104 protein-coding genes and 5 pseudogenes (2 of these 109 only partly in view) are annotated in these 114,418 nt (G+C 74.5%); 76 read left to right on the top strand and 33 right to left on the bottom strand.

The genetic code is table 11. The annotated features are described in order from the left end of the window. The 3 genes in view from M2302_RS13565 to M2302_RS13555 are tightly spaced (at most 14 nt apart) and all read right to left on the bottom strand, a layout consistent with a single transcriptional unit that may run on beyond the window. Window positions 1–163, bottom strand: partial view of a response regulator transcription factor gene (locus M2302_RS13565; RefSeq protein ID WP_007072219.1) — the beginning only. The gene continues 506 nt to the left of window position 1, outside the view; the window shows 163 of its 669 coding nt (coding positions 1–163); the start codon lies at window positions 161–163; its stop codon lies off the left edge, out of view. 7 nt (window positions 164–170) lie between these two features. Then, on the bottom strand, window positions 171–1,862 hold the full coding sequence (locus tag M2302_RS13560) for a GAF domain-containing sensor histidine kinase (RefSeq protein ID WP_280838249.1): 1,692 nt from the start codon (window positions 1,860–1,862) through the stop codon (window positions 171–173). A 14-nt stretch (window positions 1,863–1,876) separates the two neighbouring features. Next, window positions 1,877–3,685: an AMP-dependent synthetase/ligase gene (locus M2302_RS13555; RefSeq protein ID WP_280838248.1), complete on the bottom strand. Its 1,809-nt coding sequence runs from the start codon at window positions 3,683–3,685 to the stop codon at window positions 1,877–1,879. A 207-nt stretch (window positions 3,686–3,892) separates the two neighbouring features. Between M2302_RS13555 and M2302_RS13550 the strand changes: the two genes are divergently transcribed. The 6 genes from M2302_RS13550 (at window position 3,893) to M2302_RS13525 (ending at window position 9,167) form a co-directional block, all read left to right on the top strand. Then, window positions 3,893–4,348 carry an SRPBCC family protein gene (locus tag M2302_RS13550; protein ID WP_088961061.1) on the top strand — a complete coding sequence of 152 codons (456 nt, stop codon included), beginning with the start codon at window positions 3,893–3,895 and terminating at the stop codon, window positions 4,346–4,348. Between the two features lie 31 nt (window positions 4,349–4,379). Further along, window positions 4,380–5,048 carry a hypothetical protein gene (locus M2302_RS13545; RefSeq protein ID WP_280838247.1) on the top strand — a complete coding sequence of 223 codons (669 nt, stop codon included), beginning with the start codon at window positions 4,380–4,382 and terminating at the stop codon, window positions 5,046–5,048. 73 nt (window positions 5,049–5,121) lie between these two features. Next, complete coding sequence (locus tag M2302_RS13540) at window positions 5,122–6,069, top strand: ROK family glucokinase (RefSeq protein ID WP_280838246.1); 948 nt, start codon at window positions 5,122–5,124, stop codon at window positions 6,067–6,069. Window positions 6,070–6,095: 26 nt separating this feature from the next. Then, window positions 6,096–6,782, top strand: coding sequence for an endonuclease/exonuclease/phosphatase family protein (locus M2302_RS13535; RefSeq protein ID WP_280838268.1), 687 nt, complete (start codon window positions 6,096–6,098; stop codon window positions 6,780–6,782). A 107-nt stretch (window positions 6,783–6,889) separates the two neighbouring features. Beyond that, window positions 6,890–8,296, top strand: coding sequence for an NAD(P)-binding domain-containing protein (locus tag M2302_RS13530; RefSeq protein ID WP_280838245.1), 1,407 nt, complete (start codon window positions 6,890–6,892; stop codon window positions 8,294–8,296). A 55-nt stretch (window positions 8,297–8,351) separates the two neighbouring features. Next, window positions 8,352–9,167, top strand: a complete 816-nt coding sequence (locus tag M2302_RS13525) for an alpha/beta fold hydrolase (RefSeq protein ID WP_280838244.1) — start codon at window positions 8,352–8,354, stop codon at window positions 9,165–9,167. 6 nt (window positions 9,168–9,173) lie between these two features. Here M2302_RS13525 and M2302_RS13520 read toward each other — a convergent pair whose 3' ends face one another. Continuing rightward, window positions 9,174–10,598, bottom strand: a complete 1,425-nt coding sequence (locus tag M2302_RS13520; protein ID WP_280838243.1) for a trehalose-6-phosphate synthase — start codon at window positions 10,596–10,598, stop codon at window positions 9,174–9,176. Window positions 10,599–10,779: 181 nt separating this feature from the next. Next, window positions 10,780–11,628 (bottom strand): DUF308 domain-containing protein, encoded by an 849-nt coding sequence (locus tag M2302_RS13515; RefSeq protein ID WP_280838242.1) that lies wholly within the window; start codon window positions 11,626–11,628, stop codon window positions 10,780–10,782. 248 nt (window positions 11,629–11,876) lie between these two features. Between M2302_RS13515 and M2302_RS13510 the strand changes: the two genes are divergently transcribed. After that, window positions 11,877–12,587 carry a lysophospholipid acyltransferase family protein gene (locus M2302_RS13510; RefSeq protein WP_280838241.1) on the top strand — a complete coding sequence of 237 codons (711 nt, stop codon included), beginning with the start codon at window positions 11,877–11,879 and terminating at the stop codon, window positions 12,585–12,587. 293 nt (window positions 12,588–12,880) lie between these two features. Here the strand turns inward: M2302_RS13510 and M2302_RS13505 are convergent, their stop codons facing one another. Beyond that, window positions 12,881–16,465: an adenylate/guanylate cyclase domain-containing protein gene (locus M2302_RS13505; RefSeq protein WP_280838240.1), complete on the bottom strand. Its 3,585-nt coding sequence runs from the start codon at window positions 16,463–16,465 to the stop codon at window positions 12,881–12,883. Window positions 16,466–16,632: 167 nt separating this feature from the next. Here M2302_RS13505 and M2302_RS13500 point away from each other — a divergent pair, with 167 nt between their 5' ends. Then, complete coding sequence (locus tag M2302_RS13500; protein WP_154943926.1) at window positions 16,633–16,848, top strand: hypothetical protein; 216 nt, start codon at window positions 16,633–16,635, stop codon at window positions 16,846–16,848. A gap of 57 nt (window positions 16,849–16,905) precedes the next feature. Here M2302_RS13500 and M2302_RS13495 read toward each other — a convergent pair whose 3' ends face one another. Then, window positions 16,906–17,598: a Crp/Fnr family transcriptional regulator gene (locus M2302_RS13495; protein WP_088961072.1), complete on the bottom strand. Its 693-nt coding sequence runs from the start codon at window positions 17,596–17,598 to the stop codon at window positions 16,906–16,908. A gap of 283 nt (window positions 17,599–17,881) precedes the next feature. On the opposite strand from M2302_RS13495, the gene M2302_RS13490 reads away from it, so the two are divergent. The 7 genes and pseudogenes from M2302_RS13490 to M2302_RS13460 form a co-directional block, all read left to right on the top strand. Beyond that, the gene (locus tag M2302_RS13490) at window positions 17,882–18,379 is read left to right on the top strand and encodes a polyadenylate-specific 3'-exoribonuclease AS (RefSeq protein ID WP_280838239.1); all 498 of its coding nucleotides are present in this window, start codon (window positions 17,882–17,884) and stop codon (window positions 18,377–18,379) included. A gap of 67 nt (window positions 18,380–18,446) precedes the next feature. After that, a complete protein-coding gene (locus M2302_RS13485; RefSeq protein ID WP_280838238.1) occupies window positions 18,447–18,950 on the top strand; it encodes a pyridoxamine 5'-phosphate oxidase family protein in 504 nt (167 codons plus the stop codon). A 179-nt stretch (window positions 18,951–19,129) separates the two neighbouring features. Then, window positions 19,130–20,158: a 6-phosphofructokinase gene (locus M2302_RS13480; RefSeq protein WP_280838267.1), complete on the top strand. Its 1,029-nt coding sequence runs from the start codon at window positions 19,130–19,132 to the stop codon at window positions 20,156–20,158. A 72-nt stretch (window positions 20,159–20,230) separates the two neighbouring features. Then, window positions 20,231–21,049: a pyrroline-5-carboxylate reductase gene (proC, locus tag M2302_RS13475; protein WP_210779623.1), complete on the top strand. Its 819-nt coding sequence runs from the start codon at window positions 20,231–20,233 to the stop codon at window positions 21,047–21,049. Window positions 21,050–21,144: 95 nt separating this feature from the next. After that, complete coding sequence (locus M2302_RS13470; protein WP_280838237.1) at window positions 21,145–21,495, top strand: DUF2203 domain-containing protein; 351 nt, start codon at window positions 21,145–21,147, stop codon at window positions 21,493–21,495. A 164-nt stretch (window positions 21,496–21,659) separates the two neighbouring features. Beyond that, complete coding sequence (locus M2302_RS13465; protein WP_280838236.1) at window positions 21,660–24,455, top strand: AAA family ATPase; 2,796 nt, start codon at window positions 21,660–21,662, stop codon at window positions 24,453–24,455. Beyond that, a pseudogene (locus M2302_RS13460) lies at window positions 24,452–25,459 on the top strand (restriction endonuclease); the annotation flags it as partial. The gene M2302_RS13465 and the pseudogene M2302_RS13460, both read left to right, overlap by 4 nt. Before the next feature lie 74 nt (window positions 25,460–25,533). On the opposite strand, the gene M2302_RS13455 reads toward M2302_RS13460, so the two are convergent. Beyond that, window positions 25,534–26,403 carry a class F sortase gene (locus tag M2302_RS13455; protein ID WP_280838235.1) on the bottom strand — a complete coding sequence of 290 codons (870 nt, stop codon included), beginning with the start codon at window positions 26,401–26,403 and terminating at the stop codon, window positions 25,534–25,536. After that, on the bottom strand, window positions 26,400–27,263 hold the full coding sequence (locus M2302_RS13450; RefSeq protein WP_280838234.1) for a DUF4397 domain-containing protein: 864 nt from the start codon (window positions 27,261–27,263) through the stop codon (window positions 26,400–26,402). Before M2302_RS13450 ends, M2302_RS13455 begins: the two co-directional genes overlap by 4 nt. 148 nt (window positions 27,264–27,411) lie before the next feature. Between M2302_RS13450 and M2302_RS13445 the strand changes: the two genes are divergently transcribed. Then, window positions 27,412–27,894, top strand: coding sequence for a GNAT family N-acetyltransferase (locus M2302_RS13445; RefSeq protein ID WP_280838233.1), 483 nt, complete (start codon window positions 27,412–27,414; stop codon window positions 27,892–27,894). A gap of 15 nt (window positions 27,895–27,909) precedes the next feature. Then, window positions 27,910–28,086 (top strand): annotated as a pseudogene (locus M2302_RS13440) (RimJ/RimL family protein N-acetyltransferase); the annotation flags it as partial. Between the two features lie 191 nt (window positions 28,087–28,277). Here M2302_RS13440 and M2302_RS13435 read toward each other — a convergent pair. Next, window positions 28,278–29,063: an NAD(P)-binding domain-containing protein gene (locus M2302_RS13435; protein ID WP_280838266.1), complete on the bottom strand. Its 786-nt coding sequence runs from the start codon at window positions 29,061–29,063 to the stop codon at window positions 28,278–28,280. A 137-nt stretch (window positions 29,064–29,200) separates the two neighbouring features. On the opposite strand from M2302_RS13435, the gene M2302_RS13430 reads away from it, so the two are divergent. Beyond that, window positions 29,201–30,004 carry an SGNH/GDSL hydrolase family protein gene (locus M2302_RS13430; RefSeq protein WP_280838232.1) on the top strand — a complete coding sequence of 268 codons (804 nt, stop codon included), beginning with the start codon at window positions 29,201–29,203 and terminating at the stop codon, window positions 30,002–30,004. A 135-nt stretch (window positions 30,005–30,139) separates the two neighbouring features. Here the strand turns inward: M2302_RS13430 and M2302_RS13425 are convergent, their stop codons facing one another. Continuing rightward, window positions 30,140–30,628: a glutathione peroxidase gene (locus M2302_RS13425; protein ID WP_280838231.1), complete on the bottom strand. Its 489-nt coding sequence runs from the start codon at window positions 30,626–30,628 to the stop codon at window positions 30,140–30,142. Window positions 30,629–30,771: 143 nt separating this feature from the next. On the opposite strand from M2302_RS13425, the gene M2302_RS13420 reads away from it, so the two are divergent. Beyond that, window positions 30,772–32,397, top strand: a complete 1,626-nt coding sequence (locus M2302_RS13420) for a glycosyl hydrolase family 18 protein (protein WP_280838230.1) — start codon at window positions 30,772–30,774, stop codon at window positions 32,395–32,397. A gap of 68 nt (window positions 32,398–32,465) precedes the next feature. On the opposite strand, the gene M2302_RS13415 is transcribed toward M2302_RS13420, so the two are convergent. Continuing rightward, on the bottom strand, window positions 32,466–33,440 hold the full coding sequence (locus tag M2302_RS13415) for a helix-turn-helix domain-containing protein (protein WP_280838229.1): 975 nt from the start codon (window positions 33,438–33,440) through the stop codon (window positions 32,466–32,468). Between the two features lie 265 nt (window positions 33,441–33,705). Here M2302_RS13415 and M2302_RS13410 point away from each other — a divergent pair, with 265 nt between their 5' ends. From M2302_RS13410 to M2302_RS13400, 3 genes are all read left to right on the top strand, one after another. After that, window positions 33,706–34,188, top strand: coding sequence for a hypothetical protein (locus M2302_RS13410; RefSeq protein WP_280838228.1), 483 nt, complete (start codon window positions 33,706–33,708; stop codon window positions 34,186–34,188). A gap of 69 nt (window positions 34,189–34,257) precedes the next feature. Next, window positions 34,258–35,664, top strand: a complete 1,407-nt coding sequence (locus M2302_RS13405; protein ID WP_280838227.1) for a 3-deoxy-7-phosphoheptulonate synthase class II — start codon at window positions 34,258–34,260, stop codon at window positions 35,662–35,664. Next, the gene (locus M2302_RS13400; RefSeq protein ID WP_280838226.1) at window positions 35,657–36,685 is read left to right on the top strand and encodes a GntG family PLP-dependent aldolase; all 1,029 of its coding nucleotides are present in this window, start codon (window positions 35,657–35,659) and stop codon (window positions 36,683–36,685) included. The genes M2302_RS13405 and M2302_RS13400 overlap by 8 nt, the downstream gene beginning before the upstream one ends. A gap of 182 nt (window positions 36,686–36,867) precedes the next feature. Here the strand turns inward: M2302_RS13400 and M2302_RS13395 are convergent, their stop codons facing one another. Continuing rightward, window positions 36,868–37,719 carry a deoxyribonuclease IV gene (locus M2302_RS13395; protein ID WP_280838265.1) on the bottom strand — a complete coding sequence of 284 codons (852 nt, stop codon included), beginning with the start codon at window positions 37,717–37,719 and terminating at the stop codon, window positions 36,868–36,870. A gap of 2 nt (window positions 37,720–37,721) precedes the next feature. Continuing rightward, window positions 37,722–39,704, bottom strand: a complete 1,983-nt coding sequence (pknB, locus tag M2302_RS13390) for a Stk1 family PASTA domain-containing Ser/Thr kinase (RefSeq protein ID WP_280838225.1) — start codon at window positions 39,702–39,704, stop codon at window positions 37,722–37,724. Between the two features lie 143 nt (window positions 39,705–39,847). Here pknB and M2302_RS13385 point away from each other — a divergent pair, with 143 nt between their 5' ends. Then, window positions 39,848–40,237 (top strand): Rv2175c family DNA-binding protein, encoded by a 390-nt coding sequence (locus tag M2302_RS13385; protein WP_280838224.1) that lies wholly within the window; start codon window positions 39,848–39,850, stop codon window positions 40,235–40,237. A 102-nt stretch (window positions 40,238–40,339) separates the two neighbouring features. On the opposite strand, the gene M2302_RS13380 is transcribed toward M2302_RS13385, so the two are convergent. Then, the gene (locus M2302_RS13380; RefSeq protein ID WP_280838223.1) at window positions 40,340–41,422 is read right to left on the bottom strand and encodes a polyprenyl synthetase family protein; all 1,083 of its coding nucleotides are present in this window, start codon (window positions 41,420–41,422) and stop codon (window positions 40,340–40,342) included. A 9-nt stretch (window positions 41,423–41,431) separates the two neighbouring features. Further along, window positions 41,432–42,826, bottom strand: coding sequence for a helix-turn-helix transcriptional regulator (locus tag M2302_RS13375; RefSeq protein WP_280838222.1), 1,395 nt, complete (start codon window positions 42,824–42,826; stop codon window positions 41,432–41,434). 275 nt (window positions 42,827–43,101) lie between these two features. Here M2302_RS13375 and metF point away from each other — a divergent pair, with 275 nt between their 5' ends. Both metF and M2302_RS13365 read left to right on the top strand, forming a co-directional pair. Beyond that, complete coding sequence (gene metF / locus M2302_RS13370) at window positions 43,102–44,019, top strand: methylenetetrahydrofolate reductase [NAD(P)H] (protein WP_280838221.1); 918 nt, start codon at window positions 43,102–43,104, stop codon at window positions 44,017–44,019. Window positions 44,020–44,063: 44 nt separating this feature from the next. Beyond that, on the top strand, window positions 44,064–44,753 hold the full coding sequence (locus M2302_RS13365; protein ID WP_280838220.1) for a CDP-alcohol phosphatidyltransferase family protein: 690 nt from the start codon (window positions 44,064–44,066) through the stop codon (window positions 44,751–44,753). Window positions 44,754–44,805: 52 nt separating this feature from the next. On the opposite strand, the gene crtI is transcribed toward M2302_RS13365, so the two are convergent. Genes crtI through M2302_RS13335 form a run of 6 tightly spaced genes read right to left on the bottom strand, consistent with a single transcriptional unit; the run spans window position 44,806 to window position 50,074 of the window. Beyond that, a complete protein-coding gene (gene crtI, locus M2302_RS13360; RefSeq protein WP_280838219.1) occupies window positions 44,806–46,293 on the bottom strand; it encodes a phytoene desaturase family protein in 1,488 nt (495 codons plus the stop codon). An 11-nt stretch (window positions 46,294–46,304) separates the two neighbouring features. Beyond that, on the bottom strand, window positions 46,305–47,435 hold the full coding sequence (locus M2302_RS13355; protein WP_280838218.1) for a glycosyltransferase family A protein: 1,131 nt from the start codon (window positions 47,433–47,435) through the stop codon (window positions 46,305–46,307). Continuing rightward, window positions 47,432–48,250, bottom strand: a complete 819-nt coding sequence (locus tag M2302_RS13350; protein ID WP_280838217.1) for a carotenoid biosynthesis protein — start codon at window positions 48,248–48,250, stop codon at window positions 47,432–47,434. The genes M2302_RS13355 and M2302_RS13350 overlap by 4 nt, the downstream gene beginning before the upstream one ends. After that, window positions 48,247–48,831, bottom strand: coding sequence for a GNAT family N-acetyltransferase (locus M2302_RS13345; protein WP_280838216.1), 585 nt, complete (start codon window positions 48,829–48,831; stop codon window positions 48,247–48,249). Before M2302_RS13345 ends, M2302_RS13350 begins: the two co-directional genes overlap by 4 nt. Then, window positions 48,828–49,589 carry a monooxygenase gene (locus tag M2302_RS13340; RefSeq protein ID WP_280838215.1) on the bottom strand — a complete coding sequence of 254 codons (762 nt, stop codon included), beginning with the start codon at window positions 49,587–49,589 and terminating at the stop codon, window positions 48,828–48,830. Before M2302_RS13340 ends, M2302_RS13345 begins: the two co-directional genes overlap by 4 nt. Beyond that, window positions 49,586–50,074, bottom strand: a complete 489-nt coding sequence (locus M2302_RS13335; RefSeq protein ID WP_280838214.1) for a YbaK/EbsC family protein — start codon at window positions 50,072–50,074, stop codon at window positions 49,586–49,588. Before M2302_RS13335 ends, M2302_RS13340 begins: the two co-directional genes overlap by 4 nt. Before the next feature lie 472 nt (window positions 50,075–50,546). On the opposite strand from M2302_RS13335, the gene M2302_RS13330 reads away from it, so the two are divergent. From M2302_RS13330 to M2302_RS13290, 9 genes are all read left to right on the top strand, one after another. Then, window positions 50,547–50,996 carry an SAV_6107 family HEPN domain-containing protein gene (locus M2302_RS13330; protein ID WP_280838213.1) on the top strand — a complete coding sequence of 150 codons (450 nt, stop codon included), beginning with the start codon at window positions 50,547–50,549 and terminating at the stop codon, window positions 50,994–50,996. A gap of 95 nt (window positions 50,997–51,091) precedes the next feature. After that, window positions 51,092–51,823, top strand: a complete 732-nt coding sequence (locus M2302_RS13325) for a hypothetical protein (RefSeq protein WP_154943900.1) — start codon at window positions 51,092–51,094, stop codon at window positions 51,821–51,823. After that, window positions 51,820–53,535, top strand: coding sequence for a DNA polymerase Y family protein (locus M2302_RS13320; RefSeq protein WP_280838212.1), 1,716 nt, complete (start codon window positions 51,820–51,822; stop codon window positions 53,533–53,535). The genes M2302_RS13325 and M2302_RS13320 overlap by 4 nt, the downstream gene beginning before the upstream one ends. A 198-nt stretch (window positions 53,536–53,733) precedes the next feature. After that, window positions 53,734–57,141, top strand: coding sequence for an error-prone DNA polymerase (locus M2302_RS13315; protein ID WP_280838211.1), 3,408 nt, complete (start codon window positions 53,734–53,736; stop codon window positions 57,139–57,141). Window positions 57,142–57,238: 97 nt separating this feature from the next. Beyond that, entirely contained in the window at window positions 57,239–57,418 is a 180-nt protein-coding gene (locus M2302_RS13310) for a hypothetical protein (protein ID WP_088961103.1), read from the top strand. 38 nt (window positions 57,419–57,456) lie between these two features. After that, the gene (locus M2302_RS13305; protein WP_280838210.1) at window positions 57,457–58,227 is read left to right on the top strand and encodes a methyltransferase domain-containing protein; all 771 of its coding nucleotides are present in this window, start codon (window positions 57,457–57,459) and stop codon (window positions 58,225–58,227) included. A gap of 4 nt (window positions 58,228–58,231) precedes the next feature. Further along, complete coding sequence (locus M2302_RS13300) at window positions 58,232–59,398, top strand: alkaline phosphatase family protein (RefSeq protein ID WP_280838209.1); 1,167 nt, start codon at window positions 58,232–58,234, stop codon at window positions 59,396–59,398. A gap of 38 nt (window positions 59,399–59,436) precedes the next feature. After that, window positions 59,437–60,723 carry a DNA polymerase IV gene (locus tag M2302_RS13295; protein ID WP_280838208.1) on the top strand — a complete coding sequence of 429 codons (1,287 nt, stop codon included), beginning with the start codon at window positions 59,437–59,439 and terminating at the stop codon, window positions 60,721–60,723. Between the two features lie 115 nt (window positions 60,724–60,838). Then, window positions 60,839–61,237 (top strand): DUF3040 domain-containing protein, encoded by a 399-nt coding sequence (locus M2302_RS13290; RefSeq protein ID WP_088961106.1) that lies wholly within the window; start codon window positions 60,839–60,841, stop codon window positions 61,235–61,237. Between the two features lie 414 nt (window positions 61,238–61,651). On the opposite strand, the gene M2302_RS13285 is transcribed toward M2302_RS13290, so the two are convergent. The 3 genes from M2302_RS13285 to M2302_RS13275 are packed head-to-tail and all read right to left on the bottom strand — an operon-like array spanning window position 61,652 to window position 66,519. Beyond that, window positions 61,652–64,147 carry a DUF3488 and transglutaminase-like domain-containing protein gene (locus M2302_RS13285; protein ID WP_280838207.1) on the bottom strand — a complete coding sequence of 832 codons (2,496 nt, stop codon included), beginning with the start codon at window positions 64,145–64,147 and terminating at the stop codon, window positions 61,652–61,654. A 16-nt stretch (window positions 64,148–64,163) separates the two neighbouring features. Then, window positions 64,164–65,462, bottom strand: coding sequence for a DUF58 domain-containing protein (locus M2302_RS13280; protein WP_280838206.1), 1,299 nt, complete (start codon window positions 65,460–65,462; stop codon window positions 64,164–64,166). 1 nt (window position 65,463) lies between these two features. Next, a complete protein-coding gene (locus tag M2302_RS13275) occupies window positions 65,464–66,519 on the bottom strand; it encodes a MoxR family ATPase (protein WP_088961109.1) in 1,056 nt (351 codons plus the stop codon). A gap of 575 nt (window positions 66,520–67,094) precedes the next feature. On the opposite strand from M2302_RS13275, the gene leuS reads away from it, so the two are divergent. Continuing rightward, complete coding sequence (leuS, locus tag M2302_RS13270; RefSeq protein WP_280838205.1) at window positions 67,095–69,935, top strand: leucine--tRNA ligase; 2,841 nt, start codon at window positions 67,095–67,097, stop codon at window positions 69,933–69,935. A 111-nt stretch (window positions 69,936–70,046) separates the two neighbouring features. On the opposite strand, the gene M2302_RS13265 is transcribed toward leuS, so the two are convergent. Further along, complete coding sequence (locus tag M2302_RS13265; RefSeq protein ID WP_280838204.1) at window positions 70,047–70,622, bottom strand: ABC transporter permease; 576 nt, start codon at window positions 70,620–70,622, stop codon at window positions 70,047–70,049. Between the two features lie 23 nt (window positions 70,623–70,645). Here M2302_RS13265 and M2302_RS13260 point away from each other — a divergent pair. Further along, window positions 70,646–71,140: pseudogene (locus M2302_RS13260) on the top strand (response regulator transcription factor); the annotation flags it as partial. A 293-nt stretch (window positions 71,141–71,433) separates the two neighbouring features. Here the strand turns inward: M2302_RS13260 and M2302_RS13255 are convergent. Genes M2302_RS13255 through M2302_RS13240 form a run of 4 tightly spaced genes read right to left on the bottom strand, consistent with a single transcriptional unit; the run spans window position 71,434 to window position 74,435 of the window. Then, window positions 71,434–71,787: a hypothetical protein gene (locus M2302_RS13255; RefSeq protein ID WP_280838203.1), complete on the bottom strand. Its 354-nt coding sequence runs from the start codon at window positions 71,785–71,787 to the stop codon at window positions 71,434–71,436. After that, window positions 71,784–72,479 carry a VTT domain-containing protein gene (locus M2302_RS13250; RefSeq protein WP_280838202.1) on the bottom strand — a complete coding sequence of 232 codons (696 nt, stop codon included), beginning with the start codon at window positions 72,477–72,479 and terminating at the stop codon, window positions 71,784–71,786. Before M2302_RS13250 ends, M2302_RS13255 begins: the two co-directional genes overlap by 4 nt. Continuing rightward, the gene (locus M2302_RS13245; protein ID WP_280838201.1) at window positions 72,476–73,198 is read right to left on the bottom strand and encodes a glutamine amidotransferase; all 723 of its coding nucleotides are present in this window, start codon (window positions 73,196–73,198) and stop codon (window positions 72,476–72,478) included. The genes M2302_RS13250 and M2302_RS13245 overlap by 4 nt, the downstream gene beginning before the upstream one ends. Next, entirely contained in the window at window positions 73,188–74,435 is a 1,248-nt protein-coding gene (locus tag M2302_RS13240; RefSeq protein WP_280838264.1) for a MurT ligase domain-containing protein, read from the bottom strand. The genes M2302_RS13245 and M2302_RS13240 overlap by 11 nt, the downstream gene beginning before the upstream one ends. 357 nt (window positions 74,436–74,792) lie before the next feature. Here M2302_RS13240 and mraZ point away from each other — a divergent pair, with 357 nt between their 5' ends. The 26 genes and pseudogenes from mraZ (at window position 74,793) to M2302_RS33120 (ending at window position 101,514) form a co-directional block, all read left to right on the top strand. Further along, complete coding sequence (gene mraZ / locus M2302_RS13235) at window positions 74,793–75,224, top strand: division/cell wall cluster transcriptional repressor MraZ (RefSeq protein ID WP_088961118.1); 432 nt, start codon at window positions 74,793–74,795, stop codon at window positions 75,222–75,224. Window positions 75,225–75,436: 212 nt separating this feature from the next. Then, window positions 75,437–76,549, top strand: a complete 1,113-nt coding sequence (rsmH, locus tag M2302_RS13230) for a 16S rRNA (cytosine(1402)-N(4))-methyltransferase RsmH (protein WP_280838200.1) — start codon at window positions 75,437–75,439, stop codon at window positions 76,547–76,549. Next, a complete protein-coding gene (locus M2302_RS13225) occupies window positions 76,546–77,136 on the top strand; it encodes a hypothetical protein (RefSeq protein WP_280838199.1) in 591 nt (196 codons plus the stop codon). Before rsmH ends, M2302_RS13225 begins: the two co-directional genes overlap by 4 nt. A gap of 2 nt (window positions 77,137–77,138) precedes the next feature. Further along, window positions 77,139–79,355, top strand: a complete 2,217-nt coding sequence (locus M2302_RS13220; RefSeq protein WP_280838198.1) for a penicillin-binding protein 2 — start codon at window positions 77,139–77,141, stop codon at window positions 79,353–79,355. Between the two features lie 52 nt (window positions 79,356–79,407). After that, window positions 79,408–80,970, top strand: coding sequence for a UDP-N-acetylmuramoyl-L-alanyl-D-glutamate--2,6-diaminopimelate ligase (locus M2302_RS13215; RefSeq protein WP_280838197.1), 1,563 nt, complete (start codon window positions 79,408–79,410; stop codon window positions 80,968–80,970). After that, a complete protein-coding gene (gene murF / locus M2302_RS13210) occupies window positions 80,967–82,367 on the top strand; it encodes a UDP-N-acetylmuramoyl-tripeptide--D-alanyl-D-alanine ligase (protein WP_280838196.1) in 1,401 nt (466 codons plus the stop codon). The genes M2302_RS13215 and murF overlap by 4 nt, the downstream gene beginning before the upstream one ends. Next, the gene (mraY, locus tag M2302_RS13205; protein WP_154943876.1) at window positions 82,364–83,497 is read left to right on the top strand and encodes a phospho-N-acetylmuramoyl-pentapeptide-transferase; all 1,134 of its coding nucleotides are present in this window, start codon (window positions 82,364–82,366) and stop codon (window positions 83,495–83,497) included. Before murF ends, mraY begins: the two co-directional genes overlap by 4 nt. Window positions 83,498–83,788: 291 nt before the next feature. After that, entirely contained in the window at window positions 83,789–85,195 is a 1,407-nt protein-coding gene (locus M2302_RS13200; RefSeq protein ID WP_280838263.1) for a putative peptidoglycan glycosyltransferase FtsW, read from the top strand. Next, a complete protein-coding gene (murG, locus tag M2302_RS13195) occupies window positions 85,195–86,301 on the top strand; it encodes an undecaprenyldiphospho-muramoylpentapeptide beta-N-acetylglucosaminyltransferase (protein WP_280838195.1) in 1,107 nt (368 codons plus the stop codon). The genes M2302_RS13200 and murG overlap by 1 nt, the downstream gene beginning before the upstream one ends. A gap of 139 nt (window positions 86,302–86,440) precedes the next feature. Further along, window positions 86,441–87,934, top strand: coding sequence for a UDP-N-acetylmuramate--L-alanine ligase (gene murC, locus M2302_RS13190; RefSeq protein WP_280838194.1), 1,494 nt, complete (start codon window positions 86,441–86,443; stop codon window positions 87,932–87,934). Next, window positions 87,931–88,749, top strand: a complete 819-nt coding sequence (locus tag M2302_RS13185) for an FtsQ-type POTRA domain-containing protein (protein WP_210774736.1) — start codon at window positions 87,931–87,933, stop codon at window positions 88,747–88,749. Before murC ends, M2302_RS13185 begins: the two co-directional genes overlap by 4 nt. A 243-nt stretch (window positions 88,750–88,992) precedes the next feature. Further along, the gene (gene ftsZ, locus M2302_RS13180; protein ID WP_179801026.1) at window positions 88,993–90,108 is read left to right on the top strand and encodes a cell division protein FtsZ; all 1,116 of its coding nucleotides are present in this window, start codon (window positions 88,993–88,995) and stop codon (window positions 90,106–90,108) included. Window positions 90,109–90,117: 9 nt separating this feature from the next. Continuing rightward, entirely contained in the window at window positions 90,118–90,864 is a 747-nt protein-coding gene (locus M2302_RS13175) for a YggS family pyridoxal phosphate-dependent enzyme (protein ID WP_280838193.1), read from the top strand. Between the two features lie 193 nt (window positions 90,865–91,057). After that, a complete protein-coding gene (gene sepF / locus M2302_RS13170) occupies window positions 91,058–91,750 on the top strand; it encodes a cell division protein SepF (protein WP_280838192.1) in 693 nt (230 codons plus the stop codon). A 29-nt stretch (window positions 91,751–91,779) separates the two neighbouring features. Further along, complete coding sequence (locus M2302_RS13165; protein ID WP_280838191.1) at window positions 91,780–92,079, top strand: YggT family protein; 300 nt, start codon at window positions 91,780–91,782, stop codon at window positions 92,077–92,079. Window positions 92,080–92,131: 52 nt separating this feature from the next. Beyond that, window positions 92,132–92,932, top strand: a complete 801-nt coding sequence (locus tag M2302_RS13160; protein ID WP_280838190.1) for a DivIVA domain-containing protein — start codon at window positions 92,132–92,134, stop codon at window positions 92,930–92,932. A gap of 71 nt (window positions 92,933–93,003) precedes the next feature. Beyond that, window positions 93,004–93,336 (top strand): annotated as a pseudogene (locus M2302_RS33130) (hypothetical protein); the annotation flags it as partial. Between the two features lie 204 nt (window positions 93,337–93,540). Next, window positions 93,541–93,798 (top strand): annotated as a pseudogene (locus tag M2302_RS33125) (hypothetical protein); the annotation flags it as partial. Window positions 93,799–93,807: 9 nt separating this feature from the next. After that, a complete protein-coding gene (locus M2302_RS13150; RefSeq protein WP_280838188.1) occupies window positions 93,808–94,113 on the top strand; it encodes a DUF167 domain-containing protein in 306 nt (101 codons plus the stop codon). A gap of 22 nt (window positions 94,114–94,135) precedes the next feature. Continuing rightward, window positions 94,136–95,638, top strand: coding sequence for a potassium/proton antiporter (locus M2302_RS13145; protein ID WP_280838187.1), 1,503 nt, complete (start codon window positions 94,136–94,138; stop codon window positions 95,636–95,638). A 223-nt stretch (window positions 95,639–95,861) separates the two neighbouring features. Beyond that, window positions 95,862–96,281 carry a TraR/DksA C4-type zinc finger protein gene (locus M2302_RS13140; protein ID WP_154943859.1) on the top strand — a complete coding sequence of 140 codons (420 nt, stop codon included), beginning with the start codon at window positions 95,862–95,864 and terminating at the stop codon, window positions 96,279–96,281. 67 nt (window positions 96,282–96,348) lie between these two features. Beyond that, complete coding sequence (lspA, locus tag M2302_RS13135; protein ID WP_280838186.1) at window positions 96,349–96,975, top strand: signal peptidase II; 627 nt, start codon at window positions 96,349–96,351, stop codon at window positions 96,973–96,975. Then, a complete protein-coding gene (locus M2302_RS13130) occupies window positions 96,972–97,919 on the top strand; it encodes an RluA family pseudouridine synthase (RefSeq protein ID WP_280838185.1) in 948 nt (315 codons plus the stop codon). The genes lspA and M2302_RS13130 overlap by 4 nt, the downstream gene beginning before the upstream one ends. Window positions 97,920–98,005: 86 nt before the next feature. Then, window positions 98,006–98,926 (top strand): hypothetical protein, encoded by a 921-nt coding sequence (locus tag M2302_RS13125; protein WP_280838184.1) that lies wholly within the window; start codon window positions 98,006–98,008, stop codon window positions 98,924–98,926. Between the two features lie 96 nt (window positions 98,927–99,022). Further along, on the top strand, window positions 99,023–100,552 hold the full coding sequence (locus tag M2302_RS13120) for an AAA family ATPase (protein ID WP_280838183.1): 1,530 nt from the start codon (window positions 99,023–99,025) through the stop codon (window positions 100,550–100,552). A gap of 56 nt (window positions 100,553–100,608) precedes the next feature. Continuing rightward, on the top strand, window positions 100,609–101,514 hold the full coding sequence (locus M2302_RS33120) for a DUF2567 domain-containing protein (protein ID WP_348529419.1): 906 nt from the start codon (window positions 100,609–100,611) through the stop codon (window positions 101,512–101,514). Here M2302_RS33120 and M2302_RS13110 read toward each other — a convergent pair. Further along, window positions 101,429–102,127: an LON peptidase substrate-binding domain-containing protein gene (locus M2302_RS13110; RefSeq protein ID WP_280838182.1), complete on the bottom strand. Its 699-nt coding sequence runs from the start codon at window positions 102,125–102,127 to the stop codon at window positions 101,429–101,431. The genes M2302_RS33120 and M2302_RS13110 overlap by 86 nt on opposite strands. A gap of 107 nt (window positions 102,128–102,234) precedes the next feature. On the opposite strand from M2302_RS13110, the gene hisD reads away from it, so the two are divergent. The 12 genes from hisD (at window position 102,235) to hisF (ending at window position 110,402) form a co-directional block, all read left to right on the top strand. Continuing rightward, window positions 102,235–103,557, top strand: a complete 1,323-nt coding sequence (hisD, locus tag M2302_RS13105) for a histidinol dehydrogenase (RefSeq protein ID WP_280838181.1) — start codon at window positions 102,235–102,237, stop codon at window positions 103,555–103,557. Next, window positions 103,554–104,627, top strand: a complete 1,074-nt coding sequence (locus tag M2302_RS13100; protein ID WP_280838180.1) for a histidinol-phosphate transaminase — start codon at window positions 103,554–103,556, stop codon at window positions 104,625–104,627. Before hisD ends, M2302_RS13100 begins: the two co-directional genes overlap by 4 nt. Beyond that, window positions 104,624–105,235, top strand: a complete 612-nt coding sequence (gene hisB, locus M2302_RS13095; RefSeq protein WP_238449450.1) for an imidazoleglycerol-phosphate dehydratase HisB — start codon at window positions 104,624–104,626, stop codon at window positions 105,233–105,235. The genes M2302_RS13100 and hisB overlap by 4 nt, the downstream gene beginning before the upstream one ends. After that, window positions 105,235–105,405 (top strand): hypothetical protein, encoded by a 171-nt coding sequence (locus M2302_RS13090; protein WP_280838179.1) that lies wholly within the window; start codon window positions 105,235–105,237, stop codon window positions 105,403–105,405. The genes hisB and M2302_RS13090 overlap by 1 nt, the downstream gene beginning before the upstream one ends. After that, window positions 105,405–106,031 carry an imidazole glycerol phosphate synthase subunit HisH gene (gene hisH / locus M2302_RS13085; RefSeq protein ID WP_280838178.1) on the top strand — a complete coding sequence of 209 codons (627 nt, stop codon included), beginning with the start codon at window positions 105,405–105,407 and terminating at the stop codon, window positions 106,029–106,031. The genes M2302_RS13090 and hisH overlap by 1 nt, the downstream gene beginning before the upstream one ends. Window positions 106,032–106,094: 63 nt before the next feature. Beyond that, window positions 106,095–106,418, top strand: a complete 324-nt coding sequence (locus M2302_RS13080) for a hypothetical protein (protein WP_280838177.1) — start codon at window positions 106,095–106,097, stop codon at window positions 106,416–106,418. A 16-nt stretch (window positions 106,419–106,434) separates the two neighbouring features. Beyond that, entirely contained in the window at window positions 106,435–107,160 is a 726-nt protein-coding gene (gene priA / locus M2302_RS13075) for a bifunctional 1-(5-phosphoribosyl)-5-((5-phosphoribosylamino)methylideneamino)imidazole-4-carboxamide isomerase/phosphoribosylanthranilate isomerase PriA (protein ID WP_280838176.1), read from the top strand. Continuing rightward, window positions 107,157–107,546, top strand: a complete 390-nt coding sequence (locus M2302_RS13070; protein ID WP_280838175.1) for a RidA family protein — start codon at window positions 107,157–107,159, stop codon at window positions 107,544–107,546. The genes priA and M2302_RS13070 overlap by 4 nt, the downstream gene beginning before the upstream one ends. A gap of 93 nt (window positions 107,547–107,639) precedes the next feature. Further along, window positions 107,640–108,083 carry a MarR family transcriptional regulator gene (locus tag M2302_RS13065; RefSeq protein WP_280838174.1) on the top strand — a complete coding sequence of 148 codons (444 nt, stop codon included), beginning with the start codon at window positions 107,640–107,642 and terminating at the stop codon, window positions 108,081–108,083. A gap of 2 nt (window positions 108,084–108,085) precedes the next feature. Beyond that, window positions 108,086–108,517 carry an organic hydroperoxide resistance protein gene (locus tag M2302_RS13060; protein ID WP_280838173.1) on the top strand — a complete coding sequence of 144 codons (432 nt, stop codon included), beginning with the start codon at window positions 108,086–108,088 and terminating at the stop codon, window positions 108,515–108,517. 42 nt (window positions 108,518–108,559) lie between these two features. Next, the gene (locus M2302_RS13055; RefSeq protein WP_280838172.1) at window positions 108,560–109,558 is read left to right on the top strand and encodes an NADP-dependent oxidoreductase; all 999 of its coding nucleotides are present in this window, start codon (window positions 108,560–108,562) and stop codon (window positions 109,556–109,558) included. A gap of 76 nt (window positions 109,559–109,634) precedes the next feature. Then, window positions 109,635–110,402: an imidazole glycerol phosphate synthase subunit HisF gene (gene hisF / locus M2302_RS13050; RefSeq protein WP_179801006.1), complete on the top strand. Its 768-nt coding sequence runs from the start codon at window positions 109,635–109,637 to the stop codon at window positions 110,400–110,402. Between the two features lie 339 nt (window positions 110,403–110,741). Here hisF and M2302_RS13045 read toward each other — a convergent pair whose 3' ends face one another. Then, window positions 110,742–111,200: a hypothetical protein gene (locus tag M2302_RS13045; RefSeq protein WP_154943830.1), complete on the bottom strand. Its 459-nt coding sequence runs from the start codon at window positions 111,198–111,200 to the stop codon at window positions 110,742–110,744. 57 nt (window positions 111,201–111,257) lie between these two features. Next, on the bottom strand, window positions 111,258–111,911 hold the full coding sequence (locus tag M2302_RS13040; RefSeq protein WP_280838171.1) for a hypothetical protein: 654 nt from the start codon (window positions 111,909–111,911) through the stop codon (window positions 111,258–111,260). A gap of 58 nt (window positions 111,912–111,969) precedes the next feature. On the opposite strand from M2302_RS13040, the gene M2302_RS13035 reads away from it, so the two are divergent. Together M2302_RS13035 and M2302_RS13030 are read left to right on the top strand one after the other, a co-directional pair. Next, window positions 111,970–113,427, top strand: a complete 1,458-nt coding sequence (locus tag M2302_RS13035) for a PLP-dependent aminotransferase family protein (RefSeq protein ID WP_280838170.1) — start codon at window positions 111,970–111,972, stop codon at window positions 113,425–113,427. A 73-nt stretch (window positions 113,428–113,500) separates the two neighbouring features. Continuing rightward, window positions 113,501–114,418, top strand: the 5' portion of a protein-coding gene (locus tag M2302_RS13030; protein WP_280838169.1) for a low temperature requirement protein A. 420 nt of this gene lie beyond the right edge of the window; the window shows 918 of its 1,338 coding nt (coding positions 1–918); it begins with the start codon at window positions 113,501–113,503; its stop codon lies off the right edge, out of view.

Raw genomic sequence — 114,418 nt, 5'->3', positions numbered from 1 at the left:
GCGCGCCAGCCTGGCGTACGCCCTCCGCCGCCGTGGCGGCCTCGCCGACGACCTCGAACTGCCGGTCGCGCTCGAAGGCGTGCCGAAGCCCCTTGCGGATCAGGTCGTGATCGTCGACAAGGAGGACCTTGGTACGAGTGGCCGGTGTCGGGCTTGTGGTCATCCTCGGGTTACTCCCCTTCTGCTGCTGCGCTGCCACGCACGTTATCTCGCCGGGGCGAGGAACCGACCACCACCGCCACGGTTGTGCCGCTGGGCTGCCGCGGCCTGATCTCCAACCGGCCCCGGATACGTTCCGCTCTCTCGGCCATGATCGCAAGACCGTAGTGCCCGTCCGCATGCTGGTCACCGATGCCGTGACCGTCATCCGACACTTCGATCTGCGCGTACGGGGGGTCCACCTCGCAGGTGACCCACAGATTCGAGGCCCCCGCGTGCTTGCGCGCGTTGGTGACCGCCTCCTGCGCGATGCGCAGCAACTCGGCCTCGGTGGCGGCAGGCAGCCGGGCGGTGGACTCGTCCAACGACAGGTGCACCCGCAGGCCGCCGGAGGCGCCGACGGTGCGGGCGTACTCGGCGATCGCGGCGGCCAGGCCGCCGTGCCGGTCCACCTCGCTGCGCAGCTCGAACAGGCTCAGCCGCAGCTCGGTGATCACCCGGGTCACCTCGCCGCGCAGCGTACGCAGCCCCTCGGCGGTCTCGTCGGCGTCGTCGTGGACGGTGGCCAGGGCGTTGTCGATGCCGTAGCCGACCATCACCAGCTCCTGGGCGACCCCGTCGTGGATCTCCCGGGCCAGCCGCTGCCGCTCCTCGTTGGTGGCCAGCGAGCGCACCTCGTCGAAGAGCAGCGCCGCCTCCAGCCGCAGCGCGGCGGGGCCGGTCAGCGCGGTCACCCGGGACACCACCGGCGGCGGGTACGCGTGCGCGGCGTCCGCCTCCAGCACCACCAGCCCGACCGTACGCACGCCGGCGACCAGCGGCACGATCAGCGCCGAGACGTCCCCGCCGCGGTGCGAGCGGGCCTGCGACCGGGCCGCGGTCTGCGGCTGCTGGCTGGCCCACGCGTCGGCGATGGCGGAGTCCGCGTCGAGCGTCGTCTCCCAGTCCACCCGGTCCACCCCGACCTGGGCGAGCACCACCAGCCGGCCGCCGCCGCTGGCCGAGAGCACCGCGGCCCGGTTGTTGGGCGCGACGCCGCGCAGCTCCTCCAGCAGGTGCTCGGAGATGCCGCCCGGGTCGAGGGTCGCGCCGGGCAGCTGCCGGGCGACCGTGCGCAGCTGGGTCAGCAGCCGGGTCGCCTCCGCGTACGGCTGGGGCTTGCCCTCGCCACGGACCCGCATCACCTGGTGCAGCGTGCCGGCCGCGTAGAGGCCGAGCCCGGCCAGGATCAGCCACTGCGCGCAGACCGCCAGGTAGCCGGGCTGCCCGAGCTGCCGCCCGCCGTCCACCTCGGTGAACGCCCCGGCGATCAGCAGGGTCGCCGCGGCGACGCCGAGCAGCGCCGCTCCCTCGCGGAAGCGGCGGCGTAGCGCGGTCACCGTCACCGGTACCGCCAGGTAGGGCAGTACCGCCGAGGCGCCGAGCCCACCGACCGATCCGCCGAGGGCGGACTCGACGGCGACCTGGCTGGCGGCCAGTCCCAGCACCACCGCCTCGGCGACCCGGCTGAGCGGGCCGAGCAGCCGGTGCTCGGGGGCGAGCACCGCCGGCAGGCCGGCGGCCGCCAGCAGGGCGATCCACCAGAGCTGGGCGGGGTCGCGGGTGGCGACCAGGGTCAGGACGCCGACCAGGACGAGCAGGACCCCGCGCGCCGCGACGGCGAGGGGATGCGGCTGGGGCCGGACGGGTGTGGAGGCGGGCACGTGACGGATGGTAGTCAGCTCCGGTAGATCTCGGCGATCTCGGCCGCGTACGTCTTGTGCACGACCTGCCGCTTGACCTTGAGCGACGGGGTCAGTTCGCCGGTGGCCTCGGTGAAGTCCCGGGGCAGGATCCGGAAGACCTTGATCGCCTCGGCCTTGGAAACCGCCTGGTTGGCCACGTCGACCGCGCCCTGGATCTCGACCAGCAGCTCCTCGTGGTCGAGCAGCTCCTCGACCGGCGTGTCCTCCGGCAGGCCGTGCGAGGCCAGCCACTTCGGCAGGGCCTCCTCGTCGACGGTGACCAGCGCGGCGATGAACGGCTGCCGGTCGCCGACCACCAGGCACTGGCTGACCAGCGGGTGCGCCCGCACCCGGTCCTCCAGCACGGCCGGGGCGACGTTCTTGCCGCCGGCCGTCACGATGATCTCCTTCTTGCGGCCGGTGATGCTGACGAACCCGTCGCTGTCGATGTGGCCCAGGTCGCCGGTGCGGAACCAGCCGTCGGCGGTGATCGCCTCGGCGGTCGCCGCCTCGTTGCGCCAGTAGCCCTGGAAGATCAGGTCGCCGGAGATCAGGATCTCGCCGTCGTCGTCGATCCGGATGGTGACTCCGGGCAGCGGCCGGCCGACCGTGCCGACCCGGGTGGCGCTGGGCAGGTTCGCGGCGGCGGCGGGGGAGGTCTCGGTCAGGCCGTAGCCCTCGCAGATGGTCACCCCGATGCCGCGGAAGAAGTGCCCGAGCCGGGCGCCGAGCGGGGCGCCACCGGAGATCGCGTCCCGGCAGCGGCCGCCGAGCGCGGCGCGCAGCTTGCGGTAGACCAGCTTGTCGAAGAGCGCGTGCTGGGCGCGCAGGGTCAGGCCCGGACCGCCGGGGGTCTCCAGCGCCTCGCTGTATGCGATGGCCACCCGCTCGGCCCGGTCGAAGATCTTGCCCTTGCCGTCCGCCTCGGCCTTCTGCCGGGCGCCGTTGTAGACCTTCTCGAAGACCCGGGGCACGGAGAGCACGAAGGTCGGCTTGAACTCCTGGAGCTCGGCGACCAGGCTCTTGGTGTCGGGGCAGTACGCCATGGTGGCCCGGGCCTGCACCACGCCGATCTGGATCAGCCGGGCGAAGGCGTGCGCCAGCGGGAGGAAGAGCAGGGTCGACGCGCCGGGCCGGAACAGGTTCGGCAGCACCGGCACCGCGTTGGCGATGTCGGCGTACATGTTGCGGTGGGTCAGCACGCAGCCCTTGGGCCGGCCGGTGGTGCCGCTGGTGTAGATGATCGTGGCGACGTCGGCGGAGCGGACCGCCCTGCGGCGCCGCTCGATCTCCGCCGGTTCGACCGACGCGCCGGCCGCGACGATCTCGTCCACCCCGCCCAGCTCGATCTGCCAGACCTGGCGCAGCTCGGGCAGCCGGTCGCGGACGCCGGCGACCAGGGTGGCGTGCGCGTTGGACTCCACCACGACGGCGACCGCGCCGGAGTCGGCGAGGATCCAGGCGGCCTGCTCGGCGCTGGAGGTCTCGTAGATGGGCACGGTGACCGCGCCGGCCGCCCAGATGGCGTAGTCGAGCAGGGTCCACTCGTAGCGGGTGCGGCTCATCAGCGCTACCCGGTCGCCCGGGTTGATGCCGGCGCCGACCAGGCCGCGGGCCACGGCGACGACCTCGTCGCGGAACTGCCGGCAGGTCACGTCCACCTGGGCGGCACCCTCGGCGCGGGCGGCGGGCCGGACGAACTGGACCGCGTCCGGCGCGGCCTCGGCGTTGTCCCAGACCGGATCGGTCAGGTTGGCCGAGTCGCCGATGGTGACGATCGGCGGGACGGAGAACTCGCGCACCTGCACTCCCTCGTGCTCGCACTGGCCGGGCCGGCCGCCGTGGCGGGTCGGCTTTGTCGAAACCTACCCGCACGCCCGGCTGGGTGAGGTAGGGAGGTTGCCCGCCCGACTGGTGGGACGCCGCCGTGCGAGGCCGTCGGCGCCGCCGCGCCGGGCGTGGCCGGGGCAAGCGCCGCGTGCCGGGGTCGCTCCGGGTAGCCTCCCCCCATGGCGGACTCCTCCACCCAGTCGATCATCATCGGCGCGTCACCGGACCGGGTGGCGGCGGTCATCTGCGACTTCGCGAGCTACCCCGAGTGGACCGAGGCGGTGCGCCGGGCCGAGGTGGTCGAGGAGTACGAGGACGGCTACGCCAGCCAGGTCCACTTCACCATCGACGCCGGCGTGATGGCCGACGAGTACGTGCTGGCGTACGAGTACGCCGAGGATCTGTCCCGGATCGAGTGGCACCTGGTGGCGCCGTCGAAGATGCAGAAGTCCCAGCGCGGGTCGTACGACATCGTCGGCAATCCGGACGGGACGTCGACGGTCACCTACACCCTCGAGGTCGAGCTGTCGGTCGGCATGCTCGGCATGTTTCGCCGCAAGGCCGAGAAAATGATCATGGATACGGCGTTGAAGCAGCTCAAGCGCCGGGTAGAAGCAACCGGTGCGGCACAGTGACGCAGCCGGCGGCACGGTAGAGGAGCCGACGATGGCGGGTACGCAACCGGGCTCCGCCCGGGAGGAGGCCGAGCGGCTCGTCGCCACGCTGCTCGCCACGGCACGGCTGGCCAACGCCGGCTCCGGCGGCGGTCCGTGGGGTCCGCTCGGTGGGATCCTCTCCGGTGTCCTCGGTCACAGTGGCGGCGCGTCCGGCCCGGCCGGGGGCGCCGGCGGCACCGGGAGATTCGCCACCGGATCGCCGGAATGCTGCGTCTGCCCGGTCTGCCGGGGTATCGCGGCGCTACGCGATCCGAGTCCGGAATTCGCCGAGCGGCTCGCCACCGGCGCCGGTGATCTGGCCGCCGGGATCGCCAGTCTGATGCGCGCGTTCGCTCCCGCCGACAGCGGGGAAGCCCCGGACAGGGCGGCCGGAGCGGCCGGCGCGCCCGGACCCGCCGCCGGGTCGGACGCCGCCGCCGACCACGTGTGGCGCGAGGCGACCCGTACCGGGCATGATTCTCCGTCGGCGCCGGAGCGGGACGTCTGGTCCGCCGCCACGCGGGCGGAGGACGTGGTCGTGCCGGCCGCCGCCGCGCCCGTCGACGACGCCGGGCCGGTCGCGCCGGCGCAGGTCCGGTCGACGGCCGACCGTCCGGTGGTGCCCGCCTCGCGAGCGCCGGCCGGCGCGGGCGGGGACGCACCGGGCGACGAGGCCTGAACACGGGACATCCGACATCGCATTCGGCCGGTCCGGCCGATGTCGGGCAGCACAGCAGAGGGGAGTGGCAGCGGTGACGCTGACCATCGGAGTCGACGTCGGTGGCACGAAGGTGGCCGGCGGTGTCGTGGACGACACCGGCAAGGTTCTCGTGCAGGCCCGACGGGACACCCCCGCGGACGACGTCGGCAAGACCCGCGACGTCATCATCGAGCTGGTCACCGAACTGGCGACCGGCCACGACATCGGCGCGGTCGGCATCGGCGCGGCCGGCTGGATCGACGCCTCCCGCTCCACCGTGCTCTTCGCCCCCAACCTGGCCTGGCGGGACGAACCGCTGCGCGAGTACGTCAGCACCGCCACCGGCCTGCCGGTGATCGTGGAGAACGACGGCAACGTGGCCGCCTGGGCCGAGTTCCGCTACGGCGCGGCCCGCGACGCCGACGACTCGATGGTCATGTTCACCATCGGCACCGGGGTCGGCGGCGGCATCGTGCTCGGCGGCGAGCTGCTGCGCGGCGCCAACGGCATCGCGGCCGAGCTGGGCCACATGCTGACCGTTCCGGACGGCCACCAGTGCGGCTGCGGCCGGCTCGGCTGCATCGAGCAGTACGCCAGCGGCAGCGCCCTGGTCCGCTTCGCCCGGGCCGCCGCGCGGCAGGAGCCGCAGCGCGCCACCGCCCTGCTGGAGCTGGCCGGTGGCGACGCCGAGGCGGTCACCGGCCCGATGGTCACCGCCGCCGCGAAGGCCGGCGACCCGGTCTCCGCCGAGGCGTTCGCCCAGGTCGGCCGCTGGCTCGGCACCAGCCTCGCCGACATGGCCCAGATCCTCGACCCGCAGGTGCTGGTGGTCGGCGGCGGCGTCGTCGAGGCCGGTGACCTGCTGCTCGGCCCGACCCGGCGCTCGTTCACCGACGCGCTGGCCCAGCGCAGCCGGCTGCCGGTGGCCGAGGTGCGCCCCGCCGAGCTGGGCAACACCGCCGGCGTCATCGGCGCCGCCGACCTCGCCCGCCGGCTGTGACCGTCGCGCCGGCCCCCGCCGGCGCGGTGCGGCTGCGGGTGGTGTCGTACAACATCCACAGCCAGCGTGACGACACGGCCGCGCTGGCGGCGGTGGTCCGCGCGGCGGCCCCCGACGTGGTGATCGTGCAGGAGGCCCCGCGCCGGTTCCGCTGGCGGCAGCGCTGCGCGACCCTCGCCGAGTCCTTCGGCCTGGTGGTGGCCGCCGGTGGCCTGCCGTCGCTGGGCAACCTGCTGCTCACCAGCCTCCGGGTGCGGGTGCTGGCCACCCGCTGCCAGCGGTTCCCGCTCACCCCCGGGCGGCACCTGCGCGGCGCGGCGTACGCCGAGTGCGCGGTCGGCGGCGCGCGGTTCCTGCTGGCCGGCTCGCACCTGTCCACCGACCCGGCCGAGCGGCCCGGCCAGGCCGCGCTGCTCAAGCGCGAGCTGGCCGGCGCCGACCTGCCGGTGGTGCTGGGCGTGGACCTCAACGAGGGCCCGGACGGGGAGGCCTGGCGCACCGTCGGCAAGGGACTGACCGACGCGGCGGTGGCCGCTGACGCCGCTGACCGGCACACCTACTCCTGCGCCGACCCGCGCCGGCGCATCGACGCGCTCTTCGTCGATCCGCGGGTCACCGTGGTCGGCTACGACGTGGTCGACACCCCGCTCACCCGGCGGGCCAGCGACCACTTCCCGGTCCTGGTCGACCTGCTCCTGCCGGCCACCGCCTGAGCCCGGCGTCGGTCCGCGCCCGGAGTGCCGGGCTGGACAACCGGCTCCGGGTACGGGGAGGATGCCCGTCGAACCGGCGTTCGTGCCGCACATAAGGAGATTCCCCGGTGCCCCCCTCCACCGAGCACGGCCGGCCCGATCCGGAGACCACGCTCACCCCGAGCCGGGACGGCCGCCCGGTCTCCGACCGGGGCGACACGGTCTGCGTCATCGGCGCCGGCGCCAGCGGCCTGACCGCCGTGAAGAACCTGAAAGAGCACGGCTTCGGCGTCGACTGCTACGAGCGGGAGACAGGCGTCGGCGGCGCGTGGAACTGGCGGCACGACCGCAGCCCGGTGTACGCCAGCACCCACCTGATCTCGTCGCGGCCGTTCACCCAGTTCCCCGACTTCCCGATGCCGGACTCCTGGCCGGACTACCCGCACCACAGTCAGTTGCTGTCCTACTTCGAGCGCTACGCCGACCACTTCGACCTGCGCCAGCACATCTGGTTCGGCACCGAGGTCGTCCGGGTCGAGCCGGTGGCCGGCGACCGCTGGGACGTCACCACCCGCAGCACCGGCGGGTACGGCCCGGAGCGCACCTCCCGCTACGCCGCGGTGGTGGTCGCCAACGGCCACAACTGGTCGCCGAAGCTGCCCCGCTACGAGGGGCTGGAGGAGTTCCGGGGCGAGGTCATGCACGCCTCGTCCTACAAGGACCCCGCGCAGCTGCGCGGCAAGCGGGTGCTGGTGGTCGGCGCGGGCAACACCGGCTGCGACATCGCGGTCGAGGCGGCCCAGCAGGCGTCGCGCTGCTGGCACTCCACCCGCCGCGGCTACTGGTACGCCCCGAAGTACGTCCTCGGCCGCCCGGCCGACCAGGTCAACGACGGCCTGCTCGCGCTGCGCGTGCCGCTGCGGGTCCGGCAATGGCTCTACCACTGGACGCTGCGGCTGACCGTCGGCGACCTGACCCGGTTCGGCCTGCCGAAGCCCGACCATCGGGTCTACGAGACCCACCCGATCGCCAACAGCCAGCTGGTCTACTACGTCGGCCACGGCGAGATCACCCCGGTGCCGGAGCTGGCCCGGTTCCACGCCGGCGGGGTCACCCTCACCGACGGGCGGGAGATCGACCCGGAACTGGTCGTCTTCGCCACCGGCTACCTGCCCCGCTTCGAGTTCCTCGACCCGAAGGTGCTCGGCGACGACGACGCGGCGGGCCGCCCCCGGCTCTGGCTCAACGCCCTCGTCCCCGGGTACCCGACGCTCGCGGTGGCCGGCCTGGTGCAGCCGGACTCGGGCATCTTCACCCTGTCGCACTGGCAGACCGTGCTCTTCGCCCGGCTGCTCCAGGCCCGGCTGGGCCGCCCGGAGCGGGCCGCCGCGTTCGCCGCCAAGGTGGAGGCCGGCGCCGGGGAGCGGTACTCCGGCAAGGTCAAGGACAGCAGCCGGCACTGGTTCGAGGTGGGCCACGCCGACTACCTGCGCGCTGTCCAGCGCGCCCTGCACGAGCTGGAGGGTGACCGGTGAGCGCGAGGAACGCAGCGCAGCGGAGTCCCGCAGTCGCGAACGAAAGGCAGGCCCGGTGAGCGAGCGGCTGCGGATCATGCGGGGCCGGGAGTGGGCCCGCCCGGTCCGCCCGGCCCGGCGGGAGGTGCTGGGCGCGGTCCCGGAGCTGGAGGAGGGGCGGCCGCCGCTGCTCTTCGTCCCCGGCTTCGGGCACGGGGCCTGGGCGTTCGCCGAGCACTGGCTGGAGCACACCGCGTCGCGCGGCTTCGCGGCGTACGCGCTGAGCCTGCGCGGGCACGGCGGCAGCGAGCCGGCCCCGGACGCGACGCTGCGGGCGTACACCCATGACGTGGTCCAGGTGGCGGCGGGCCTGCCGCGCCAGGCGGTGCTGGTGGGGCACGGCGCCGGGGCGCTCGTGGTGACCCACGCGCTGGCCCGCTACCCGGCCCGGGCCGCGGTGCTGGTCGCGCCGGTGCTGGGCGGTTGGTCGACGGCCGGCGTGGCGCTGCGCCGCAACCCGGTCGGCACGCTGCCCGCGCTGTTCGGCGGCGGCCTGCGGCTGCACCGCCGGCAGCTGTTCAGCGGGGAGCTGCCCGAGGCGGACGCCCGCCGGCACGTGGCGCGGCTCGGCCGGGCCGGGCGGCGCGCGCAGTGGCAGCTGCTGGCCGGCCGGGAGGCCGAGCCGGCGGTGGGTCGCCCGCCGGTGCTGGTGCTGGGCAGCCCGGACGACCGGGTGGTGCCGCCGGCCGCGCTGACCCGGGCCGCCCGCCGGTACGGCTCAGCTCCGCTGCTCTTCCCCGGCATGGGGCACGACCTGATGCTCGACGCCCGTTGGCGGGAGCCGATCGACGCGATCCTCGACTGGCTGGTCAAGGACCCGCAGCGGGTGTGACCGGGGTCAGCCGGTGCTGCCCAGCCGGGTGACCAGCGAGCCGGTCTGGTCCAGGGCGCTGAGGTAGGAGCGGGCCCAGGCGTGGATGTCGTGGTGGTGCAGGTGCGTCCGCATCGCCCGCATCCGGTTGCCGACGTCGTCCGGGGCGGCCCGCAGCGCGGTGAGCAGCATCTGCTTCAGGCCCTCCAGGTCGTGCGGGTTGACCAGGTACGCCTGCTCCAGTTCGGCCGCCGCGCCGGCGAACTCGCTGAGCAGCAGCGCGCCGGTGTCGTCGACCCGGGCGGCGACGTACTCCTTCGCGACCAGGTTCATCCCGTCCCGCAGCGGGGTCACCGCCATCACGTCGGCGACCCGGTAGAGGGCGGCCAGCTCGGCGCTATCGAAGGGCTGGTTGAGGTAGTGGATGGCCGGCTCGCCGACCCGGCCGAACTCGCCGTTGATCCGGCCGACCTCGCGCTCCACCCGGTCCCGCAGGATCTGGTACTGGCCGACCCGCTCCCGGCTGGGCACCGCCACCTGGACCAGCACCGTGTCCCGGACCTTGACGTCACCGCTGGCCAGCAGCTCGCTGTAGGCCTTGAGCCGCTGCTCGATGCCCTTGGTGTAGTCCATCCGGTCGACGCTGAGGATCACCTGCTGCGGGTCGCCGAGGTCGTGCCGCAGCCGGCGGGCCCGGGCGGTCACGTCGGGACGGCCGGCGAGCGCGGCCATCTCGGCCGTGTCGATCGAGACCGGGTACGCCCCGACCCGCACCACCCGGTCGTCGACGCCGATCCGCCGGTCGGTGGCCGGCAGGCCGAGCACCTTCGCCACCAGCTGGGCGAAGTTGTGCGCGGCCTGGGCCCGCTGGAAGCCGATCAGGTCGGCGCCGAGCATGCCGCGCAGCAGCTCGGCCCGCCGGGGCAGCTGCATGAACAGCTCCGGCGGCGGGAACGGCACGTGCAGGAAGAAGCCGATCCGCAGGTCCGGCCGGAGCGCCCGGAGCAGGCCGGGAACCAGTTGCAGGTGGTAGTCCTGCACCCAGACCAGGCCGCCCGGCTCGGCCACCGCCGCGGTCGCCTCGGCGAACCGCCGGTTGACCCGCTGGTACGCCTCCCACCAGCGGCGGTGGTACACCGGCTGCTCCACGGCGTCGTGGTAGAGCGGCCAGAGAGTGGCGTTGGCGAAGCCCTCGTAGTGGTCGCGCAGGTCCTCGGCGGTGAGCGCGACGGAGTGCATATGGACCCCGTCGATGTCGGGCAGGCGGGGCGCGGTACCGGTGCCGCCGGCCCAGCCGACCCAGGTGGCCGGGGTGTGTCGCAGCAGCGGGTGCAGCGCGCTGACCAGCCCACCGGGGCTGCGGCGCCACTCGCAGGCGCCGTCGGGCGCCACGCTGTCGTCGATGGGGAGCCGATTGGCCACAACCACGAGGGAACTGGAATTCTGTCGCATCTCGGGCATTCCGATCCGCAGCGGGCCGACCACCGCGAGGGAGGAACAACCGGGCAGCCGGAGGGGAATTGACGGACAGCGGTATTCCTACTGACCGTAAGTTACACCACTGTTACCTCGGCGGTGGGGGCGTGGGCGTCCCGGAATACGGGCGAAGCGTGCTGATCGGACGGGGTCAGCGTCAGACGACCGCGCCGTCGTCCGGATCCTCGTCGTCCTCGTCGCCGGGGCGCAGCCGCCAGATCAGCGTGACGAAGCCGGCGAGGATGCCGGTGAACCCGAAGAGGGTCACCACGGAGGCGTCCACCGGCAGCAGCGCCGGGTTGAGGAAGAGTACGAAGCCGAGCACGATCGCCAGCACGCCCACCACCGCGTACTTCGACACCCGGGGCAGCGGTGGGGGCGGGGGCGGGGTGTAGCCCTCGTCCTCCTCGTCGGGCAGGTCGGCGCCGAAGGTGTCCAGACCGTCCAGCAGCGAGGGCTCCTCGGCCCGCGGCCGGCCCACCGAGACGCCGGAGATGTCCGCCGCGTACGGCAGCCGCCGCACGTCGGTGGCGGTCGGGCCGGTGGCCTCCTCGGCGCGGGTCGCCGGCGCGCCGGCCGGGCCGGTCGGGTCGGTCGGGTCGGTCGGGTCGCCGTCGACGTCCTCGGCGGCGGGCCAGGGGTGGCTGCCGGCGGCCGGGGCGGTGTGGAACGCGGCGACGATCCGGTCCCACTCGGCGTCGACGTCCGGCTCGCCGCGCGGCGGCTCCGGGGTCGACTCGTCGGCCAGCTGGGTGAGGTAGTCCCGGGCGGTGGTCAGGTGCGAGCGGTCCACGTAGAGCCGGTCGATCGGGCGGGCCGGGACGGTGGTGGTGCGGGTGATCGGATTGAGGTCGGCCGACGGCTGGAGGTAGGCCGCGATCCCGCCGGCGGCGAGCACGTCGAGCAGATGCTCGCCGACGCGCGGATCGACGTCGCCCGCGACGGCGTACTCGCTCGCGTCGAGCCCGTTGTCCCGCCGCCCCCGGCGGGCCCCACCCGCTGACACCGGACATCCTCCTCGGCGCACCTCACGGTGCAGGTTGTGTCGGCGCCCCGTACGCCGTGCCCTGAATCGTGACACGTCCGGACCCGGTTCCGGGAGTGCGTTGTGGCGTGCCGCTCCCGGTTCGTAGGCTCATGGCCGACGATCCCGCCCGCCGACGGCCATTCCCGGCGCGGTCGCCGGGTACGCCCGGCGGCCCACCGGCCCGTTTCTCCGGTGGTGTCGCCCGCCCCTGCTCCGGAAGGACACCGTTGCTGTACTGGCTGATGAAGTACATCATCCTCGGCCCGCTGCTCAGGCTGATCTTCCGTCCCCGGGTGGAGGGGCTGCACCACGTGCCGGAGACCGGTCCGGTGATCCTCGCCAGCAATCACCTGTCGTTCTCGGATTCGATCTTCACCCCGCTGATCGTGCCGCGAAAAGTCACTTTCGTGGCCAAGGCGGAATACTTCACCGGTAAGGGCATCAAAGGCTGGCTCACCAAGGCGTTCTTCGCCGGCACCGGCTGCATCCCGGTCGACCGCTCCGGCGGCCGCGCCGCCCAGGCGGCCCTGGACACCCAGCTCAGCGTGCTGCGGGCCGGCGGCGTCGCCGGGATCTACCCGGAGGGGACCCGGTCGCCCGACGGGCGGCTCTACCGGGGCAAGACCGGGGTGGCCCGGCTCGCGCTGGAGAGCGGCGCCCCGGTGGTCCCGGTGGCGATGCTCAACCTCGACGAGATCCAGCCGCCCGGCAAGCTGATCCCCAAGATCGCCCGGGTCCGGATCCGGTTCGGCCCGCCGCTGGACTTCTCCCGCTACGCCGGCCTGGCCGGCGACCGCTTCGTCGAGCGCGCGGTGACCGACGAGATCATGTACGACCTGATGGAGCTCTCCGGTCGCGAGTACATCGACATGTACGCCGCCAAGCTGAAGAACCAACCCCCCGCCGAGCCGGTCACCCGCCAACCGATCGCCGCCTGACCGACCCGGGCCGCCCGCACCACCGCCCCACCACCCGGCGTTCACCGACCCCGGCTCGCGGCGGGCTGACCAACTCCGTTTGCGGCGAGTCGCGGTCACCGCTCGGCCGGACACCGCGACTCGCCGCAAACCGCGTCGATCACGGCCCGGCGGGGCGGCTGGACCGGCTGGACACCGCGACTCGCCGCATCTCGTGCCGACCAAGGCCCGGCGGGGCGGGGTGGGAACGGCGCGGCGGGGCGTGGTGGGAGCCGGCGAGTGGCGTCGCCGGGCGGGCCGGCGGTGGCCGGGGGTCAGGAGGCCAGGGCGGGGCCGGTCTGCGGGACCGGGCCGCGGGCCAGGTCCAGCAGGCCCGGGGCGTCGTTGCGCAGGGCGAAGGTGCGTACCTCGGCCAGCGGCGCCCCGGCCGCCGGGTCGCCGGCCAGGGTCAGCTCCGCCGCCGCCAGCGCCAGGGCCAGCACCCGGTCGGTGACGTCCGGGATCCGGGCGTAGATCTCCGCCCCGGCCAGGTGCAGCTCGCCGGCGCGCCGGTGGTCGCCGTCCGCCGCGGCCAGCGCCCCGGTCACGGTGCGCAGCGCCGCCTCCGACCATGGGGTGCGGTGGGCCAACTGGTCCAGCATCGCCCGGACCCGTACGGCGGCGTCCCGGCCGGCCAGCGTCGCCGCGTACGCCGCCGCCGCGATCCACTCGCCGCTGGCCAGCGCCGGCACGGCCGTCCACGCGTCGGCCAGCTCCTCCACCAGCGCGGCCGCCTCGTCGAGTCGCCCCTGCAACGCCCGGCAGAGCGCGGCCATCCCGAGCATCGTCCAGTAGGGCCGGTGGAACCCGCTGCGGCGCGCCGTCTCCAGCGCCGCCGCCACGTCGTCGCGGTGCCGTTCGGCCCCCACTGCGGCCGGCCCGTCCCCGGCGGCCGGCAGCGGGCGCGGCACCGGCGGCACCGGCAGGCCCCGCAGCACCAGCAGGCACGAGCGCAGGCCGCGCACCTGCATGTCCCAGCCGCCGGTGGGGGTGTCCACGAACGCGTCGGCGGCGGCCAGCAGCCGGCCGAAGTCCCCGTCGAAGTACGCCCGCATCGCCTCGCCGGAGTAGCTGGTGGCGAGGGTCTGCCCGCTGCCCCGGGCGGCCGGCGCGGTGGACAGCAGCGCGTCGGAGCGCAACCAGTCGCCCTCCTCGCGCAGCGCGAAGGCGAGGTTCTGCAGCGCCCGGGGCAGGGCGAGCAGCTGCTGGGTCCGGCTCAACTCGACCAGCGCGTGCAGCTCGTCCAGGCCGGCCCGGTCGCCGGCCTGGTAGCGGGCGGTGGCCGCGGTGATCCGGGCGTTGGTGCGGATCTCCGCCAGGCCCAGGCGCTCGCCGATCCCGGCCGCCGTCTCGGCGGCGGCCACCGCCGCGTCCCGCTCGTAGTTGAGCATGTGCAGCCGGCCCAGCTCGGCCTGCGCGTCCGCCTTCTGGGCGCTGTCCGGCAGCGGCCCGAAGAGCGCGACCGCCCGGTCCAGACAGGCCACCGCGGCGCTGCGGTCGGCGCGCAGCCAGGCGGCCTGGCCGAGCAGCGTCCACGCCCGGGCCGCGCAGGCGTCATCGTCGTGCGCGAGCAGCCGGTCGGCCAGCGCGTGCAGCTGCTCCGGGCCGCCGCCGGAGAGGAAGGCGTTGCCGTCGCGGTAGAACGAGATCTCGGTGCTCAGCAGCTCCAGTTGCAGCCGGTCGACCGGGTCGCTGTCGTCGGCCAGGCCGAGGGCGCGGCCCGCGTGGCTGGCCGCGGCGTCCAGCCCGTGCAGGGCGTACGCGCGGCGGGCCGCCCGGTGCAGCGCGGCCCGCGCGGGGCCGGCGTACCGCTGGATCGGCATGCCCAGCGTGCGGGCGATCTCGTGGGCCGCCCAGCGGTGGTGCGCCAGGACCTCGGCCAGGTCGGTGTCCCGGCTCTGCGACAGCGCGTCCAGCCAGCCGGCCGTCCGCTCGTGCCGGGCCACCCGCTCGGTACGCGGCAGCCGCTGGTAGCAGACGTCGCGCACCAGCACGTGCCGGAACCGGAACTCCGCCTGCCCGGCCATCGTGGACGCCGCCTGCTCGTGGATGAAGTCGCGCTGCTCCAGCCGGCGCAGGCACCGCTCCACCGACTCGACCGGCTGGCCCAGCGCGGCGGCCACCGCGCCCGGCCAGAACTGCACGCCGACCACCGAGGCGGCCAGCAGCACCGCGCGGTCCTTGGCGTCGAGCAGGTCGACGCGGTTGGCGATGACCGCGTGCACGCTCTCCGGCATCGGCAGGTCGAGGTGCTTCTCCAGCGACCAGCCCCGCCCGGACTGGCGCAGCGCGCCCTGTTCGATCAGCATCCGCACGTACTCGTGGGCGTAGAGCGGGTTGCCGCCGGCCACCTCGATCAGCGGGCTGAGCATGTCGGCGGAGAAGGCCGCCTGGCCGAACATGTGCGCGTAGAGCGAGGCGATGCCGGTGTCGCGCAGCGGCGGGAGGGCGATCGTCACCGAGCCGGTGATGGTGCCCGCCCAGCTCGGATCCCGGTCCACCAGCTCCGGGCGGGCGGTGCAGAGCAGCAGCAGCGGCACGTCCCGGGCGCCGGCGCCGAGCAGTTCGACGAAGCGCAGCATCGCGTCGTCGGCCCAGTGCAGGTCCTCGAAGACCAGCACGGTGGGGCGGCGGGCGGCCAGCGCCAGCAGGAAGCGACGCCAGGCCGACTCGGTCTCCTCGGCGGGCAGTGTGACGCCGGCGAGCCCGACCAGCGGGCGCAGCGCGTCGACCAGCCGGTCCCGCTCGCCGGGGCCGACCAGCTCGGCCACCGCCGCGCTCAACCGGCGGGACGCGGTGGGGGCCGGGTCGGTGTCCAGGATGCCGGCCTCGGTCTTGACGATGTCGGCCAGCGCGGCGAACGTGACGTTCTCGCCGAACGGCGGGCACCGCCCGGTACGCCAGCTCACCGGCTCGTCGACCAGCCGCCCGGAGTGCCGGTACAGCTCCCGGATCAGCCGACTCTTGCCGATGCCGGCCCGGCCGAAGAGCGTCACCACCTGGGGGCGGCGGTCTCGTAGCGACCGGTGCAGGGCGTTGACCAGCAGGCCCAGCTCGTGTTCGCGGTCGATCAGCGGGGTGGTGTCGGGTTCCCGGTCGGTCGGCTGCCGGCGTACCGGGGACAGGGCCAGCCAGACCTCGGTCGGCGAGGAACGCCCGCGCAGGGTGACCGGCGGCTGCTCGGCGTACCGGATGGCGTCCTTGGTCAGCGCGTGGGTGGTGCCGCAGACCAGCACGCCGCCGGGCGGCGACACCGACTGCATCCGGGAGGCGGTGTTGACCACGTCGCCGGCGACGATGGCCTGCCCGCCGTCGCGGGCGGCGGCCACGTCGACCAGCGCCTCGCCGGTCGCCACGCCCACCCGGAAGCGCAGCTCGTCGGCGCCGGTGGGGGCGAACCGGGTGAGCACCCGTTGCAGCTCCAGCCCGGCCCGGACGCAGCGCAGCGCGTCGGTCTCGGTGGCCACCGGGGCGCCGAACAGCGCCATCACCGCGTCGCCGATGTACTTCTCGACCACGCCGCCGTACTGCCCGACGACCCGCTTGGCGGCGGAGAAGAAGCCGGTCTGCATGCCGCGGACCTGCTCGGGGTCGGCCCGTTCGACGTACGGCGTGAAGTCGATCAGGTCGACGAAGAGCACGCTGACCCGGCGGCGGTCCTCCTGCGGGGTCGCTACGGGCCGGCCGGAGCCGGCGCGGGGCGCGCCGCACGAGGTGCAGAACACCGCGTCGGTGGCGAGCGGCCGCAGGCAGTGCGGGCAGAGCGCACCCAGCTCCGTCCCACAGCCACCGCAGAAGCGGTCGCCGTCGGCGGCGGTACGTCCACAACGGTCACACTGCGCGGAGATGACGTCCTCCACTGGGTGGGTCGGTCTGCCTGCCGGTCGTCGCCCGGTGTCCACCGTGAGTATCGCCGTTGCCGGCGTTGTCGGGTACCGGGCTGTTGGCTTGTGGACACTCCTCCGGCCGGTTGGGAGAGCTACATTCAGGCGGCCGAAAATCCCATCAATGATCAAGGGGAGAGATCATGGTGTATGTGAAGCTCGAGAGCGACTGGACCGACGGTGACGGCGTCGCCCACTCCGCGGGGGAGTCGGTCGACGTCGACGCCGCCACGCTGGCCGTGCTGCAGGCCGAGGGGATCGTCAGCGAGCAGTCCGGTGGCGGCAAGGACGGCACCGACTGGGCCGGGCCGACCGGCACCACGACCAGCTGGGCGGGGCCGACCAGCACCACCCCGTGAGCCGGGGGCAGTGAGCCGACGCGGCCGGCGCAGGCAGCGCCCGGCCGCGTCGCGCGGTCAGCGGTCGTTCATCCCGGCCCGGCGGCGCAGCGCGGACACGTCGGTGACGACGATCCGGCGACCCTCGGTCCGCAGCCAGCCTCGGCTGGCGAAGGAGCCGATCGCCTGGTTGACGCTCTGCCGGGAGCCGCCGGCCATCTCGGCGAGCTGGCTCTGGTTGAGCTCGATGGTGATCATCGGGGCCTGGCTCTCGCCGGCCAGCCGGACCAGGGTCTTGGCCACCCGGCCGGGCAGGTCCAGGAAGACGTGGTCGGCGTTCTGCTCGGTCAGCCGGCGGATCAGGCCACCCAGCGAGCGCATCACCGCGTCCAGGATGCGCGGGTTGGAGTGCACCAGCTCCATGAAGGCGGGCCGGGACAGGGCCAGCGCGGCGCTGTCCTCGATCGCCTCGGCGGACGCCGAGCGGGTGGAGGCGTCCAGCAGCGAGACCTCGCCGAGCACGTCCGGCGGCCGGATCACCGACAGCACCGCCCGTTCGCCGGTCGGCGCGGTGCGGAACACCGCCACCGCCCCCCGGCGCAGCACGATCAGCGACTCGCCCGGGTCGTTCTCCACGAAGAGCAGTTGGCCCTTGCGGTACGTGCGCGGCACCGCCGCGGCGATCACCCGCTGCCGCACCTCCGGCTCCAGCCCGGCGAACATCTCCACGCCCGTGAGGGCGTCACCCGGCTCCGGCAGGCGCATCTCCACGGCCCAACCCCTCCCCGGTCAAGGACCACAACTCGCTCACCGGGTGAACCTGACGGCCCCTGAAGAGGTGAACTGACACCAATTCGGCGTCCGGTAGCGGTACACATCAGATCATGACGGTCCAGTCGCTTGCTGTACACCCCTCAAATCGTCTGCGTGACGCCGCCGGTCGGGGTCGGTGTGCCGGCTGAGGTGCGGTTTCGCCCTGGTGGCAAGGGTGGGGAGCCGGTCGGGAACGGACCCGGGCGGCGGACGCCGCCGGGCGTACGCGAGGATTGACGCGATGGTCTACCGCTATTTCTACGACTGCGAATTCATCGAGGACGGCCTCGTCGTCGACCTCGTGTCGATCGGTGTCGTCGACGAGTACGGCCGCGAGTTCTACGCGGTCTCCACCCAGTTCGACGACTCCCGCGCCGTGCCCTGGGTGCGCCGCAACGTGCTCGACAAGCTGCCGTCCCCGGCCGACCGCGCCTGGCGCTCGCGCGAGCGCATCCGCGACGACCTCTACGACTTCCTGCTGGAGCCGATCCGCGACCGCCCGGGCGAGCAGCTCGAACTCTGGGCCTGGTACGCGGCGTACGACCACGTGGTGCTGGCGCAGCTCTGGGGGGCGATGCCGGCGCTGCCCCGGGAGATCCCCCGGTTCACCAAGGAGCTGCGCCAGCTCTGGGACGACCGGGGTCGGCCGAAGCTGCCCGACGCCGACGCCGACCGGCACGACGCCCTGGTCGACGCCCGGCACAACCTGGCGCGGTGGCGGGCGATGACGGGCCGGTGAGGCCAGGCGGGTTTGACCCGTTCTGTCCTGGGCACCGGTTCGACGAGCCGATGCGAGGGAGTTCACGATGAGTAGTGACCCGACCAGCGCCGCCGACGCCCGCCGCCGGGTGACCGAGCTGATCCGGCAGGCTCGGATCTGCATGCTGACCACCATCGGCGTGGACGGGCGGATGGTGAGCCGGCCGATGGGGTTGCAGGAGGCGGAGTTCGACGGCGACCTGTGGTTCTTCGCCTACGCGGACTCGCCGAAGGTGCGCCAGATCCGGGTCAACCCGGAGGTGAACGTCGCCTTCTCCGACCAGCGGCACGACGCCTGGGTGTCGGTCTCCGGCACCGCCCAGGAGAGCTACGACCGGGCGAAGGCCGAGCAGTTGTGGAACCCGTTGCTGAAGACCTGGTTCCCGGACGGCCTCGACACCCCCGGCCTGACGCTGATCAAGGTGCACGCCAACTCCGCCGAGTACTGGGACTCGCCGGGCGGCGCGGTGGTCAACCTGCTCGGGTTCGCCCGGGCGGCGGTGACCGGCAGGCCGCCGAAGGCGGGCGAGAACCGCGAGGTCAGCTACTGACCGGTAGCCCGGTTCGGCGGGTGGGACGGGCCGGGGCGCGCTGTCGGCGGACACCCGCGCCGACTACAGTGCGCACTGACGGCCCGCCCCGGGCCGGCAATGGCGCCGATGGTCTGATCTGACACATATCCTGGGGCTTATCCGGGCTTCACCTGATGCTCCAGGAGGATGAGCAGATCATGCGTATCGGCGTGCTCACCGGCGGCGGCGACTGCCCAGGTCTCAACGCGGTCATTCGGGCGGTGGTCCGCAAGGGCGTCGCCACCTACGGTCACGAGTTCGTGGGCTTCCAGGACGGCTGGAAGGGCCCGCTGGAGGGCCGGTCCAGGCCGCTGGGCATCGCGGAGGTCCGCGGCATCCTGCCGCGCGGCGGCACCATCCTCGGCTCGTCCCGGACCAACCCGTTCAAGATCGAAAACGGGGTGGAGCGGATCAAGGAGAACCTCGCCGCGCAGGGCGTCGACGCCCTGATCGCGATCGGCGGCGAGGACACCCTCGGCGTGGCCACCAAGCTGCACGAGCTGGGCGTCAACGTGATCGGCGTGCCGAAGACCATCGACAACGATCTCGGCGCCACCGACTACACCTTCGGCTTCGACACCGCGGTCAACATCGCGATGGAGGCCATCGACCGGCTGCACACCACCGCCGAGAGCCACCACCGCACCCTGGTGGTCGAGGTGATGGGCCGGCACGCCGGCTGGATCGCCCTGCACGCCGGCCTCGCCGGCGGCGCCAACGTGATCCTGCTGCCGGAGCGGCAGTTCGACGTCGACCAGGTCGCCGGGTACGTCGAGAAGCGCTTCCAGCACCAGTACGCCCCGATCGTGGTGGTCGCCGAGGGCGCCCAGCCGCTGGACGGCCAGATGGTGCTGCACAACCAGGAGCTCGACTCGTTCGGCCACGTCCGCCTCGGCGGCATCGGCCAGTGGCTCGCCGAGCAGCTGGAGGCGAAGACCGGCAAGGAGGCCCGCACCGTCGTGCTCGGCCACATCCAGCGCGGCGGCACCCCGACCGCCTTCGACCGGGTGCTCGCCACCCGGCTCGGTCTGCACGCGATCGACGCGGCGCACGAGGGCGACTGGGGCAAGATGGTCGCGATGCAGAGCACCGACATCGTCCGGGTGCCGCTGGCCGACGCCACGGCTGAGCTGAAGACCGTGCCGCTGGAGCGGTACGCCGAGGCCGAGGTCTTCTTCGGCAGCTGATCGACCGGTGCCGGCGGCGCGGCGGATCACCCGCCGCGCCGCCGGCACCGCGACGGAAGGGGTACCACAGCGATGGCACCGGGCAGGCACACGGTCGCCGTGATCGGCGCCGGCAAGATCGGCGAGCTGATGCTCTCCGGGCTGCTGCGCTCCGGCTGGCCGGTGGAGCGGCTGCTGGCCACCGCCCGACGGCCGGCGCGCGCCGAGGAGCTGACCGCCCGGTACGGCGTACGGGTGGTCGACAACCTCACCGCGGTCGAGGAGGCGGCGGTGCTGGCGATCTCGGTCAAGCCGCAGGACGCGGCGACCCTGCTGGACGAGATCGGCCCCAAGGTTCCGCCGGACAAGCTGGTCATCTCGCTCTGCGCCGGCCTGCCCACCGGCTTCTTCGCCCGCCGGCTGCCCGACGGGACCCCGGTGGTCCGGGTGATGACCAACACGCCAGCCCTGGTCGACCAGGCGATGACCGCCATCTCGGCCGGTGCGCACGCCACCGGCGCGCACCTGGAGCTGGCCGAGGAGATGTTCACCCCGCTCGGCGCCACCATCCGGGTGCCCGAGTCCCAGCAGGACGCGGTCACCGCGCTCTCCGGCTCCGGTCCCGCGTACTTCTACCTGCTGGTCGAGGCCATGATCGACGCGGGCATCCTGCTCGGCCTGCCCCGGCAGGTGGCGCACGAGCTGATCGTGCAGACCGCGATCGGCTCGGCGGTGATGCTGCGCGACTCCGGGGAGCACCCGGTGAAGCTGCGCGAGGCGGTCACCTCACCGGCCGGCACCACCATCTCCGCCATCCGTGAGCTGGAGAACCACGGCGTCCGCGCGGCCATGCTGGCGGCGCTGGAGGCGGCCCGCGACCGGGCCCGCGAGCTGGCCGCCCAGGCCGACTGAGCCCCGCCGGTGGGCCGGCCGGGGCACACCCGTCCGGGGTGGTCCGGGTGCGGGCTGGGCCGCTCGGGGACGTCCCGGTGGCCCATACTTGCCGGGTGTTCACTCTCGCCCAGGCCCGGCACCTGGTGGCCACCCTGCGCCCCCGCGTCGACGAGCTGATCCGGCTCCGCGCCGACCTCGCCGAACTCCGCGCCGACCTGGCGGCCTCGGGGGTCTCGGTCCTCGGCGGCCGGGCCGAGGTCAAGGGGCTGGAGGCCCGGCTGCACGCCGTGCTGGAGGAGCTGAACTCCCACGACATCCAGGTCAAGGGCATCGCCCCGGTGCTGCTGGACTTCCCCGGCGAACGCGACGGCCGGCCGGTGCTGTGGTGCTGGCTGGAGGGGGACAGCGATGTGCGTTGGTACCACCGCGCCGAGTGCGGCTTCGCCGGCCGCCGACGGGTCTAAAGCCGTCCACCTACCGGGCTTGTCGTTGACACCCGGTGCCGTTCATCGCTCGCCGAACAATGTCCTGTTTGGATCAGTGGGTCGGTCTTGATGCCTGCCGTTGGCTAGGGTTCTGGGGGCGGTTGGAGACCGTCCGTTCAGGTTTTCGATAGGGAAGGCATGGCGTGACTGAGTCGGCAATGGCGGGGCAGAGCGAGGCGCATCTGCGGGCCGATCCCACGAAGCAGGCGAGATTCGAGAAGTTGCGGTCGGGGCCGTATTTCGCCAGTGTCGTTGCCGCAAACCAGGCCTACCTTACGACCGTCGTGCCGGAAGCGAGGGCCTGGGAACGGGACCGCTGGGTAATCACCTGCCTGCCCGGCAACGGTCGATCGGGTCGGCTCTCGGCCATCAGCATGCGGACGATGGAAGTCTTCGTTCTGAATGAGCCGGATCTGCTCAACGCTGGCGAGGGCGTCTCGGGTTTCGTGGTCCTGCGCCGGTCGTTGCTGGAGGCTTCGCTGCCTCCGGGCCGGACGGTCGGGGAGGCCTACCCGCGACTGAGGTTTACCGAGAGCGCACCTCATCTGAAGGCAGAAGGCGACAAGCCGAGGCCGTACGAGGACCTGGGGGATCAGACGACCCTGGATGGTTACCCACCATTCAGCGTGACGCGGACCTACCGGGACGCTGGTGACGACCAGATCACCGCCGTGGGATCGTATGAGGAGCTAATCGCTGCGCTCGCGGATGAGCATTTCGCCGCAGCTGCTCGCCGTCTCGCCGCTGACCTGATGGCCGGTCGCACGAATCACTCTCGCCACCACAACTACCAACTTGCCGACGTTGTGCTGGGTCGGACAGCGCCAGTGCCTCCGCCTGTTGAGGGTGCGGTGGACCCGGCCGGCGAGGGAGTGCGCTATGGATTGCTGGTGCGGACTTGTCTGGAGGTCCTACGCGACCGCGGCGACCGGATACCCGGGAGAGAGGTCTTGGCGGAGGTGACGCGGCGCGTGGATCTGACCCCGGCGGAACGACGCCCGCAGAAGAACGGTGCCGCCGCATGGGTGGTGGCGGCCCACTTTCACACCGGGGACGCGGCGACGGCCGGGTGGATGGTGAAGCGAAACAACCGCTGGTGGATCACCACGGCCGGGCGGGAGGCCCTTGACACCTACCCGGACCCGGACGCCTTCTACGCGGAGATCAACCGCCGCTACCGGGAGGTCCTCCGCAGCCGTAAGCAAGCGCGTAGGAAGTACGAGAGCCGGCTCCACGCCATCACCTCAGCCCTGCAGCGGGTGGAGGCTGGCTCTTGGACGGCCTACGACGACCTCGCGGATCTGGTGGCCGGCTCGCCCGACGAGATCGCCCACCTGCTCGCCGAGACATACGTGGACAATTCGCACCGCGTGCTCCAGTCCAGCGGTGAGGTGCCGCTGGCTGAACATCAGCACTTCCGGCACCGGGGCGGTGACCTGGCGGCGCGCCTGCGGGAGGAGGGCGTCGAGTTCAACGGTCGACGGGCCAATCCGGAGCAGCGGCTCACCGCAAATCTGCTGCACGACGACCCGGATCCCAGGCCGGTGGAGGATCCGGCAGCTCACCGAGCCTGGCTGGTCCGGGGCAGCAACGTCGAGGGGCGCGACTTGGTGCCGCAGTGGCTGAGCGAGGGCTTCCTGTCCCTGGAAGCCGCTCATTTGCCCGAACTGCCCGTCGATGCGGACGTGCAGTTGATCGCCCGCACTGTCGACGAGGCGTACCGCCACAAGAGCTACTCGACGCGCGAGAAGCTGCGGGTCTCTGTCGAGGCGTTCCTGCGGTCGATGCGGCCGGGGGATCGGGTGGTGACCGTGCACGGTGACGACGTCCACCTCGGAATCGTCGAGGGGCGGCCCTACTTCGCCGACTCCACCCACCGCCGCTCTCACCTTCGTCGCGACGTGAACTGGCTTGATGAAGCGCAGGTCTCGCTCCGGGAGCTCAGCGGTCCTCTCCTCGCGCTGGTCAAGAGTCCGGGCGGTGAGCTGATCGACCTGACTGACGTGGTGGATGCCGTCGACCGGTTGATCGCGGCGGCGTCGGGGCAGACGCCGGCCGTTGAGCCAACGCCCCATGCCCGGCTCGCTGAAGTGCCGCAGAACGTCGCCGACAGGCTCCTGCTTGACCTGGAGTTCGTGAGCGGACTACGTGACCTGCTAGAGGAAAGACGGCAGGTGATCCTCTACGGACCACCTGGCACGGGTAAGACGTTCCTGGCCACCCGGCTCGCGGCCCACCTGACCGAGCCGCACGCCGTGCAGCTAGTCCAGTTCCATCCCTCGTACACCTACGAGGACTTCTTCGAGGGTTTCCGCCCCCAGGCCGGCAAGGACGGCATGCTGAGGTTCGAGCTGACGTCTGGGCCGCTCCGCAAGCTGGCGGACGAGGCCCGAGAGCACCCCTGGACGCCGTACGTCCTGGTCATCGACGAGATCAACCGGGGCAACCTGGCGAAGATCTTCGGTGAGCTGTACTTCCTGTTGGAATACCGGGACCAGGGCATCCGGCTCCAGTACTCGCCCGGGGAGTTCACCCTCCCGCCGAACCTGTACGTCATCGGCACCATGAACACGGCTGACCGTTCGATCGCGGCGGTGGACGTGGCGATGCGGCGACGTTTCGCCTTCGTCGAGCTGCACCCTGCCAAGCCGCCGATCAAGGGCTTGCTACGTCGCTGGCTCGACGAGCGGGGTGAGGACCGGATCTACGCTAGGCTCCTCGACGCGCTCAACGACCGAATTCGGGATCATGAGCTGGCGATCGGCCCGTCCTACTTCATGCGCCCGTCCATCTATGCTGATCCATACGGCCTCGACCGGATCTGGGAACACGACATCCTGCCGCTGCTGCAGGACCACCACTACGCCGACGATATCGACGTGGTGCAGCACTACGACGTCGACGAGCTGCTCCGCACACTTCCACCTGAGCAGCCATGACTGTCCTGCGGCTACGCGAGGGTGGGCCGGCAGAGTCGGTGGTCCTCGACGCCGAGGACGCCCGCCGGCTCGCCGCCGCTCAAGTCGCCGACGTACGCCCGGGACCCGGCTCGCTCTGGAGCGTGCGGGCCGGCCGGAAGGTCGGGGCCGCCCGAATCGGTGGAGTGGAGCTGTACATCGAGCCCAAGGTTCCGGTGGCCCGCCTGCTGTTCCTGTTGGGCTATGCGCGCAACCCGCACCGTTGGCAGGACGACACGGTGGCGCTGGCCGCAGAGCCGGGCTTAGTGCCGGCCGTCGCTTCGGCGCTCTGGCGGCAGACCGACCGGGCGCTGCGCCGGGGCCTGCTGCAGGGCTACCGGACGCTCGACGGAGTGTCGTCGGTTCTGCGCGGTCGGCTGCGGGAGACGGCCCAGCTCAGTCGCCGGCTCGCCGCACCGATCCCGCTGGAGGTCCGCTATGACGAGTACACGGTGGACGTCGCGGAGAACCGGATCCTCGCGAGCGCGGTCGAGCGGATGCTGCGGGTGCCCGGGGTCGGCGCCGAGTCCCGGCGCATGCTGCGGCACCTCGCGGCGCGGTTCCCCGGTGTAACCCGGCTGCCGCTCGGGACTCCTGTCCCGGCCTGGCAGCCGACGCGGCTGAACGCGCACCTGCGGACCGCCCTGCACCTGGCTGAACTCGTGCTGGCAGGCGTTTCGGTGGAGGCCGGCCGGGGCGTCGTAGTGGCCAACGCCTTTCTGCTCGACATGTGGCAGGTCTACGAGGACTTCCTGTCCGTGGCGTTGCGATCGGCGATTGAACGGGTCCATGGCGGCAGCGTCCGCTGGCAGGATCGCCGTCATCTCGACCACGGTCAGCGGCTCGAGCTTCGTCCGGACATTCTCTGGCGGGATCCCGCAGGTCGGATCGCCGCCGTCGTAGACGCGAAGTACAAGGTCGACGAGACGCGCGGGGACACCTACCAGATGCTCGCCTACTGCGTGGCGTACGGGCTGTCCCGGGGTCACCTGGTCTACGTCTCCGGTGACCGTCCGTCGACCCGCCACGTCGTGCGCAACGCCGGCGTGGAAATCTGTTGTCACTCGCTAGACCTGGGTATGCCGTCGTCCGAACTGCTGGGTCGGATCGCCGCTCTTGCCAATGAGGTTGCCGGCGGGACAATGGAGGCTGGGGTTGAGTCGTTCAGGTCATCAACTCCATAGCGACTGGATGGCCCCCGGGGGCCGCCGCCATCCCGAGCCGGAGGCGATGGGCGCTGCACCCGAGGCTCAGCGGGCAGCGGAGTCGCGGATAACTCAGCCGGCGCTTCGGCGACCGCAAAGACGACCACGTTGTCCCGGTAGTGGCCGGTGCGCCGGTCGAAGGCACCGCCGCAGGTGACCAGGCGCAGCTCCGGGCCGGGGGTGGGGCCGTACACGGTGGCGGTGGGGAAGGCGTCCTTGCGGGTGCGCAGCGACCCGGTGACCCGGAAGGCCAGCCGTTGCCCGCCGCGCCAGACCTCGATCCGGTCGCCGGCGCGCAGCTCACCGAGGCGGGCGAAGACGGCCGGTCCCCGACGGGAGTCGAGGTGCCCGGCGATCACCGCCGGCCCCGGGTCGCCGGGCGCGGGGCCGCCGCCGTACCAGCCGGCCCGGTCGTGGTCGCCCGGCGGGACCAGTTGGCCGGCCGCGTCCAGCCCGAGCACCGCGAGGTCGGCGTCGACGCCGATCCGCGCGACGCGTACCCGGGTGGGGGGACCGTGCGGCGCGGGCAGTGGCGCGGCGGTCGTCGCGCAACCGTCGGCGCAGCCCGGCCGCCAGCTCGCCGGTGGCACCGGCGCGGCCTCGCCGGCCAGCCCGACGCCGGTGCCGGCGGCGAGGCAGACCGCCGCGCCGGCCGCGACCAGCGCGGCCAGCGGCGCCCGGCGGTCACGGTGCCGCCGGATCGCGAAGCCGGGCCGGCTGGTCACCAGACCGGTCGCCGCCGGCGCCGCACCAGCACCGCCGCCCCGACCACCACGGCCGCCGCGAGCAGGGTGCCGGCCACCATCGGGTACGCCCCGAGCCCGCGCCCGGCCAGCCCACCGGCTCCCGCCGGCACCCCGCCGGCCGGGGTGACCGCCCCGCCCCGGGCGTCCTCACGCAGCTCGGTGGCGAGTCCACCGCGCCGGCCGTCCAGCACCAGCAGCGAGTAGACCCGACCGCCGCTGAGGGTGACCTCGGCGTCCGTGGTCGGGCCGTTGTCCCCGCCCAGCCGCAGCCGCCAGCGTCCCGGCTCGACCTCGCGGTAGTCGGTGGTGGTGGCGAAGCGGACCGCGTCGGCGATGGCCGGCCCGTCGGTCGCCGCGACGTCGATCACCGGCGCCCGGACCGACGCCTGCACGACGCGGACCTTCGCCTGCCCGGGGGCCGGGGCGCTGAGGTCGTCGGCGAGCACCCGCAGGCCGAGGTCGGCGTGCCGGCCCACCCCGGCGACCGTGTACGCCGCGCCGGCCTCGACGGCCACCTCGGTGGTGAGCACCGGTGGTTGGCTGGCCGGGGCGCCCGCCTCGCGCATCGCCACCGCGTACCGGCCGGCGGGCAGGGTCAGGTACTCGGAGACCACGCCGTAGCCGACTGCGGGGAAGACCCGGGGCTCGGCCGCGCCCGGCGCGGAGAGGTAGACGTCCACGGCGGGGGTGTCGGGGGAGAGGTGCGCGAGGCGTACGTATCCGACGTCCTGCGGGGCGGCGGCCCGGGCGGGCGGGGCGGCGGTGGTCAGCGCGGCGCCGAGCAGCAGCGCCCCGGCGGCGGCGACCAGCCGGCGGGGCGCGGTACGGAGCTGGGGCATACGTCGCCTCCGAGGCGTGTCAGGGGGACCGGTCATAGAGTCCCGTTTGCGGGACTGCGGCGCAACTGCCGACGCGCGTGTCGTCGCCGTTCCCGACCAGCGGAATCACCTGCCACGCCCGGCCGCCGGGGTGCGGTACCGTCCGGTCATGATCAAGGTGCGGCGGGCCGCACCCGGTGACGCGGCGGAGATCGTCCGGCTGCGCGGGGTGATGCTGGCGTCGATGCAGGGGGCGGAGCCGCCGCCCGGGCCGTGGCAGCCGGCCGCCCGGGAGGTGCTGCGCGAGCGGCTCGCCGACCCCGCGGACCTGATGGCCGTCTTCGTGGTGGACGCCCCCGACCGGCCCGGCGGGCTCGCCGCCTGCGCGACCGGCACCATCGAGCGTCGCCTGGGCGGGCCGGGCAACCCCAGTGGACTGACCGGGTATGTCTTCAACGTGGTCACCGACCCGGGGTACCGGCGGCGCGGCTACTCCCGGGCCTGCATGACGGGCCTGCTCGACTGGTACCGGGACCGCGGCGTACTGAAGATCGACCTGCGGGCGTCGGTGGCCGGCGAGGCGCTCTACCGCTCGCTCGGCTTCCGGGACACCCCCGGCCCCACCCTGCGCCTGAGCCTGCCCGCGTCCTGAGGAGTCGCCGTCGCCGTGTTCGCCCTGCCGTTGACCGGTTCCGCCGAGCTGCGCCCGCTGCCGCCCTGGTGCGCGGAGGAGTTTCTGGCCCACCTCGACCGGGCCCGGGAGCACATCGCGCCCTGGGTCGGCGCGTCCTTCGTGGCCACCGACCTCGACTCGGCCCGGACCGTGCTGCGTCGCTACGCCGACCTCGAGGTCTGGTCGGTGCTCGCCGACGAGGGGCGCTCGCCGGCCTGACGCCGGCCCGTCCGCTGCCCGATCCCCGGACCGGCCGGGTCTGCTCCGGCTGAGGCCCCGGGCCGCCGGAACGCCGCGACGGGGGCCGGCCCGCAGCGGTGGCGGTGCCGAACCGGCACCGCCACCGGGTGGAGCGTCGCCGCTCAGCTGTCGGCGTAGCGGCGGGCGGCGGCCACCGCGGCCCGGACCTGCTCCGCGTTCCTCGCGACGGGCCGCCCCCAGTCGGCCGGGTCGGCCGAGTAGAGGCCGGCGTACGCGGCGGTGTCCCGCTGGAACCGCCAGCCCTCGGCCAGCGGCCCGACGTCGACGGCGTCGTACCCGAGCGAGTCGAGGAACGCGGTCACCGCGGCCTTGGCGCCGGCGTCGTCGCCGGCGATCGGCAGCGCGCTGCGGTCCGCGGCCCCGGCCGGGCGGGCCAGGGCGTGCAGGTGCGCGAAGTAGATGTTGTTGAAGGCCTTGACCACGCTCGACTCCGGCAGGTGCGCCTGGAGCAGCTCACTGGTGGTGGTCGACTCGTCGTCCAGCTCCGGGAAGTGCCCGTCCCGCTCGGGGTAGTAGTTGTTGGTGTCGATGACCGTCTTGCCGACCAGCGGCGCGGCGGGCACCTCGCGGTAGGCCCGCAGCGGAATGGTGACCACGACCAGGTCCCCCGCCGCAGCGGCCTCGGCCGGCGTGGCCGCCCGGGCCCGCGGGCCCAGCTCCGCCACCAGGTCCTTCAGCGTCTCCGGTCCGCGCGAGTTGCTGAGCACCACGTCGTGACCGGCGGCCACCGCCAGCCGGGCCACGGTGCCACCGATGTTGCCGCTGCCGATCAGTCCCACAGTTGTCATGTCCGTTGCCAACTCCGGTGTGGACGTCGGCATTCCCCACCGCCGTGCTTGGTTATTCGGCCGGGCGCGCACGGATCGTCCCGTGGCGGAATCCTTCATCATCGATCGCATCACTGGCAATGGTTTGTATCGCTAAGGATCTATCTTCATCTGCCGCGCAATCGGTGATCTTCCGACCCGCACCGATCAATTGATATCTATCTCACACCACCACTTCCCACCCCCAGGAGTGCGACGTGCGGAGATCCCGTTTCGTGACCCTCGCCCTGAGCCTCGCCGCGTCCCTCGGCGTCACGCTCGGCATCGCGGTGCCCGCCCAGGCATCCCCCAGCGACCAGTACGTCGCCCTCGGCGACTCGTACGCCTCCGGCGTCGGCGCCGGGAGCTACACCGCCGAGAGCGGTTCCTGCCAGCGCAGCACCAGCGCGTACCCGGCGCTGTACAACACCAACATCAGGCCCGCCTCGTACCGCTCGGTGGCCTGCTCCGGGGCGACCACCACCAGCGTGACCAACACCCAGCTCTCCGCGCTCTCGGCGAGCACCACGCTGGTCAGCATCACCGTAGGCGGCAACGACGTCGGCTTCTCCAGCATCATGACCACCTGCGTGCTGCAGGGTGAGACGCAGTGCGTGGCCGCGGTGCAGGCCGCCGAGGACAAGGCCCGGGCGCAGCTGGCCGGCCTGCTGGCCACGGTCTACAACGGCATCCGCAGCCGGGCCCCGTCCGCCCGGGTGGTGGTCGTCGGCTACCCGGTCTTCTACCAGCTCGGCACGTTCTGCGTCGGGCTCAGCGCCACCTCCCGCGCGAAGATCAACGAGGGCATCAACCTGGTCGACGACATCACCCGCAGCGCCGCGGCCGCCGCCGGCTTCACCTTCGCCGACGTCCGGTCGATCTTCGTCGGGCACCAGCTGTGCAGCTACGGGGAGAAGTGGCTGCACGCGTTGAACTACGCCAACATCGGCATCTCGTACCACCCGACGGCGGCCGGCCAGTCCGGCGGCTACTACCCGGTGTTCCGCTCGGCGGCCGGCTGACCCGCCACCGCCGCCCCCCGGCCGCGCCGCGCCGCCCACCGACCGGTGGGCGGCGCGGTCGCGCCCGCGCTCCGGTATGGACGACACCGCGCCCCGGCCCGCGCCGGCAGGGCGACCGGGCGACCGGGCGGCGGCTCAGGCCGGCAGAACCTTCTCGATGCCGGCGCGCAGCTCGGCGGAGTCCGGGGTGACGGTCGGGGCGAACCGGGCCGCGACCGTGCCGTCCGGCGCGACGAGGAACTTCTCGAAGTTCCACCGCACGTCCCCGGTGTGCCCCTCGGCGTCGGGGGTGCCGACCAGCTCCGCGTAGAGCGGGTGCCGCGCCGGGCCGTTGACGTCGACCTTCTCGGTCAGCGGGAAGGTGACCCCGTAGTTGACCTGGCAGAAGTCCTCAATCTCGTCGGCCGTGCCCGGCTCCTGCCCGGCGAACTGGTTGCACGGCACCCCGAGCACCACCAGGCCCCGGTCGGCGTAGGTGGTGTAGAGCTCCTGGAGGCCGGCGTACTGCGGGGTGAGGCCGCAGCGGGACGCCACGTTCACCACCAGCAGCGCCCGGCCCCGGTACGCGGCCAGGTCGGCCGGGCCGCCGGCCAGGGCGTCGATCTCGATGTCGAAGACGGTCATGTCGCGAGGCTACGCGTCCCGGCCGACGCGCCGCCGCGACCCACGGGGAAATCGATAAATGCACATCTTGACGAAGTGATGACAGCGTGAGTAGCGTCTCCCCATCTTCTGGAAAGTTTCCTAACTGTTGGAGGAGGTGCCACATGAACAGATCGCTCCGCCGCGCCCTCTGGGCCGGCGCCGTGGTCGCGCTGACCGTCGCTGCGGTGCCGGTGACCTCGGCGTTCGGCGCCGGTAGCGTGACCGCCACGTTCGCCAAGGCGCAGGACTGGGGGACCGGCCACGAGACCCGCGTGACCGTCGCCAACGGCTCCAGCGCCAGCGTCGACACCTGGCGCATCGAGTTCGACCTGCCGTCGGGCACCACCATCAGCAGCTTCTGGGACGCCGACGTCACCAGCAGCGGCAACCACTACGTCGCGGTCAAGAAGAGCTGGGCCGGCCCGCTCGCCCCCGGCGCCAGCTTCAGCTGGGGCTACAACGGCACCGGGGCGTTCAAGGCGCCGCTGAACTGCACCGTCAACGGCGCGCCGTGCGGCGGCGGCAGCACTCCGCCGCCGACCACCACCGCGCCGCCGACCACCACCCCGCCGACCACGACCCCGCCGACCACGCCGCCGCCGACCACCCCGCCGCCGACCACCCCGCCGACCGGGGACAAGAAGGTCGTCGGCTACTTCGCCGAGTGGGGCGTCTACGGCCGCAACTACCACGTCAAGAACATCCACACCAGCGGGTCCGCGGCCAAGCTGACCCACATCCTGTACGCCTTCGGCAACACCACCGGCGGACGCTGCACCATCGGTGACAGCTACGCCGACTACGACAAGGCGTACACCGCGGCCGACAGTGTGGACGGTGTCGCGGACACCTGGGACCAGCCGCTGCGCGGCAGCTTCAACCAGCTGCGCAAGCTCAAGAAGATGTACCCGCACCTGAAGGTGATCTGGTCCTTCGGCGGGTGGACCTGGTCGGGTGGCTTCACCCAGGCCGCGCAGAACCCCGCCGCCTTCGCCGACAGCTGCCACAACCTGGTCGAGGACCCGCGCTGGGCCGACGTCTTCGACGGCATCGACGTCGACTGGGAGTACCCGAACGCCTGCGGTCTGACCTGTGACTCCAGCGGCCCGAACGCCTTCAGGAACGTGGTCAGCGCGCTGCGGTCGAAGTTCGGCTCGTCGGCCCTGGTCACCGCCGCGATCACCGCGGACGGCAGCAACGGCGGCAAGATCGACGCCACCGACTACGCCGGGGCCTCGTCGTACCTCAACTGGATCATGCCGATGACGTACGACTACTTCGGCGCCTTCAACCCGCAGGGCCCCACCGCCCCGCACTCGCCGCTCACCTCGTACACCGGCATCCCGCAGCAGGGCTTCAACTCGGACGCCGCGATCCAGAAGCTCAAGGCCAAGGGCATCCCGGCCAGCAAGCTGCTGCTCGGCGTCGGCTTCTACGGCCGGGGCTGGACCGGGGTCACCCAGACCGCTCCGGGCGGCACCGCCACCGGCGCGGCCCCGGGCACCTACGAGCCGGGCATCGAGGACTACAAGGTCCTCAAGAACACCTGCCCGGCCACCGGCACCATCGCCGGCACGGCGTACGCCAAGTGCGGCAGCAACTGGTGGAGCTACGACACCCCGTCCACCATCGGCGGCAAGATGACCTACGCGAAGAACCAGGGCCTCGGTGGCGCCTTCTTCTGGGAGCTCTCCGGTGACACCGGCAACGGCGAGCTGATCGGCGCCATCAAGGGCGGTCTCGGCTGAGCCGAGCGCCGACGCACCACCCACACGGCGGGGAGGGACACCCACGGTCCCTCCCCGCCCGCGTGCGCTCACCGTCGGGCGGCCCGCTCCCGGTGCTCGCGCGGCGACATGCCGTACCGGGCGCGGAACGCCCGGCTGAAGTGGGCCCGGTCGCGGAACCCGCAGCGCGCGGCCACCTCGTGCACGGCCAGGCCGCCCAGCCGGGGATCGGCCAGGTCACGCCGGCAGCGCTCCAGACGGCGGACGCGGATCAGGCCGGCCACCGTGGTGCCGGTGCCCTCGAAGAGCCGGTGCAGCGACCGCAGCGACAGGTGGTGCGCCGCGGCCACCGCGGCCGGGGTCAGCTCCGGGTCGGCCAGGTGCCGCTGCACGAACGCCTCGATCCGGGTACGCAGCCCGGTGACCCGGACGTCCAGCGGCAGGGCGTGTTCGTCGTCGAGCCGGCCGGCCAGGGTGCCGGCGATCAGCGCCAGGGCGACCTGGTCGAGGTGGGCGGCGTCGGTCGGCGCGTACTGCTCGGGGTGGTCGGCGACCTGGCGCAGGAAGCGGGCCAGCAGCAGCCCCATCCCGCTGCCGGCGGGCAGCTCGGCGGCGAGCAGCTCCTCGATCCGGTGCGCCGGCAGCGGCAGCGCCGCGTGGGGCACCAGCGCGGTCAGCGTGTGCAGCGGGCCGGTGGCCGTCCCGTCGGCGCGGTGCGACGACCCGTGCGGGCGGACGGTGTCGACGACGGCGAAGCCGGACGGGGCGAGCGGCGCCTGGCGGCGGTGCTGCGACACCGCGCCGTGCCCGGAGAGCGGCAGGGCAAGCTGGTACAGCTCCGGATCGGTGCTGCGGATCATCCGGCGCGTCCGGTGCAGCTCCAGCGACGGGTACCGCCACACACCGAGCCGGACCACGCCCAGGTCGACCACCCGGGCCGAGGCGGTGAAGTCGGCGGCGTGGTCGCTGCTGATCCGGGCCGGCACCGACTCGCGGGCGACCAGGTCCTGCCAGAAGTCGAACCGCTCGGCCGGCGGCAGCCACCCGGTGTCGACCGACGCCACGGAAAGGATGGGCGGTCACCTCCTGCTACGGCGACGCGCCCGGGCGCGTCGACCACCGCAGACTAGCCAGCCTCCGTCGGGTGCGCGAGGCGACGGTGCCGCGGCCGGCCGCCGGGGGCCGTCGTCGGGTATCCGTCACCCCTTTTCGATCGTGGGGGTTGTCGGTTGGAGAGCGGCGGAGCCATGACGGCGTGCCATGCAGGTCGGTCGATGTGACAGACTCGCCGCTCGGCATCTCTCGATGTCCACAGCGAGGGGAGGACCCATGCGCCCGAGGCACCGCACCGCCGGCGTCGCCGCGCTGGCACTGCTGCCGCTGTCCCTGTTCGGCTGCGGGATCGGCGGCGACGACGACGCGGGCGACGGCCCCGCGATCGGGCGCGCCCCCGCCGAGGAGGCGGCCACCAAGTCCCGCGAGCGGGTGCAGGCCTACCTCGACGCGATGGCCGCCAAGGACGTCGCGGCCGGCCGCAGCCAGCTCTGCGCGCCGATGCAGCAGGCCTTCGACGCTGCGGCCACCGGCCCGAACGGGGACTTCGCCGACCACTTCGAGGTGCCCAAGGCGGCCATCACCGACGTGCGCTCCGGCCCGCGCGGGCAGGAGGTCAGCGCCTCGGTGACCGTTTCGGTCGGCGCCCGGGACGTGCCCCGGTCGCTGTTGTTCACCGTCACCCGCAGCGGCGCGGACTGGTGCATCTCCGGCGAAGTGCCCGGCGGGCACACCCCGGAGCCGTCGGTCAACCCCTGACCCTCCCATCTGCCGGAACCGTCCCCCTCGACGGCCGGTCACCCCGACCGTCGCCGTACGCTTTCCCTCATGCGCCATGAGTGGCATCAGCTGAGCTACCCCGCCGTGAGCAGCCCCGGGCTGCAGACCAGCCGACCCACCGTCGACTCCGCCGAGGACGCGGCCCTCGGCCTGGACCGCTGGCGGGACCTGCCCCGGGAACAGACCCCGCCCTGGCCCGACCCGGCGCAGGTGGCCGAGGTCTGCAAGGTGCTCGACGTCGTACCCTCGGTGGTCGCGCCCTACGAGGTCGACCAGCTCCGGCAGCGCCTCGCGCTGGTCTGCGAGGGCAAGGCGTTCCTCCTCCAGGGCGGCGACTGCGCCGAGACCTTCGCCGACAACACCGAGAGCCACCTGCTGGCCAACGCCCGCACCCTGCTCCAGATGGCGATCGTGCTGACCTACGGCGCCTCGCTGCCGGTGGTCAAGGTCGCCCGGGTCGCCGGCCAGTACACCAAGCCCCGGTCCCTGCCGACCGACGCCCGTGGGCTGCCCGCGTACCGCGGCGACATGATCAACGCGCTGGAGGCCACGCCGGAGGCGCGGATCGCCGACCCGCAGCGCATGATCCGGGCGTACGCGAACTCGGCCGCCGCGATGAACATGCTCCGCGCGTACCTGGCCGGCGGGCTGGCCGACCTGCACGCCGTGCACGACTGGAACAAGGGCTTCGTCAAGAACTCGCCGGCCGGCGAGCGCTACGAGGCGATCGCCCGGGAGATCGACCGGGCGCTGGCCTTCATCCGCGCCTGCGGGATGACCGAGGACGAGGCGCTGCGTACCGTCACCCTGTACTGCTCCCACGAGGCCCTGGCCCTGGAGTACGACCGGGCGCTCACCCGGGTCTCCGACCGCCGGGCGTACGGGCTGTCCGGGCACTTCCTCTGGATCGGCGAGCGGACCCGGCAGCTCGACGGGGCGCACATCGACTTCATCTCCCGGATCGCCAACCCGATCGGCGTCAAGCTCGGCCCGACCACCACGCCGGACGAGGCCATCGAGCTCTGCGAGAAGCTCAACCCGGACAACGTCCCCGGCCGGCTCACCCTGATCAGCCGGATGGGCAACCACAAGGTCCGCGACGCGCTGCCGCCGATCGTGGCCAAGGTGACCGCCGCCGGCGCCAAGGTCGTCTGGCAGTGCGACCCGATGCACGGCAACACCCACGAGTCGTCCAACGGCTACAAGACCCGACACTTCGACCGGATCGTCGACGAGGTGCTCGGCTACTTCGAGGTGCACCGCGGCCTGGAGACCCACCCGGGCGGCCTGCACGTGGAGCTGACCGGCGAGGACGTCACCGAGTGCCTCGGCGGCGCCCAGGGCATCGAGGACCTCGACCTGCCCGATCGGTACGAAACCGCCTGCGACCCGCGACTGAACACCCAGCAGTCGCTGGAGCTGGCCTTCCTGGTGGCGGAGATGCTGCGTGGCTGAGTTCATCGACCTGCGGTCCGACACGGTGACCCGGCCCACCGCCGGGATGCGGGAGGCGATGGCCACCGCCGAGGTCGGCGACGACGTCTACGGCGAGGACCCGACGGTCGCCGCGCTGGAGGCCGAGGTCGCCGCGCTCTTCGGGCACGAGGCGGCGCTGTTCGCCCCGACCGGCTCGATGGCCAACCAGATCGCCCTCCAGCTCGTCGTGCCCCCCGGTGACGAGCTGCTCTGCGACGCCGACGCGCACGTCGTCACGTACGAGATCGGCGCCGCCGCCGCGTACGGCGGGATCTCCTCGCGGACCTGGCCGGCGGTCGGCGCGGACATCGACCCGGACATGGTCGCCGGCATGGTCCGGCCCGACGGCTACTTCGCGGTGCCCACCCGGGCGATCGCCGTCGAGCAGACCCACAACCGGGGCGGCGGTGGGGTGATCCCGCTGACCACCCTGCGCGAGCTGCGCCGGGTCGCCGACGACCACGGGCTGGCGCTGCACTGCGACGGGGCCCGGATCTGGCACGCGCACGTCGCCGACGGGGTGCCGCTGGCCGAGTACGGCGCCCTCTTCGACACGCTGTCGGTCTGTCTGTCCAAGGGCCTCGGCGCCCCGATCGGCTCGCTGGTGCTCGGCAGCGCCGAGAAGATCGACCGGGCCCGGTTCATCCGCAAGCGGATGGGCGGCGGCATGCGGCAGGTCGGCGTCCTCGCCGCCGCCGGCCGGTACGCGCTGGCCCACCACGTCACCCGGCTCGCCGAGGACCACGCCAAGGCCGCCCGGCTGGCCGAGGCGGTCGCCCCGTTCGGGGTGCTCGCCGCGCCGGTCCGGACCAACCTGGTCCCGCTGGACCTGACCAAGCACCCGCTGGACGCGAAGGCCCTGGCCGCCGCCGCCCGTGCCGAGGGCCTGCTGGTCTCGGTGCTCGGCCCGCGCACCGCCCGCCTGGTCACCCACATGGACGTCGACGACGCCGGAATCGACCGCGCGGTGGAGATCATCACCCGCCTGCTGCGCGCCTGACCGCCTGGCGCACCCGAGCCCCGCGCCCACCCGGCCCGGGGCTCGGCCGCGTCCGCCCACCCGCTTCGGCCTCGTTGATCAAGAGGTTTGCGTCAGGATCCGGCCCGGAACTGACGCAAACCTCTTGATCAACGAGGCGAGCGGGGGCCGGGTGGGGCCGGGCGGGCCGGGTGGGGGGTGGGTCAGGGGTGGAGGCGTTTGAGGGTGGCGATGTCGGCGGCGTGGCCCTCGTGCTTCTCGGTGGGGGTCTCCACCACCACGGGGATGCCGGCGGTGGCCGGGTGGGCCATCAGTTCGGCGAACGCGGGTTCGCCGATGCTGCCCTTGCCGATGTTCTCGTGCCGGTCCCGGGTGGAGCCGCACAGGTCCTTGGAGTCGTTGGCGTGCACCAGCCGCAGCCGGTCCGCCCCGACGGTCGCCACCAGGGCGTCCAGCGTCGCCGTCATGCCGCCCTCGGCGGCCAGGTCGTGCCCGGCCGCCCAGGCGTGGCAGGTGTCGAAGCAGACCCCCAGCCCGGGGTGCCGGTCCACCGCGTCCAGGTAGGGGCCCAACTGCTCGACCCGGGAGGCGAGCGAACGGCCCCCGCCCGCGCTCGGCTCGACCAGCAGCATCGGCCCGCCCGCGGCCGCCGCCTCGTCCAGCAACGGCAGCAGCGTCTCGCGGACCTGCCGCATGGCGGCCTCGGCGTGCCCCGCGTCGACCGCGCTGCCCGCGTGGAACACCACGCCGCGGGCACCGATCGCCCGGCCGCGGCGCAGCGCGTGCGCCAGGGTCTCCGCCGACCGCTGCACCGTCGCCGCCGTCGGGGAACCGAGGTTCACCAGCAGCGAGGCGTGGATGAAGACCGGGACACCCCGCTCGGCGCAGCCGTCCCGGAACAGCGCGTCCTGGGCCGGGTCGCCGGCCGGCAGCGCCCAGCCGCGCGAGTTGGAGACGTAGACCTGCACCACCTCGGAGCCGGCCGCGTCGACGTACGGCAGGGCCGCCCGGGCCAGTCCGCCCGAGGTGGGGGTGTGTGAGCCGACGGGTCGCATGGTCACAGGCACCCGATGGTGACCGGCGTGGCCGGCGGCACCGGGGAGTTCTCGGGCGGGTTCTGGAACCGGACGATCCCGTTCGGGTTGAACTGCACGGTCACCGGGAAGCCCTGGCTCTCCAGCTGCTGCTTGGCCTGCGGGCACGGCAGGTCGACCACCCGGGGCATGATCACCTGGGCCGGACCCTTGCTGACCTCGAGCCGGACCTGGGCGCCCTTCTCGACTCCGGCGCCGTTGGCCGGGCTCTGCCCGAGGATCTCGTCCTTCGGCTTGTCCGAGTCCTTGTACGTCTCCACCGGCACCAGGCCGAGCTGGGCCAGCGCGGCCCGCGCCTCGTTGACGTTCTTGCCGAGCAGGTTCGGCACCGAGATCGGCGCCCGGCCCTTGCTCAGGATGAGGGTGATCTTCGTGCCCGGCTTCACCTCGGCGCCGACCTTCGGGTTGGTCTCCAGCACCACCCCGGCCGGCAGATTGTCGTCGTAGCGGGGCTTGCCCTTGGCCACCAGCAGCTTCGCGCTGGTCAGATCCACCTCGGCCAGCTCGAACTCCTTGCCCACCACGTCCGGCACCGGGAACCGCTCCGGGCCCAGCGACAGGGTGAGCGTGATGGTGCCACCCTTGAGGATCTTGGCGGCCGAGACCGGATCCTGCGCCACGACGCTGTCCCGGGGGGTCTTCTCGTCGTAGCGGGGCTCGGCGTAGACCAGGGTGAAACCGGCCCGGTCCGCCTGCGCCTGCGCCTCGGCCTTGCTCAGGCTCACCAGTTCCGGGGCGACCGTGTAGCGCCCCACCCCGACCCACCAGCCGCCCAGCGCGGCGAGCAGGCCGAGCGCCACCACCGCGGCGGCGACCGAGAGCCGACCGCGCGGGCTGCCCATCAGGCGGGTGCGCAGCGCCGCGAACCGGGCCCCGAGGTCCGACTCCGGGGCGGCCCGACGGCGGTGCGGCCGCTGCTGGCCCCCCTCGGGCAGCCGTGCCCAGGCGGGCCGCTGGACCGGGTGGACCGCCGCCACGACCATGGTCGGCTGCGCCACCGCCGAGGTCTCGTCGCCCACCGGGCGCAGCACGGCGGTGTGCGTGTTCGGGTTGCCCAGGTCGTCCCGGGCCACCTGCACCTCGGCCAGCAGGGCGCCGGCGTCGGTCGGGCGGGCGCCCGGGTCGCGCCGGGTGGCCCGCGCGACCAGGTCGTCGAGCGCCTTGGGCAGCGCGGGTACCAGGGTCGACGGGGCCGGTACGTCCCGGTCGACGTGCTGCCAGGCGACGTCCACCGGCCGGTCCCCGTCGTACGGGACCCGCCCGGTGAGCATCTCGAACAGCACGATGCCGGCCGAGTAGACGTCGGTGCGCGGATCGGCGTGCCCGTCGGTGACCAGCTCCGGCGCCACGTACGCGACGGTCGCCATGAGCTGGTTGCCGTTCTCCTCCTCGGCGCTGGCCTCGACCGCGCGGGCCAGGCCGAAGTCGGCGACCTTCACCACGCTGTCGACGAGGTTCGCCACGCCGCCGGTGGGCGCCTCGGCGACCAGCACGTTCTCCGGCTTCACGTCCCGGTGGACCAGCCCGGCCCGGTGCGCGGCGGCGATCGCGGCGAGCATCTGCTCCATGATCGCCAGCGCCTCGTCCGGGTTGAGCCGGCGCCGTTCGGCCAGCACGTCGCGCAGGGTGCGGCCCCGGACGTACTCCATCACCAGGTACGGCAGCCCGCCGTGGGTGCCCTGGTCGTAGACCGCCACCACGTTCGGGTGGGTCAACCGGGCGATCGTCTTCGCCTCGTCGGTGAACCGCGCCATGAACCCGGCCGTCCGGCCGCGGGCCTCCGGCGCCTGGGTCGGGTGAATGATCTTGACCGCCACGGTGCGCTCCAGGCGCTCGTCGGTGGCGGTGTACACGGTCGCCATCCCGCCGCGCGCGACGCGCCCGCGAATGCGGTAACGCCCGTCGAGCAGCGAGCCCAGCAACGTGTCGGCGACCTGTGTGTCCATCGGCAGGCAGTCTATGTGTCCGGAGGGTGAAGGTTGAACAGGATGCTACAGCCGGGACACGATCCGGTCCGTCCCGCCGTGCTGTCGCAGGCCACCCGGGGTGCCGTTGCGCCCGGGTCGGGGCGACGTGGCAGGGTGGTCGGGTGACCGATTCCGTACCCGCCGACCAGGCTTCCGGCGCCGCTCCCGCCGGCCCCACCGATCCGGCCGCCTGGCTGACCCTGCCCGACGTGGCCGAGCGCCTCGAGCTGCCGATCAGCAAGGTCCACCAGATGATCCGCGACCGGGAGTTGATCGCCGTCCGCCGCGACGGCGTCCGCCGGATTCCCGTCGACCTGGTGGCGAACAAGACGGCGCTCAAGCACCTGCCCGGCGTCCTGAACCTCCTGGCCGACGCCGGCTACGACGACGAGGCCGCCCTGCGCTGGCTCTACGAGCCCGACGACACCCTCTCCGGCGGCACCCCCGCGGCCACCCTCGGCGGCGACCACGCCCGCGAGGTCAAACGCCGCGCCCAAGCCCTCGGCTTCTGACCCTCCCCGGACCCCGACACCCCGTTGACCATGAAGTTGTTGCCACCGGCACCGTATGTCGGGGCGACAACTTCATGATCAACCTTGACAGGGGCGCAGGGGTCAGTCGGCGCGGCGGGTGGCGGCGATGGCGAGGTCGACCAGGGCCTGGCGGGCCTCGGTGTCGAGGTCGACCGTGGTCAGCGCGGCCAGCGCGGCGTCGGTGAGGGTGACGATCCGCTGCTCGGTACGGGCCAGCGCGCCGCTGGCGCTGATCAGCTCCCGCAGCCGCGCCACCCCGGCCTCGTCCAGCCCCGGATCGCCCAACTGGCCGAGCAGCAGCTCCCGACCGGCGTCGTCGGTCGCCTCCACGGCCGCCGCCACCAGGTAGGTGCGCTTGCCCTCGCGCAGGTCGTCGCCGGCCGGCTTGCCCGTCTGCGCCGGGTCACCGAAGACCCCCAGCACGTCGTCGCGGAGCTGGAACGCCTCGCCCAGCGGCAACCCGTACGCCGAGTACGCCGCTCGTACGTCCGCCGACGCCTCGGCCAGCGCGGCGCCGAGCAGCAGCGGCCGCTCGACCGTGTACTTGGCCGACTTGTACCGGGCGACCTTCCCGGCCCGCTCCAGCGAGGTGTCTCCGGTGACCTGGGTCAGCACGTCCAGGTACTGCCCGACGGTGACCTCGGTGCGCATCTCGTCGAAGACCGGCCGGGCCCGGGCCACCGTCCGCGGATCCAGGCCGGCGGAGTGCAGCAGCTCGTCCGACCAGACCAGGCAGAGGTCGCCGAGGAGGATCGCCGCCGCGTCGCCGAACCCGTCCGGGTCGCCGCCCCAGCCGGCCGCCCGGTGCCGGGCGGCGAACCGCCGGTGCACCGCCGGCTCGCCGCGACGGGTGTCGGAGCGGTCCATCAGGTCGTCGTGGATCAGGGCACTGGCCTGCACGAACTCCAACGCCGCCAGCGCGGTCACCACGTGATCGGAGTCGACCCCGCCGGCGCCCCGGTACCCCCAGTAGCCGAACGCCGGGCGCAGCCGCTTGCCGCCGCCCAGCACGAACGCCTCGATCGCCTCGGCGACGGGCACCAGCGCGTCGTCGACGCCGGTCATCCAGGTGCGCTGATTGGCCAGGAACTCGGCCAGGGCCTTGTCGACGCGCTGACGCAGACCGGCGCGGTCGACGGGGGAGACGGGAGCAGCGTGGGTCACGTACCGACGCTAGCCGGTCGGGGTCGGCCGCGTCCCCCCACCGGGCCGGCGCGTCGCGCCCGCCACGCCCGCCGTGCCGCCCCGCCGCCCCGGCGCGGGCGGTCGGGAGGGGGCGGTGACCGGGCCGCAGGGCAGGAAGCCGCGGGCGTCGGCGAGCAGCGCGGCGTAGCGGCGTACCGCCGGCTCGGTGCGGTGCGCGGCCAGCCGCCGCTCCAGCTCGACCAGCGGGGTCGCGGCCCGCGCCGACCCGGCGCGGACCGCGTCCAGCAGCGCGGCCCCGGCCACCGCGCAGGCCTGCTCCACCTCACCGAGCTGGAGCAGGCCGCGGGCCAGCCAGCCGCCGTAGACCGCCGCCCGGCGGGGCCGGCCACCGCGCCGGGCGGCGCGCAGCAGCGGCAGGGCCGGCCGGGGTCGGCCGAGCGCGACCAGGGCGCGGCCCGTCATCGCCGCCAGCTCGGTGTCGTCGAGCCAGTAGAGCCAGGCCGGCTCGGCGCCCGGCTCGACCGCGCCGGCCGTCTGCCGCGCCGCGTCCAGGGCCTGCCGGGCGGACCGGGCCCGCCCGCCCAGCGCGGCCGCCAGCGCCACCCGGTGCAGCAGCAGCGCCCGCAGCCCCGGACCGGCCGACCGCCGGGCCCCCGCGTACGCGGTGCGGGCCAGCAGCAGCGCGCCCTCCGGGTCGCCGGCCCCGGCCAGCAGATGGCTGGCCGACCCGAGCACGTGCCCGGCGAGCGCCGGGTCACCGGCCGCCGCGGCGGCCCGCAGGCCGAGCCGGTAGGCGTCGAGCCCGGCGGTGGGATCGCCGGCGTCGGCGTACAGCCACCCGGCGAGCTGGGCCGTCTCGGCCAGCACCGGCAGCAGCCGCCGCCGCTCGGCCGGACCCGCCCCGGCCAGCGCCCGGGCCGCCCGGCGCAGCCGGTACGCCCCGGCCGGGGCCAGGTCGGCGCCGCCGGTGAGATCGTCGAGCCGGCGCAGCTCGGCCAGCTCACCGGGGCCGGCCGGCCCGCCCGGGTCGGACCGGCCGGGTGCGCCCGCCGGGGCGGACCGGTGCGCCGCCGGCGCGACCAGCAGCGGAGCGTGCGGGTCGGCCACCCAGCGTTGGGCCAGGGCGAGCAGGGCCGACCGGGACCGGGACCCGCCCGCGCCCACCGGGCCGTGGTGCCGGCTGCGCCCGGCGGCCTCGACCAGCGGCCCGGCCGGCGCGTCGAGCACGAGGGCGAGCCGGCGCAGCCAGCGGTCACCCGGCACCCGGGCCTGGCGCTCCCAGCGGGAGATCTCGTGCCGGGTCACGGTGGCCGCGCCGGAGGCGGCGCAGAGCTCGGCGGCGAGCCGCTGCTGACTCCAGCCGCGGGCCAGCCGCAGCTGGGCGATCAGCGGCCCGAGCAGGCGCGGGTCGGGCGGGGTCATCGGTCCTCCGGTCGGGCGTCGGCGCGGCGACGCCGGCCGCCCAGCGGGACGGGACCGGCGCGCCGTCGGTCGGTGCTGACCCCCGCGCGTGCCCCCGGGCGCCGGCCCCGACCGGCGCCACCCGCGCTGGCTCCTGTCTACCCCGGGGGTACGACGTCGCGTCGGACCCGCCGTGCGTCGCCGTACCGAGCGGCCCGCCGGCATTCGGTGACCGTTGTCGATACCGCGATGGGAAGATCGTGGGTCGGCGGGCCGCCGCCCGCTAGAGTCGGGTCGTGGCGCTCGGTCTTCCCTCCGTCCTCCCCAATCCCCAGCCGGCGATCGGGGAGCTGATCCGTGAGCGCCAGCCGACCTTCTCCTTCGAGTTCTTCCCGCCCAAGACGCCCGAGGGCGAGCGGCTGCTCTGGCAGGCCATCCGGGAGCTGGAGTCGCTGCGTCCCTCGTTCGTGTCCATCACCTACGGCGCGGGCGGGTCGACCCGGGACACCACGGTGGCGGTGACCGAGCGGATCGCCACCGAGACCACCCTGCTGCCGATGGCCCACCTGACCGCGGTCGACCACTCGGTCGCCGAGCTGCGCAACGTCATCGGCCGGCTGGCCGGCGTCGGGGTGCGCAACGTGCTCGCCGTGCGCGGCGACCCGCCGGGCGACCCGGGCGGCGAGTGGGTCCGCCACCCCGAGGGCGTGCTCTACGCCGAGGAACTGGTTCGGCTGGTCCGCGACGCCGGGGACTTCAGCGTCGGCGTGGCCGCCTTCCCGTACAAGCACCCGCGCTCGACGGACGTGGCCAGCGACACCGCGCACTTCGTCCGCAAGTGCCGGGCCGGCGCCGAGTTCGCGATCACCCAGATGTTCTTCGACGCCGACGACTACCTGCGGCTGCGGGACCGGGTCGCCGCCGCCGGCTGCGACACCCCGATCCTGGCCGGCGTGATGCCGGTGACCCAGATCGGCACCATCGAGCGGTCCGTGCAGCTGTCCGGGGCGCCGTTCCCGCCCGCCCTCGCCGAGCGGTTCGAGCGGGTGGCCGACGACCCGGAGGCGGTGCGCCGGCTCGGCATCGAGCAGGCCAGCGAGATGTGCGCCAAGCTGCTGGACGAGGGGGTGCCGGGGATCCACTTCATCACCCTCAACCGGTCCACCGCGACGCGGGAGGTCTGGCGCAGTCTCCAGGCCGGCGCCCGGGTGTGAACGCGGGCACCCCGCCACCTGAACCACGCCACGACGGTTGACCGATGGTGGGCACACAGCTGAAGTGGGACGACTACGCGACCGCCTGGGCACGGTTGCACGGCGGTTTCGACCCGCGTGCCGCCGCGCCGGTGGTCCGGGCCTGGCTGCGCTTCGCCTACCACCTGGGATACATCCTGGGCCGGCTCCGGATCACCCCGACCGCGGTGACCGTCGCCGGCGTGCTGCTCTGCCTCTGCGTGCCGCTGTTCTCCGTACGGTCGGTCAACGGGCCGATCGTGGGCGCGCTGTTCGTGCTGCTCGCCTCGGTGGCGGACAGCGTCGACGGGGCGGTGGCGGTGGCCACCAACCGGAGCACCCGCCTCGGCTACGTCTACGACTCGCTCGCCGACCGGCTCGGTGAGGTCGCCTGGCTGGCCGCGTTCTGGCTGGTCGGCGCGCCGGGCGCGCTGGTCGTCGCCGGCGGCGCGCTGTCCTGGCTGCACGAGTACGTCCGGGCCCGCGCGGTCGCCGCCGGGATGCGCGACATCGGCGCGGTGACCGTGGGGGAGCGCCCGACCCGGGTCTGCGTGGCCCTGGTGGGGCTGCTGCTGGCCGGCCTGACCGGCCTGATCGACCCGGACCTGGCCGCCGGCACCATCACCATGGCCACCGCGGTCTGGGTGCTGCTGGCCGGGTTCGGCCTGGGGCAGCTGCTGTCGACCGTGCGCCGCGCCCTCATCGACGCCGGCTGACCCTTTCGTCGCCCACCCCGGCCCGGCGGCAGGCCGTGTCTCGGGCGGCGCGTTACCAGGCCGGGCCGATCTCCTCGGCGACGATCTGCGCGGAGAGGGTCACCATCGGCAGGCCGCCGCCGGGGTGGCTGGAGCCACCGACCAGCCAGAGCCCGTGGACCGGGCCCCGGTTGGCCGGGCGCAGCAGCCCGCCCGCGGTGCCGTAGATCGTGCCGCCCGGCGCGCCGGTCGCCGCGTCCAGGTCGGCCGGGGTACGCACCTCCCGGAACACCAGCCGGTCGCGGACCTCGACGCCCCGCTCGGCGAGCACGTCGAGGATCCGGTCGGCGTACGCCTCGGCCAGCCCCGGCCGGCGCCAGTCCACCGCGCCGGCGGCGGTGCCGTGGCGGGCGGCGTTGACCAGCACGAACCACGACTCGTGCCCGTCCGGGCGGACCATCGGGTCGTCGGCGACGGTGACGAAGACGGTCGGGTCGGTCGCCGGCCAGGCCCGTACGCCCCGCCCCGGGTCGCCGAAGACCGCGTCGAACTCGGCGTCGTGGTCGCGCGGGAAGAACACGTTGTGGTGGGCCAGTCCGGAGTCGCCGCGTACCCCGAGCAGCAGCACGAAGCCGGCCAGGCTGCGGTCGGTCAGCCCGGCCAGCCGGCGCGGGCTGGGCAGCAGGTCCCGGTAGAGGGTGAGCGCGTCGGTGTTGGCCACCACCACGTCGGCGGGGACGGGCGCGGCGGCCCCGGCGAGGCGTACCCCGTGCACCCGGCCGCCCGCGGCGTCGATCCGGGTGACCGTGGCGCCGGTCTGCACGACCACGCCGAGGTCCAGGCAGCGCGACAGCAGTGCGTCGGCCAGCGTGCCCAGCCCGCCGCGCAGGTACCAGCCGCCGAAGGTCAGCTCGGCGTAGGGGACGGCGACCAGCGCGGCCGGGGCGCGGCGCGGGTCGGCGCCGGTGTAGGTGGCGTACCGGTCGAGCAGCATCCGCAGCCGCGGGTCGGACAGCTGCGACCGGCCCAGCCCGCGCAGGCTGCGGCCGGGACCGATGGCGGCCAGGTCGCCCAGCCGCCAGGCGAGCGCGGCGAGGTCGCGCGGCGAGCCGACGGCCCGGCGCAGGATGTCCCGGTGCGAGGCTTCCCAGACCCGGGCGGCCCGGCGCCACAGCCGCTGCCAGTCGGCGGCCGCCCGGTCGCCGAGGGCCGCGCCGATCCGGGCGGCGAACTCGGCCGGGTCGGCGCAGGAGTCCAGCGCCGGCCCGCCGCCGGGGAAGACGTGCCGCACGATCGGGTCCAGCGGCACCAGGTCGAGGTACTCGTCGAGCTTGGCCCCGGTGGCCTCGAACAGGTCGTGGAAGACCTGGGGCAGGGTGAACAGGCTGGGGCCGGTGTCGAAGTGGAACGAGCCGGCCGGGGTGTGGTGCGCGTACCGGCCGAGCTTGCCGCCGACGGTGTCGGCGCGTTCGAAGACGGTGACCTCGTGCCCGGTGACGGCCAACCGGGCGGCGGCGGCCAGGCCGCCCACCCCGGCGCCGACGACCACGATCCGCGCCATGCCGCGTCCTCCTAGCTGACCGGGCGGCCCCGCCAGGACAGACGTCGCCGCTTCCGCAGATGGTACGACCGCAGAGTCAGCCAACCGAGGACCACGACCGACACGGGGTGTGCCAGCGCGTCGGGCCAGGCCCGCCCACCGGTGGCCCGGGCGCTGAGCACCCGCCCGGCGACCCCGAGCAGGTAGCCGCCGGTGGCGAGCGCGGCCACCACCGGCGCGCCGGCAACCAGCGCCGCGACGGCGACCAGCGGGGGAGCGGTGTAGAGCAGGAGCAGCAGGGCCACCACGACCGCCGCCGCGGCCGGGTGACCGAAGGAGGCCCAGAGCGACTTGGTGTAGCCGTCGCGCAGCTGCGGCCAGTCCTCGTACATCCGGCAGGCGGCCAACCGGGAGCCGTCGGCGAGGGCGATCCGCCCGCCGGAGCGCTTGACCGCCCGGGCCAGCTCGATGTCCTCCAGCACCTTGTCGGCCACCGCGGCGTGCCCGCCGGCCCGGTCGTAGCCGGCCCGGTCCACCACCAGGAACTGCCCGCCGGCGGCGGCCAGCGACGGCCGCGGCGAGCGTTCCATCGCGCGCAGCGGCAGGAAGGTCAGCCACAACCACTGCAACAGCGGCTGCACCAGCCGGTCGGCCGCCGTCCGCACCACGATCCGGGGGTACGGCGACAGCAGCGTCGCCCCGGCGGCGCGCAGGTCGGTGACCGCCGCCGCGACCGCGTACGGGGTGAGCACCACGTCGGCGTCGACGAACACCAGCGCGGTGGCGGTCGGGTCGGCCCGGCCGGCGAGCTGGTGGCAGGCGTACGGCTTGCCCAGCCAGCCCGGTGGCGGGGTGACCCCGGTGAGCAGGGTGACCCGGGGATCGTCGCCGGCCACGGCGCGGACCACGTCGGCGGTCCCGTCGGTGGACCCGTCGTCGAGCACCACGATCCGCAGTCGCGGCACCCCCCGCTGGGCGAGCAGCGACCGCAGGCAGGGCGTGAGCCGGGCCGCCTCGTCGCGCAGCGGCAGCAGCACCGCCACCGCCTCGGTGACCTCGACCGGCCCGCCGGCGGGGCGGCGCAGCCAGCGGCCCGCGTTGATTCCGGTGTGCGCGGTCAGCGCGGCGAGCGCGAGGACCAGGGCGAGGACCGCCGTGCTCATGGGGTGGCGTCGACGCCGGGACGGGCCGGTCGGCGGGGTGCCCGCCGGTCGTCGCCGTGTCGGCGGGCGCGGACCAGCGTCACCGCCAGCGGCACCGCCGCCACCGCCATGCCGGCCGCGCCCCAGGCCGCCGAGGCGGGCAGGTCGAGGAAGACCGCGTGGGCCAGCACGCTGGAGAAGTACGTCCAGAGGTAGAGCGCGAACATCGGGTCGTCCCGGGCGTCGGTGACCGCGACGGACGGCCCGGCCAGCGGGCGCAGTGCGCTCATCAGCAGCACCGCGAAGAGCAGCCAGCCCAGGTAGTTGCTGACCGGGATGCCGGGCAGCCCGGGCAGGGCCGGGTCGGCGTCGCGCCACACCCAGTAGCCCTCGGCCACCATCTGCGGGTCGAGGAAGAGGTCCCAGGCGGCCAGCCCGACGGCGGCCAGCGCGATCCGCCCGGGCCCGGACGAGGTCAGCCGGACGGCGGCCAGCCAGGCGGGCCACGCCATCCAGGTCCAGGCCAGCGGGATGATCAGCGGCACCCCGGCCAGCTTCGGACCGAGTTCACCGGAGTAGTCGTAGCTGCCGAACGGGAAGCCGGTGGCGACCCCGAGGGCCTCGATCGCGAAGCCGCCGCCGGTGGCCACCGCGACCAGCGCCCCCGCCGTACGCGGGCCGCGGTGCAGCAGGGCGTGGCCGACCGCGAGCAGGTAGCCCAGCAGCACGGTGGCCACGGTCAGCCGGGCCCGGGTCGTACCGGTGGTGAGCGGGTAGCAGATCTGGGCGAGGACGAGGACGGTCAGCAACGCCCAGGGGGCTCGCCGTCGGATCACGGCGTGGCCGGGCCGGACCGGACGGTGGCGGCCGGGTCGGCGACGGCCAGCGGCAGGTCCCGGCCGAGCACGCCGAAGGGCCGCTCGTCGCCGGGGAATTGGAAGTGCCGCAGCACGTCGACGAAGCCGAACCGCCGGTACAGCCGCCAGGCGCGCGAGGTCTGCTCGTCGGCTTCCGGGGTGGACAGCAGGGTGGTGGCGCCCTCGGCGAGCGTGAGCAGGGCGGTCAACTGTCGGGTGCCCAGGCCGTGCCCCTGCGCCGGTGGCCGGACGTGCAGCTCCACCACCTCGAAGCAGTCGGTCAGCCAGCGCCGGCGGGCCTCCGGGTCCAGTGCCCGGTGCACCTGGTCGTGCCACCACTGCCCGGGCGCGCCCAGGTAGCCGTACCCGAAGCCGGCCAGCCGGCCGTCGGTGGTGAGGCTGGCGACGGCGCGGAAGCCGGGGCGACGCACGTGGGTGGCGATGTAGCCGCGGCGGGCCCCCAGCAGGTCGGCGCGGTAGTTCATCGCCTCCCCGTAGACGGCGACCACGTCGTCCAGCCGCCGGACGAGATCGTCCGGCGTCCACCGCACCAACCTCATGCGTGTCCCTTCACCGTTGCCGCGTCGCCGTCGGCGACCCACCCCAGCACCGTCCGGTCGCCGACCACGTCGCGCACCTCGAACCGCGCGAAGAGCTCCTCCGCGTACCACCCCTCGGTGGGGGTGCGGCTGATCGCGGCGCGGTGCTCCGGGTGACGGTACGCGAACGCCACGAGGTCCGCGGGATCACGCCACACGCTGACCGTGCCCTGCCAGCCCAGCGGGGCCTCGCCGACGCCGAACCGGGCGAGCAGCCCGGGCGCGGCGTGCAGCGCGGCGGCCACCGGGGGGATCGCCGTCCAGAAGGTGGCCGCCCGGCGGGGCCGCAGCCGGGCCCGGGTGAGCGCCAGCACCGGTCCGCCGACCCGGCCGCCGGGCGGGTCGCCGAACGGGCGCCGGCCGGACCACTCGCCCCGGCTGCTCACCGGGCGCAGGTCGACCCGGACGGCGGCCCGGGCGATCCGGGCCCAGGCCCGGCCGACCGGGGAGGCCTCGAAGCCGTCGGCGGCGGCGGGGGAGTCCCAGACGGTCAGCGCCGCCCACCGGGTCAGGTCGGCGTCGCCGGGCCCGAAGCCGGTGCCGGTCCCGGTGCCGAGCAGCTTGCCGAACCGTACGCCGGGGGTGGCGCGCAGCCGGCGCGGGTCGAGCGCCATCCGGGTGAGCGCCCGGGGCAGCGCGGCCCGGGAGACCCGCCACACGTGCAGGGTGACCAGCTCGGGAACCGTGTCGCCGGCAGTCGCCCCGCCGGGCTCGCTCACGCCACCTCGGTCGGGGTGCCGGCGGTGATCCGCAGCAGGTCCGCATACGTGCTGGGGAAGACCGCCTGGGGCACCCCGCCGGCCGCCCAGATCTCGGCGTACTCCTGCAGGGCGGTGTCGACCAGGGTGCGCAGCGGGCGGGGGTGGCCCACCGGGGCGACCCCGCCGATCACCTGGCCGGTGTGTTCCCGGACGAACTCCGGGGTGGCCCGGCGCAGCCGGGTGACCCCCAGCCGGGCGGCCAGCTCGGCGGTGTCCACCCGGTGCGCGCCGGAGGTCAGCACCAGCAGTGGCTCGCCGTCGGCCTCGAAGACCAGCGAGTTGGCGATGGCGCCGACCTCGACGCCGAGCGCCGCGGCGGCCGCGGCCGCGGTGTGGACCGCCTCGGGCAGCAGACGGACCAGGCTGGGCGCGCCCGCGCTGTCACGCGCGCCCGCGCCGTCCAGGGCCGCCTGCACCGCCTGCACGTTCGGGTGTGGCTGCATGCCCCCATTCTTCCCGGTACGCCCCGGCCCGGTGGAGCCGGTTGGGCCCGGTCGGCGTGGCGGGTGCCGGGACGGCACGCCGGACGCCACACGTTGCGTTTTCGTCGGAGGGAGGGTGTACTGTCAGCAGTTAGAACGAGTGTTCGATTGAGTCGTACGCCCGTTCCAACGCCCGGGAGCGGTGTTTCGCGGCTCCGGCTTCCGGGAGAGGTGCGGTTTCGCGGACCGCACCGGGTTCCGGGCAGTCGCGAGCCCGGTCCCGTCAAGGCAGGATCGTCGTCCGCCGCCCACGACCCCCGGGCGGCGGACGACGAACCCGCCGGTTCGCCGGCCGGGTGTGGTGTGGGGAAGCGTCCACACCCGGCCGGCCCCCATCCGGTGCGTCTTCCTCCGCACCACCCGCTCCGGGCGCCCGCCGACGGATCCTTCCGCCGCGCGTCGCGCCCGCCCCGGTCACGCGGAGGAGACAGTCATGCCGACCAACCCGGCCCAGGCACCGACGGTGCCCGCGCACGTGCTGCCGCACCGCACCCCGGCCCAGCTCCTCGCGGTGGCCCGGATCGGGCTCGGCGAGGCCGCCCAGGCCCGCCCCGACGGGCTGCGCTACGCCGCCGCCCACCTCGCCGCGCTGCGCGCGGCCGCGGCCCTGCTCGCCGCCCGCGCCCGCCCCGCCCCTGCCCGACGCCACCGGATCACCAGCGTCTGGGTCCTGCTCTCCACGGTCGCCCCCGAGCTCGACGAGTGGTCCGCCTACTTCGCCGCCGGCGCCGGCAAGCGGGCCGCCGCCGAGGCGGGGATACCCCGCGTGGTGAGCGCCCGGGAGGCCGACGACCTGCTCCGGGCCGCCGAGCAGTTCGTCTCGGTGGTGGAGACCGCGCTCGGCCTGGCCCACCAACCGACCCTCGACGGCCTCGCCGCCTGACCCGGCACCGCCCGGGTTCCCCCGCCGGGCACACCCGGCGCCCCATCCGACAAGCGACACCTGATCCAGCAGAAACACGACGGGGGGTTGGTCCCATGGCGGGCCGCATGGTGGTCGGTTCCGCCGCACTGGCCGATCTGGTGCGCCCGGCGAGCGCGCCGGACCCGGCCGGCGGCCACCGGGTGCTCCCGGTGGCGCCCGAGCTGACCGGCCTGCTGCCCAACCGCGGGCTGCGCCGGGGCAGCACGATCGCGGTCTCCGCCGGCCAACCCCGACGCAGCGGCGGCACCTCCCTGGTCCTGGCGCTGCTCGCCGAGGCGTCCCGGGCCGGCTCCTGGTGCGCGGTGGTCGGGGTGCCGACCTTCGGGGCCGGCGCGGCCGCCGAGATCGGGATCGCGCTGGACCGGCTCGCCCTGGTGCCCGACCCCGGCCCGGAGTGGCCCACCGTCGTCGCGGCGCTGATCGACGGGGTCGACGTGGTGGTGACCGCCGTGCCGCAGACCGTTTCGGCCTCGGTCGCCAACCGGCTCGCCGCCCGGGCCCGGCAGCGCGGCAGCGTGCTCGTCCCGTACGGCCGGTGGGACGGCGCGGACGTCACCCTCCAGGTGGTCCGCGGGGTCTGGGAGGGGCTGGGGTCGGGCCGGGGCCGGCTGCGTCGCCGCGAGGTGACCGTGTCGGCGCGCGGGCGCGGCGCGGCCGCCCGCCCCAAGGAGATCAAGGTCTGGCTGCCCGGTGACGGGCTCACCCGGGTCATCCCCCGGCCGGCGACCGGGGGCGGCGTCGGCCGCCCCCGGCGTGGCGCGCTCACCGTGGTCGGTTCCGCGTGACCGGCACGCCGGTGCGCACCCTGCTGGTCTGGTGTCCGGACTGGCCGGTCATCGCCGCCGAGATCGTCGACGGGGTGCCCGCCACCGGCCCGGTCGCCGTGCTGCACGCCAACCGGGTGGTGGCCTGCTCCGAGCAGGCCCGCGCCGAGGGGGTACGGCGGGGCCTGCGCCGGCGGGAGGCGCAGGGGCGCTGCCCGCAGCTGACCGTCGTCGACCACGACCCGGGGCGGGACGCCCGCGCCTTCGAACCGGTGGTCGCCGCCGTCGAGGAGGTCGTCGCCGGCGTCGAGGTGGTACGCCCCGGCGCCTGCGCGGTGGCCGCCCGGGGCCCCAGCCGCTACCTCGGCGGTGAGGAGGCGGCCGCCGAACGGATCGTCGAGCAGGTGGCCCAGGCCTGCGCGGTGGAGAGTCAGGTCGGCATCGCCGACGGGGTCTTCGCCGCCGGGCTGGCCGCGCGCGCCGGCCGGGTCGTACCGCCGGGCGGGACGCCGGAGTTCCTGACCGGGTTGCCGGTCGAGGCGCTCGGTCGTCCCGCGCTGGCCGACCTGCTGCGCCGGCTCGGCGTGCGTACCCTCGGCGACTTCGCGGCGCTGCCCGCCGGCGACGTGCTGGCCCGGTTCGGCCTCGACGGGGCGCTGGCCCACCGGCTCGCCGCCGGGCGGGACGACCGCCCGCTGGCCGTCCGGCAGCCCCCGGTCGACCTGGCGGTGACCGCCGACCACGACGAGCCGCTCGACCGGGTCGACGCGGCCGCCTTCGCCGCCCGCGCGCTCGCCGAGCGGCTGCACGACCGGCTCGCCGCGCACGGGCTGGCCTGCACCCGGCTCGGCATCGAGGCGGTCACCGCGCACGGCCAGGAGCTGCACCGGGTCTGGCGGCACGACGGCCTGCTCACCGCCGCGGCCATCGCCGACCGGGTCCGGTGGCAGCTCGACGGCTGGCTCTCCGGCAGCACCGGCCGGGCCGGCGCCCGCCCGGCCCGGCCGACCGCCGGGATCGTCCGGCTGCGGCTGGTCCCCGACGGGGTGCTGGCCCAGGCAGGGCTGCAACCCGGCCTGTGGGGGGAGACCGGCGAGGAGCGGGAGCGGGCGCACCGGGCGTTGAGTCGGGTGCAGGGCATCCTCGGCCCGGAGTCGGTGGTCACCGCCGTGCTCGGCGGCGGTCGTTCCCCGGCCGACCAGACCCACCTGGTCCCCTGGGGCGACGAACGGCTCCCCGCCCGCCCCGGCCCACCCCCGCTGCCCGGCGAGCCGGCCCTCGGCACCGACCGGGCCGCCGGTGGCCCCGCGGTCGGTGGCCCCGCCGGCGCGGGCCCGGCCGCCGGTGGGTCCGCTGCCGGCCGCTCCGCCGGCGTCGGCCGGGCCGCCGGCGGGGGGAGCGTCGTCCCGCCGTGGCCGGGCCGGCTGCCGCCGCCCGCACCGGCCGTGGTGCTGCCCACCCCGCTCGCCGCGACCGTGCACGACGCCGCCGGCGAGCCGGTCGTGGTCAGCGCGCGCCTGGCGGTGAGCGCCGCGCCGGCCCGGCTGGCCGTCGGCACGGCCCGACCGGTCGAGATCGTCGGCTGGGCCGGCCCGTGGCCCGTGGACGAGCGCTGGTGGGCGCCGGCCGAGGCCCGGCGCCGGGCCCGGTTCCAGGTCTGCCTGGCCGACGGCGCCGCCCTGCTGCTGGCGGTGGAGGCCGGCCAGTGGCTGGTGGAGGCGATCTATGACTGAGCCGGTCCCGTCCGGTCCGGGGCGGTTCCCTTGCGGAGCTGGCGCGCCCGACCGGTGGGTTCGCTCCGGGTCGGGGGCGGATGCCCCGGTGAGCGATATGACTGTCAGGCATATTTATGCCTCTCAGGTATATCGCTCACCGACCCGTTCGTCGGTGGAGCCGGCCGTCAGGACCCGGTCGCCCGCGGGGGCGGCCGGATGAGCTTCCACAACCCCAAGCTGCCCTGGTCAGAGCTGGAGCGGGTGCTCTCCGGGCGGCCCGGCGGCGGGTCGGGCGGCGGGTCGGGCGGCGGCGGGAGGCCGCGGGGTGGCCGGTCGCGGGACGAGCGGCACCTGCACGTGGTCGACCCGCTCGCGGTCGACGCCGACGGCGGCGACGCCCCGGCCTGGAGCCGCGAGCGCCAGCAGTACGAGGCGCCCGAGCTGCCCCACCCGGACGGCACGGTGCCCTACGCCGAGCTGCATGCGCACACCAACTTCAGCTTCCTCGACGGCGCCAGCCATCCCGAGGAGCTGGCCGAGGAGGCCGCCCGGCTGGGGCTCACCGCGCTCGCCGTCACCGACCACGACGGCTTCTACGGCGTGGTCCGCTTCGCCGAGGCGGCCCGCGCGCTGCACCTGCCGACGATCTTCGGCGCCGAGCTCTCCCTCGGGCTGCCGGGCCCGCAGAACGGCGAGCCCGACCCGCACGGCGCGCACCTGCTGGTGCTTGCCCACGGCCACGAGGGGTACGCCCGGCTGGCCACCACCATCGCCCGCGCCCAGCTGCGCGGCGGGGAGAAGGGCCGCCCGGTCTACGGCGAGCTGGAGGAGGTCGCCGCCGAGCTGCGCGACCACGTGCTGGTGCTGACCGGCTGCCGCAAGGGGCACGTGCCGGGCGCGCTGCTCACCGAGGGCGTCGACGCGGCGGCCCGCGAGCTGGACCGGCTCACCGCCCTCTTCGGCGCCGAGACGGTGGCGGTGGAGCTGACCGACCACGGCCACCCGGTCGACGCCGACCGCAACGACGCCCTCGCCGAGCTGGCCGCCGCCGCCGGGCTGCCCACGGTGGCCACCAACAACGTGCACTACGCGACCCCGGCCCAGCGCCGGCTCGCCACTACCCTGGCCGCCGTCCGGGCCCGGCGCAGCCTGGACGAGATCGACGGCTGGCTGCCCGCCGCCGCCACCGCCCACCTGCGCAGCGGCGCGGAGATGGCGGCGCGGTTCGCCGCGTACCCGGGCTCGGTGGCCCGGGCCGCGGAGTTCGGCGCCGAGCTGGCCTTCGACCTCCAGCTCGTCGCGCCGCAGCTGCCGGCGTACCCGGTGCCGCCGGGGCACACCGAGATGAGCTGGCTGCGCCACCTGACGATGCAGGGCGCCCGGGAACGCTACGGCCCGCCCGAGGCGCACCCGGAGGCGTACGGGCAGCTGGAGCACGAGCTGAAGATGATCGAGGAGCTGGGCTTCCCCGGCTACTTCCTGGTGGTCTACGACATCGTCACGTTCTGCCGGGAGCAGGACATCTACTGCCAGGGCCGGGGCTCGGCGGCGAACTCAGCGGTCTGCTACGCGCTGCGGATCACCAACGTGGACGCGGTCCGGCACCGGCTGCTCTTCGAGCGCTTCCTCGCCCCGGAACGCGACGGCCCGCCCGACATCGACGTGGACATCGAGTCCGACCGCCGGGAGGAGGTGATCCAGCACGTCTACACCCGGTACGGCCGGGAGCACACCGCGCAGGTCGCCAACGTCATCTCGTACCGGCCCCGCTCGGCGGTGCGGGACGTGGCCAAGGCGTTCGGCTTCTCACCGGGCCAGCAGGACGCCTGGAGCAAGCAGATCGACCGGTGGGGCTCGGTGGCGTCGGTCGACGTCGAGGACATCCCCGAGCAGGTGGTCGCGTACGCCAACGAGCTGCAGACGTTTCCCCGGCACCTGGGCATCCACTCCGGCGGCATGGTGATCTGCGACCGGCCGGTGATCGAGGTGTGCCCGGTGGAGTGGGGCCGGATGCCCGGCCGCAGCGTGCTCCAGTGGGACAAGGACGACTGCGCCGCCGTCGGCCTGGTCAAGTTCGACCTGCTCGGCCTGGGCATGCTCTCCGCGCTGCACTACGGCTACGACATGATCGGGATGACCCTCGACCTGGGCGACATGACGCTGGACGACCCCGAGGTCTACGACATGCTCTGCCGGGCCGACTCGGTCGGGGTGTTCCAGGTGGAGAGCCGCGCCCAGATGGCCACCCTGCCCCGGCTCAAGCCCCGCGAGTTCTACGACCTGGTGGTCGAGGTGGCGCTGATCCGGCCCGGCCCGATCCAGGGCGGCTCGGTGCACCCGTACATCCGGCGCAAGAACGGCCAGGAGCCGGTGACCTTCCCGCACCCGCTGATGCGCAACGCGCTGGAGAAGACCCTCGGCGTGCCGCTGTTCCAGGAGCAGCTCATGCAGCTCGCGATCGACCTGGCCGGCTTCGACGCGGCCGGGGCCGACCAGCTGCGCCGGGCGATGGGGTCCAAGCGCTCGGTGGAGCGGATGGCGCAGATCGCCGACCGGCTCTACGCCGGGATGGCCGAGCGCGGCATCACCGGCGAGCTGGCCGAGGACGTCTACCGCAAGCTCACCGCGTTCGCCAGCTACGGCTTCCCGGAGAGCCACGCGATGAGCTTCGCCTACCTGGTCTACGCCAGCTCCTGGCTCAAGCGCTACCACCCGGGGCCGTTCCTGGCCGCGCTGCTCAACGCCCAGCCGATGGGCTTCTACTCGCCGCAGACCCTGGTCGACGACGCCCGCCGGCACGGGGTCGAGGTCCGCCGGCCGGACATCAACGCCAGCGGGGCCAAGGCGGTGCTGGAGTCGACGCCGGAGACCCGGTGGGGGAGCCAGCCGGGGGAGCCGCCGCACGCCTGGGGGCTGGGCGGGCCGGCCGTCCGGCTCGGGCTCGGCAGCGTGCGTACCCTCGGCGAGGACGTGGCCGAGCGGATCGAGGCGGAGCGGGCGGCGCACGGGCCGTACCGGGACATGCCGGATCTGTCCCGGCGGGTCGGGCTCACCGCCGCGCAGCTGGAGGCGCTGGCCACCGCGGACGCCTTCGCCTGCTTCGGGCTGACCCGGCGGCAGGCGCTCTGGGCCGCCGGCGCGGCGGCCCAGGACCGGCCGGGCCGGCTGCCCGGCACGGTGACCGGGACGGCCGCGCCCACCCTGCCCGGGATGGAGGCGGTGGACCGGCTGGTCGCCGACGTCTGGGCGACCGGGCTGTCCCCGGAGAGCCACCCGGCCCGGTTCATCCGCGACCGGCTCGACGCCCTCGGCGCGGTGCCGATCGCCCGGCTCGGCCGGGTGGAGCCGGGCCGGCGGATCCGGGTCGGCGGGATCGTCACCCACCGGCAGCGGCCGGCGACCGCCGGCGGGGTCACCTTCCTCAACCTGGAGGACGAGACGGGGATGCTCAACGTCACTTGCTCCCCGGGGCTGTGGCAGCGCTACCGTCGGATCGCCCGCACCAGCGCGGCGTTGGTGGTGCGAGGCCGGTTGCAGCGGCACGAGGGAGTCACCAGCCTCACCGCGGACCGGCTGGACGCCATCGAGCCGCCAGTCAGCCCGGCGTCCCGGGATTTCCGCTGATTCCAGTGATCCACATTACGGTTTCCTCGGACGCCAGGCGGGAGACTTCCGGCACGTGCGGGCAGAGTGGCCCGCTCGCGGCAAGGGGGAAGACGCGATGACGTCGAACAGCATGCACACCGGCGGCGTGGCGAACGCCCGGCGCACCCGGCTCGCGGCCGGCTGGGCGCCGGCGCAGGACGTGGAGACGCGCGAGTACCAGGTGCACGACGGCCCGGTGGCCAACGCGAACCGGTCCCGCGCGGAGGAGGACCCCGCCGCCGGCGGCGAGTCCTGACCAGCGCGGTACCGCCTGCGGGGGGTCCGGTGGCGCGGGTGACTAGGCTCGACCGGGTGGAGCAGACCACCCGAGGCCGGTTCACCGGGCCGCCGTTGACCCCCCGTACCGCTGTCATCTGGTCGGTCCTCGCCGCCGAGCTGGACCGACGTGCCGGCGCCGAGCTGACCGTGCTCGACGTCGGCGGCGGAACCGGCGGCTTCGCCGTCCCGCTCGCCCAGGCCGGGCACCGGGTCACCGTCGTCGACGCCAGCCCCGACGCGCTCGCCGCGCTGACCCGCCGGGCCGCCGAGGCCGGGGTCGCCGCCCGGGTACGCGCCCTGCAGGGCGACGGCGACGCCCTGGCCGGGCTGGTCGAACCGGCCAGCGCCGACCTGGTGCTCTGCCACTCCGTGCTGGAGGTGGTCGACGACCCGACGCCGGTGGTCAGCGCGCTGGCCGCCGCGCTGCGACCCGGGGGCGCGGCCAGCGTGCTGGTCGCCGGCCGGGCCGCCGCCGTACTGGCCCGGGCGATGAACGGCCACCTGGACGTCGCCGCCGCGCTCGCCGCCGCCCCGGACGGCTCCGCCGGGCCGCGCGACACCCTGCGCCGGCGTTTCGACGCCGACGGCGCCGCCGCGCTGCTGCGCGCCGCCGGGCTCACCGTCGAGGAGATCCACGGGGTACGCGTCCTCGCCGACCTGCTCCCCGCCGCCGTGGCCGACGGCCAGCCGGGCAGCCTGGTCGAGCTGGAGCGGGCCCTCGCCGCCCGGCCGCCGTACCGGGACCTCGCCGCCCAGCTGCACCTGTTCGCCCGCCGGCCGGCATGACGGTATGACCCCCGCCGCACCGCCCGATCCGCTGGACGTCGTGGCGCCCCGCTACGGCGGCGGCAGCCTCGCCGACGTGGTGCCCAGCGCGCTGGCGGTGCTCGGCGTGCCCGGCGCGGTCGACCTGCTCGGGCTCACCCCCCGGCTGGCCGGGGTGCGGCGGATCGCCGTGCTCCTGGTCGACGGGCTCGGCTGGTACCAGATCCCGACGGCCGCGCCGTACGCGCCGACCCTGGCCGGGCTCGCCGCCACCGTCGGTCGGCCGCTGACCTCGGGTTTTCCCTCCACCACCCCGACCAGCCTGGTGAGCTTCGGCGCGGGCGTCGCGCCCGGGCCGCACGGGGTGCTCGGCTTCACCGTCCGGGTGCCCGGCACCGACCGGGTGCTCAACCACATCGAGTGGGCCGGCGACCCGGAGCCGCTGACCTGGCAGCCGGTCCGTACCCAGTGGGAGCGGGCCCGGGCGGCCGGTGTCGCGGTGACCGTGGTCAGCCGCCCGGAGTTCGCCGGCAGCGGGTTGACCCTGGCCGCCAACCGGGGCGGCGACTACCGGGGCGCCGCCGGGGTGGACGCCCTGGCGGCGACGATGCTCGCCGCGCTCGCCGCCGGCCCCGGGCCGACCCTGGTCTCCGGCTACCACCCCGACCTGGACCGCCACGGTCACCTCGCCGGCGTCGACTCCGCGCCCTGGCGGATCGCCGCCGCCGAGGTGGACGCGCTGCTCGCCCGGCTCGTCGACGGGCTGCCGCCGGACGCCGCGCTGCTGGTCACCGCCGACCACGGGCAGCTCGACGTGCCCGCCGCGCACCGCTTCGACCTGGACACCGATTCCCGGCTGCGGGCCGGGGTGCGGGTCGTCGCCGGGGAGCCGCGGGTGCGCTACCTGCACGTCGAGCCGAGCGCCGTGGACGACGTGGTGGCCGCCTGGTCGGCGGTGCTCGGCCCGGCCGCCCGGGTGGAGACCCGGGCGGAGGCGGTGGCCGCCGGGCGGTTCGGCCCGGTGCCGGAGGAGCACCTGCGGCGCATCGGCGACGTCGTGGTGACCTGCCACGGCACGTACGCCGTGCTGGCCAGCCGCTCGGAGCCGCCCGCGGTGTCCCGGCTGGTGGCGTACCACGGGGCGGACACGGCGGCGGAGCTGACCATCCCGCTGCTGGTGGTGCGGGGCTGACCGGTCGGGCTGTCGTACCGGCGGGCTAACCTGCGGGAATGGGTCGGAGCCAGTCGTTCGCGCGCGGGCATGATCCGCGCCCCGGGTCGGGCGGCGGTGACCCCCGCTTCGGGCCGGACGCCGACGACTCCGGCAGCCCGATCCTGCACGTCGACATGGACGCCTTCTTCGCCTCGGTGGAGGTGCGTCGCCGCCCCGAGCTGCGCGGCCGGCCCGTGGTGGTCGGCGGCGTCGGGCCGCGCGGCGTGGTCAGCTCCGCCAGCTACGAGGCCCGGCGGTACGGCGTCCGCAGCGCCATGCCCACCATGCGCGCCCGGGCGCTCTGCCCGCACGCGGTCTACCTCCCGCCCGACTTCGCGCAGTACACCGCCGCCTCCCGGGCGGTCATGCAGATCTTCCGGGACGTCACCCCGCTGGTCGAGCCGCTCTCCCTGGACGAGGCGTTCCTCGACGTGGCCGGCGCCCGGCGGCTGTTCGGGCCGCCGGCCGAGATCGCCCGCCGGATCCGCGAACGGGTGGCGGCCGAGCAGGAGCTGACCTGTTCCGTCGGGGTGGCCCCGACCAAGTTCGTGGCCAAGCTCGGCTCCACCCGGGCCAAGCCGGACGGCCTGCTCGTGGTGCCGGCCGACCGGGTGCTGGAGTTCCTGCACCCACTGCCGGTCGGCGCGCTCTGGGGGGTGGGGGAGCGCTCCGCCGAGACGCTGCGTCGGCTGGGCCTGAACACCATCGGCGACCTGGCCGAGGCGCCGTACGGCATGCTCCGCAAGGCGGTCGGCGAGGCGTCCGCCAGCCATCTGCACGAGTTGGCCTCGGGGCGCGACCCGCGCACGGTCAGCCCCGAGCACGTGGAGAAGTCGATCGGCGCCGAGACGACCTTCGACGCCGACGTCGCCGACCCGCTGGAGATCCGCCGTACCCTGCTCGCCCTCAGCGACAAGGTCGGCGCCCGAATGCGTCGGGCCGGGCAGGTCGGCCGGACGGTGTCGCTCAAGGTGCGGCTGGCCGACTTCCGCACGGTCAACCGGTCCCGCACCCTCGGCGTGCCCACCGACACCGCCCGGGAGATCTTCGACACCGCCTGGGCGCTCTACACCGTTCTCGACCCCGCCGAGCGCGTCCGCCTGGTCGGCGTCCGGGTGGAGGGGCTGGCCGGGGTGACGGAGACGCCACAGCAGCTGACCCTCGGCGCGCCCGAGCGCGGCTGGCGGGAGGCGGAAGCTGCCGCCGACGCCGCGGCTGCCCGTTTCGGGCGGTCCGTCATAGGTCCGGCCAGTCTGCTCGGCAAGCGTGATACCCGTAGAAGCGAAAATCCGACCCGGCCGTAGGTCGTCCCGCTTTCCGACGCGCGAGCCCCCTCGTAGACTTGACGGCAAGCAGCCGGTTGGCTGCCACGGTCTGTCGGCCCGACCGGGCCGACCAACGTGACCGGGGAGGAGTGCCGTGCCGCTCTCGGAGCACGAGCAGCGGCTGTTCGAGCAGATCGAGCGGTCGCTTGCCGAGGACCCCAAATTCGCCTCGGCCGTGCGCGCCAGCGACCCGCGTTTCCACGCGCGGCGTCGCCTGCTCGTCGCTGCCGGCGTGGTCGTTGTCGGCCTGGCCCTGTTGGTCTACGGCGCGGTGATCAAGACTCCGCCGCTGGCAGTGGCGGGCTTCGTCGTCATGCTGGCCGCGCTGGGCTACGCGGTGCAGTCGCATCGCCGGTCGCAGTCACCCGACCTGCACGTGGTGGGTGGCACGACGAGTCGCCGTCGTCCGCGCGGGCGCGCGGGTGGTCGACGGCCGTCGCTGCTGGACCGCATGGAGGACCGGTGGCGGCAGCGCCCGGAGGGACATCGCTGAACGCTCACCGCCCCTGAGGCGGGTGGGCGTCGCCACGACGGTGGGTGCCGGACGCGGTCCGGCCACCTCCGTCGTTTCCGCACGTCCGACCCCGATCCGGAGCCGACCCCCCGGGCCTGGCGGCTCGCTGGCCCGCTGGCCTGCTGGTCTGGACGCGCCGGCCGCGCCGCCCGTCTGGTCCGGGGCGGGCCGGGGTGCCCCTTCGTCTCACCGAGGCAACCGGTCGTGATCGACTCGGTGTCGGCGTCGTGGCGGGGTCCGGAGGCGCGGAATGCCACCATGTCGGCGATATTGCGTGCCGCCGCAGACGGCGGCCGGCCCGTCGGTGCCGCCCGGTCCCCCGGCGGCGCCCGGGACGCCGAGACGTGCTCGGGGCCGGGGCGGCCCCGAGCACGTGGCCGGGTGAGGGCCGGGTCAGGCCCGGCGGGTGGCGCGGTCGGCGAGCAGCCGGCGCGGGTTCCAGCGCAGCAACCGTGAGCGGGTCCGCCCGCCGCTGGCCACCAGCCGGGAGGACGAGTCCGCCACCGTCAGCCGCCAGCGCAGCAGCACCGACGGCGGCAGCACGGTCGCCAGGAACCGGGTGCGCCGGTCCGACCGGGCGGCGAGGGCGCCCCGGACCGCCGTCAACGCCGGGTGCAACGGCTCGCCGGTGAGCGGGTCGCGGGCGTAACGGGCCCGCTCCTCCGCCCGGCCGAGCAGCCGTACCGCCGCCGCGGACGCGGTGTCGTCGGCGACGGCCTCGCGGGCCAGCCGCTCGGCGGTGGCCCGGGGCGTCTCGGTGCGGTCCACGCGTACCCGGTAGTCGACCAGCGTGTCCAGCAGCTCGTCCCAGGCCGCGTGCGCGTCGGCGCGGGCCCGGTCGTGGTCCGCGCCGAGCACGACCATGCCGGGCGCGTCGGCGGCCGCCCCGCCCGCCCCGTCCGGGCCGCCGGTGCCGGCGACGGCGGCGACCGCCCGGGCTGGCCGGCCGTGCCGGCGACGCCGCAGCGCCATCCGCCGCAGGGCCGGCAGACAGAGCAGGGCGATCAGCGCCAGCACGGCACCTGCCGTCCACCAGGGCCAGTTCGGCGCGCGCCGGGTCGGGGCGCCGCCGGCCGCGTCGAAGCCGGCGTCGGTGTCCCGGTCGGCGGCGTCCTCCCGGTCCGGCCCGGCCGTGGCGGCCGGGTCCTCGGGGGAGGCGCCGGGCGCGGTGGTCTCCGAGGGTTCCGGGTCCGGGGCGTCACTGTCCGGGGCCCAGGCCGAGCGGTTCGCGCCCTGCACCGCGTACGCCGGGGTCGCGTCGAACGGAACCCAGCCCAGCTGGTCGAAGTAGACCTCCGTCCAGGCGTGCAGGTTGCGGTTGGTCAGCACGTACGCGTCGTCGCCGGCGCTGGCGCCGTTGGTGAAGCCGAACGCCACCCGGGCCGGGATGCCGGCGGAGCGCACCAGCCAGGCCATCGCCGCCGCGTACTGCTGGCAGTAGCCGACCTTGCTGGTGAGGAAGTCGACGATCTCCTCGCCGCTGGTGCCACCCTTGGTGCTCAGCGAGTAGCTGAAGCCGTTCTCCCGGGAGAAGTAGTCGTAGATCGCCCGGACCTTGTCGTAGTCGTTCCGCTTCCCCTCGACCAGCCGGGACACCAGCAGGTCGACCTGCTGCACCGCCGGTCGCCGGGTCTGCTGGACGGCGATCGGGTGCTCGGCGGGCAGGGAGCGGGCCCGGCGCAGCGCCGCCGGGGTGAACGTCGAGCGGACGTATTCGAAGGAGTAGCGCTTGCCCCGGGAGTTGTCCTGGTTGGAGAAGACCACCCCGAGGTTCGAGTCGTAGAGCCAGTTGCGGCTGAGCCCGTCGACGTTCACCGGGTCGGCGTACACCGGCATGAACGGCATCTCCAGGTTGCGGGTGACCTCGACCGTGGCCCGGTACCGCTGCTGCTCGGCACCCTGGCGGGCCGGTGGGGCGGGCAGGTCCCGGTCCACCCGCCGGCCGTTGGGCGGGCGCACCCGGAAGCCGTCCGGCCGCAGCTCGTCGGCGACGCCGAAGCGCAGGTAGAAGGGGCTCGGCTCGGTGGTGGTGACCTTGACCATCTCGGCCACCTCGCTCTGGTTGAGCTGGCCGCTGAGCGCGGCGAACAGGTCGATCCGGCCGGGGCTGCCGCCCTGGCCGGGCCGCCCGTTGCCGGTGCCGTTGCCGTTCGAGTTGACCTGGTCGAGCAGCCCTCCGGTCATCCCGGGCACGGCCAGTGGGAGCACCACGGCCAGCGCCACGCCCACCACCGCCAGCCGGCGGCCGGCCGCGGCCAGCGGGGAGGACTCCCAGACGTCAACGTCGCGTCCCTCGCCGGTGAACCGGCGGCCGAACCGGCGTACCCGGTCGACGTTGTCGGTGACCAGCAGCCACAGGTAGCCGGAGGCGCCGACCACGAACGGCAGCGCGGGCACGCTGTCCACGTAGACCGCCACCGGCACCGAGTAGATGGCCAGCATCGGCAGGCCGGCCAGCGCCGGACGGCGCAGCCCCACCGCGAGCACGTCCACCATGATCGCCACCGAGCCCACCCCGAGCACGGTGACGAACAGCAGCGGGGTGGTGTCCGGCACCTCGACGCCGTACGAGCGCATGTCCTGGAAAGAGCCCTGCAACAGCTCGCCGAAGTGGGCCAGGGTGGCCGGCGTGGGCAGGAACGCGACCAGCTCGGTGCCGCCCGGGAAGAGCCAGGTCAGGGCGAGCAGCAGGCCGGCCAGCATGCCCAGCACCTGGCCCCACAGGGGAGCCCGGACCAGTCGGGTCAGCGCGGCCACCCCGGCGACCACGGCCACCGCGATGGCGGCCTCGATCAGCCAGGTCCAGCGCTGGAAGATCGAAGACAGCGGCGCCGCGGCGAGCAGAGTCGCCGCGGCGGCCACGAAGCCGAGGTTCCGGGACGCGATCACGACGTCACCCTTTCCGTCATCGGACGCCGCCGGCGACCGTCTCGGCGAGCGCCGCGCGCAACGCGAAGCCCTGCGAGCCCCGGGCGGCCTGCGGCCAGAGCGCCGGCAGCCGGCCGCCGTGGTCCACCCCGATCACCCGCCAGCCGCCCTGGAGCAGGGCGAGCGCGGCCGCGCCGTGCGCCCGTTCCGACTCGGCGCGGGCCTTCTCGGGCAGGTTGAGCCAGGTGGAGCTGTCCAACAGGAAGGCGACGCAGGTCGCCCCGTTGCCGCGCAGCCCGGCCAGCAGCTCGGCCTCGGCGGTGCTCACCGCACCGAGCAGGGCGATGATCAGGCCGCCGTCGGAGCGTTGCCGGACCCGCTGCACCAGGGTGGCGACCTCGCCGCGCTGGTCGAGGCGGACGTCCGCCAGGTGGTCCAGGAGCAGGCCGTCCCCGGCGGCCTCGGTGGCGTCCACGTCCGCACCGGAGCCGGTGACGAGCCGCAGCTTGTAACCGGACTGGCGCAGGTGCACCGCGATGCTCGCGGCGGCGGAGACCGCCCACTCGAAGCTGGCGGTCGGGCCGTCGCCGCGGTGGCCGAACGCCCGGGTGTCCAGCACGACGGTGGCCCGGCTCTCCCAGGGCTGCTCCTCGCGGCGCACCATCAGCTCACCGGTGCGGGCGGTCGACTTCCAGTGCACCCGGCGCAGGTCGTCGCCGACCCGGTACTCCCGGGTGGCGGCGTCGTCCTCGCCGTGCACCGCCACCGACCGGGCCCGGCTGTCGCCGCTGCCGGCGTACTCGCCGGGGAGGCGCACCGTCGGCAGCGGGGTGACCTGGGGGATCACGGTCAGGTGGTCGGTGCTGGGGAAGGCCCGGGTCAGCTCGCAGAGCCCGAACGGGTCGGTCAGCCGGACCACCAGCGGGCCCACCTCGTACCGGCCGCGCACGTCGGCGCGGACCGTGTACGCGACCGAGCTGGCCTGGTGCGCGCCGAGCCGCTCCAGCACCACCCGGGGCCGGCTGCCCAGCGCGTACGGCAGCCGGTCCTCCAGCAGCAGGGTGCCGGTGGGCAGGCGGGACATGTTCTGCAGGCGCAGCACCACCCGGGAGCTCGCCCCGACCGGCACCCGGTGCGGCTCCAGCGACCTGTTGCAGGCCAGCTTGTAGCGGCTGCGCCCGACGTAGAGCGCGGCGAGCAGCGGCAGGACGGCGAGCAGCACGGCCACCCGCAGCAGGTCCTTCTCGCCGAGGAGGCCGGCGGAGACCGCCGCCGCGATCGCGGCCGCCAGGAACGAGCGGCCGCGGGCGGTCAGGCCGCGCAGCCCGTCGCGCACCTCAGGGCCTCCGCGGCTCGTACGGCCCGCGGCCGTTGCCCGCGGCGGGCCGCGGCGTGTCGTACGGGGTGCGCTTGCGCTCCTGCGGCAGCGCCAGCCGGTGCACCAGCTCCGAGACGATCGCGTCGGTGGTGCGCCGGGCCAGCTGGGCGTCGGCGGTCGGGATGATCCGGTGCGCCAGCACCGGCACCGCCAGCGCCTGCAGGTCGTCGGGGAGCACGTAGTCCCGACCCTCCAGCGCGGCGACCGCGCGGGCGGTCCGCAGCAGCTGGAGCGTGGCCCGGGGGGAGGCGCCGAGGCGCAGGTCGGGGGCCTCGCGGGTGGCGGTGACCAGGTCCACCGCGTACTGCTTGACCGCGTCCGCGACGTGCACCTGCCGGACCGTGGCGATCAGCTGGCGCACCGTCGCGGCGTCGGAGACCGGGCGCAGCTCCTGCAGCGGGTCGGTGGCGCCGTGGCCGTCCAGCATGGCCAGCTCGGCGCCGGGGTCCGGGTAGCCCATGGCGATCCGGGCGGTGAACCGGTCGCGCTGGGCCTCCGGCAGGGGGTACGTCCCCTCCATCTCGATCGGGTTCTGGGTGGCGATCACCATGAACGGCGTCTGGAGCTGGTAGGTGACCCCGTCGACGGTGACCTGCCGCTCCTCCATGCACTCGAGCAGCGCGGACTGGGTCTTCGGCGAGGCCCGGTTGATCTCGTCGCCGACCACCAGGTTGGCGAAGACGGCGCCCGGCCGGAACTCGAAGTCGTGCGTCTCCTGGTTGTAGACGCTGACCCCGGTGACGTCGCTGGGCAGCAGGTCGGGGGTGAACTGGATGCGCCGGACCGAGCAGTCGATCGAGCGGGCGAGGGCCTTGGCCAGCTTGGTCTTGCCGACACCCGGCACGTCCTCGATCAGGAGGTGTCCCTCGGCGAGCAGGACGGCCAGGGCGAGGCGCACGGTCGCGGTCTTGCCTTCGATGACCTGCTCGATGTTGGCCACGATGGCTTCGCTGGCGGCGCGGAACTGGTCGTGCGGCAGCAGGCCGCCCACCTCGTCCCAGGTCTGTTGTGTCACGGGCCTCCTCCTCGTCGCCGGAACGGCAGCTCTGTATAGAGCACCTGGACCCGCCGTTGGGTTCGCGACGCCGAGCCACGTCTGCCGCAGAAATCTCACTGGTTCTCAGGCTAACCATGTTTCTCGTTGTCGCCGACCCCCGCAGGTAGACGGTCGGTTACGCCCCGAATATCCACCGCAACGGGGGACCTGACGGTCGCTGTCGGTGCCCACCATGATCACGATGGGCACCGGCGCGGGCCCCGGCGGGGGTGGCCCCGGCCGGCCCGGCGCCGACCCCGCAGTGGCGGGCCACCCGTACGCCCGGGGGCGAGGTACACTGCCGGACATGGCCGGAGTCTTCCTGCTTCTTACCGGGCCGTGCTGATGCGCTGACGCGCGACAGCACGGCGGCCCCTCCTGCGCGAGGGGCTTTTTTGTGCCCTCCGCCGGCCGGCGTGTGCCCCGGGCCCGCCCGGGCGGGCCGCACCGAGAGCGGATCCACTCCCCATACCGACCCATGACCACGCCGAGCGAGGTCAGCACCCAGCCCGGCCGCGCACGGCCGGCGGCGACGAGCGAAGCGAGGAGACGCCATGAGTGAGGCAGCCGCACCGGCGGGCGACATTCCCCCCCACCGGTACACCGCGGCCCTGGCCGACGAGATCGAGCAGCGTTGGCAGGACGTCTGGGCGCGTGAGGGCACCTTCCACGCCCCGAACCCGACCGGCCCGCTGGCCGACCCGGACCACCCCCGGGCCGGCGCGGAGAAGCTGTACGTGCTGGACATGTTCCCGTACCCGTCGGGCGCCGGCCTGCACGTCGGCCACCCGCTGGGCTACATCGGCACCGACTGCTTCGCCCGCTACCAGCGGATGGCCGGGCGCAACGTGCTGCACGCGATGGGCTTCGACGCGTTCGGGCTGCCCGCCGAGCAGTACGCGGTGCAGACCGGCACCCACCCGCGGACCACCACGGTGGCGAACATCGAGCGGTACAAGGCGCAGCTGCGCCGGCTGGGGCTGGCCCACGACGAGCGCCGCTCGGTGGCGACCATCGACACCGACTTCTACCGCTGGACCCAGTGGATCTTCCTGCAGATCTTCAACTCCTGGTACGACCCGGACGTGCGCAGGGCCCGCCCGATCGCCGAGCTGATCGCCGAATTCGAGGGCGGCAACCGCCCCACCCCGGACGGCCGGCCCTGGGCCGAGCTGACCGTGGCCGAGCGGCGGACGATCGTCGACGACCACCGGCTGGCGTACGTCTCGCAGGCCCCGGTGAACTGGTGCCCCGGGCTGGGCACCGTGCTGGCCAACGAGGAGGTCACTGCCGACGGCCGCTCCGAGCGGGGCAACTTCCCGGTCTTCAAGCGCAACCTGAAGCAGTGGATGATGCGGATCACCGCGTACGGCGACCGGCTGCTGGACGACCTGGACACCCTGGACTGGCCCGAGCCGATCAAGCTGATGCAGCGCAACTGGATCGGCCGCTCCCAGGGCGCGCACATCGACTTCCCCACCGAGCGGGAGCCGATCCGGGTGTTCACGACCCGGCCGGACACCATCTTCGGCGCCACCTACATGGTGCTGGCCCCGGAGCACGAGCTGGTCGACGCGCTGGTGCCGGCGGCCTGGCCGGCCGGGACGAAGGACGCCTGGACCGGCGGGCACGCCAACCCGCGCGCGGCCGTGGAGGCGTACCGGAAGGCGGCGGCGGCCAAGACCGACGTCGAGCGGCAGGCCGACACGAAGGAGAAGACCGGCGTCTTCGTCGGCGCGTTCGCCGTCAACCCGGTCACCGGCGGGCAGATCCCGATCTTCATCGCCGACTACGTGCTGGCCGGCTACGGCACCGGCGCGATCATGGCGGTGCCCGCGCAGGACGAGCGGGACTGGGCGTTCGCCGAGGTCTTCGAGCTGCCGATCGTGCGGACCGTGCAGCCGTCGGAGGGCTTCGACGGCAAGGCGTACACCGGGGACGGCCCGGCGATCAACAGCGCCGCGCCCGACCGCGGCCTGGACCTGAACGGCCTGGGGGTCGCCGACGCCAAGGCGGCGATCATCGAGTGGCTGGAGGCCAACGGGCACGGCGCCGGCGCGGTCACCTACCGGCTGCGCGACTGGCTGTTCTCCCGGCAGCGCTACTGGGGCGAGCCGTTCCCGATCGTGTACGACAAGACCGGAGCGGCGATCGCGCTGCCCGAGGAGATGCTGCCGGTCGAGCTGCCCGAGGTGGACGACTTCTCGCCGCGCACCTTCGACGCCGACGACGCCGACAGCAACCCGGAGACTCCGCTGTCGCGGCGGCGCGACTGGGTCGAGGTGGAGCTGGACCTGGGTGACGGCCCGAAGCGCTACACCCGCGAGACCAACGTGATGCCGCAGTGGGCCGGCTCCTGCTGGTACGAGCTGCGCTACCTGGACCCGACCAACTCCGAGCGGTTCGTCGACGCGGAGAACGAGCGGTACTGGATGGGCCCGCGCGGCGAGGGCGACTGCGGCGGCACCGACATGTACGTCGGCGGCGCCGAGCACGCCGTGCTGCACCTGCTGTACGCCCGCTTCTGGCACAAGGTGCTGTACGACCTGGGCCACGTCTCGTCGTTCGAGCCGTTCCGCAAGCTGTTCAACCAGGGCTACATCCAGGCGTACGCGTACACCGACGCCCGGGGCGCCTACGTGCCGGCCGAGGACGTGATCGAGCGCGACGGCGGCTTCTACCTGGGCGACACCCAGGTCAAGCGCGAGTACGGCAAGATGGGCAAGTCCCTGAAGAACGTCGTCACGCCCGACGAGATGTGCGCCGCGTACGGCGCCGACACGTTCCGGGTCTACGAGATGTCGATGGGTCCGCTGGAGGTGTCCCGCCCGTGGGAGACCCGGGCGGTCGTCGGGTCGTACCGGTTCCTGCAGCGGGTCTGGCGGGCGATCGTCGACGAGCAGACCGGCGCGCTGCGGGTCACCGACGCCCCGGCCGACGAGGCGACCCGACGGCTGCTGCACAAGGTCGTCGACGGGGTCCGCGGCGACATGGAGGCGATCCGGTTCAACACCGCGATCGCCAAGCTGATCGAGCTGACCAACGGGCTGACCCGGCTGTCGGAGACCCCGCGCGAGGTGGCCGAGCCGCTGGTGCTGATGCTGGCGCCGTTCGCCCCGCACGTGGCCGAGGAGCTGTGGCGGCGGATGGGGCACGAGACCTCGCTGACGTACGCGGACTTCCCGACCGCCGACCCGGCGCTGCTGGTCGCCGAGACGGTGACGTACCCGGTGCAGATCAACGGCAAGGTCCGGGGCCGGGTCGAGGTCCCCGCCGACGCGTCCGAGGAGACCGTCCGCGCGGCGGCCCTGGAGGCGGTCGCCGGCCCGCTGGCCGGCAAGGAACCCCGCAAGGTCATCGTCGTCAAGGGCCGCATGGTCTCCGTAGTCGCCTGACTCCGCCGCCCCCGGCCGGGGGCTTGCAGTTTCACGGAAAGAGTGGCTATTCCGCGCGGAATAGCCACTCTTTCCGTGAAAGTGGGCAGGTCTTGGGCCGGGGTGGGTGGGTCAGGGGTCGCGGTGGTGGAGGGCGATGAGGGTGGCCAGGGTGGCGGTCAGGGACCAGGCGGCGAAGACGGTCCAGGAGGTGGAAATCGTGGCCACCCAGCCGTCGTAGTTCGGGAACGGGACGATCTCCACCAGCCGTTCCCAGGCGGGGACCGGCTGCGCGTGGTTGACGGCGGCGGTCCACCGGTGGCGCGTGTCGAACGCCAGCGGCAGCAGGAGCAGCACCGCCGTGGTGGTGACGATCGCCGGAGCGGTGTGCCGGACGAGGGCGCCGATGCCCAGCCCGGCCAGCGCGCAGACCGGCACCAGCAGCGCCGACGCGACCACCGCGCGCAGCGCGCCGGGATCGGAGATCGACGCGCCGGCGTGCCGGTCGGCGAGGATCGCCTGGGAGAGCCAGAACGCGCCGCCCGAGGCCAGCGCGCCGACGGCCGTCATCACCGCCGCGAGCACCACCACCTTCGCGGCGGCCACCGCCCACCGCGCGGGTACGGCCGCGAAGGTGGTGCGGATCTGCCCGCTGGCGTACTCGCTGGCGATCATCACGGCCCCGACGCTGCCGGCGGCGAGCACCACGAACAGCCATCCCTCCTCGGGGGGACCTGCGGATGCCCGGCACGGACGGCATCCAGGCCACCCGCGCGATCACCGCGCCCGGCGGGCCGACCCGCGTCCTGGTGCTCACCACGTTCGACGACGACGAGCACGTGCACGCCGCGCTGCGGGCCGGCGCCAGTGGGTTCCTGGTCAAGGACATGGCCCTCGACGACATCCTCGCCGCGATCCGGGTGGTGGCCGCCGGGGACGCGCTGATCGCGCCCGGCGTCACCCGCCGGCTCATCGCCGAGTTCGCCCGCCGACCCGGCCCGCCGGCCCGACCGCGCGCCCTGGTCGGGGTGACCGACCGGGAACGGGAGGTCCTGACCCTGGTCGGGCGGGGGATGTCGAACGCCGAGATCGCCGGCGAGCTGGTGATCAGCGCGGCCACCGCCAAGGCGCACGTGGCCCGGCTCTTCACCAAGCTCGGCGCCCGCGACCGGGTGCACCTGGTCATCGCCGCCTACGAGGCGAGGCTGGTCCACCCGTCGGAATGACCCACCCGGCCCCGCGGCGGTCGGGCGCGGCCCAGTCCCGCAGCGGTCGGGCGCGGCCCGGTCCATCGGGAAACGCCGCCCGGAGGCCGGGACAAGAGCGGTGCGGCCCGGTCCATCGGGAAACGCCGCCCGGAAGGCCGGGGCACGGAGCGTGATGGCCGTGGTGGCGCACGCCAAGACGAGCGTGATGACTGTGGGGCATATTTATGCCGCACAGTCATCACGCTCCTCGGCCACGTGCACTTCGGGCCGCGACACGCCCGGGCCATCCACGGCCGGGGGCGCAGCGGGCTTCAGGCGTGCAGGGTCGACTCCACGGTGCGCCGGTGGGTGCGCAGCCAGTCCTGCCAGCGGCGTACCCCGTCGACCGCGCCGGCCGCGCGCAGCCGGCGCATGCCGGGCTCGTCCCGGTCCGCGCCGGCGTCGATGCCCCGCCAGGTGCCCTCGATCTGGTCGAGCATGACGGTGACCAACTCGTCCCGGGGGAGCGGTACCGGATCCGGTCCGGCGGCGGCCGCGTCGTAGCCGTCGCAGAGCAGCCGGCAGCGCCGGCCCAGCTCAGCCGGGTCGGCGCCGGCCACCTCGGCGGCCTGTCCGTCGGCGCCGGTCACGCCGGCGCGGCGCGGCGGCCGGTCCCCACCCGTCACGGTCGCGGCTCCGTCGCAGCGAGCCGGCGCTGCCGTTCGGCCCGCCACCAGCGGTGGATCAGCACGGCGCTGGCGATCAGGCCGAGGCTGGCGGGGGCGGCGGCGTACCAGTTGACCTCGCCCGGCGAGCTGACCGCCGCGCCGATCGCGGCGTAGCCGAACGCGGTCGGGGCGGAGGCGAGCACGCTGCCGGCGAGGAACGGCAGCACCCGCGCGCCGGTGGTGCCGTAGCCGTAGCTGACCAGGCCGAAGCCGGCGATGGGCAACAGCCGGACGGTGATCACCCCCAGCACGCTCTGCCGGGCGAACCAGCCGTCGAGCCGGGCCAGCCGGCCCCGGAGGTGTTCCGCGACGAACTCCCGGCCCAGCGCCCGGCCGACCGCGAAGCCGATCGCCGCGGCGAACAGGGCCGCGCCGAGCGCGTACGCGGCGCCCTCCAGGGGGCCGAAGATGGCGCCGGAGGCCAGCGTGACGAAGGTCCGGGGGACCAGCGCGACCAGCAGCACCGCCCCGGCGGCGATCGCCGCGAGCGGGGCGTACCCGCCGAGGGAGTCGGCGAGGCGCGGCAGCCGGGCGACGTCCGGCCGGGGCGCCACCAGCAGCAGCACCCCGAAGCCGGCGAGCAGGAGCAGCAGCGCGGCGAAGCGACGCCCGGACGGCTGGCGGAGCAGCCGCCGGACGGCGTGGATCATGCCCGGTCGGCGGCGGCCACCGCGGCGCGGCGCTCGGAGCGGAGCCGGTCGGCCCAGGTGTCGTCCAGCGGCGGGAGCTGGTGCACCCCGGCGGCCCAGCGCAGCAGCAGGTCGGCCAGGGCCGGGTTGCGGGCCAGCGCCGGCCCGTGCGAGTACGTGCCGAGCAGCTTGCCGCGCCAGGCGCCCTCGGTGGCGCCGTCGTTGCCGACCCCGGCGGTGACCCGGGCCAGCGGCGAGACGCCGGGGCCGAGGTGGGTGCGCCCGCCGTGGTTCTCGAACCCGGACAGCGCCGGTACGCCCAGCCGCGGGTCGATCTCGCCGGCCAGTTCGCCCACGGCCCGGGTGGGGCCACGGTCGGAGGAGAGGTCGAGCAGCTCCAGCCCGGCGCACTTGGTGCCCTTGGCGAAGAAGGAGGTGCCGAGCAGCTGGTAGCCGGCGCAGACGCCGAAGACCACCGAGCCCTGGGCGACTGCCCGGTGCAGGCCGCCGTCGGCGATCAGCCGCTGCGCTCCCAGCGCCTGCGGGCCGTCCTCGCCGCCGCCGATCAGGTAGATGTCGGCGGTGGCGGGCAGCCGCTGGTCGGAGCGGACCTCCAGCACCTCGACCGGCATCCCGCGCAGCTGCGCCCGGCGGGCCAGGATCAGCATGTTGCCCCGGTCGCCGTAGGTGGAGAGCAGGTCGGGGTAGATCCAGACGATGCGCAGGCTCTCAGTTGACACGGTCCAACTCCGCTCGGATGTCCTGGAAGGCGGTGTAGTTCGCGATGACCTCCAGCCGGCCCGGCGGGACCGCCCGGACCGCCTCGTCGAACGTCCGCACGTGCTGGAACGGCACGGCGTTGACGTCGAGCCGGACCGCCAGGTCGTACGCCCGGTCGCCGGTGATCAGCACCTGCCGGCCGCGCAGCGGGGCGAAGTCGACGTCGAAGAGCCAGGAGGTGTCCAGCCCGTCGGGGTCGCGGGCGTTGATGGAGAGCAGCGTCGGCGCAACGTCGGCCATGTCGAACGCCTCCAGCCAGCTGGCCGGGTTCTTGGCCAGCAGCAGCCGGATGTTGCGCCCGTCCCGGTCGACCTGGGCGTAGCGGCCGGCGACCGAGGTGACCGTGCCCAGCCGGGAGACCGCGTCGACGGGGCGTACCCCGAACTCGGCGGCGACGGCCAGCGCGGTGGCCGCGTTGCCGATGTTGACCTTGCCGGGGAGCTGGAGGGCCACCTTGTGCCAGGCGCCGGTGGGATCGAGGACGCCCTCGTCCTCCACGGTCCACTGCGGCTCGGGCCGGCGCAGCGGGCAGCCGGTGCACCACCACTGCTCTCCTGAGCGCTGGATGGTGGAGCCGCATTCCGGGCAGACCCAGGAGTCGTCGTGCCAGCGCTGGCCGGCGCTGAACCAGGTGACGTGCGGCGGGTTGACCCCGCGCGCCGGGTCGGCCGGCGGGGTGGCCGCCCAGACCACCATCGGGTCGTCGGCGTTGGCCACCACCCGCACGTCGGCGTGCCGGACCAGCGCCGCGCGCCAGAGCTGCGCCATCATGGCGACCTCCTTGGCCCGGTCCAGCTGGTCGCGGGAGAGGTTGAGCAGCGCCACCACGTGCGGCTCGGTGGCCTCCAGCACCTGCGCGAGGTAGTGCTCGTCGACCTCCAGCACCGCGTACGGGGTGCTGCCCGCCTTGGCCAGGGCGGAGGTGTGGCCGGTCGGCATGTTGGCGCCGAAGGAGTTGGTGGCCACCCGACCGAGCACCCCGACGGCGGCAGCGGCGAGCCGGGTGGTGGTGGTCTTGCCGTTGGTGCCGGAGACCAGCGCGATGGCGCGGCCGGCGGAGAGGTGGGCCAGCAGGTCGGGATCGATCTTCAGCCCGATCCAGCCGCCGATCACCGAGCCGTCGCCCCGGCCGGCGGCGCGCGACAGGGCCGCGGCCGTCCGGGACACGGAGCTGGCCACCTTTGCCCGCAGGGGCATCTTCGCGTCCGTCACCCGAGCGAGGTTACCGGACCCGCACGCCCACCAGATCGCCGCCGACGGCGAACCGTTCGGCCGGACCCTTCTCGGGCGTCCGGTCGCCCCGCGCTCCGCCGGTCGGAGTCGACCTATGTCGGGTAGCGGACGCGGCGCGGGGGGTGCTCCGGCCCTCCACTCCGCTCCACCCCTCCTGACGTGCGCTTTTGCCCGGCGGAGCGGCGCGCCACGCGGGCGTTTCTGGTTGCAGGTGGAGGGAAGTGGAGTAGAGTGGGGCGCGATGGTGAGGCCGGGAGGGCCCACCGGCCCGGGGGGTCAGCGGCGCCGCGAACGCCGCTAAAGGGCGAGGGGGTAGGGCCGATGTTCCTCGGCACCCACACTCCGCGCCTGGACGACAAAGGCCGGTTGATCCTTCCGGCGAAGTTCCGGGACGAGCTGGCGGGGGGTGTCGTGATCACCAAAGGGCAGGAGCGCTGCCTCTACGTCTTCCCCACGCCCGAGTTCCAGCGGATCGCCGACCAGTTGCGCGCGCAACCCATGACGCACAAGGCGGCCCGGGCCTACAGCCGGGTCTTCTTCGCCAGCGCGCACGACGAGGTCCCCGACAAGCAGGGACGGGTCACCATCCCGGCCCACCTCCGGTCGTACGCCGCGCTCGACCGGGACCTGGTGGTGATCGGGGCGAGCACCCGGGTGGAGATCTGGGACAAGGCGGCCTGGGAGACCTATCTCGCCGAGAGCGAAGACGACTTCGCCGACATCGAGGAGGGGGTGCTGCCCGGCGGCCTGTAGGGCGTGACGACGCCCGACGTACTGCGAGATCTCCAGCCGCTTTCGAGTTCCTGGCACCCCTTCCCCGGTGCCAGGCGCACGATCAGTCTCCGGGGCCGCGGCCCCGGGAGGCGAAGCGGGAGCGGATGGGGATCTGGCGGTACGACGGGACGGCGTCGTCCGACGAGCAGGGTCGCAGGACCGAACGGAACTTTCAACCAGTGGGGGTCGACATGGGGGAGCTACGCGGCACGCACGTGCCGGTGCTGCTCGAGAGGTGTCTCGAGTTGCTGGCCCCCGCGCTGGACCGGGGTGACCGGACGGTGCACGTCGACGCGACGCTGGGGCTGGCCGGGCACGCCGAGGCGGTGCTGGAACGGCACCCGCGGACGGTGCTGATCGGCCTGGACCGGGACACCGAGGCCCTCGCCCACGCGCGGGTCCGGCTGGCTCGCTTCGCCGACCGGATCCACCTGGTGCACGCCGTCTACGACGAGCTGCCCGAGGTGCTGGAGCAGCTCGGCTACCCGGGCATCGACGGGATCCTGTTCGACCTGGGGGTCTCCTCGTTGCAGCTGGACGCGCCCGACCGCGGGTTCGCGTACGCCCAGGACGCGCCGCTGGACATGCGGATGGACCAGACCCGGGGGGTGACCGCCGAGGAGGTGGTCAACACCTACTCGCACCCGGACCTGGCCCGGGTGCTGCGGGTCTACGGCGAGGAGAAGTTCGCCGGGCGGATCGCCTCGGCGATCCTCCGGGAGCGTGAGCGCGGCCGGATCACCTCCTCGGCCCGGCTCGCCGAGCTGGTCAGGGAGAGCATTCCGGCACCAGCCCGACGAACGGGTGGACACCCGGCCAAGAGAACGTTTCAGGCTTTACGGATCGAGGTAAACAGGGAGCTGGCAGCGCTGGAGACGGCGCTGCCGGCCGCTCTGGACAAGCTCAACGTGGGCGGCCGCATGGTGGTCCTGTCCTACCACTCGCTGGAGGACCGGCTCACCAAGCAGGCGCTCGCCGACCGGGTCCGCAGTAAGGGCCCGATCGACCTTCCGGTGGAACTTCCCGGGTCGGGCCCGACGTTCCGGCTGCTCAGCCGGGGCGCCGAGCTTCCCGGGGAGGCGGAGGTCGCCGTGAACCCGCGCGCCGCCTCGGTGCGCCTGCGGGCCGCGGAGCGACTCGACCCGGCCACCGAGCAGCAGGGGCGGACCGACCGCGAACGGTACCGCCGCCGGGTCAAGGCGATGCACCAACCGGGGACGGGGTCGACGCCGGGTTCCACAGTGGACCTTGGGTCGGCGCCGGGGGACGGCAGAGGGACGGACGAAGAGGGGGAGGGAACATGAACGTCAACAAGCGCGACGGCCGGGAGGCCGTCGGGCAGCGCGCACCGCGGTCGGGGGGCCGGACCGCGGCGCAGCGCACCACGCGCGGCGACAAGCCGGCGAACCTCGCCGGCCGGCAGGGGGAGACTCGCGCCCGGGGGGCGCGCGAGTTCCCGGTCCAGGGCAACGCCGCGCTGCGGCCGGCCGAGAAGGTCGCCGACACCACGGCCGCCCGGCCCCGGCTGCGGGTCGCTCCGCCGCCGCCGGTGCGGGTGCCGCGGGCGCCGTTCGCGGCGCTGATCGTGGTGCTGGTCGTCGGCGGGGTGCTGGGCATCCTGGCCGTCAACACGAAGATCAACGAGAACGCCTTCAAGCTCCAGCAGCTCCAGCAGCAGCAGGCCCGCCTCGACGTGGACGAGCAGCAGCTGAACAAGCAGATCGAGGAGGCCCGGGCGCCGGGCAACCTGACCGCCGAGGCGCGCAAGCTCGGCCTGGTCGAGGCCGGTGAGCCGGCCTACATCCGGCTGCCGGACGGCCGGATGATCGGCGTGCCGCAGCCCGCCGACGGGCAGCCGGCGATCACCAGCCAGCAGGGCAACGGGGGATAGCAGTGCCGCCGAGATCGGACGAACCGCGCCGGGACCCCACCACGGGCTCCCGGCGCGGCCCGTCCCGGGCCGGTCGGGGCGGGGACCCGCGCACCGGCGAGCCGGGGATCGGCGGGATCTCCGACGCCCGGGCGTACACCCCCCGGGGCCGGACCATCCGGGAGAGCGGCGAGGAGCGGACCGGCGGCCGTGAGGAGCGGGCCGGCCAGCGGCGTACCCCCCGGGCGGGTCGCTCCGGCGACCCGTTCCGCCCGGCCTTGCAGGTGCTCGACGGCGGCCGGGCGGGAGCCCGCGCCGGGCGGCGGGAGGCCGCCCCGGTCGCCCGGGCCGGCGTCATCCGCACCGTCCCGACGCGGCCGGCCTGGACCGACGACGACGAGGAGGAGCTGGCCCCGCCGCGCCGCCGGGCCGGCAAGCGCGCACCGCGCCGGCCGGACCGTCCGGCGGCCCGCCGCCCCGCCCGCAAGCCCCGCCGGCCGCCGAAGCTGGCCGAGCCGCGCCGCCGGCTGCGGCTGGGCACCATGCTCGTGCTGGCGCTCTTCGTCACCATCGGCATCCGACTGGTCTTCCTCCAGGCGGTGGACACCCCGGCGTACGCGGGTGGGGGCATCGACTCCCGGCTCACCCGGGTCGACCTGCCCGCCCCGCGCGGCGCCATCGTCGACCGCACCGGCGCGCCGCTGGCCCGCAGCGTCGAGGCCCGGTACGTCTTCGCCGACCCGACCCAGGTCAAGGACCGGGCGACCACCGCCCGCCTGCTCTCCCCGCTGCTCGGCGTGCCCGCCTCCGAGCTGGCCGAGAAGATGAAGCGGCGCGGCCTGCCCGGCGGCGGCGAGTCGCAGTTCCAGTACCTGGCCCGGGGCGTCGACATCCCGAAGGCCAAGCAGATCGAGGCGCTCGACCTCGCCGGCATCGGCACCCACCGCGACGAGCGGCGCGAGGTGCCCGGCGGCGACCTGGCCGCCAACCTGGTCGGCTTCGTCAGCCAGGACATGAACGGCCTGGAAGGGCTGGAGGCGCGCTACGACGACGTGCTCCAGGGCAAGGACGGCCGGCGCGTCTACGAGGCGGGCCAGGGCGACCTGGACGCCCCCATCCCCGGCGGCTACAGCCAGACCACCCCGGCCAAGCCGGGCAGCTCGCTGGTGCTCACCATCGACCGGGACCTGCAGTACCAGGTGCAGCAGGTGCTCGGCCGGCAGATGGCGCAGACCCGGGGCAGCGTCGGCGCGGCCGTGGTGCTGGACGTGGCGACCGGCGAGGTGCTGGCCCAGGCCAGCCACCCCAGCTACAACGCGGCCAACCCGGAGCCGAGCCGGCCGACCGACCGGGAGGACGCGGCGACCAGCTTCGTGGTCGACCCGGGCTCGGTGCACAAGGCGATCACCTTCGGCGCGGCGTTGCAGGAGGGTGTGATCACTCCCGACACCACCCTGCCCATCGCCAACACCATCACCAAGGGCGACACGACCTTCGCCGACACGCACAAGGCGCACGGACGGCGGATGAGCCTGCCGGGGATGATGGCCTTCTCGTCCAACGTCGGCACCATCCAGATCGCCGACGAGCTGGGCCCGGACCGGCTGATCGACTACCAGAAGCGGTTCGGGCTGGGGCAGCCCACCGGCGAGGGGATGCCGGGGGAGGCCTCCGGGCGGCTGCTGCCCGCCGACGAGTGGAGCGATTCGTCGGCCGGGTCGGTGCCGATCGGGCACAGCGTGGACGCCACGCCCCTGCAGATGGCCGCCGCGTACGCCACCATCGCCAACAACGGCACGTACGTCCAGCCGCACCTGATCAAGGAGGTGATCAGCGGGGCGGACGGGAAGCGGACGCCCGCCGGGCCGCGGGTCACCCGGCCGGTGCTCAGCCCGGCCAACGCCGCCGCGCTGCGCACCATCCTGGAGGCGGTCACCACCGTCGACGGGGCGACCGGCGTGGCCGCGGCGGTGCCCGGCTACCGGGTCGCCGGCAAGACCGGCACCGGCTGGCGGCTGGTCGACGGGGACAAGCAGCCCGGCGAGGTCGGCTCGTTCATCGGGATGGCCCCGGCGGAGAAGCCCCGGTACGTGGTGGCGGTCTTCGTGTGGAGCCCCGGCGGCGAGGGCGGCACGGTGGCCGCGCCCGCCTTCCGCGAGATGATGGGCTTCACGCTGCGGCATTACCGGGTTCCCCCGTCGGGCGGCAAGGCCCCCAAGTTCGAGGTCTTTCCGCGCTGAGCAGCCAGGGCGGGACATCATCGGTGAGTGGGGACGAACCACCGGGGCGGCTGTGCGGTCGGAACCGGACGACCGGGTAGGGTCTGACGCCGTGCCCGGCAATCCACGTCCCCGTACCGTGCCCGGAGTCCGGCTCGGCGACCTCGCCGCCCGGCTCGCCGTCGCGCCGCCGGAGGCCGCCGCCGACGTGGCGGTGACCGGGGCGACCCATGCCAGCCAGGAGGTCCGTCCCGGCGACCTGTACGCCGCGCTGCCCGGCGCCCGCCGGCACGGCGCGGAGTTTGCCGCGGCCGCCGCGGCCGCCGGCGCGGTGGCCGCGCTGACCGACCCGGCCGGCGCCGCCGCGGTGACCGCGGCCGGCCTGCCCGCCCTGGTGGTGCCCGACCCCCGGGCGGTGCTCGGCGACCTCGCCTCCGCCGTCTACGGCGACCCGACCGAGGGGCTGACCGTGATCGGGGTCACCGGCACGGCCGGCAAGACCTCGACCGCCTACCTGGTGGAGTCCGGCCTGCGCGCCGCCGGGCACACCACCGGCCTGATCGGCACCGTGGAGACCCGGCTGGGCGATCTGGTGATCGACAGCGTCCGGACCACCCCGGAGGCGACCGACCTGCACGCCATGCTCGCCGCCGCCCGCGAGCGCGGGGTGACCGCGCTGGTCATGGAGGTCTCCAGCCACGCCCTGGCGATGGGGCGGGTCGGTGGGGTCCGGTTCACCGTCGGCGGCTACACCAACTTCGGCTCCGACCACCTTGACTTCCACGCCGACTCGGCCGACTACTTCGCGGCCAAGGCGCGGCTCTTCGACGGCCGCTGCGCCGCCGAGGTGCTCAACCTCGACGACCCGGCGCTGCGCCCGCTGTTCAAGCCGGCCACGGTCAGCTACTCGGCGGCCGGCGACCGCTCGGCCACCTGGTGGGCCGACGAGGTCGGTGGCGAGGGGTACGCCCAGCGCTTCACCGTCCACGGCCCGGACGGCCTGGCGCTGCCCGCCGGGGTGGCCCTGCCCGGCCGGCACAACGTGGCCAACGCGCTGCTGGCCATCGCCTGCCTGGTGGCCGCCGGGGTCGACCCGGCGGTGGCCGCCGAGGGGGTGGCCGCCTGCGGCGGCGTCCCGGGGCGGCTGGAGCTGGTCAGCGCGGCCGGTCCGGTGCGCGGCGTGGTCGACTACGCGCACAAGTCCGACGCCATCGTGGCCGCCCTGGCCGCGCTGCGCGAGCTGAGCGCGGGTCGGCTGATCTGCGTCATCGGCGCGGGCGGTGACCGGGACCGGGGCAAGCGGCCGGTGATGGGCGCCGCCGCGGCGCGGGGCGCCGACGTGGTGCTGGTGACCGACGACAACCCGCGGACCGAGGACCCGGCCGCGATCCGGGCCGAGGTGCTCGCCGGGGCGTACGCAGCCGCCGCCCCCGCCCGGATCATCGAGGCCCCGGGCCGGCGGGCCGCCATCGCCGAGGCGGTCCGGCTCGCCGAGCCCGGCGACGTGGTGGCGGTGCTCGGCAAGGGCCACGAGCGTGGCCAGGAGGTCGCCGGCGAGGTGCACCCGTTCGACGACCGGGTGGAGCTGGCGGAGGCGCTCGGCGCCCGCTTCGGGGATCTGGCGGGTCGACGGTGATCCCGCTGAGCCTGGCCGAGGTCGCCTCGGCCGTCGACGGCCGTCTCGTCGGCGCCGACCCGGCGGCCCGGGTCACCGGCCCGGTGGAGTTCGACTCGCGCAAGGTCACCGCCGGGGCGCTCTTCGTCGCGTTCCCGGGCGAGAAGGTCGACGGGCACGACTACGCGGCCGGCGCGGTGGACGCGGGCGCGGTGGCGGTGCTCGGCACCCGCGAGGTGCCCGGGGTGCCGCTGGTGCTGGTGGGAGACGCGCTGACCGCGATGGGCCGGTTGGCCCGCGCGGTGGTGGGGCGGCTGCCGGAGCTGACCGTGATCGGGCTGACCGGCTCGTCGGGCAAGACCACCACCAAGGACCTGATCGCCCAGCTCACCGTCCGGCTCGGCCCGACGGTGGCCCCGCCCGGCTCGTTCAACAACGAGCTGGGTCACCCGTACACGGCCCTGCAGGCCACGCCGGAGACCCGCTTCCTGGTGATGGAGAAGGGCGCCCGGGGGCTCGGGCACGTGCGCTACCTGTGCGACGTGGTGCCGCCGCGGATCTCCGTGGTGCTCAACGTCGGGGTCGCGCACATCGGCGAGTTCGGCTCGGTGGAGAACATCGCCCTGGCCAAGGGGGAACTGGTCGAGGCGCTGCCGGCCGACGGGCTGGCCGTGCTCAACGCCGACGACCCGCTGGTCGACGCGATGGCCGCGCGCACCGCCGCCCGGGTGGTCCGGTACGGCGAGGCCGCGCACGCCGACGTCCGGGCGGTCGACGTGTCGCTGGACGACCGGGGCCGGCCGTCGTACACGCTGGTCACCCCGGAGGGCAGCGCCCCGGTGCGGCTCGGGCTGACCGGCCGGCACCAGGTCTCCAACTCGCTGGCCGCGGCGGCGGTGGCCCGCGAGCTCGGGATGCCGCTGGCCGAGGTGGCCGGCGCCCTGGGCGAGCTGGGGCTGGTCTCCACCCGCCGGATGGACGTCTTCGACCGGCCCGACGGGGTGACCGTGATCGACGACTCGTACAACGCCAACCCGGCGTCGACGGCGGTGGCGCTGCGCGCCCTTGCCGGCATGCGCCGCGAAGGGCGTATCTTTGCCGCGCTCGGCTACATGGCCGAGCTGGGCGACTTCGAACGCGACGGGCACCGGGAGGTGGGCCGGCTGGCGGCGGAGTTGGGCGTGGACCGGCTGCTCGTGGTGGGTGAGCCGGCGGCGCCGATCCACGAGGGCGCGACAGCGGTAAGTGACTGGGGAGGAGAGTCGGTGCTGCTCACCGATCAGGCGGCGGCCGTCGAGGTGCTGCGCAGCGAGCTACGACCGGGCGATGTCGTCCTGGTGAAGGGCTCCCGGTACCGCACCTGGGAGGTGGCCGACGCCCTGCGCGCCGGCGCCACCGGGAACGGGGACGCCGCATGAGGGCGGTGATCATCGCCGTCGGCGTGGCGTTCCTGATCTCGCTGCTCGGCACCCCGATCGCGATCAAGGTGTTCACCCGGCTCAAGGCCGGCCAGCCGATCCGGGCCGAGGGCCCGGCGATGCACCAGGGCAAGAAGGGCACGCCGACGATGGGCGGCGTGGTCTTCATCCTGGCCACGGTGATCGCGTACGTCGCCGGTCACCTGGCCCTGACCACGCTGCCGGACGCGCAGATCGCCCAGGTCGAGCCGACCATCACGGCGCTGGTGCTGCTGGGGCTGATGGTCTTCTCCGGGGCGGTCGGCTTCATCGACGACTTCCTCAAGGTCCGCAAGCGGCACAGCGGCGGTCTCAACAAGCGCGGCAAGCTCTTCGGGCAGATCCTGGTCGGTGCGATCTTCGGGGTGGTGGCGCTCTACTTCCCGAGCACGATGACCGACGCCAGCGGCGCGGCGACCAACACCGAGACCGTCGGGGCCACCACGCTCAGCTTCATCCGGGACATCCCGGCGCTGGAGATCGGCAAGATCGCCTCGGTGATCGTCATCATCTTCGTGGTGATGGCCGCCACCAACGGGGTGAACCTCACCGACGGCCTCGACGGCCTCGCCACCGGCGCCTCGGTGATGGTGCTGGCCGCGTACGCGTTGATCGCGTTCTGGCAGTACCGGCACTGGTGCGCCGACCCGACCTACACCGCCAACCCGAACAACTACTGCTACGCCGTGCGGGATCCGCTGGAGATCGCGCTGATCGCCGGGGCGGCGGCCGGCGCCTGCGTCGGCTTCCTCTGGTGGAACACCTCGCCCGCCCGGATCTTCATGGGCGACACCGGCGCGCTCGGCCTGGGCGGTCTGATCGCCGGCATGGCGATGTCCACCCGGACGATCCTGCTGCTGCCGATCATCGGCGGGCTGTTCGTGATCATCACCATGTCGGTGGTGATCCAGATCATCTCCTTCCGGACCACCGGCAAGCGGGTGTTCCGGATGTCGCCGTTGCAGCACCACTTCGAACTGGCCGGCTGGAGTGAGGTCAACATCGTGGTGCGGTTCTGGATCATCGCCGGGATCGGCGTCGCCATCGCCCTCGGCCTGTTCTACAGCGACTTCCTGGCCAGCATGGGCTGAGTCGCCGACTCCGGCCCCGGCCCGGTCGGAAATGCCGGCCGGCGCGCCGCGACCGTCGCGTACGGGGGTCCCTCATAACCGAGGGGCCCCCGTTCCGCATTCCGACACGCCGACCGGGCCGAACGGCGCGAACGGGCCCGGCGAAGCGGCGATGATGGGCTCGTGGGGGAGGACCGAGGCGGCACCGGCACGACGACGACGGCGGCGGAGACCCAGGCACGGCGGGTCGCGGGCGCGGGGCGTACCGCCGATCCGCCGGCGGCGATCAGCGGCCTGGACGCGGCCGGCGGCCTGGCGGCGCTGCGCGGCCTGCTGGCCCGCCCGCTGGCCTCCTACTACCTGCTGCTCTCCAGCGCCGGCCTGCTGCTGCTGATCGGCCTGACGATGGTCTTCTCGGCGACCAGCGTGAAGGACTACGCCGAGGCCGGTGACGCCTCGGCGTCGGTGACCAAGCAGGCGGTCTTCGCGGTGATCGGCATCGTCGCGTTCTGGGCCTGCCAGCGGCTGCCGGCCAGCACCTTCCGCTCGCTCGGCCGGCCGGTGCTGGGTGCGGCGGTGGTGCTGCTGCTGGTGCTCAACCTGCTGCTGGCCCTGGACTCGCTGTTCCGGATCAAGGCGCTCGGGCCGCTGCGGGCCAACCTGCTCTGGCTCTACCTCGGCCCGATCCAGGTGCAGCCCTCCGAGCTGGCCAAGCTCGCGCTGGTGCTCTGGGGTGCGCACGTGATCGCCCGCAAGGGCGCCGCGCTCGGCTGGTGGAAGGAGCTGGCGACCCCGCTCTTCCCGGTGGTCGGGCTGCTCTTCGTGCTGGTCGGCTACAACGACCTGGGCACCATGCTCTGCCTGCTGGCGATCGTGGTCGGGCTGCTCTGGGCGGCCGGGGTGCGGATGCGGGTGTTCGCCGCGCTCTCCGCGGTGGGCCTGCTCGGCATCGGCGTGCTGGTGGCCGTGGCCTCGCTCGGCGCCGGTTCCGGCGCGGTCGGGGAGGAGAACTACCGGCTGGCCCGGTTGACCTCGTTCATCAACCCGCCCGACCCGGCCACCTGCCTGGAGACCGGCTGCTGGCAGCTCGTCCAGGCCCGCAACGCCATCGAGCACGGCGGCTGGTTCGGCGTCGGGTTGGGCAAGAGCAGCCTGAAGTTCGGCTGGCTGCCGGCCGCGCACAACGACTTCATCTTCGCGGTGATCGCCGAGGAGCTCGGGGTGGTCGGCTGCACCGTCATCCTGGTGCTCTTCGCCGTGCTCGCCTACACCGGGCTGCGCGTCGCGCGGCGGGTCGAGGACCCGTTCCGCCGGCTCGCCGCCGCCGCGATCACCGCCTGGCTGGTCGGCCAGGCCGTCATCAACATCGGTGGCGTGATCGGCCTGCTGCCGCTGACCGGTGTGCCGCTTCCGTTCATCTCCGACGGCGGCAGCGCCCTGGTCGTGACGCTGGCGGCGGTCGGCATCCTCGCCTCGTTCGCCCGCGCCGAGCCCGACGCCGCGCGAGCCCTGCATGCCCGTCCGCCCGCCCGGTGGGTCCGACTACTCTGGGCCCCGTTGCCGCCGCTTCCCGGTCGGCGCCGCCGCCCGGCGACGCCACCGGCTGCCCGAGGGTCCGTGCCCCGGTCGCGAGCGCGGCGGGAGGACGACCAGGCCGCACCGCGCGGTGGCCGGCAGGGCCGGACCCGTGGCGGGACGGCGAGCGAGAGGAGACGCTGATGGGTCCGCTGCGTTCGGTGGTGCTCTGTGGAGGGGGTACGGGTGGTCACATCTACCCGCTGCTCGCCTTCGCCGACTGCCTGCGCCGACACGACCCGGGCGTCCGGATCACCTGTCTGGGCACGCCGAAGGGCCTGGAGAACGAGCTGATCCCGCCGGCCGGCTACGACCTGCGGCAGATCCCGGCGTACCAGCTGCCCCGCTCGGTCAACATGAGCCTGGTGCGCACCCCGGACCGGATGTGGAAGGCGGCCCGCGCCGCGGGCAAGGTGATCGACGAGGTGCAGGCCGACGCGGTGGTCGGCTTCGGCGGGTACGTCTCCGTCCCCGGCTACCTCGCCGCCTGGCGCCGCGAGCTGCCGATCGTCATCCACGAGGTGAACGTGCCACCGGGCGTGGCCAACCGGCTCGGCATGAAGTTCACCAAGAACATCGCGGTCGGCTTCCCGCACCAGCCCGCCCAGGCCGAGTCGCTGCGCGACGCCCGGGTGGTCGGCGTGCCGCTGCGTCGGGGCATCGCCGGGCTGGACCGGGTCGCCATGCGCAACGCGGCTCGGGCCCACTTCGGACTCCGCCCCGACCTGCCGGTGCTCTTCGTCGCCGGCGGTTCGCAGGGCGCCCGCTCGATCAACCTGGCGGTCTCGGGCGCGGCCAAGGAACTGGCCCGCAACGGCGTGCAGGTGCTGCACGTGATGGGCGCCCGCAACGAGCCGGTGCCGGTCCCCACCGATCTGCCGGTGCCGTACGTGACCCTGCCGTACCTGTCCGAGATGGAGCTGGGCTACGCCGCCGCCGACCTGATGCTGGGCCGGGGTGGGGCGATGACCTGCGCCGAGGTGGCCGCCATCGGCCTGCCCACCATCTACGTGCCGTACCCGCACAGCAACCAGGAGCAGAAGCGCAACGCGCTGCCCGTGGTGGAGGCCGGCGGCGGGCTGCTCGTCGACGACGCCGAGCTGACCCCGGACTGGCTGGAGCGGACGGTCATCCCGCTGGTCCGCGACCCCCGCCGGCTCGCCGCGATGGGCGCGGCCGCGGCCGGGTACGGGCGGCGCGACGGCGACGTCGCGCTGCTGAACTTCGTCTACGAGGCGGTGGCTCGGTGAGCGCGAGGAGTGAGCTTGCGAGCCCCGCGGTCGCGAACGACGGTGGCTCGGTGAGCGCGAGGAGTGAGCTTGCGAGCCCCGCAGTCGGGAACGACGGTGGCGCGGCGACGCCGGCCACCGCGACGGGAAGGTACCTGGCATGAACACCGCGCAGTTCACCCCGGCCGGCACGCTCACCGCCGAGGACCTGGGCCGGATCCACCTGATCGGGGTGGGCGGGGTCGGCATGAGCGGCCTGGCCCGGCTCTTCCTCACCCGTGGCCTGCCGGTCTCCGGCAGCGAACTGCGCGAGTGGCCGTCGCTGGCCGGGCTGCGGGCGCTCGGCGGGACGATCCACATGAGCCACGAGGCGAGCAACCTCGACGGCGTGGACACCGTGGTCTACTCCTCGGCCATCCCGCAGGACCACCTGGAGATGGTCGAGGCCCGCCGGCGCGGCCTGCGGGTGCTGCACCGCTCGGAGGCCCTCGCCGCGGCGATGACCGGCCGCCGGACGGTGGCGGTCGCCGGCACCCACGGCAAGACCACCACCACCTCGATGGTCACCATGGTGCTCCAGCAGGCCGGGACGGACCCGTCCTTCGTCATCGGCGGGGAGATCTCCGAGGTCGGCTCCGGCGCGCACCACGGCACCGGCGAGTACTTCGTGGTCGAGGCGGACGAGAGCGACCGCTCGTTCCTGATCTACCGCCCGTACGTCTCGATCATCACCAACATCGAGGCGGACCACCTCAACACCTACGGCGACCTGGCCAACCTGGAGGCGACCTTCGCCGAGTTCGCCCGGCTCACCGACCCGGACGGCTTCATCATCACCTGCGCCGACGACCCGGGCGGCCGCCGGCTGGCCGAGACGCTGCGCGCGGAGGGCCGCCGGGTGCACACCTACGGGCTGTCTCCCGACGCCGACCTGCGGCTGGACGACATGGCCTCCACCGCGCAGGGGGTGCGCTTCCTGGCCGAGGTCGACGGCCACTCGCTGGGCGAGATCCGGCTGCCGGTGCCGGGGCGGCACATGGGGCTCAACAGTGCCTCGGCGGTGCTCACCGCGTACCTGCTCGGGCTGCCCGTCGAGGCGGCCGAGGCGGCGCTGGGCGCCTTCCCCGGCGTACGCCGGCGCTTCGAGCGCAAGGGCGTCGCCGACGGCGTGCTGGTCTACGACGAGTACGCGTACCACCCGACCTCGATGACGCTGGCGTTGCAGACGCTGCGCGAGGTGGCCGGGGACGGCCGGCTGATCGTGGTCTTCCAGCCCTACCGGCTCTACCGCACCCGGGATCTCCAGGCGGAGATCGCCGCGGCCCTGGGCATCGCCGACGAGCTGGTGCTGCTGGAGGTCTTCGGACCGGGCGAGCTGCGCCAGCCGGGGGAGGGCTCCGCGGCCCTGGTCGAGGCGGTGCCGTTGGACGCCGCGCACAAGGTGTTCGTCGACTCGTGGGAGGACGCCCCGGTCGAGGTGGCCCGGCGGGCCCGCCCCGGCGACGTGGTGGTGACCATGGGCGCCCCGCCGATCTCCCTGATGGGCGACCAGCTGATCGACGCCCTCACCGCGCGGGCCTCCGGCGGCGCCGCCGACCCGACGGCCCTCGGCGTGGCCGTCGACCCGGACGGCGCGGCCTCCGCCGCCGGATGAGCCCGGGTCCGGCGCGGGGCCGCACCGCCGGCACGGACGGCGGCGGCCCCCGGCGTAACCCGGTCCGGCGCTGGCAGCTCGTCCGGGCCGGCAGCGACGCGGTTCCGCCGTCCACCCGGCGGTTCATGGCCCGGGCGCGGCAGCGGCGGATGCGCGCGGCCCTGCCCTGGGCGGTGGCCGCCGCCGTGCTCGCCGTCGCCACGCTGGTCGCCTGGACGGTGCTCGGCACCGGGCTGTTCGGGGTCCGCGAGGTGCGGGTGGTCGGCGCGGAGCTGGTCACCCCGGTCGAGGTGCGGGAGGCCGCGGGGGTGCCGGACGGGGTCCCGCTGGCCCGGGTGGACCTGGCCGCGACCGGCCGCCGGATCGGCGCGCTGGCCCCGGTCGAGCGGGCCACGGTCACCCGGGACTGGCCGGGCACGCTGGTGGTGACGGTGGTGGAGCGGACCGGGGTCGCGGCGGTGCCCCGGGACGGGCAGTTCGTCGTGCTCGACGCCGACGGGGTGGTGTTCCGGACGGTGCCGCGGGCCCCCGACGGCCTGCCGGTGGTCCGGCTGGCCACCCCCGGCCCGGACGACCCGGGCACCCGGGCCGCGCTGGAGGTGCTGGCGGTGCTCACCCCGCCGCTGCGCGCGGAGCTGACCGAGCTCACCGTGCAGGGGCTGGCCCGGATCAGCCTCACCCTCCGTGGCGATCGGACGGTCGTCTGGGGGGATGCGACCCGGGGGACGGACAAGGCGCGGGTAGCCACCGCGCTGTTGGGTCGCAAGGCCGACACGATCGACGTCAGCGCGCCCGACGTGGTCACTTTCAAGTGATTGGGGACGCCGGAGGTGAGCCGTCCCGCCAATGGCGGCGACACGCCGGGCAGGTCCTTGGCTCTCGGCGTGGGGGCGCTTACGTTGCCCCGAAGAGGATCAGTGGTTGACATAACTGTAAGCCTCTAGTAGAGGGTGAGGGTTTATTCCTGATCCTCTGTGGTGACAGCTGTCGTCGACCGTCGGTCTGGCCACGCCGTACCCGGTCGGGGCGATGCCAATCTCGAAGGGAAAGGACCGGAGATGACACCTCCGCACAACTACCTGGCGGTCATCAAGGTCGTCGGCATCGGGGGCGGCGGCGTCAACGCCGTCAACCGGATGATCGAGGTTGGGCTCAAGGGCGTCGAGTTCATCGCGATCAACACCGATGCGCAGGCGCTGCTGATGAGTGACGCCGACGTCAAGCTCGACGTCGGCCGGGAGCTGACCCGGGGCCTCGGCGCCGGCGCCAACCCGGACGTCGGCAAGAACGCCGCCGAGGACCACCGCGACGAGATCGAGGAGGTGCTCAAGGGCGCCGACATGGTCTTCGTGACCTGCGGCGAGGGCGGCGGCACCGGCACCGGCGGCGCGCCGGTCGTCGCGAACATCGCCCGCAAGCTCGGCGCGCTCACCATCGGTGTGGTGACCCGACCCTTCTCCTTCGAGGGCAAGCGCCGCCAGGTGCAGGCCGAGTCCGGCATAGACGAGCTGCGCAACCAGTGCGACACGCTGATCGTCATCCCGAACGACCGGCTGCTGGCGCTCGGCGACCGCAACATCTCCATGATGGACGCCTTCCGCACCGCCGACCAGGTGCTGCTCTCCGGTGTCCAGGGCATCACCGACCTGATCACCACGCCGGGTCTGATCAACCTGGACTTCGCCGACGTCAAGAGCGTGATGAGCGGCGCCGGCAGCGCGTTGATGGGCATCGGCAGCGCCCGCGGCGAGAACCGCGCGGTGGAGGCGGCCGAGGCGGCCATCTCCAGCCCGCTGCTGGAGCAGAGCATGGACGGCGCCCGGGGCGTGCTGCTCTCCATCGCCGGCGGCTCCGACCTCGGCCTGTTCGAGATCAACGACGCCGCCCAGCTGGTCACCGACGCGGCGCACCCGGAGGCCAACATCATCTTCGGCGCGGTCATCGACGACGCGCTCGGCGACGAGGTGCGGGTCACCGTCATCGCGGCCGGCTTCGACGGGGGCACGCCCTCGTACAAGGCGGCCGAGGCGCCGCGCAAGACCAACCAGAACCAGCCGGCGCCGCAGAACCCGCCGGTCGCGCCGCCGACCACCCTGCCGGCCCAGCAGCAGTCGCCGCGCCGGGTGCTCTTCGACGACGTGGACGTGCCCGACTTCCTCAAGAACGGTTCCTGAGCTCCGCCGATGACCGACGAACCAGCCACGGTACGGCCCGACCGGCGTGCCGAACTCGCGGCCGGGCTGGCCCGGGTCCGCGCCCGGATCGCCGACGCCTGCGCCGCCGCGGGACGGGACCGCGCCGAGGTCACCATGATCGCGGTCACCAAGACGTACCCGGCCGGCGACGTGGTCGCGCTGGCCGGGCTCGGGGTGACCGACGTGGGGGAGAACCGCGACCAGGAGGCCGCGCCGAAGGCGGCCGAGGTGGCCGCCGGCGGGGTGGCCGTCCGCTGGCACTTCATCGGCCAGCTGCAACGCAACAAGGCCCGCTCGGTGGTCCGCTACGCCGACGTCGTGCACTCGGTGGACAGCGTCCGGCTGGCCCGGGCCCTGGACGCGGCCGCGTCCGCCGGCCGGGACCGGCCGCTGGACGCCCTGGTGCAGGTGAGCATCGACGGCGACCCGGCGCGCGGCGGCGCGCTGCCGGACTCGGCCGACCCGGACCGCGGCCTGGGCCCGGTGGCCGAGGCGCTGGCCGGTGCCGGCGGCCTGCGGCTGGCCGGGCTGATGGCGGTGGCGCCGCTGGGCTGGGAGCCGGAGCGGGCGTTCGCCCGGCTCGCCGAGGTGGCGGCGCGCTTCCGCGACCGGCACCCGGAGGCGACCGCGCTCTCCGCCGGAATGAGCGGCGACCTCGAACCGGCCATCGAATATGGCGCGACACATGTCCGCGTCGGCAGCGCGTTGCTCGGAATGCGTCCCACGCTGCGGTAGCCTGACCGCGGTAGAAGCAAATTACATCTGTGTTGTTTGAGGAACGGCGTCCCGTTGTCGGGGGCCACGGCGGGCGGCCGCGAATCGCCTGTCGAGGGATTGCCGCTCCGATCCGGTGGGCATGGATTGTCCATTCGTGATCAGGCGACACGGCACGGGGGTGCGTGCCGCACGGCGGACGGAAGGGCGCGGGATGGGTGCACTGCGCAAGGCGGGGGTCTGGCTCGGTCTCGTCGAGGAGGATGACGAGCGGGCCTACGACGACGGCTACGACAAGCCGGGCTACCGCGACTCGCGGTACCGGTCGAGCCGGTACTCCGAGGAGTTCGCCGACGACGACGAGGACGAGTCGGAGGAGCCGCCGGCGCCGCGCCCGCGGCTCGGCGAGCGGGGCCGGCTGAGCGAGCGCGGCGCGAGCCGGGCTGTGGAGGCCGACCGGGCCGACGACGAGCGTCCGGAGCGGGTCGAGCGGTCCAGCGTCCGCTCGATCACCCGGTCCGGCGCGGGGGAGACCTCGGGTGCGCTGACCTACCACACCCGGGACAACCTGGCCCTGGCGCCGCAGTCCCAGGCGCGCGAGCGCGCGGTGGTGGCCGAGGAGGAGCAGCGCTACCAGATCACCACGCTGCACCCGACCACCTACCGGGAGGCGCGGACCATCGGCGAGCACTTCCGCGACGGCGTTCCGGTGATCATCAACCTCACCGAGATGGACGAGGCCGACGCCCGTCGGTTGGTTGACTTCGCCGCCGGGCTGGCGTTCGGGCTGCGCGGTACGATCGAGCGCGTGACCAACCGGGTGTTCCTGCTCTCACCGGCCAACGTCCAGGTCACCGCGGAGGACAAGGCCAAGATCGCTGAGGGCGGCTTTTTCAGCCTGAGCTAAGTCCGCCCGACCGAGGGACGTCGCCTGCCGTGTTGTCGATCGTGCTCCAAGTGCTGTACCTGCTTCTGTTCCTCTTCCTAATTGTGCTGTTGGCCCGATTCGTCCTCAGCGCCGTCCTGCAGTACGGTCGCCGGTGGCAACCGGGGCGCGGGGCATCGGCGGGACTGGAATCCGTGTGGAGCGTCACTGATCCGCCTCTCAAGGCGTTGAGGCGTGTGATCCCTCCACTGCGAATTGGTACCGTGAGCATCGACCTGGCCTCCCTTGTGCTCCTGGTTATCCTGTTCGTGCTGATGGAGTTCGTGTTGAAGCGGTTGATCATCGGATGAACGTCCGGTGGCCCAGCCCGCTACGCGGCCGCAACTGACCCGAGGAGTTTCGATGCCGCTGACCCCGGCCGACGTCCACAACGTCGCCTTCAAAAAGCCGCCGATCGGCAAGCGGGGGTATGACGAGGAGGAGGTCGACGCCTTCCTGGACGAGGTCGAGCGTGAGCTTGCCCGTCTGATCGAGGAGAACAACGAGCTGCGCGCCCAGGTGGAGCGCGGCGGCCGTGGTGGCGCTCCCGCCGGCCCCGGCGGCGACGCCCGTCTCGCGGCGGAGCTCAACGACGTCAAGGCCCAGCTCGACCGGGTGCAGCGCGACAAGGCCGCGGCCGAGCAGGCCGCCCGGGCCATGCAGGCCGAGCTGGAGCAGGTCCGGTCCGCCGGTGGCCCGGCCGGCGGTGGCGACGGCGAGCAGCAGGCGCTGCGGGTGTTGATGATGGCCCAGCGCACCGCCGACGACCACGTGTCGGACGCCCGCCGCGAGGCCGACCAGCTTCTCTCCGAGGCCCGGTCCAAGGCCGAGGAGGTCACCCGTGAGGCGCGCGCCAAGGCCGACGCCCTCGAGCGGGACGCCCGCCAGCGGCACCAGGAGGCCATGGGTGGCCTGGACGCCAAGCGCACTGCGCTGCAGAAGCACATCGAGGAGCTCAAGCAGTTCGAGCGCGAGTACCGCACCCGGCTCAAGGCGTACCTGGAGAGCCAGCTGCGGGACCTCGACGGCCGGGGCCAGGGCCTGGAGGCCGAGATGACCCGCACCGAGGGCAGCCGCGCCGCCACCGGCAACGGGCTGGCCGCCCCGAGCCTCGCCGGCTCGTACGGCGGCGGTCGCACCGGCGCTCTCGAAGCCGGTCGCTGATCCACGGTCGGCGGCCGTCGCCCGACGGTCGCCGACCGCGCCACACCGACACGACGCGGCGGGGGTGAGCCGTGATAGTCGCAAGTCTGCTGCTCATCCTCGTTGCGGTCGTACTGCTGGTGTTCGGTCTCGCTGACGGCTCCAGCACCCTGTTGATCAGTTCCATCGCGGCCAGCCTGTTGGCCGCCGTCGCGTTGATCGCGGGCGCCCGCCAGGTGGCCGCAACCAAGGCGACGACGGGCCGGCCCGGGCCGCGCGCGGGCCGGGGTTTCGCGGGTACGCCCCGCGCTACGACCCCGCCGGAGCCCTACGCCCCGGTGGAGCCGGAGATCCCCGTCCAGCACGTTCCCCCGACGAGCGGCACCGGTGGCGACGGGTGGCGGCAACCGCCCGAGCCGCCGGTGACCGGCGATGCCGACCGGTGGGAGCCGCAGGCCGAGAGCCCGTGGGACTCCGACGGCGTGGCCGCGCGCCGCGCACCGGACGCGGACCCGGCGTGGGAGGCCACGGCGACCGCCGGGCGGTCCCGCGACGTCGACGACGCCGGCCCGTGGGACTCGGTGAGTCCGGCGCCGGGGCCCTGGCGCGACGGAGCGGCCGGCGGCCGGGCAGCCGAACCGGCCGAGGTCGACGACGAACCGGAGGCCCAGGACGTGTCCCCCGCCGACGCCGCGTGGGTGGCCCGGCTCGACACCGAGGTGCGGGTCGTCGACGGCCGCCCCCGCTACCACCTGCGCTCCTGCCCCCACCTGCGCGGCCGGGACGACGAACCGCTGGCGGTCTCCGAGGCGGTCTCGCTCGGCTTCACCCCGTGCGCGGACTGCGCGCCGGACACCGCCCTGCTCGCCGACACCCGACCCGGCTGAGTCGCGTCGATGCCCACCGGGGAGCCGCTCACCGTGGCGGTACGCGTCAAGCCCGGCGCCTCCCGCGCCCGCGTCGGCGGCCGCTTCGACGGCCCGCACGGCCCCGCGCTGGTGATCTCGGTGAACGCGCCGGCGGTGGACGGGCGGGCCACCGAGGCGGCCCGGAAGGCGCTGGCCGGGGCGCTCGGTGTACGACCGGCCGCAGTGTCGCTGCGCACCGGCGCGGCCAGCCGCGACAAGTTGTTCACCGTCGAGCGTCCCGCCCCCGGGTTGACCGACGTGCTCCGCCGGCTGCGCGACGGATCGGACGGGTGAGGGCGCTGCGGGTCGGTGGCCCGTGACGGCGGGGCTGGACCTCGCGCTGCTGCTGGGCGCCGCCGTCCTGCTGGTGGCGATCGGCGCGGTCCGCTTCTCCACCCGCCTCGGCGTACCGAGTCTGCTGGTCTACCTGGCGCTCGGCGTGGCGATCGGGGAGGCCGGCCTCGGCATCCGCTTCGACGACGCCGAGCTGACCCGGGTGCTGGGCTTCTGCGCGCTGATCGTGATCATCGCGGAGGGCGGGTTGACCGCCCGGTGGAGCACCCTGCGCCCGGTGCTCGGGTTGGCCGCCGCCCTGTCCACGGTCGGGGTGCTGGTCAGCATCCTGGTCGTCGGCCTGGTGGTGCACCTGCTGCTCGGCCTGGACTGGCGGCTCGCCCTGCTCTACGGCGCGGTGCTCTCCTCCACCGACGCGGCGGCGGTCTTCGCCACGCTGCGCCGGTTGCGCCTGCCGCCCCGGCTGGTGGCCACGCTCGAGGCCGAGTCCGGGATGAACGACGCCCCGGTGGTGATCCTGGTGGTGCTGCTCTCCCGCGGCGCCGAGGGCGGTCACCCGTGGTGGTACGAGGTGTTCCTGGTCGGCTACGAGCTGGGCGTCGGAGCGGCGGTCGGGCTCGCCGCCGGGCTGACCGGCCGCTTCGCGCTGCGCCGCGCGGCGCTGCCCTCGTCCGGGCTCTACCCGATCGCCGCGGTCGGCTTCACCGTGCTGGCGTACGCGGCCGGGGCGGTGCTGCACGCCTCCGGCTTCCTCGCCGTGTACGTGGCCGGGGTGCTGCTCGGCAACGCCCGGCTGCCGCACCGGCAGGCCATCCTCGGCTTCGCCGACGGGCTGGCCTGGCTGGCCCAGATCGGGCTGTTCGTGCTGCTCGGGCTACTGGCCACGCCCAGTCGGCTGGACGCGGCGGTGCTGCCGGCGGTGGTCGCCGGCCTGGCCCTGCTGCTGCTGGCCCGGCCGCTGTCGGTGCTGGTGGCCGCGCTGCCGTTCCGGGTCAACCTGCGCGAGCAGGCGTTCCTGTCCTGGGCCGGGCTGCGCGGGGCGGTGCCGATCGTGCTGGCCACCATCCCGCTCTCCGAGCGGGTGCCCGGGGCGGACCGGCTCTTCGACGCGGTCTTCGTCCTGGTGGTGATCTTCACCGTGTTGCAGGCCGGCACGCTGGCGCCGGCGGCCCGCCGGTTGCGGGTGACCGCGCCGGCCGAGCTGGCCGAGATCCACGTGGAGACGGCGCCGCTGGAGCGGATGCGGGCGGACCTGCTCCAGTTGGAGGTGCCGCCGGGTTCCCGGCTCGCCGGCGTGCACGTGGACGAGCTGCGGTTGCCGGTGGGCGCCTCGGTGACCCTGGTGCTGCGCGACGGGGCGGGTTTCGTCCCCGGCCCGGACACCCGGCTCAAGACGGGCGACAGCGTGTTGATCGTGGCGACCGCCGGGGTGCGGGACGAGGTCGAGCGGCGGCTGCGGGCGGTCAGTCGGCGGGGTCGACTGGCCAGGTGGTTTGGCGAGTACGGCGAGGATCGGGATGGCTGATCTGCTAGCGTTCCCTTTGCCCCAATTAGGGCTTACCAGGGGCTGAATAGCGGCACGACGGTGCGCCACGTTGTCGGACGCCTGTACGTTCCGTATTCTTGCCAACCTCCGGAGTGCGCGGCCCTCGTTGCCGTGCGCCCGTTTTGTTACGTGGGGGCGCCAGGCCGGTGACCCCTGTCCGGACACCGCCGACCGCCGCGCTACGCGGCTGAGGGAGCTGACGATGGCGAAGCCAGCCGACACCAGGACCGCCGGCCGCAAGCCTGCGGTGAAGGCCACCCGCAGCGCGGCGGAGACCGAGAAGATCCGGGCGGCCCTGGCGGCCCGACGGGACGAGCTGCGAGCCGAGTACGATCAGACGCTGAGCGAGATCACCGAGCTGCAGCGCGACCGGCTGACCGACTCGGCCGGGGACGACCAGGCCGACACCGGCACCAAGACGTTCGAGCGCGAGCAGGAGATCTCCCTCGCCAACAGCATCCGGGAACGGATCACGCAGGTCGAGCGGGCCCTGGAGCGCCTCGACGAGGGTGGCTACGGGTGGTGCGAGCGGTGCGGGAACCCGATCCCGGTCGAGCGGCTCGCCGCCTTCCCGTCGGCGACCCTCTGCGTGACCTGCAAGCAGCTGGAGGAGCGGCGCTGACGTCCGCTCCCCGGTGACATACGCGAGACGGTGAACCGCTCACCGTCGGACAGTCGATGGGGAGTCGATGACCACAGCACCGACCGCCGGATCCGGCACCGCTGAGCCGGGCGACGGTACGCCTCGCCGCAAGGCGGTCGTGGTCCTGACCAGCATCGCCCTCGCGGCCCTGCTGGCCGACCTGTTCACCAAGCACCTCGCGCTGGTCATGCTCGACGACCGGGGGCCGGTACGCCTGCTCGGCGGCGCGGTCTACCTGACCCTGACCCGCAACAGCGGGGCGGCCTGGAGCATCGGCGCCGACCACACCTGGATCTTCCCGCTGATCACCATCGGCGTGGTCGGCTGGATCGTCTGGATGGCGGTACGGCTGCGGTCCCTGCCCTGGGCGGTCTCCCTCGGCCTGGTGCTGGGCGGCGCGCTGGGCAACCTCACCGACCGGATCTTCCGCGCCCCCGGCCACTTCGTCGGGCACGTGGTGGACATGGTCAGCCTCTTCGACCCGTACGGGCAGGTCTGGCCGGTGTTCAACCTGGCCGACAGCGCGCTGGTCTCCGGAGTGCTCCTCGCCGTGCTGCTCGAACTGACCGGCCGGCAGCGCGACGGCAGCCGGGCCGGTACGCAGGGCGCCGCCGACGACGCGGCGGCCACCGACCGGGGCGCCACCGGCGCTCAGCCCCGGGAGCGGGCGTGACCTCGGCCTTCGCCGCCGGTGGCGGTGACCAGCGTTCCCTGCCCGTCCCGGACGGGCTCGACGGCATGCGTCTGGACCAGGTGGTGTCCCGCCTCTTCGGGCTCTCCCGCACCGCCGCGGCGGCCCTGGTCGACGCCGGTGACGCGCTGGTCGACGGGGCCGCGCGGCCCAACTCGCACAAGGTGAAGGCCGGCTCCTGGCTGGAGGTGACGCTGCCCGCCCCGGTCGCGCCGCCGACGGTGGTGCCGCAGGCGGTGCCGGGCCTCACCGTGGTCCACGCCGACGACGACATCGTGGTGGTGGACAAGCCGGTCGGCGTGGCCGCCCACCCCAGCCCCGGCTGGACCGGGCCGACCGTGATCGGCGGCCTCGCCGCCGTCGGGCACCGGATCTCGACCAGCGGCGCCGCCGAGCGGCAGGGCGTGGTGCACCGGCTCGACGTCGGCACCACCGGAATCATGGTGGTGGCCAAGAGCGAGCAGGCGTACACCGCGTTGAAGCGGGCGTTCAAGTACCGCGAGGTGGAGAAGCGCTACCACGCCGTGGTGCAGGGGCACCCGGATCCGCTGCGCGGCACCATCGACGCCCCGATCGACCGGCACCCGCACCACGACTATCGCTGGGCGGTGGTCTCCGGCGGCAAGCCGAGCATCACCCACTACGACACCATCGAGGCGTTCCCGGCGGCGAGCCTGCTCGACGTGCGCCTGGAGACCGGCCGCACGCACCAGATCCGGGTGCACTTCTCGACGCTGCGGCACCCCTGCGTGGGCGACATCACCTACGGCGCCGACCCCACCCTCTCGGCCCGGCTCGGGTTGGGCCGGCAGTGGCTGCACGCCCGCTCGCTGAGCTTCCTGCACCCGCGTACCGGCGACGAGGTGACCTTCGTCAGCGAGTACCCGGACGACCTGGACCGGGCGCTGGCGATTCTGCGCGACTGACCGCACCCGGTCCGAGCCGACCGAACCGCATTCGGTCCGAGCCGACCGAGCCGCACCCGATCCGAGCCGACAGGGGGCCCGCGCCGGTGAGCGCCGCCGTACCGCCACCGGCCGACCGGCCGACACCGCCGGTGGGCCGGCCCGGCCGTGCCCGGCTGCGCTGGCTCACCTCGGCCGCGCTCGCCGCGGTGGGGGCGGTGCTGCTCACCGCCGGCTGGGCGGGTCGCCGGGAGGAGCCGGTCGGCGACCGCACCGTCGGCGAGGTCACCCGGGTCGGGGTGCGGCCCGGCGACCGGATTCCCGAGTACGTACGCGCCGCCGCGGCCGAACTGGCCGCGTTGCCGCCGTCCGAATCGCCGTCCGGGACGTACGCGCTGGTCTCGTTCACCGGCTACCTCGCGCCGGCGCAGTTGCCCGACGTCCTCACCGACGCGCCGGTCTCCGAGGTCGTGACGCGGGTGCCGCTGCCCGACCGGCAGACCGAGGTGGTCCGCCTGGCGGCGCAGCTGCTGCCGCAGGACGTGGCCGCCGGGATGACGGCGGTGGCCGAGCGCAAGGACCGGGAGGCCGCCGACCAGCGCGCCCGCGCCGCCGGCACCGCCGAGGGCGCGCTGCGCCGGGTGTACGCCACCGGCGCGGAGGTCGCCGCGCGGGAGGCGCGGGCGTACCGGGCGGGGTGCGCGTGCGTCTACGCGGCGGTGGTACGCGCCGACCCGGCCGTGCTGCGGACGCTGGCCGGCCGGCCCGGGGTGCGGGCGGTGGACCCGGCCCCGGAGCTGCGCCGGCTGGATCGCGCGGTGGTCCTTCCGCCGCTGCCCGAACAGGCCGACGTGGTGCGACCGCCGGCCGACACCGCGCTGGAGCCGTCGTCGGTGGGCGTTTCGTCGGAACAGGCACGGGACGTGATCGATCCCTCACCCGGCGGATCGGCCGGCTCGCGGGCGCCCACACCGCCTCCGACCTCGCCGGACACCGGCGGTGGGGGTGGACCGGCGCCCGGCGGGTGAGGATTGCCCATGGGGATGTGCGGCGACAGGTGTGGTCCGAATAGGGTTTCGTTCGTAGCCTGTCAGGCGGAGATCGATGGGCGGGGAGGGCGAGCCTTGGACGGCACCGAGACCGGCTGGGGCCGGTCGGCCGAACCGGCACCGCGATGGCGGGCCTTGCTCGACCGCGCCCGGCTCGGCGGTCGCGCCGGCGAGCCCGCGGAGGCCGACCGCCGCCCCGAGGAGCCGCCACCGGCCCACGAGCCACTGCCCCGGCGCGGGCCGGGCACCGGCCGGTCCGGCCGGGCCTCCGCCGCCGTGCCGCCCGTCGAGCCCCGGTACGGCGCCGACCCCGGCTACCGCGCCGAGGCGACCTACCGGGTCGACCCGGCGTACCGGGTGGAGCCGTCGTACCAGCGCGAGCCGTCGTACCAGCCTGAGCCGTCGTACCAGCCCGAGCCGTCGTACCGGCCGGAGCCGGCCTACCGGAGTGAGCCGGGGTACCCGCCGGAGCCGGCCTACCGGGCCGAACCCGGTTACCCGCCCGAGCCGACGGCGGAGTCCCGCTACGCGTTGCTGGACAACGGCTACCGGCACGAGCCGCCACCGGTCGAGTCGCGGTACGCCCCGCTGCTCGACGACGGCTACCGACCCGGTTACGCCCCGGCCGAGCCGGCGTACCCGCCGCAGCCGTCGTACCGGCCCGAGCCGACCTATCCGCCGGAGCCGGCCCAGCCGGTCGAGCCGGCGTACCCGCCGGCGGTGACCGCCGACCGGGGCTATTCGCCGGCGCGGATCGAACCGGCCCGGATCGAGTGGCGCCCGCAGGCCCCGCAGGACGAGCAGGAGCGGGCCGCCGGCGTGCTGCGCCGCGACCTCGGCACGCCCCGGGTGCTCGCCTTCGCCAACCCCAAGGGCGGGGTGCACAAGACCACCGCCACCGTGCTCGCCGCGGCCACCGTCGGCAGCGTCCGCGGCCGGGGCGTGCTGGCCTGGGACGACAACGAGCTGCGCGGCACCCTCGGGCTGCGCGCCGGCAGCGCCCGGCACGCCCGGACGATCCGGCACCTGATCAGCGACCTGGCGCACATCGAGATCCGGGAGGGCGCCGAACTGCTGGAGTCCCTCGACGACTACCTGCGGCACGCCTCCGACGGCTCGTACGACGTGCTGGCCGGCGAGGAGAGCCCCCGGTTCGCCCAGCGGCTGGACCAGTTCACCGTCAAGCGGGTGCTTGAGCTGCTGCGCCGCACCCACGACGTGGTCTGCGTGGACACCGGCAACAACGTGGAGAGCGCCAACTGGCGCACCGTCATGCACGCCGCCGACCAGCTGGTGGTGACCACCGTGCCGCGCGAGGACGCCGCGTTCAGCGCGGACTGGATGCTGGACCTGCTGCACGAGGAGGGGATGGGGGAGCTGGCCGACAACGCGGTCACCCTGATCTCCTGCCCGACGCCCGGCCGCTCCCAGCTCCAGGACGACCTGGAACGGCATTTCGCCACCCGCACCCGGGCCGTCGCCGTGGTGCCGTACGACCCGGCGCTGGAGACCGGCTCCTCGATCGAGTACCACCAGCTCCAGCCGGAGACCCGGCAGGCGTGGCTGCGCGCCGCCGCGGTGATGCTGGAGCCGTTCGCCCGCTGAGGGAGTGTCCCGCCACCGGCGCCCCCCGTCGCCGCGCCGCCTGAGAGGATCACCGGGTGAGCCCGGACACCCCCGATCCGCACCGGTCCGTCGACCGTCCCGACGAGCCGGACCGTGCCGCCGCGCCCGCCGGCCCCGCCCCGCCGGCCCGCTCGGTGAACGACGGCTGGACGCCGCTCTCCGGTGCGCCCGACGCCGGATCGCAGCCCGGCGAGGCGGGCCCGGTCGAGCCGGCCACGCCGGGTGGTGGCCCCTGGCCGCAACCGGGCGGACCGGCCGCGTCCTGGCCCCCGGCGTACGCCGGCCTCCCGGAGCAGCCGGCCGACCGGACCCGCCGCCCCGTCGCGGCGACCCTCGCCACCGTGCTCGCACTGACCGTCCTGGGCGTGCCGCTCGGGCTGCTCTGGGCCGCCGTGGCCCCGGACACCCCGGTGCTCAAGACCGCCGAGGGCGCCATCTACGCCCAGCCGCAGCCGGAGCAGCCGATCGCCGCCGACGGCTGGTTCAGCCTGCTCGGGCTCGGCTTCGGGCTGCTCGCCGCGGTCGGGCTCTGGGTCGTGCTGCGCCGCAGCCGGGGCCCCGCCGTGCTGGCCGGGGCGGCGTTCGGCGCGCTCGGCGCCGCGCTGGTCGCCTGGCAGGTCGGCCGCCGGGTCGGGCTCTCCGGCTACCAGCGGCTGCTGGAGAACGCCCCGGACGGCACCGCCTTCGGAAAGCCGGCCGACCTGCGCGCCGGCGGGATCGAGTGGCTGTTCGGGTTCCTGCCGGTGCCCTTCGGGGACGTGCTGCTGCCGGCGTTCGCCGCAGCCGTGACGTACACCCTGCTGGCCGGCTGGTCGCGCTGGCCGTCGCTGCGTCCGGAGCCGGAGCCCGGCGGCCTCAGTTGGGGGCCGGGGGCGACGCCAGCTCCGACAGCGGCACCGGAACCGCCCGCACCTGGCGCAGCAGAGCCGCCTCGCGGTTGAGCAGCCGCAGCTCGGCGCGGAGCCGGGTGGCGGTGTCGTCGATGGCGAGCAGTCGCTGGCGGTCCGCCACGGTGAGCGCGGCCGTCGCGGCGACCAGGTGGGACAGCACGGTCGGGTCCTCCGGCAGCTGCTCGGAGATCTCCTCCGGATCGGGCCGGATCAGCCCCAGGTACTGCCGGAACACCGCGATCACCCGGGCCGCGAGCAGCTCGGCGATCTCGTCGGTGCCGCCCGGCTCGGGCAGCCACTCGACCTGGGCGGTCAGGTACGGCGCGGAGGAGTGGTCCACGTCGGCGATCCGGAACCGCCGCCGGCCCACCGTGACGATGTCGAAGCCGCCGTCGTCGAGCTCGGTGACCTGCCGCAGCTCGGCGGTGCACCCCACCTCGTGCAGTGTCACGTCACCGCCGCCGGGGGTCGACCGGCCGGGGGCCGGGGCGACCTCCCAGCCGGCCTGGATCGCCACCACGCCGAACTCGCGCGGCGCCCCCTCGGGCAGCCCGACCAGGTGGCGCACCAGGGCGCGGTAGCGCTCCTCGAATATGTGCAGCGGCAGTACGAGTCCGGGAAAGAGCACCGTTGCGAGCGGGAACACCGGCAGCCGCGCAGTCACGCGTCCGAGCCTAGTCGGACCGGACGCCCGGGGCGTGGCTCGGCTCACGTCTCCCGCGGTACGGGCGGCGCGGAAAGATCCTGACGAAGCCGCCTAGACTCGCAAGGGTGTTGAATCGGATCGACCTGCGCGGCGGTGTCCGTGACCCGCGCCGCCTGCTGCCCCGTGCCCAGCTCGACGTCTCTGTGGCCGTCGAGCGGATCCGCCCGCTCGTGGAGGCGGTCCGGGAGCATGGGTACCCGGCGATCCGGGAGGCCAGCGAGCGGTTCGACGGGGTCTCCCCGGCGGTGCTGCGGGTGCCGGCCGAGGCGATCGCCGAGGCCGAGGGGACGCTCGACCCGCAGGTGCGCGCCGCGCTGCTGGAGTCGATCGCGCGCGCCCGCCGGGTGCACGCCGACCAGCGGCGTACCGACCACACCACCCAGGTCGTGCCCGGCGGCACGGTGACCGAGCGCTGGGTGCCGGTCGACCGGGTGGGCCTCTACGTCCCCGGTGGCCTGGCGATGTACCCGTCGACCGTGGTGATGAACGTGGTCCCCGCCCAGGCGGCCGGGGTGCGCTCGCTGGTGGTGGTCAGCCCGCCGCAGCAGGACAACGGCGGCCTGCCCGACGCGCGGGTGCTGGCCGCCTGCGCGCTGCTCGGCGTCGACGAGGTGTACGCCGTCGGCGGCGCCCAGGCGGTGGCGATGCTGGCGTACGGCGCGGCGGTCGACGCCGAGGGCAGCGCGCACTGCGACCCGGTCGACATGATCACCGGTCCGGGCAACATCTGGGTCACCGCCGCCAAGCGGCTGCTGCGCGGCGTGGTCGGCATCGACGCCGAGGCCGGCCCGACCGAGATCGCCATCCTGGCCGACGACACCGCCGACCCGGCGCACGTCGCCGCCGACCTGATCAGCCAGGCCGAGCACGACCCCCTCGCCGCCAGCGTGCTGGTCACCCCGTCGGTCGAACTGGCCGAGGCGGTCGAGCGGGAGCTGGCCCGGCAGGTGCCGGCCACCAAGCACGCCGAGCGGGTCACCACCGCGCTCAGTGGCGAGCAGAGCGGCGTGGTCCTCGTGGACGACCTCGACGCCGGGCTGCGGGTGGTCGACGCGTACGCCGCGGAGCACCTGGAGATCCAGACCGTGGACGCCCGCGCGTGGGCGATGCGGGTGCGCAACGCCGGGGCGATCTTCGTCGGCGCCTGGTCGCCGGTGTCGCTCGGCGACTACTGCGCCGGCTCGAACCACGTGCTGCCCACCGGCGGCTGCGCCCGGCACTCCTCGGGGCTGTCGGTGCAGTCCTTCCTACGCGGCATCCACCTGGTGGAGTACACCGAGGACGCGCTGCGCGAGGTGGCCCCGCACGTGGTGACGCTGGCCAACGTGGAGGACCTGCCGGCGCACGGCCAGGCCGTCGCGGCCCGCTTCCCCGGGGGGCCGGCGTGACCACCCTGGACGACCTGCCGCTCCGCGACGACCTGCGGGGCCTGCGGCCGTACGGGGCGCCGCAGCTCGACGTGGCGGTGCGGCTGAACACCAACGAGAACTCGTACCCGGTGCCCGAGCCGGTGGTCGAGGCGATCGGCAAGGCCCTCGCGGCGGAGCTGCGCGACCTCAACCGGTACCCGGACCGGGACGCGGTGGCGCTCCGCGCCGACCTGGCGGCGTACCTCGGTCACGGGCTCACCGTCGAGCAGGTCTGGGCGGCCAACGGCTCCAACGAGATCCAGCAGCAGCTGCTCCAGGCGTTCGGCGGCCCCGGGCGCACCGCGCTCGGCTTCACCCCGGCGTACTCGATGCACCCGCTGCTGGCGCTGGGCACCGGCACCGGCTGGGTGCCGGGGGTCCGGGGCGCCGACTTCGGGCTGACCGTCGACGACGCGGTGGCCCAGGTGCGCGAGCACCGGCCGGACGTGGTCTTCCTCTGCTCGCCGAACAACCCCACCGGCACCGCGCTGGACCCGGCGGTGGTCGCCGCGGTGCTCGACGCCGCCCCCGGCATGGTGGTGGTCGACGAGGCGTACGCCGAGTTCGCCCGCCCCGGCACGGTGAGCGCGCTGGCCGTGCTGCCCGGCCACCCGCGGCTGGTGGTCACCCGGACGATGAGCAAGGCGTTCGGCTTCGCCGGCGGCCGGCTGGGCTACCTGGCTGCCGACCCGGCGGTGGTGGCCGCCGTGCAGCTGGTCCGGCTGCCGTACCACCTCTCGGCGCTCACCCAGGCCGCCGCCCGGGCGGCGCTGGCGCACCGCGACGCCCTGCTCGGCACCGTCGACGCGATCAAGGCCCAGCGCGACCGGATCGTCGCGGAGCTGCGCGCCCAGGGCCACCGGGTCGCCGACAGCGACGCCAACTTCGTGCTCTTCGAGGTGGCCGGCGACCAGGCGGTCGCCTGGCGCACCCTGCTCGACGCGGGCGTGCTGGTCCGCGACGTCGGCCTGCCCGGCTGGCTGCGGGTCACCGCCGGCACCCCGGCCGAGACCGACGCCTTCCTCACCGCTTTGGAGAAGCTGACATGAGTCGCACCGCCCGGGTGGAGCGGATCACCAAGGAGACCAAGGTGCTGGTCGAGATCGACCTCGACGGCACCGGCCAGGCCGAGATCAGCACCGGCGTCGGCTTCTACGACCACATGCTGCACCAGATCGCCCGGCACGGCGGCTTCGACCTCACCGTGCGTACCGTCGGCGACCTGGAGATCGACGCCCACCACACGATGGAGGACACCGCGCTGGCCCTGGGCGCCGCCTTCGACCAGGCGCTGGGGGACAAGGCCGGCATCCGGCGGTACGGCTCGGCCACCGTGCCGATGGACGAGGTCCTCGTCCGCGCCGCCGTCGACCTCTCCGGCCGCCCGTACGTGCTGCACGACGAGCCGGCGCTCGCGCCGTACATCGGCCCGGTCTACCCCACCAGCATGACCCGGCACATCTGGGAGTCCTTCGGTCAGTCGGCCCGGATCACCCTGCACGTGGACGTGCTGCGGGCGGCCCGCCCCGGCGGCCACCCGGACGCCCACCACGTGGTGGAGGCGCAGTTCAAGGCGGTCTCCCGGGCGCTGCGCGAGGCCACCGCGATCGACCCGCGCTCGCAAGGTGCGATCCCGAGCACGAAGGGTGCGCTCTGATGGGGCCGGTGCTGCCGACGCTGCTGCTGGTCCTGGCCGGTGTGCTGGTCGGCGGGACGTGGTCGTTGCACAAGCAGGGCGCGCCGCGCGGTGCGGTGGTCATCATGGCGCTGCTGGCCACGCTCGCCACCGTCGGCGGGGTGCTCTGGCTGCTTCCCGGGGAGGGCTGATGACCACCAGGATCGTGGTGCTGGACTACGGCTCGGGCAACCTGCGCTCGGCCGAGCGCGCCCTGGAGCGCGCCGGCGCCGAGGTGACCGTCACCGACGACCTGGCCGCCGCCGCCGAGGCGGACGGCCTGGTGGTGCCGGGCGTGGGCGCCTTCGCCGCCTGCATGGCCGGGATCGAGGCGCTGGGCGCCGGCCCGGTGATCGCCGAGCGGGTCGCCGCCGGCCGGCCGGTGCTGGGCATCTGCGTCGGCATGCAGGTGCTCTTCGAGCACGGCGACGAGCACGGCGTGGTCACCAAGGGGCTCGGGCTGCTGCCCGGCGGGGTGACGAAACTGCCCGCCGAGCGGTTGCCGCACATGGGCTGGAACACGGTCGACGCGCCGGCCGGTTCGGTGCTCTTCGCCGGGCTGCCCGCCGACAGCCGGTTCTACTTCGTCCACTCGTACGGGGTGAACGACGTCGCCGGGCTGGCCGCCGCCGGGGCCACGGTCACCACCGCCCACCACGGCACCGACTTCGTCGCCGGGGTGGAGCGGGGCGCGCTGTCGGCCGCCCAGTTCCACCCGGAGAAGTCGGCCGACACCGGGGCCGCCCTCCTGCGCAACTGGCTGGCCACGGTTGGCTGAGCTGGCTGAGCCGGCCGGCCCGCCGCGGGGCACGCCGGCCGCCGGGGCACCGCGGGGCGCGGCGTGAGCAAGGAGCGGGCCCGCCGCCGCGCCGTCCGGGAGGCCGAGGCCGCCCGGGAACGCGTCGTGCGCCAGCGCCGGCTGGCCCGCCGGCAGCGCACCCGCACGCTGGTACGCCGGCTGACGCCGCAGTGGCGGCGGGGTCGCACCGGCCGGGTGGGCCGCCGCAGCCGGGGGGAGCGGGCCGCGATCGTCGGCCTGAGCCTGGCCGCGCTGTTCGGGATCTGGAGTTTCGTCGACGATCTGGCGTTGCGCCTGGTGCTGGTCGTCCTGCTGCTGCTGGTCCTGCCGGCGATCGTCGTGATCGCGCTGGACCGTCGGATCTGATGCGAGGAGAGAGAAGTTGAGCCTCACCCTGTTGCCCGCCGTGGACGTCGCCGACGGCCAGGCCGTCCGGCTCGTGCAGGGCGCCGCCGGCAGCGAGACCGCGTACGGCGACCCGCTGGAGGCCGCGCTGGCCTGGCAGGCCGACGGCGCCGAGTGGATCCACCTGGTCGACCTGGACGCGGCGTTCGGTCGGGGCTCCAACGCGCACCTGCTCGCCGAGGTGGTGCGGCAGATCGACGTGAAGGTGGAGCTCTCCGGCGGCATCCGGGACGACGAGTCGTTGCAGGCGGCGCTGGGCACCGGGGCGGCCCGGGTGAACATCGGCACCGCCGCGCTGGAGGACCCGCAGTGGTGCGACCGGGTCTGCGGCGAGTACGGCGACCGCGTCGCGATCGGGCTGGACGTGCGCGGTCGTACCCTCTCCGCCCGGGGCTGGACCCGCGACGGCGGTGACCTGTGGGAGGTGCTGGAGCGGCTGGACAAGGCGGGCGCCGCCCGGTACGTGGTGACCGACATCACCAAGGACGGCACCATGCGCGGGCCGAACCTGGACCTGCTGCGTGAGGTCTGCGCGCGCACCGACGCCCCGGTGATCGCCTCCGGCGGCGTGTCCACCCTGGACGACCTGCGGGCGCTGGCCACCCTGGAGCCGATCGGGGTGGAGGGCGTGATCGCCGGCAAGGCGCTCTACGCCGGCGCGTTCACCGTGGCCCAGGCGCTGGAAACCCTGGCCGCCGCGTGACCGTCACCCGGTTGGGCTCGGGCGGCCCGTGGGAGGTCGTCTACGGCTACGCCCGGGTGGTCCGGGCGGGCGACCTGGCGTGGACGGCGGGATGCACGTCGACCGTGGACGGTCGGGTGACGCATGTCGGCGACGCCGCGGCGCAGACCGCGCAGGCGCTGCGGATCGGGCTGGACGCGCTCGCCGAGGTGGGCGCCGAGCCGGGCGACGTGGTCCGGACCCGGATGTACGTGACCGACCGGAGCTACGCCGACGAGGTGGGCCGGGCGCACAACGCGGTGTTCGGGGCCGTCCGTCCGGCGGCGACGATGGTGGTGGTGGCCGGCCTGCTCGATCCCGACCAGCTGGTCGAGGTGGAGCTGGAGGCCTGGCTCGGCGACCGCTGACCCCCGGCCGCCCCGCCCGGGCGACCGGGTGGTCGGGGCCACATCCCGGCCAGATCGGTTGTGCACAACTAAATCGTGGGCTACGGTTTCCCGGTGACCGATGATCTGGTGCTACGTCGACAGGTGTGCTTCGCGCTCTACGCCGCGTCGCGCGCCCTCACCGACGTCTACCGGCCCATCCTCGACGAGGTCGGCCTGACCTACCCGCAGTACCTGGTGCTGCTGGTGCTCTGGGAGCGCGAGGACGCCCCCACGGTCTCCGAACTCGGCGCCGCGCTGCGGCTGGACTCCGGCACGCTCTCCCCGCTGCTCAAGCGGTTGGAGGCGGCGGGCCTGGTGGTCCGGTCCCGGTCGGCGCGCGACGAGCGACGGGTGGAGGTGGGGCTCACCGCCGACGGACGGGCCCTGCGGCAGCGGATGGACGAGGTGCCGCTGCAGGTCGCCCGCGCCACCGGCCTCACCCAGGCCGAGCTGATCGCCCTGCGCGACACCCTCACCCGGGTCACCGAGACGATCCACCGACAGAAGGAGCAGTGACCATGCAGGTGCTCTACACCGCGTCCGCCCTCGCCAGCGGCGACGGCCGCGACGGCCACGTCCGCACCTCCGACGGCACCGTCGAGCTGGACCTGGCGATCCCGAAGGAGATGGGCGGCGCCGGTGGCGCGGCCAACCCCGAGCAGCTCTTCGCCGCCGGCTACGCGGCCTGCTTCCACTCGGCGCTGCGCCTGGTCGCCCGCCGGGCCAAGGCCGACGTCTCCGGTTCGGTGGTCGAGGCCGAGGTCGGCATCGGCCCGAACGGCAGCGGCGGCTTCGGGCTGACCGTCGCCCTCCTGGTCGACCTGCCCGCCGTCGAGCGCGCCGCCGCCGAGCAGCTGGTCGCGCAGGCCCACCAGGTCTGCCCGTACTCGAACGCGACCCGCGGCAACATCGAGGTCGCCCTCACCGTCCGCGAGGCCGCCGCGGCCTGAGCGCCGCCCGGTCCTTCCCCCCGCGTACGAAAGGACGACACCGTGAGCACCAACCGCGAGATCCACCTGGCCTCCCGCCCCCAGGGCTGGCCGACCGCCGACAACTTCCGCCTCGTCGAGACCGAGGTGCCGACGCCCGGCCCGGGCCAGATCGTGGTCCGCAACCAGTTCATGTCCGTCGACCCGTACATGCGGGGGCGGATGAACGACGTGAAGTCGTACGTCCCGCCGTTCCAGCTCGGGGCGCCGCTCGACGGCGGCGCGGTCGGCGAGGTCGTGGCCAGCGAGGCCGACGGCGTCAAGGTCGGCGACACCGTGCTGCACGGCCTCGGCTGGCGGGAGTACGCGCTGCTCGACGCCAAGGCCGCCCGCCCGGTCGACCCGACGATCGCGCCGGTGACCGCGTACCTGAGCGTGCTCGGCATGACCGGTCTGACCGCGTACGCCGGGCTGCTCGACGTGGCCGGCATGAAGCCGGGGGAGAGCGTCTTCGTCTCCGCCGCCGCCGGTTCGGTCGGCAGCCTGGTCGGCCAGATCGCCAAGCTCAAGGGCGCCGGGCACGTGGTCGGCAGCGCCGGCTCGGCGGCCAAGGTCGAGCGGCTCAAGGCCCTCGGCTTCGACGCCGCCTTCGACTACCACGACGGCCCGGTACGCGACTCGCTCAAGGCGGCCGCCCCCAACGGCATCGACGTCTACTTCGACAACGTCGGCGGCGACCACCTGGAGGCGGCGATCTCGGCGATGAACCTGCACGGCCGGGCCGCCATCTGCGGCATGATCGCGCAGTACAACGACACCGAGCCGCCGGCCGCCCCGCGCAACCTGGCGATGGTCATCGGCAAGCGGCTCACCCTGCGCGGCTTCCTCGTCAGTGACCACGGCAACCTGCGCGAGCAGTTCGTGCGGGACGTCTCCGGCTGGCTGCGCGACGGCAAGCTCACGTACGACGAGACGATCGTCGACGGCATCGAGAACGCCCCCGAGGCGTTCCTCGGCCTGCTGCGCGGTGAGAACCTGGGCAAGATGCTCGTCCGGGTGTGAGTCCCGATCCGGCGCGCGGCGGTGGCCGGCCTCACAGGTCGGTCGCCGCCGCGTGCCCGTTGGATAGGCTCGCCACATGACGGTGGCGGTACGGGTGATTCCGTGTCTGGACGTGGACGCCGGGCGGGTGGTCAAGGGGGTCAACTTCCTCGACCTGCGCGACGCCGGCGACCCGGTGGAGCTGGCCGCGGCGTACGACCGGGCCGGCGCGGACGAGTTGACCTTCCTCGACGTCACCGCCTCCTCCAGCGACCGGGGGACCATGCTCGACGTGGTCCGGCGCACCGCGGAGTCGGTCTTCATCCCGCTGACCGTGGGCGGTGGCGTACGGCAGGTCGCCGACGTCGACACGCTGCTGCGGGCCGGCGCGGACAAGGTCGGGGTGAACACCGCCGCGATCGCCCGCCCCGAGCTGATCGCCGAGATCGCCGACCGGTTCGGCCGGCAGGTGCTGGTGCTCTCGCTGGACGTGCGCCGGGCTCCGGCGGGCACCACGCCCAGCGGGTTCGAGGTGACCACCCACGGCGGCCGCCGGGGCACCGGCCTGGACGCGGTCGAGTGGGCGCGGCGCGGCGCCGAGCTGGGGGCGGGGGAGATCCTGCTCAACTCGATGGACGCCGACGGCACCAAGGCCGGTTTCGACCTGGCGCTGATCCAGGCGGTCCGCGCGGTGGTGGACGTGCCGGTGGTGGCCAGCGGCGGCGCCGGCGAGGTGGCGCACTTCCCGCCGGCCATCGGCGCGGGCGCCGACGCGGTGCTCGCGGCGAGCGTCTTCCACTTCGGCGAGCTCACCGTCGGCGAGGTCAAGGACGCGTTGAAGGCCGCCGGCCACCCGGTGCGCTGAGGCGCGTGGCGCGGCCACGCCGTCACCCCGCCACGTCTGTCACCCGGCGCCGCGCGCTGCGGATCCTCGGGCCGTGGTTCCCCGGGCGTGTCGAGGTCAAGGGACAAGTTCCGGTGTGAGCGTGATACCTCTCAGGTATCAATATGACTCTGAGGTATCACCCTCACCAGCGTGGTGTCTTCCGCCGGCTCGCCTACGCGACCTCCGGTCGGCGATCATGGCCTTCACGTCGCCAACCGGCCAGCCCGCCTGCGCCGCTGGCCCCGCCGTCCGCGCCGTCCGCGCCGGCCTCGCTCCGCCTAACCGGCTAGCCCGCCGGCGGCCCCGCGCCGCGGCGGCTCAGCGGCCGGTCCGCCCCTCCGGCGAGCGGCGCGGGGCCGGGATCGACCGGACGATGTACTCCTGAACGGCGGCGGCGTGGTCCTCCTCGGGCAGGTGCCACTCGGCGCTACCGGGGGTGTGCCGCCGGACCAGTACCCCCTGCACGGTGTCCACGGTGGTCCCCACGCCCGCGCTCGGCCGGGTGCGCCAGAGCCGCTCGCCGTCCGGGGTGATCCGGAACCAGCCGTCGGAGACGCTGACCAGGCCGGCGCCGGCCAGCCGGCGGACCGCCGCCTCGACGTCCTCCCGCTCCGGGATCGCCTGGTTGAGGTGCTCCGCGGTGGAAAGGACGTCGGTCAGCCGGACGCCCTCCGGGCGTCGGGTGTCCGCCGCGCGGCGGTGCCGTCCGGCGCCGCTCGCGATCACCAGTGACACGAAGATCCAGGCGTCATTCCAGCGCCATCCGCTCTCCCCCATGCACGAATGATGCCCGGCGGGGTCGGCGGAGGAAACACCTACTTTCCCGCCGTGACGTCAGCGCAGCTCAGCGAGGGTGGCCACCGGGGTGTCGGGAGTGGACCGGGGCGGGACGGTGAACAGCGGGGTGAACAACTGGGCCAGCGGGCCGATGGCGAGGGCGTACGCGACGGTGCCGATGCCCGCGGTGCCGCCGAGCAGCCAGCCCAGGGCCAGCACGGTCACCTCGATGCCGGTGCGGACCAGCCGGACCGAGCTGCCCGGACGCCGGGCGACCAGCCCGGTCATCAGGCCGTCGCGTGGGCCGGGGCCGAGGTCGGCGCCGAGGTAGAGGCCGGTCGCGACGCCGTTGGCGACGATGCCGGTGATCAGCAGGCCGATCCGCGCCGGCAGCGGCAGGTCCGCCGGGAGCAGCGCCACGGTGGCGTCCACGGCCAGGCCGATCACCACCACGTTGCTGACCGTGCCGAGCCCGGGCCGCTGCCGCAGCGGGATCCAGAGCAGCAGCACCACCGCGCCGACCAGGATGCTCGCCGTGCCGACCGAGATGCCGGTCTGTCGGGACAGGCCCTGGTGGAAGACGTCCCACGGGTTCAGCCCGAGGCCGGAGCGGATCATCAGCGCCATGCTGACGCCGTAGAGGACCAGCCCGACGTAGAGCTGGGTGAGCCGCCGGACCGGCCGGTGCCGCAGATTGCCAATCGCTGCCATGCATGCCACCCTAGGTGCCAATCGTGGCGAGAGAAGAGCCAATTTGGGAGGGGTGGTCGTGACCAGCCAGGTGCGGGGGGCCCAATTGGCTCGGCTGCTGGGGCAGTGGCACGCGCTGCCGGGCCGCCGTCGCAGCCCGGACTACGCCGCGCTCGCCGCCGCGGTCCGCGGCCTGCTCGCCGACGGCCGGCTCCCCCTCGGGGTACGCCTGCCGGCCGAGCGGGAGCTGGCCGAGGCGCTGCGGATCAGCCGGACCACGGTCACCGCCGCGTACCGGCAGCTGCGCGAGACCGGGCACCTGGCCAGCCGGCGCGGGGCGGGCAGCTGGACCATGCTGCCCGGCACCCACCGGGTGGCCAGCACCGGGCTGTGGACCCCGCTGGACGACCGCGACATGATCGACCTGGGCGTCGCCGCGCTGGCCGCCCCGCCGCAGCTGGTGCCGGCCGCCCGCGCCGCCGCCGAGGACCTGCCCCGCTATCTCGGCGGCGCCGGCTACCACCCGACCGGGATCATCGAGCTGCGGGAGGCGGTCGCCCGGTCGTACACCGCCCGGGGGCTGCCCACCAGCGCCGAGCAGATCATGGTGACCAGCGGCACCCAGCACGCGCTGGACCTGGTGCTCCGGCTGGCGCTGGCGCCCGGCGGCAGCGTGCTGGTGGAGTCCCCGACCTATCCGAACGCGCTGGCCGCCCTGGCCGCCCGGCGGGCCCGGATCACCACCCACGGGCTGGCCGTCGACGGGGCCGGCTGGGACGCCGACCTGCTGCTGGGCAGCATCCGCCAGGTCCGGCCCAAGCTGGCCTACCTGATCCCCGACTTCCAGAACCCGACCGGTCACCTGATGTCGGCCGAGCTGCGCGAACGGGTGGTCGCCGCCGCCCACACCGCCGGCACCGACCTGGTCGTCGACGAGTCGTTCGTGGATCTCCCGCTGGACGGCACCGAGCTGCCCCCGCCGGCGGCCACCTTCGACCGGCACAGCCGGGTGATCAGCATCGGCGGGATGAGCAAGCCGTACTGGGGTGGGCTGCGGATCGGCTGGGTACGCGCCTCCGCGCCGCAGGTGCAGCGGCTGGCCGCGGCCCGGGTCGGCGTCGACATGGCCAGCCCGGTGCTGGACCAGTTGGTCGCGGTGCACCTGCTCGCCGAGGCGCCGACCATCGTCGCCGCCCGCCGGGCCCAGCTCGCCGCGCAGCGCGACGCCCTGCTCGACGCGCTCGCGCAGCGCCTGCCCGACTGGCGGGTCACCGCGCCGCACGGCGGTGTCACCCTCTGGGCCGAGCTGGACGGGCCGATCTCCAGCGCGCTGGCCCGGGCCGCCGAGGAGGTCGGCGTACGCCTGGCGCCCGGCCCCCGGTTCGGCCTGGACGGGACGCTGGAACGCTTCCTGCGGCTGCCCTTCACCCTGCCCGCCGCCGACCTGGTCGAGGCGGTGGGCCGGCTCGCCGGGGTCCGCTACGACCTGGACCGGGCCGGGCGTCCGCAGTGGCGGGAGGCGACGGTCATCGCCTGAGCCCGGCGCGCCCGCCCGGGTGGGTTGCGCCGATCCACCCCGGCCGGGCCGGGCCCGCTGGAACACTGCGGGGGTGGGGGCAGCGGACCGGCGGCCGGGTACGGCGGGCGGAGGCCAACGGTGGTCGCGCCGGGTCCGCCCCGGCGCGCCCGGCTCCCGGACCACCCGGCTCGAGCTGTACTACGACGTCGTCTTCGTGTTCGCCTTCCTCACCGTCACCACGGTGACGTCGAGCCGGCCGTCGGCGGCCACCCTGATCGGCTGCCTGCTGGTGCTGTCGCTGCTCTGGTGGTGCTGGACCGGGTTCGCCACGGTCGGCAACGCGGTCCGCACCGACCAGGGCGTGCTGCCGCTGATCGGCTTCGTCACCCTGGCCGCCACCTTCCTGCTCGCGTTGAGCATGCCCACGGCGTTCGTGGACCGGCCGGGCGGGTTGAACGGCCCGCTCTTCTTCGCCGGCTGCTACTTCCTGGTCCGGATGTCGCAGCTGGCGGTCCTCGGCTGGGTGGAGTGGCCCGACCCGGCCCGCCGCCGGCGTTGGCTGCTGCTGGCCAGCCCGCCGGTGATCGCTACCGCGCTACTGGTCACCGCCGCCCTGGTGCCGCACCGGGTCGCCGACGGCGCCGCCGAGGGGTGGCTCCGGCTGCTGCTGTGGTCGGCGGCCCTCCTGGTCGAGTACGGGGCGGGCGCGCTGCTGGGCAGCGCGCACTGGGCGGTGCTGTCGGCCGGGCACTGGGCGGAACGGCACGCGCTCATCGTGCTGGTCGCGCTCGGCGAGTCGGTCATCGCGCTGGGCTTCGGCCCGCGGTTCTTCACCGAGCTGCCGCTGACCTGGCCGGTGATGGTGACCGCCGTGCTCGGCATCGCGGTCATCTCGGCGCTGTGGTGGGCCTACTTCGACACCCTCGCCCTGGCGTTGGAGCAGGCGCTGCACGGAACCCGGGAACCCGCCGCGCGGGCGCGCCTCGCCCGGGACACCTACACCTACCTG

Source organism: Micromonospora sp. A200 (assembly GCF_029893845.1).
Lineage (GTDB): Bacteria > Actinomycetota > Actinomycetes > Mycobacteriales > Micromonosporaceae > Micromonospora > Micromonospora purpureochromogenes.
This window is presented reverse-complemented; position numbering and strand designations above follow the sequence as displayed.

What these genes read in the sequence shown, in the direction of transcription:
- hisH (WP_280838178.1), top strand. Translation starts at nt 105,405, where the DNA reads ATGACCACCAGGATCGTGGTGCTGGACTACGGCTCGGGCAACCTGCGC.
- M2302_RS13395 (WP_280838265.1), bottom strand. Translation starts at nt 37,719, where the DNA reads ATGCGACCCGTCGGCTCACACACCCCCACCTCGGGCGGACTGGCCCGG.
- murG (WP_280838195.1), top strand. Translation starts at nt 85,195, where the DNA reads ATGGGTCCGCTGCGTTCGGTGGTGCTCTGTGGAGGGGGTACGGGTGGT.
- M2302_RS13300 (WP_280838209.1), top strand. Translation starts at nt 58,232, where the DNA reads ATGACCCCCGCCGCACCGCCCGATCCGCTGGACGTCGTGGCGCCCCGC.
- M2302_RS13185 (WP_210774736.1), top strand. Translation starts at nt 87,931, where the DNA reads ATGAGCCCGGGTCCGGCGCGGGGCCGCACCGCCGGCACGGACGGCGGC.
- M2302_RS13520 (WP_280838243.1), bottom strand. Translation starts at nt 10,598, where the DNA reads ATGCGACAGAATTCCAGTTCCCTCGTGGTTGTGGCCAATCGGCTCCCC.
- M2302_RS13175 (WP_280838193.1), top strand. Translation starts at nt 90,118, where the DNA reads ATGACCGACGAACCAGCCACGGTACGGCCCGACCGGCGTGCCGAACTC.
- M2302_RS13365 (WP_280838220.1), top strand. Translation starts at nt 44,064, where the DNA reads ATGGTGGGCACACAGCTGAAGTGGGACGACTACGCGACCGCCTGGGCA.
- M2302_RS13445 (WP_280838233.1), top strand. Translation starts at nt 27,412, where the DNA reads ATGATCAAGGTGCGGCGGGCCGCACCCGGTGACGCGGCGGAGATCGTC.
- M2302_RS13345 (WP_280838216.1), bottom strand. Translation starts at nt 48,831, where the DNA reads ATGAGGTTGGTGCGGTGGACGCCGGACGATCTCGTCCGGCGGCTGGAC.
- M2302_RS13325 (WP_154943900.1), top strand. Translation starts at nt 51,092, where the DNA reads ATGGCGGGCCGCATGGTGGTCGGTTCCGCCGCACTGGCCGATCTGGTG.
- murC (WP_280838194.1), top strand. Translation starts at nt 86,441, where the DNA reads ATGAACACCGCGCAGTTCACCCCGGCCGGCACGCTCACCGCCGAGGAC.
- M2302_RS13485 (WP_280838238.1), top strand. Translation starts at nt 18,447, where the DNA reads ATGAGTAGTGACCCGACCAGCGCCGCCGACGCCCGCCGCCGGGTGACC.
- M2302_RS13480 (WP_280838267.1), top strand. Translation starts at nt 19,130, where the DNA reads ATGCGTATCGGCGTGCTCACCGGCGGCGGCGACTGCCCAGGTCTCAAC.
- M2302_RS13225 (WP_280838199.1), top strand. Translation starts at nt 76,546, where the DNA reads ATGAACGTCAACAAGCGCGACGGCCGGGAGGCCGTCGGGCAGCGCGCA.
- M2302_RS13500 (WP_154943926.1), top strand. Translation starts at nt 16,633, where the DNA reads ATGGTGTATGTGAAGCTCGAGAGCGACTGGACCGACGGTGACGGCGTC.
- M2302_RS13335 (WP_280838214.1), bottom strand. Translation starts at nt 50,074, where the DNA reads ATGCAGCCACACCCGAACGTGCAGGCGGTGCAGGCGGCCCTGGACGGC.
- leuS (WP_280838205.1), top strand. Translation starts at nt 67,095, where the DNA reads ATGAGTGAGGCAGCCGCACCGGCGGGCGACATTCCCCCCCACCGGTAC.
- M2302_RS13490 (WP_280838239.1), top strand. Translation starts at nt 17,882, where the DNA reads ATGGTCTACCGCTATTTCTACGACTGCGAATTCATCGAGGACGGCCTC.
- lspA (WP_280838186.1), top strand. Translation starts at nt 96,349, where the DNA reads ATGACCACAGCACCGACCGCCGGATCCGGCACCGCTGAGCCGGGCGAC.
- M2302_RS13150 (WP_280838188.1), top strand. Translation starts at nt 93,808, where the DNA reads ATGCCCACCGGGGAGCCGCTCACCGTGGCGGTACGCGTCAAGCCCGGC.
- M2302_RS13545 (WP_280838247.1), top strand. Translation starts at nt 4,380, where the DNA reads ATGGCGGGTACGCAACCGGGCTCCGCCCGGGAGGAGGCCGAGCGGCTC.
- rsmH (WP_280838200.1), top strand. Translation starts at nt 75,437, where the DNA reads ATGGGGGAGCTACGCGGCACGCACGTGCCGGTGCTGCTCGAGAGGTGT.
- mraZ (WP_088961118.1), top strand. Translation starts at nt 74,793, where the DNA reads ATGTTCCTCGGCACCCACACTCCGCGCCTGGACGACAAAGGCCGGTTG.
- mraY (WP_154943876.1), top strand. Translation starts at nt 82,364, where the DNA reads ATGAGGGCGGTGATCATCGCCGTCGGCGTGGCGTTCCTGATCTCGCTG.
- M2302_RS13295 (WP_280838208.1), top strand. Translation starts at nt 59,437, where the DNA reads ATGGGTCGGAGCCAGTCGTTCGCGCGCGGGCATGATCCGCGCCCCGGG.
- M2302_RS13420 (WP_280838230.1), top strand. Translation starts at nt 30,772, where the DNA reads ATGAACAGATCGCTCCGCCGCGCCCTCTGGGCCGGCGCCGTGGTCGCG.
- M2302_RS13550 (WP_088961061.1), top strand. Translation starts at nt 3,893, where the DNA reads ATGGCGGACTCCTCCACCCAGTCGATCATCATCGGCGCGTCACCGGAC.
- M2302_RS13060 (WP_280838173.1), top strand. Translation starts at nt 108,086, where the DNA reads ATGCAGGTGCTCTACACCGCGTCCGCCCTCGCCAGCGGCGACGGCCGC.
- M2302_RS13375 (WP_280838222.1), bottom strand. Translation starts at nt 42,826, where the DNA reads ATGACCCCGCCCGACCCGCGCCTGCTCGGGCCGCTGATCGCCCAGCTG.
- ftsZ (WP_179801026.1), top strand. Translation starts at nt 88,993, where the DNA reads ATGACACCTCCGCACAACTACCTGGCGGTCATCAAGGTCGTCGGCATC.
- M2302_RS13250 (WP_280838202.1), bottom strand. Translation starts at nt 72,479, where the DNA reads ATGATCCACGCCGTCCGGCGGCTGCTCCGCCAGCCGTCCGGGCGTCGC.
- M2302_RS13160 (WP_280838190.1), top strand. Translation starts at nt 92,132, where the DNA reads ATGCCGCTGACCCCGGCCGACGTCCACAACGTCGCCTTCAAAAAGCCG.
- M2302_RS13040 (WP_280838171.1), bottom strand. Translation starts at nt 111,911, where the DNA reads ATGGCAGCGATTGGCAATCTGCGGCACCGGCCGGTCCGGCGGCTCACC.
- M2302_RS13435 (WP_280838266.1), bottom strand. Translation starts at nt 29,063, where the DNA reads ATGAAGGATTCCGCCACGGGACGATCCGTGCGCGCCCGGCCGAATAAC.
- crtI (WP_280838219.1), bottom strand. Translation starts at nt 46,293, where the DNA reads ATGGCGCGGATCGTGGTCGTCGGCGCCGGGGTGGGCGGCCTGGCCGCC.
- sepF (WP_280838192.1), top strand. Translation starts at nt 91,058, where the DNA reads ATGGGTGCACTGCGCAAGGCGGGGGTCTGGCTCGGTCTCGTCGAGGAG.
- M2302_RS13310 (WP_088961103.1), top strand. Translation starts at nt 57,239, where the DNA reads ATGACGTCGAACAGCATGCACACCGGCGGCGTGGCGAACGCCCGGCGC.
- M2302_RS13240 (WP_280838264.1), bottom strand. Translation starts at nt 74,435, where the DNA reads ATGCCCCTGCGGGCAAAGGTGGCCAGCTCCGTGTCCCGGACGGCCGCG.
- M2302_RS13355 (WP_280838218.1), bottom strand. Translation starts at nt 47,435, where the DNA reads ATGAGCACGGCGGTCCTCGCCCTGGTCCTCGCGCTCGCCGCGCTGACC.
- M2302_RS13425 (WP_280838231.1), bottom strand. Translation starts at nt 30,628, where the DNA reads ATGACCGTCTTCGACATCGAGATCGACGCCCTGGCCGGCGGCCCGGCC.
- pknB (WP_280838225.1), bottom strand. Translation starts at nt 39,704, where the DNA reads ATGGACACACAGGTCGCCGACACGTTGCTGGGCTCGCTGCTCGACGGG.
- M2302_RS13315 (WP_280838211.1), top strand. Translation starts at nt 53,734, where the DNA reads ATGAGCTTCCACAACCCCAAGCTGCCCTGGTCAGAGCTGGAGCGGGTG.
- M2302_RS13045 (WP_154943830.1), bottom strand. Translation starts at nt 111,200, where the DNA reads ATGGGGGAGAGCGGATGGCGCTGGAATGACGCCTGGATCTTCGTGTCA.
- M2302_RS13330 (WP_280838213.1), top strand. Translation starts at nt 50,547, where the DNA reads ATGCCGACCAACCCGGCCCAGGCACCGACGGTGCCCGCGCACGTGCTG.
- M2302_RS13405 (WP_280838227.1), top strand. Translation starts at nt 34,258, where the DNA reads ATGCGCCATGAGTGGCATCAGCTGAGCTACCCCGCCGTGAGCAGCCCC.
- hisB (WP_238449450.1), top strand. Translation starts at nt 104,624, where the DNA reads ATGAGTCGCACCGCCCGGGTGGAGCGGATCACCAAGGAGACCAAGGTG.
- proC (WP_210779623.1), top strand. Translation starts at nt 20,231, where the DNA reads ATGGCACCGGGCAGGCACACGGTCGCCGTGATCGGCGCCGGCAAGATC.
- M2302_RS13450 (WP_280838234.1), bottom strand. Translation starts at nt 27,263, where the DNA reads ATGCCCCAGCTCCGTACCGCGCCCCGCCGGCTGGTCGCCGCCGCCGGG.
- M2302_RS13410 (WP_280838228.1), top strand. Translation starts at nt 33,706, where the DNA reads ATGCGCCCGAGGCACCGCACCGCCGGCGTCGCCGCGCTGGCACTGCTG.
- M2302_RS13090 (WP_280838179.1), top strand. Translation starts at nt 105,235, where the DNA reads ATGGGGCCGGTGCTGCCGACGCTGCTGCTGGTCCTGGCCGGTGTGCTG.
- M2302_RS13140 (WP_154943859.1), top strand. Translation starts at nt 95,862, where the DNA reads ATGGCGAAGCCAGCCGACACCAGGACCGCCGGCCGCAAGCCTGCGGTG.
- hisF (WP_179801006.1), top strand. Translation starts at nt 109,635, where the DNA reads ATGACGGTGGCGGTACGGGTGATTCCGTGTCTGGACGTGGACGCCGGG.